Below are 113,255 nucleotides of genomic sequence, written 5' to 3'. Positions count from 1 at the left end.
GGTCTTCTGGTCGTGCAGGATCGCGTGGCGGTGGGTGAACGTACCGCGACCGACGTCCTGGCCGACCAGGCGCAGTGCGTGGCCTTCGTCGAGCAGGGTGGCGTAGGCCAGGTTCTCGGCAAAGCCCCAGTCGCCCGGGATCTCGCCGGCGGCCATCTTGCGGCGGTCGTCATAGACCTTGGCCACGCGCGAGTGCAGCTGCACGTCTTCGGGAATGGTGTTGATCAGCTTGGCCAGTTCGACCAGCTTGTTCTTCTCGACCTTGGTCGAGACCGGGTCGGACAGCTTGCCTTCCAGCAGCTTCGGCCAATCGACGAACAGCGGGCTGGTCGGCGGGGTCTTCTCGACCTTGGCCAGCTCGGTGGTCACTTCACCGGCATCGAGCTTCTCGCGGTAGGCATCGACCATCGCCTTGCCGGCACCGGCAGCGATCACGCCTGACTTTTCCAGCTGCTCGGCGTACATCTCGCGGGTGGTCGGGTGCTTGCGGATCACCTGGTACATCAGCGGCTGGGTGATCGCCGGCTCGTCGGCCTCGTTGTGGCCCCAACGGCGGTAGCACATCAGGTCGATGACCACGTCCTTGGCGAACTTCTGGCGGAACTCGAAGGCCAGCTGCGCGGCGAACACCACCGCTTCCGGATCATCGCCGTTCACGTGCAGCACCGGGGCGGCGATCATCTTCGCCACGTCGGTGGCGTAGCGCGTGGAGCGCGTGTCCAGCGGGTTGGAGGTGGTGAAGCCGACCTGGTTGTTGACCACGATGTGCACGGTGCCGCCGACGGCGAAGCCGCGGGCCTGCGACATCTGGAACAGCTCCATGACCACGCCCTGGCCCGAGAAGGCCGCATCGCCGTGGATCAGGATCGGCATGACCTGCTTGCGTGCGGTGTCCTTGCGGCGCTCCTGGCGCGAACGCACGGAACCGGCCACGACCGGGTCGGCGATTTCCAGGTGCGACGGGTTGAACGCCAGCGCCAGGTGCACCGGGCCGCCGTCGGTAGCCACGTCGGCCGAGAAGCCCATGTGGTACTTCACGTCGCCGGCAGAAGCGTGCTCGTCGTGCTCGAACTTGCCTTCGAACTCGTCGAACAGCTTGCGCGGGTTCTTGCCGAGGGTGTTGACCAGCACGTTCAGGCGGCCGCGGTGGGCCATGCCGATCACCACGTCCTTGACGCCATCCTTGCCGGCGCTGCGGATGATGGTGTCCATCATCGGGATCAGCGAGTCGCCGCCTTCCAGCGAGAAGCGCTTCTGGCCGACGTACTTGGTGTGCAGGTAGCGCTCCAGGCCTTCGGCCGCGGTCAGGCGCTCCAGGGTGCGGCGCTGGGTGTCAGCGTCCAGCTGGTAGTTGCCACCGGCTGCTTCCAGCTTCTTGTAGATCCACTGGCGCTGCTCGACCTCGGAGATGTGCATGAACTCCGCACCGATCGAGCCGGTGTAGGTCGCCTTCAGGCGTGCCAGCAGGTCGCGCAGCTTCATGCGCGGCTGGCCACCGACGCCGCCGGTGCTGAACTCGCTGTTGAGGTCGGCATCGGACAGGCTGTGGAACGGCAGGCCCAGGTCCGGGGTGTTGACCGGCGCGGCCAGGCCCAGCGGATCGAGGCGGGCGTCCAGGTGGCCGCGCGAGCGGTAGGCGGTGATCAGACGACCGACATTGCGTTCACGCTCGTCGCCCGCACCGTTGCCGGTGCCGGCCTTCAGCGCTTCCTTGGCCGCGTCCGCAATGTGGGAGATGACGGCCGAGTGCGGAATGTCGCCTGCTTCGCGGCCCTTGAAGCCGTCGAAGTAGGTCTTCCATTTGGGATCGACACTGTCCGGGGAGACCAGGTACTGCTCGTACAGGTCCTCGACATAGGAGGCGTTGCCGCCGGCGAGCTGCGAAGATTGCGCAAACTGCTTCAGTTGATTGTCCACGATGGAGGGTGTTGATTCGCTTTGTGGGGTATGGCTTCAGAAGGACCCGGCAGGAAGATGAATAGCCCTGCGCGGGCGCGTTCAAACAGCCAAATTGTACCCCCATCCGGACAGGAAGGGGCACCAGAACGGGCATCCCGGGTCCCCCGGTGCCGCTTCCAGACAGGTTGAGTGGGCGGTACCCACTCAGATGCCGAGCGCACGCAGTTCGCTGCAATCGCGCGAACGGTCCCAGACCCGCTGCAATTGCTGCTCGAACGGCTGCGAACGTGCAGGCAGCGCGACGCCTGCCTCGCCGTCGAGGCGATGACCGATCAGACGAAAGTAGAAGTCGCCGGCGTCGTTGAGCAGGCAGGCCGAAGCCAACGCACGGTCGATCGGGTCGGTGACCTCGCGGAACTGGATCACGCTGGGCAGGCGCTGGGCCAAGGCCAGCAGCGGTGCCCCGGCAGACGCGATGGCGGCGGCGTCGTGCACGATCACCCGCAGCTGCTTGTCGTGGCGGGCGGTGACGAAGCGGCGCAGGGCGGCCTGTACCGGCGGCGCGTCGAGCAGTCCCGGGTCCAGCTGACGGCTGTGCAGCCACACTTGGCGGCGGGCGCGGTGGACGATGGCCGTGGTGATGGCCACCGCCTGCTCGCGGCTGTCGATGGCACTGGCCGCGCCCAACCGGCGTCGCATCTGCTGGTGGCCGATGCCGGCCTCCTCGAATACCTCGCCTTCCGGCAGGAAGCCCTGGCGGGCATAGAAATCGCGGGCGGGCAGCTGGGCGTGCAGGTGCAGCTCGGCCAGGCCGAGCCTGCGCCCGGCCTCGACCAGTGCCTCCAGCAGGGCCTCACCGACCCCGTGGCTGCGATGGCTGGCCAGCACCGCCATGCGGCCGATGCGGCCGTCCGGGGCCAGCCGACCGGTGCCGACCGGCTGGTTGTCACTGTCCAGCGCCAGCACATGGGCGCTGAGCGGGTCCAGCGCATCGCGTTCCAGCTCGGCGGCGATGCCCTGTTCCTGCACGAACACGCGTTGGCGCACGTCGTGGATGGCGACGTGGGCGTCGGCGTGGCTGACCTGCTGGACCCGGACCATGGCAGGGCTCAGGCGCGACCGTCGTCGCTGTCGTCTTCGTCGTGATCCTCGAAGTTGACGATGACCTCGATGCCGTCGTCGTGCACGGTCACGGTGTGGACGTCGTCGGACACCGCGTCGGCGTCGATCGCGTCGACACGGTCACGGCCTTCGACCACTTCGCCGAGCACCACGGCGTCTTCGCCGTCATCCTCATCTTCAGCGTCATACACCTCGTTCGGATCGATCAGCTGGAACACGCCACCGACCAACAGCTGCTGGACCACCGCGCGGCCCTTGTCGGACAGGCCGCGATAGGCGGCGGCATCGAGCTGCTCGGCGCCGGCCAGGCGCTGCGCGTCCTTCATCGGCAGCGCGAAGTCCTGGCCGCTGACGTACAGGCTGGCGCCGCGCTTGGCCCGGCGCCAGGCCAGGCGTGCCCACGGATGACGCTGCAGCAGCAGGCCCGAGGCCAGGGCCTGGACCACTTCCTCCGGTGCCGGTGCGGCCTGGTGAGCCATCACTTCGCCAGCGGCGCGGTAGGTGGTGATGAAACGGCCGAACCAGTCACCCAGCTTGTCCGGATCGTTCATGCGGATGGCGTTGAGCGCGGTGATCACCCGCGCCATCGCCACCGTGTCGATCTCGTTCGGGTCGGCCGGCACCTTCAGGTCGGCATCCTGGTAGCGGATGTTCTCGTCGGCGTCGGCGATCAGGGTGTCCAGGTAGTCGCTGATCAGCTCGGCCGAGGACGGCGCACGCATGCCGAAGGAGAAGGTCAGGCAGGGGTCTTCAGCGACGCCGTGGTGCGGCACGTTCGGCGGCAGGTACAGCATGTCGCCCGGCGCCAGCACCCAGTCGTGGGTCGGCTTGAACACCTTCAGCAGCTTCAGTTCCACGTCCGGGCGGAAGCCCAGCGGCGGCTGCCTGCCCTTGATCGATTCGCTGGCATCGATCTGCCAGCGGCGGTGGCCGTGGGCCTGCAGCAGGAATACGTCGTACTGGTCGACGTGGGCGCCGACCGAGCCGCCGGTGGCGGCGAAGCTGATCATCACGTCATCCATGCGCCAGCGCGGCAGGAAGCTGAAGTGCTCGATCAGGGCGCGCACGTCCGGGTCCCACTTGTCCACGTCCTGTACCAGCAGGGTCCAGTCATGGTCGGGCAGGGCGGGGAACACGTCTTCCTGGAACGGGCCGGTACGCACGCGCCAGCCGTCCTGGGTCTTGTCGTGCTCGATCAGGCGCGCCAGCACGCCTTCTTCGCAGGCCAGCCCGGCCAGGTCTTCCGGCTGCACCGGGGTCTGGAAGTCGGGGAAGGCGTTGCGGATCAGCAGCGGGCGCTTCTGCCAGAAGTCGCGCAGGAAGGTGGCCGGCGCCATGCCCAGCGGCTGGCCGGGGCGGGCGGTGACTTCGATGAGGGGGGCGGAGGACTTGCGGGCGGCCATGGGGGAATCCTTGCAGCGGAAAGCGGGAGGGGCGGCGCAGCGGGCCGCCTGAGATCTCCATTGTCCGCCGTTCGCCGGGATTGCGCACGTGCGCGGGTTTGTCGCGGGGTGTCCGGCCAACGGCGGAGCCCCTCGTGGCGGGGTGGTTGGTCGCGCAAAGCGCTGGCTTCATGGGCTGGGCCGGGCGGGGTGGGTTCGCGGGACACGCCGTGAACCCGTCCCTGGGGGCTCGATGGCGCCATCCATGGCGCCAACGGTCCCGCGAACCCACCCCGCCCGGCCCCTGACAGTTTCCTGCGCGGCCCGCCACGGAATGGAAAGAAGAAGATCAAAGGCAACAGCGGGTCGCGCGCTGCGCTTGCTCATCCCAAAACAAAAGAGGGACGCGGCGAAGCCGCGTCCCTCTTTCAAATTCCGTTTCGACAACCTCCACGCTCTTCGATCCGTCACCGGAAATCTGTCAGAGGTGGGGCGGGAGGGGCCAGCGGGACCGTTGGCGCCATGGATGGCGCCATCGAGCCCCCATGGATGGGTTCACGGCGTGTCCCGCTGGCCCCTCCCGCCCCGCCCAGCTAGCAGCAATCCAGAGCCGCTCTGGACGTTGATGTTGCTGTCGCCGTTGCCGTTGCCGTTGCCTGTCGCAGGCAGCGCCCGCGGCCGCCGCCGCAAAGGAAACCCCTTAGATCTTCTTCGCCAGGGCCTCGGCCAGACCCGTGTAGCTGCCGGGGGTCATCTCCAGCAGGCGCTGCTTCGCATCCGCCGGCAGCTCCAGCCCCTGCACGAACGCACGCATCGACTCGGCGGTGATGCCCTGGCCACGGGTCAGCGCCTTCAGCTGCTCGTACGGGTTCGGCAGGCCATGGCGGCGCATCACCGTCTGCACGGCCTCGGCCAGCACTTCCCAGGCCGCGTCCAGATCGGCATCCAGGCGCTGCGGGTTCACTTCCAGCTTGCCCAGGCCCTTGGCCAGCGAATCCAGCGCCACCTGGCTGTGGCCGAACGCGGTGCCCAGTGCGCGCAGAACGGTGGAATCGGTCAGGTCACGCTGCCAGCGGCTGATCGGCAGCTTCGCGCTGAAGTGCTCGAACAGCGCGTTGGCGATACCGAAGTTGCCTTCCGCATTCTCGAAATCGATCGGATTGACCTTGTGCGGCATCGTCGACGAGCCGACTTCGCCTTCCTTCAGGCGCTGCTTGAAGTAGCCCAGCGAGATGTAGCCCCAGATGTCGCGGGCCAGGTCGATCAGGATGATGTTGGCACGGCGTGCGGCATCGCCGATCTCGGCGACGTTGTCGTGCGGTTCGATCTGCGTGGTGTACGGGTTGAACACCAGGCCCAGGCCGGTCACGAAGCGCTCGGCGAAGGCCGGCCAGTCCACGTCCGGGTAGCTGGCCACGTGGGCGTTGTAGTTGCCGACCGCGCCGTTGATCTTGCCGGTCAGCTCGACCGCGGCGATCTGCCTGCGCTGGCGCTCCAGGCGCGCGACCACGTTGGCCAGCTCCTTGCCCAGCGTGGTCGGCGAGGCAGTCTGGCCATGGGTGCGCGACAGCATCGGCTGGCCGGCCTGGGCGTGGGCGAGGTTGCGCAGCGTGGTGGCGATGCCGTCCAGGGTCGGCAGCAGCACCTCGCGGCGGGCCTGTTCCAGCATCAGGCCGTAGCTGAGGTTGTTGATGTCTTCGCTGGTGCAGGCGAAATGCACGAATTCCAGCGCCGGAGCCAGCTCGGCGTCGTCCTTCAGCTGTTCCTTGATGAAGTACTCCACCGCCTTGACGTCATGGTTGGTGGTGCGCTCGATCTCCTTCACGCGCGCGGCCTGGGCCGGGCTGAAGCGGGCCGCCAGCTCGCGCAGGCGGGCGACGGCGGCGTCGGAGAACGGCGCCAGTTCGACGATGCCCGGTTCGGCGGCCAGCGCCAGCAGCCATTCCACCTCGACCACGATGCGGGCCTTGATCAGGCCGTATTCGGAGAAGATCGGGCGCAGGGCGTCGACCTTGCCGGCGTAGCGGCCATCGAGCGGGGACAGGGCGAGCAGGGCGGAATCGGACATGTCGGCAGGGCTGGGACGAGCGGCGGGGGCCATATTCTACGACGTGCCGGTCAGCTAGTGCCGGCCGCTGGCCGGCAAGCCATGGCGGCGTAGGCCGGGCGTGGTTGCCGGCCAGCGGCCGGCACTACCCTTGCGCGCGCAGAACGGCCGTGCAGGTGGAACGATCTGGCCCGCCCTCGTCATCCCATGCTGCGGGCAAGGGAGTATTGTGGCCGCAGCCGCCAGCCCGGGAAGCGACACCCTGCCAGCCGCCGCTTCCCTTTCCCCAACTGAAGTAGTGCGGAGTTGATGCAATGAGCAAAGCTGCAAGCAAGGGTTTCAGAATCGAACACGACAGCATGGGCGAGCTGCAGGTGCCTGCGGATGCCCTGTGGGGCGCCCAGACCCAGCGCGCCGTGCAGAATTTCCCGGTGTCGGGCCAGCGCATGCCGCGCGGTTTCATCCGCGCCCTGGGCCTGGTCAAGGGCGCAGCCGCCGGCGTCAACGCCGAGCTGGGCCACCTGCCGAAGAATGTGGCCAAGGCCATCCAGACCGCTGCTGCCGAAGTGGCCGCCGGCAACTGGGACGCGCAGTTCCCGATCGACGTCTACCAGACGGGTTCGGGCACGTCGTCGAACATGAATGCCAATGAGGTCATCGCCACCCTGGCCAACCGTGCCGGCAAGGCGGGCAAGACCACCGTGCATCCCAATGACCACGTCAACCAGGGGCAGAGCTCCAATGACGTGATTCCGACTGCGCTGCGGGTGTCGGCGGTGCTGGCGACGCACGAGCAGCTGCTGCCGGCGCTGGTGCACCTGCGCAAGACCCTGGACAAGAAGGGCCGCAGCCTGCGCAAGGTGGTCAAGACCGGCCGTACCCACCTGATGGACGCGATGCCGCTCACCTTCGAGCAGGAATTCGGTGCGTGGTCGGCGCAGCTGGCCTCGGCGCAGGAGCGCATCGAAGACAGCCTCAAGCGCGTGCGCCGGTTGCCGCTGGGCGGCACCGCCATCGGTACCGGCATCAACGCCGACCCGCGCTTCGGCGCGCAGGTGGCCAAGGCGCTGAAGCAGCAGACCGGCTTCAAGTTCGACAGCGCCGAGAACAAGTTCGAAGGCCTGGCCGCGCAGGACGATGCGGTGGAACTGTCGGGCCAGCTCAATGCGCTGGCCGTGGCACTGATCAAGATCGCCAATGACCTGCGCTGGATGAACGCCGGTCCGCTGGCCGGGCTGGGCGAGATCGAACTGCCGGCACTGCAGCCGGGCAGCTCGATCATGCCGGGCAAGGTCAACCCGGTCATTCCGGAAGCCACGGTGATGGCCTGCGCGCAGGTGATCGGCCACCACACCGCGATCACCGTGGCCGGGCAGACCGGCAACTTCCAGCTCAACGTCACCCTGCCGTTGATCGCGGTGAACCTGCTCGATGGCATCGGCCTGCTGGCCAATGTGTCCAGGCTGCTGGCCGACAGCGCGATCGCAGGGCTGAAGGTGCGCGAGGACCGCGTGGCCGAGGCGCTGGCGCGCAACCCGATCCTGGTCACCGCGCTGAACCCGATCATCGGCTACGAGAAGGCAGCGGCGATTGCCAAGCGTGCCTACAAGGAACAGCGCCCGGTGCTGGACGTGGCGCTGGAAGACAGCGGGCTTGACGAGGCCGAGCTGCGTCGCCTGCTGGACCCGACTGCGCTGACTGCTGGTGGCATCCAGGCTGGCGGTGGTGGCGCCGGGGGGTGATCTGCCGGTTGCAGAGTCGAGCCACGCTCGACGGTTGTTCCGGAGTCGGGCATGGCTCGACTCTACGGAAACGAAGAACGCCGCCCTCGGGCGGCGTTTTTCTTCAGCGACGGTCGGCGACGATGTTGCCGAAGGTGTCGGTGTAATCCTTGAACTCGGGGATGCGCTGGATCAGGTCGGCCGGGATCACCTCCATGCCCTCCGGCGGCTGGATCTTCACCGGCTGCATGTTCGGATCGGCCGGTGCGGCCACCAGCGTGTTCTGGCGCAGCACCTGCAGCTTGCCGAACATCGTCTGCAGCATCTGCTTCTGCCCGTCGTCCAGCGGAATCTGGATCTCGTCCACCTTCATCGTGCCGTCGCCGAGGATGATGATGTTCGGTGCCGGCGGGCGGCGCACGGTCACCATGCCTTCGCTGACGGAAATCTTGGGCTTGCCGCGCTCGGCGCGGTGATTGCGGTAATCCTTGTCGCAGCCGACCAGACCCAGGCAGAGCAGGGTGGCCAGCAGCAGGAACAACTTCTTCATGGCGTTCGGTTCGGGGGCATCCGGGGCCCCCATTGTAAGCCCGCCGACAGTGCCCGACCGGCAACGGAAGGCCGCAGCCGGTCGGGTGCGTCGATTTGTCTCAGTTGGAGAACGTGACCGAGTTGTCCTTGCCGCAGTCGTCCACGTCGCTCTGGTCCATCGTCGCGTAGGGCTTGAACGCCGGCAGCTCGCGCGCCAGTGCCTGCTGGCTGGCCAGCATCGCCGGCAGGCGATCGCAGATGCGCTTGGCCTGGGCCTCGATCTTGGCGGCTTCGGCGTTGATGCGCTTCTCCACCCCTTCGCTGTCGCCGCTGAAGATGCCCTTCAGCGCTTCACCGGCGGCGTTGGCGCCGAGCTTGGCGCCGGCCAGCCCGACATCCATGCCCGCCATCGCAACGGCGACCACGTGACCGCGGTACTCCTGCAGGTGGCGGCGCTGGACGTCGTTGGCGGCGACCTCCTTGCCGGCGATCAGCAGGCGGCCATCCGGCGTGATCTCCGCACGCGGCTGCTTGTCGGCCGAGATCTTGATGTTGCCCTGGGCGATGTCCTTGCGGGCATCGTCCATGGCTTCCTTGACGGTCTGGCCGACGCCGCTGGTGGCTTCGGCGACGCTCTTGCCGACGCTCTTGTCGGGGGCGGAGGACGTGCCACCACAGGCGATCAGCGGCAGGCACAGCAGGGTGGCGGGCAGCAGGCGCAACAGGTTCATGATGTTCCCCTGGACGTGTGTGGAAGAGGATTACTTGCTGCGCGGCAGGGTGACCCGGCCGCTGACGTTGCGGTGTTCGATATCGCCGCTGCCGCTGTGATCGATGGTCAGGCTGCCGCGTACGCCGTCCACCTGGATGTCGCCCGAGCCGTGGCTGCGCACATGCACGTTGCCGCCGATATCGGCCAGATCGATGCCACCGGAGCCGACCACGCCGACTTCGACGCTGCCCTGCACGCGCTTGAACTCGATGTCGCCGGAGCCGACCGTATCCAGGCGTGTGTTGCCACGCACATCGGTGATCTTCAGGTCACCCGAACCGACAGTGCCGGTGATGGCATCGCCGCCGATGTTGCGGGCATTGACGTCGCCCGAACCCAGCGACAGCAGATTCAGCGAACTGCCGCCATCGATGTTGAGGTCGCCGGAACCCACTGCAGCGTGGATGCTGCCACGGGTACCGCGGGCCACCGCGTCACCGGAGCCGACGTCCACGCTGAGCGACTGTGCGTTTTCCACGCTGGCGTCACCCGAGCCGACCTTGAACTGCAGCGGCAGGTTGTCCGGCACGCTGCCACGGATATCCAGCCAGGCGTAGCTGTTGCCCAGGCTGATGCCGCTTTGGCGGCCGTCGCGGCGCAGGCTCACCACCAGCTTGTCGCCCACCTTGCGCTGGTCCAGTACCAGCTGGTCCAGCCATTCCTGGCTGGACGCGCAGGCGCGGCCGTCCAGCTGGCCGCCGCCAGCGCTGGCGACCACCTTCAGGTCATGCTGGTTGACCTCGAACACCACCGTCTTGGCACCGGCCACGTCCAGCTTCAGTGCCCGGGCGGCAGTGAACTTGCAATTCGGAGCATCGGCGGCCAGCGCCGACAACGGCAACAGCAACAACGCAGAACAGGCGAGCAAAGAACGCATGGGTGGTGCCTCCGGGTGGATGGAATCAGATCTCGCCGGCGCGCTTGCGCAGGCGGATGGCGAGGAAGATGAACAGTGCCCCGACGGCCGCACCGATCCACAGCTCCGGCATCGCCAGCGACTTCAGCTGCGAGGCGGGGGACATCAGGCTGACCACCGAATCCAGGTCGCGGCGCGAACCTTCACCTGCGCCGAGGCGGTACAGCAGGTCCATGCCGGGCACGCCGCCCAGCAGCAGGCGGCCGACGATGTTCTGCCAGAACCAGCCGGTGGTCAGGCCGAACAGCGGCATGATCTTGGTGGTGCTGACGATGACGCCGGCAAACAGTGGCAGCATCACCGCCCACAGGAACGGCTTGCTCTTGGCCCAGGCCGAGCACAGCAGCAGCCACCCTGCAGTGGGCAGGGCCCAAAGCGCGTAGACCGGAATCCAGCTCAGGTGGCCAGCGGCCAGGGTCAACGGGCTGGCGGGCCCCCAGATCAGCGCCATCGGGCTGCCACCGTGCATCAGCGCGACGATGCTGATGATCAGCATGAAGCCGAACATGGTGATGATGCCGGCAATCACCGCGATCAGCGGTGCCACGATCAGTGCGCTGATGACCTTGGACAGCACGGTCTGGGTATCGGACAGCGGCAACGACTTCCAGAACAGGATGCTGCGGTCGCGGCGGTCGTCGTACAGGGCGCCGAGGCAATAGAAGAACACCACGAAGGCCAGCACCAGGAACGGCCATGCCGAGCTGAGCACCAGAGTCAGGTCAAGGCCGTTACCGAGGTCGGCAAGGTCCTTGCCGTCGATGTTGCGGGTGAGCAGCGCCAGGTCCAGGCCATTGACGTTCACGCTCTCGCCATCGACATGCAGCGCACCGTTGCGCGCCGCGCGGTTCAGCGCGAACAGGCCGAAGGCGATGCCGACGGTGCTCATCACCAGCGAGATCAGGCCGGCGATCAGCGGGGCATACAGGAAACCGCCGCGGTTTTCCCAGTACTCGCGCTTGAGCAGCCAGCGCAGCGTGCCGAGGGGGCTGACGGGATGGTTGACGGCATTCATGCGTAGGTCCCCTTCATGACGGCGACGAACAGGTCGGCCAGGCCCGGGCTGCGGGTCTCGCCAAGGGTGGAAAGCTGGGCGCGCGGTACGCCGTCGAACAGCATCACGGTCTTGCCGAACGCCAGGCTGCGTTCGTCGATCGGCTTCAGGGCGCGCGCGGTCTCCAGCTGGTCGGCGTTGACCAGCAGTTCGGTGTAACGCTGGCCGACCTCGTCCATTTCCGCATCGAGCACGATGCGGCCATCACGGATGAACATGACGTCGCTGAGGATGTGCTCGATCTCTTCCACCTGGTGGGTGGTGACGATGATGGTCTTCTGCTCGTCGAAATAGTCTTCCAGCAGGCGCTGGTAGAACTCCTTGCGGTACAGGATGTCCAGGCCCAGGGTGGGCTCGTCCAGTACCAGGATGCGGGCATCGATGGCCATCACCAGTGCCAGGTGCAGCTGCACGATCATGCCCTTGGACAGCTCGCGCACGCGCTGCTTCGGCTGCAGCTTGGTGTTGGCCAGGAAGCGCTCGCAGCGGGCGCGGTCGAAGCGCGGATGCACGCCGGCGACGAAATCGATGGCTTCGCGCACCTTCAGCCAGCGCGGCAGCACGGCGACGTCGGCGATGAAGCAGATGTCGTTCATCAGTTCGTCGCGGTGCAGCCGCGGGTCGCGCCCGAGCACGCTCAACTCACCTTCCACCGAGGTGAGGCCAAGAATGGCCTTCAGCGCGGTGGTCTTGCCGGCGCCATTGGGACCGATCAGGCCGACGATGCGCCCGCTCGGAATGCTGAAGCTGGCACTGTCGAGGGCAACGGTGGACTTGTAGGCCTTGCGCAGGCCGCGGGCGGTGATGACCGGTTCGCTTGCGGTGCTATTCATCAGACTTTCCCCTGGGGCAGCAATTCGTCGAGGCTCAGGCCCAGGCGCTGGATGCGCTCCAGCACGGCCGGCCATTCTTCATTGAGGAAGCGCTCGCGCTCGCTGCTGCGCAGCTGCGTGGCGGCCTGCTCGGTCATGAACATGCCCAGCCCGCGGCGCTTTTCGACCAGACCTTCGTCGGCCAGTTCCTGGTAAGCGCGCGAAACGGTGATGGGGTTCAGTTGGTAATCGGCGGCCACCTGGCGCACCGAAGGCAGGGCATCGCCCGGCTTGAGGATTCCGTCGAGCATCATGGCGATCACGCGCTCCTTCAACTGACGGTAGATGGGAGCGCCGTCGCTCCACTGGATGTCGCTCATATTCAGCTCCGTGGGGTCAGCGGCTGGGCGAACGAGAAATACGGCATGGACAGGGAGCTGTGCAGCCGACGCGGGGGAGGGGGGGAGGAATCGGCGTTCCCGGCCGGTGTAGCGATTGCATCCTGCGCACTGTCGGACGAGGCGGGGGCGGTGGGCGTGGCCAGCCAGGCCAGCACGATCAGGGTCGAAACAGCAGCGGCCGCGGGTGCGGTGAGGTTGCGACGGATCCGGGCGTTCATGGCTTCCCCCTGTCTCAGGTGACTGGTGTTGTATGCAACTATAACACCGGCACGCCTACGTGCAACCCCTTGCCGTCCCCAACTGATGGCAGGGGTGGTCAAATCGCTGAAATATCCGTTTATCCGATTGATTCGGAAGGGAAATCCGGTTCTGGCGCGGGCCGACCCAGGCCCGCCTTCCATTCAGCGTTGTCCATGCTATGTCATTACTGCGCCGTTGCTGGCGGGTCGTGCAGGAAAGCGCCACGCCGCGCAAAGCCACAGGCGCCCCTTGCAGCAAGGGGGAAGGGGGCCCGGTGCTATAGTTCGGCCGACTCCGGCCGCTACCGGCCGGCCCTGTGAATGGCCACCGCGGACTGCTCTCGATGCCTTTGCCGACCGTTATGCCGCGCCGCCTGCGCGGCCTGTCCCTGCTGACCCTGCTGGTAGCCGGCCTGGCCGGTTCCACCCACGTGCTGGCGGCCGATCTTCTCGACCTCGACTACCGCCCGCTGGCCAGCAAGCAGCAGGTCAACCTGCAGCAGCGCTACCACGGACAGGTGCTGCTGGTGGTCAATACCGCAAGCAAGTGCGGCTATACCCCTCAGTACGAAGGCTTGGAGGCGCTGCAGAAGCGCTATGCCGGCCGAGGTTTTGCCGTGCTCGGCTTCCCGTCCAACGATTTCAAGGGCCAGGAGCCCGGTGACGAGAAGCAGATCCAGGATTTCTGCACGCTCACCTACGGGGTCAAGTTCCCGATGTTCGAGAAGGTGCACGTGGTCGGTGCGGAGGCGACGCCGCTCTATCAACGGTTGACCGCGGCCACCGGCGTGGCCCCGGGCTGGAATTTCCACAAGTACCTGGTCGGCCGCGATGGCAAGGTCATCGCCCAGTTCGCCAGCAAGGTGACGCCGGATGATCCGCAGCTGACTGCGGCCATCGACAAGGCGCTGGCCGCAGCGGCCGCACATTGATATCCGGCACGGATGCCTCGACATCGACGGCATGCGTGCGACAATGCTTCTTTTCGCGCCGACGTCGGCGCCCAGACACTTCCAGGAATGCAGCGAATGAAGATGGGAATGCGCGGCGCCGCGGCGTCGGTTCTGATTCTGGCGATGGGCACTTCAGGTGTCGCTCTGTCGCAACAATCGGCTGCCCCCGCAGCCGCCAAGGAGACCGCAACCTTGAATTCCCCCAAGCAGAAGCTCGGCTACGCCATCGGCCTGGACGTGGCCAAGTCGTTCACCCCGATCGCCGATGAGATCGACGTGGCCGCGCTGCGCACCGCCGTGGAGCGTTCGTTCGAAGGCCTGCAGCCGCAGATCACCCAGGAACAGGCCAAGGCCACCGACGCGGCCCTGCGCCAGGTCGTGATGGCCCGCAGCGGCCAGCAGGTGCCGGGCATGGCGCCGGGTTCGCAGCCGCCGAAGGTCGACCGCGTCAAGGTGTCGCAGATGATCGGTTCCTACTCTGTGGGCCCGTCGCTGGCGCAGCTGAAGGACGACATCGATGTTGCCTCGCTGTTTGACGCGATCAGCACCGGCCTGACCAAGGGCCAGCCGAAGATGACGGAAGCTGACGCGACCGCCACCATCCAGGCCTTCATGGGCAGCAAGCAGGCTGAAATGCAGGCCAAGGCTGCCGCTGCTGCGCAGACCAACCGCGAAGAAGGCAATGCCTTCCTGGCCAAGAACAAGACCCAGCCGGGCGTCGTGACGACGGCCTCGGGCCTGCAGTACCAGGTCATCCGCCCGGGTAGCGGCGAGCGCCCGCTGCCGAGCAGCAAGGTGCGCGTGAACTATGAAGGCAAGCTGCTCAACGGCACCGTGTTCGACAGCTCCTATGGTCGTCAGCCGGCCGAGTTCGGCCTGGACCAGGTGATCAAGGGCTGGACCGAGGGCGTTGCGCTGATGCCGGTCGGTTCGAAGTACCGCTTCTGGATCCCGGGCAATCTGGCTTATGGCGAGAACGGTACGCCGGGTGGCCCGATCGGCCCGAACGCGACTCTGACGTTCGACGTCGAGCTGCTGGGCGTCCTGCCGTAAGCCACCACGGAGCCTGCACGGACATGCGCGTTGCGATTTTCGGTACCGGTTATGTAGGTCTGGTGACCGGTACCTGCCTGGCCGATGTCGGTCATCAGGTGGTCTGCGTCGATATCGACCAGGCCAAGGTGGATGGCCTCAACCAGGGCATCATCCCGATCTATGAGCCCGGCCTGGAGCCGATGGTGAAGGCCAACCACGCCGCGTCGCGGCTGGCATTCACCACCGATGCCGCGTCCGCGATCGCGCATGGCCAGGTGGTGTTCATCGCCGTCGGCACGCCGCCGGACGAGGACGGCAGCGCTGACCTGCAGTACGTACTGGCCGTGGCCCGTACCATTGGCCGGCACATGAGCGTGCCGACCGTGGTGGTCAACAAGTCGACGGTGCCGGTCGGCACCGCCGACAAGGTGCGTGCGGCCATTGCTGAAGAACTTGCCGCGCGTGGCGCGGACATCACCTTTGACGTGGTGTCCAACCCGGAATTCCTGAAGGAAGGCGACGCGGTCGCCGACTGCATGCGCCCGGACCGCATCATCATTGGTGCGACCAGCGAGGAGTCGGTCGCGGTGATGCGTCGTCTGTATGCGCCGTTCAACCGCAACCACGACCGCGTGGTGGAAATGGACGTGCGCTCGGCCGAGCTGACCAAGTACGCGGCGAACGCGATGCTGGCGACCAAGATTTCGTTCATGAACGAAATCGCGAACATCGCCGAGCGCGTCGGTGCCGACGTCGAGCAGGTCCGCCAGGGCATCGGCTCGGACCCGCGCATCGGCTGGCACTTCATCTACCCGGGCGCCGGCTACGGTGGCTCCTGCTTCCCCAAGGACGTGCAGGCGCTGGCCCGCACCGCCCAGCAGCACGGTCTTGAGCCGAAGCTGCTGAACGCGGTGGAAGCGGTCAACGATGCGCAGAAGGGCCACCTGTTCGCCCTCATCCAGCGTCATTACGACAAGGGCGAGGACGAAGGCGTGCGCGGCAGGACCTTTGCCGTGTGGGGCCTGGCCTTCAAGCCGAACACCGACGACATGCGTGAAGCCTCCAGCCGTCGCCTGCTGGCGCAGCTGTGGGAGGGCGGTGCCACGGTGCGTGCCTACGACCCGGAAGCGATGCATGAATCGCAGCGCATCTTCGGCGAGCGCGATGACCTGGTGTTCTGCAGCAGTGCTGATGAGGCCCTCGAAGGGGCCGACGCGCTGGTGGTGGTCACCGAGTGGAAGCAGTTCCGCAGCCCCGACTTCCAGAAGCTGCGCGAGCAGCTGAAGGACGCGGCGGTGTTCGATGGGCGCAATCTGTACGATCCTGCCGAAGTGGAAGCTGCCGGCCTGGCGTACTACGGCATTGGCCGGGGGCGTTCGCTGCATGTCTGACCTGCTGCCGACCGAACGCGAGCAGGCGCTGGAAGCGCGCCTGGTCGAACTGGAAATGCGCGTGTCCTTCCAGGAACAGGCGCTTGCCGAATTGAGCGATGCGCTGGCCGATGCCCGCATGCAGGGCATGCGCAACGCCGACGTGCTGCGTGTGCTGCTGGAGGACCTGGGCAAGGTCCGCAACGCACTGAATTCTTCCGATCCGGCGAGCGAACCACCGCCGCCGCACTACTGATCCGAATCCTATGAGCGATACCCTCCGCGACCAGCTGATGGGCCTGGGCTTCAAGCCCGCGCCCAAGCCCGAGCGCAAGAATGATGGCCCCCGCCGTGATGGCCGCCCGCAGGGCAAGGGTGGCAACGGCAATGGAAAGCCGCAGGGCGCTGGCAAGGGCGAGCACAAGCCCGGCGAGCGTCGCGGGCATGGCCACGGTGGCCCGGGCAGGCCCGGCCAGTCGCGTGGCCCGGGCCAGCAGGGCCCGCGCAAGCCGCGCAGCGCCGAAGAGATGGATCTGGCCAAGGCCTATGCCATCCGTGCGCAGCGTGAGAAGGAAGAGCGCATCGAGACCGAGCGCCTGAAGCAGGAAGAAGCACGCGTGCGCCGCGAGGCGAAGGCCAAGCTGGAAGAACTGCTGAAGGACAAGGGCCTGAACTCCGAGGCGGCTGATATCGCTCGCCACTTCCCGTATGGCGGCAAGATCAAGCGCATCTACGTGACCGCCGAACAGCTGACCGCGCTCAATGCCGGTGAGCTGGGCGTGGTCCAGCTCAATGGCCGTTACCTGCTGGTGACCGCCGAAGTGCTGGCACAGTCCGAAGCGGTGTTTGCCGCATCGGTGGCACTGAAGGTCGACCCGAACGCGCCGGCCGAGGAAGATCCCTACGCGGACCCGCAGTACCAGGTACCGGACGACCTGGTCTGGTAACTGCACCTGCTGCACGATGAAAACGCCGGGCATTGCCCGGCGTTTTCGTTACCGGACGCGCGCAGTGCTGTGGCGTGCACGGATCAACGGCAGGCTCAGCGCGAAGAAGCACAGCAGTGCGCCGACCAGAGCGAATCCGCTACCTGCGAGGAAGGCCGTGCGTCCCTCGTCGATCTTCCACAATTGGCCGGCGATGAGCGCGCCCAGCACGCCGCCGACACCGGACGAGAAACCGTACAGCAGGCCCTGGCCATGGCCATTGAGGCGTCCGGGGAAGTAGATCGCCAGCATCTGCATCGCCGCGGCGAAGAACGCGGCAAAGCCCAGCGCGTGCGCGGTCTGCGCCAGCAGCATCACCGGCAGGTTTTCCGGGAACAGCGCGGTCACCGCCCAGCGCAGGCAGGAGCTGACCAGCGCGATCAGCAGCATCCAGCTGGCGTCATAGCGGCGGAAGAAACGGCCGATGGTGAAGAACACGCCCACTTCGAACACCACGCCGATGGTCCAGAGCAGGCCGAGCGTGGATGTGCGATAGCCGTGGTGGTCCATGTAGACCGAGAAGAAGGTGTAGTACGGGCCGAACGAGAGCTGCTCCATGAAAGCGGCCAGGAAGAACGCCAGCACCGGCGGGCGGCGCACGATCTGCCAGAAGCCGCTGGCATCGCCGCCGGTCCTGCCGATGTCGCGTGCGTAGTGGTTGCTGAAGGCCGAGGCGACCAGCAGGACGAACAGCGGCAGCATCATCCAGGGCAGCAGCCCGGCGCGGCCGGCGGTGCCGTCACCTTCGATCAGCCAGCCGAACAGGGTGACGATGGCGATGAACCCAAGCGAACCCCAGACCCGGATCAGGCCGTAGCGGTGGCTGTCGCTGCCGAGATGGGTGAGGGTGATCGACTCGAACTGCGGCATCACCGCGTTGTAGAAGAAGCAGAACACGATCATCGCCGGATACATCCATGGCTGCGGCAGAGGCAGCAGGAATGCGGCGAAGCTGATCAGGGTCAGTACGCAGCCGATGCGCAACAGTCGGATCGGCCGCGGTGAGGTGGCTGCCAGCGAGGTCCAGGCACTGGGTGCAACCACGCGTGTGGCATACCACAGCCCCATCATCACGCTGATGGCGGTCACGCTCATCCCGCGTGCAGTGAGGAACAGGCTCCAGTACGGAGTGAACGCGCCCAGCGCCGCGTAATAGAACAGGTAGAAGCTGGAAAGACGGGCAACGGGAACGGTCATCGCGGAATGATGAAGCAAAAAGGGGACGGAGGGGATTAAGTCGTTTGAGGCACAAACGACTTAATCCCCTCCGTCCCCTTTTCGGGTCATTCGGGATCGTAGTCGAGGTTGGAGGCCAGCCAGCGCTCGGCCTGGGCGCGCTCCACGCCCTTGCGCCGGGCGTAGTCGGTGACCTGCTCGCGGCTGAGGCGCCCGACCACGAAGTACTGGCTTTGCGGATGGCTGAAGTAGTAGCCCGATACCGCGGCGGTCGGAAGCATCGCAAAGCTCTCGGTCAGTTCCATGCCGGCGTTGGCCTCGGCCCGCAGCAGATCGAACAGGCGCCGCTTCTCGCTGTGCTCGGGGCACGCCGGATAGCCGGGAGCGGGGCGGATGCCACGGTACTGCTCATCGATCAGGGCGTCGTTGTCCAGCGTCTCGGCCTGGTCATAACCCCAGAATTCCGTGCGTACACGCTGATGCAGGCGCTCGGTCAGGGCTTCGGCGAAGCGGTCGGCCAGGGCCTTCAGCAGGATCGCGTTGTAGTCGTCATGCTCGGCTTCGAAGCGCGCCACGTGGGCATCGATGCCGATGCCGGCGGTGACCGCGAACGCGCCGATCCAGTCCTGCCTGCCGCTGTCGGTCGGCGCGATGAAATCGGCCAGGCAGAAATCCGGACGCTCGGCCGGCTTGGCCACCTGCTGGCGCAGGAAGTGCAGGGTCGTCTCGCCCTGTGGGTGCTGCACGCGCACGTCGTCGCCGACGCTGTTGGCCGGCCACAGGCCGAACACGGCCTTGGCGGTCAGCCACTTCTCGCCGACGATGCGGTCGAGCATCGCGCGGGCATCGCGGTACAGCTCGCTGGCCTGGCTGCCGACGATCTCGTCGGTGAGGATCGCCGGGAACTTGCCGGCAAGCTCCCAGGCCTGGAAGAACGGCGTCCAGTCGATGTACTCGACCAGCTCGGCCAGCGGATAGTCATCGAAGACGTGCAGGCCTGGCTGCTTCGGTGCGGGCGGCGTGTAGTTCCCCCAGTCGCCCTGGAACTTGTGCCCGCGTGCATGTTCCAGCGACACCAGGCGCTTGGCATCGCCACGATTGCGGTGCCGTGCCCGGATCTCGGCATAGTCGGCCTCGTTGGCGGCAACGAAGGCTTCGCGCAGGTCGCGCGAGATCAGCGACTGGGCTACGCCGACCGCGCGCGAGGCGTCCTTCACCCACACCGTAGGCGCTTTGTAGTGCGGGTCGATCTTCAACGCGGTGTGCGCGCGCGAGGTGGTGGCGCCGCCGATCAGCAGCGGCAGATTGAAACCCTGGCGCTCCATCTCGCGGGCGACGTGGCTCATCTCCTCCAGCGAGGGAGTGATCAGACCGGACAGGCCGATCAGGTCGGCGTTGTGCTCGCGCGCGGCATCGAGGATCTTCTGCGCCGGCACCATCACGCCAAGGTCGACCACCTCGAAGTTGTTGCAGGCCAGGACCACGCCGACGATGTTCTTGCCGATGTCATGCACATCGCCCTTCACCGTGGCCATGATGATCTTGCCGTTGCTCTTGGCAGTGTCGCCGCTGCGCGCCTTCTCCGCCTCGATGTACGGCAGGAGGTAGGCCACGGCCTTCTTCATCACACGCGCGGATTTCACCACCTGCGGCAGGAACATCTTGCCGGCGCCGAACAGGTCACCGACGATGTTCATGCCGTCCATCAGCGGGCCCTCGATCACGTCCAGCGGGCGGCTGGAGGCCTGTCGGGCCAGTTCGGTGTCTTCCTCAACGAAGGCATCCAGGCCGTGCACCAGTGCATGCGCCAGGCGCTGCGCCACCGGCTTGTCGCGCCAGGCCAGGTCTTCGGTCTTCGCCGCACCCTTCCTGCCCTTGTAGCGCTCGGCGATCTCCAGCAGGCGTTCGGTGGCATCGCTGCGGCGGTTGAGGATCACATCCTCCACGCGCTCACGCAGCTCCGGCTCCAGCTCATCGTAGATCGGCATGGCACCGGCATTGACGATGCCCATGTCCATACCGGCGGCGATGGCGTGGTACAGGAACACCGAATGGATGGCCTGGCGCACCGTTTCGTTGCCACGGAACGAGAACGAGACGTTGGAGACGCCACCGGAGACATGGCAGTGCGGCAGGGTCTGCTTGATGATGCGGGTGGCTTCGATGAAGTCCACCGCATAGTTGTCATGTTCTTCGATGCCAGTGGCGACGGCGAAGATGTTCGGGTCGAAGATGATGTCCTGCGGCGGGAAGCCGATCTCGTCGACCAGGATGCGGTAGGCGCGGGTGCAGATCTCGACCTTGCGCGCGCAGGTATCGGCCTGCCCGCTTTCATCGAAGGCCATGACCACCGCGGCGGCGCCATAGCGCAGGACCTTGCGCGCGTGTTCGCGGAAAAGCGCCTCGCCTTCCTTCAGCGAGATCGAGTTGACCACGCTCTTGCCCTGCAGGCACTTCAGGCCGGCCTCGATCACGCTCCACTTGGAGGAGTCGACCATCACCGGGATGCGGGCGATGTCCGGCTCGGACATGATCAGGTTGAGGTAGCGGGTCATCGCCGCTTCCGAATCGATCAGGCCCTCGTCCATGTTGACGTCGAGGATCTGCGCGCCGCTTGCCACCTGCTGGCGGGCCACGTCCACCGCTTCTTCGTAGCGGCCTTCCTTGATCAGCTTGCGGAACTGCGCGCTGCCGGTCACGTTGGTGCGTTCGCCGACGTTGATGAACAGCAGGTCCGGGGTGATGACCAGGGGTTCCAGGCCGGACAGGCGGGTAGGGCGGACAGGCGTCATGGCAGGCGTCGGCTCAGCAGCAATAGGGCGGGAAGTGCGGAACGGTGGCGGCGACATTCATGCGGCCTGCTCCCGGGTGCCGGGCAGTGCGCGCGGCGGCAGCCCGGCCACAGCCGCGGCAATGGCGCGGATATGGTCGGGCGTGGAGCCGCAGCAGCCGCCGACCAGGTTCAGCAGGCCATCTTCGGCGAAGCCTCGCAGGGTGCTGGCCATGTCCTCCGGCGTCTCGTCATACTCGCCGAAGGCATTGGGCAGGCCGGCATTGGGGTGTGCGCTGACGTAGCAGTCGGCGACCTGCGCAAGGGTTTCCACGTGCGGTCGCATCGCATCGGCGCCCAGCGCGCAGTTCAGCCCGATCGACAGCGGCCGAGCATGCGCCAGCGAGGCATGGAAGGCTTCCGCAGTCTGCCCGGACAGGGTGCGACCGGAAGCGTCGGTGATAGTGCCGGAGATCATCACCGGCAACCGCGCGCCGCGCGCATCGAACGCTTCCTCCAGCGCATACAGCGCGGCCTTGGCGTTGAGCGTGTCGAAGATGGTCTCGACCATGATGGTGTCGGCGCCGCCGTCGATCAGGCCCTCGATGGCTTCGCGGTAGGTGTCGCGCAGTTCGTCGAAGCTGGTGTTGCGGAAGCCCGGATCGTTCACGTCCGGGCTGATCGAGGCGGTGCGGCTGGTCGGGCCGACCACCCCGATCACGAAGCGCGGCTTCCCCGGGGTGGTTGCGGCCACGGCGTCACAACAGGCGCGCGCGACCGCAGCGCCGGCCTTGTTCAACTCGTACACCAGGTGTTCGAGGTGGTAGTCGGCCTGGCTGACCGAAGTGGCGTTGAAGGTGTTGGTCTCGACCAGGTCCGCGCCCGCTTCCAGGTAGGCGGTGTGGATGTCTGCGACGATCTGCGGCCGGGTCAGCAGCAGCAGATCATTGTTGCCCTTCAGGTCATGGCCCTCCGGTGCCGCGTGGTCGCAGCCCGGGCCATGTGCATGGTCGTAACCGCCGGCGAAGCGTTCGCCACGGTAATCGTCTTCCTGCAGGCCGTGGCGCTGGATCATCGTGCCCATCGCACCGTCGATGATCAGGATCCGCTCGCGCAGGGCGTCGAGCAGGGCGTTGGCACGCTCAGGATGCAACCAGGGCAGGGCAGGCATGGCGTTCTCGGGCTCAGGGTTTGTGGGCGATCAGCGAAATCACTTCGAAGTGCGGCGGACGCTTCTCGCGGGTGACCGTCTCCAGGCTGGATACCTGCAGGCCGGCCTTGTCGACGAACCTGCGCAGCTCCTTGTCGCTGAAGCCGAGGTTGACGTGGCCGTAGGCCTCCACCGCGGCCTTGTGTTCATGGCGGGCCAGGCTGCACAGCAGCAGGCGCCCGCCCGGGCGCAGCACGCGCGCGCCTTCGGTCACCGCCTGCGCCGGCTTGCTGGCGTAGGTCAGCGCGTGCATCAGCACTACCAGATCGAAACTGTTGTCCTTGAAGGGCAGCGCATGCATGTCGCCCTCGCGCACTTCCACGTTGGGCAGACGGCGCAGGCGCTCGCTGGCGGCGGCGACCACGCGCGCGCTGGTGTCGATGCAGATGTAGCGCTTGGCATGCGGGGCCACCAGTTCGGCCAGCACGCCGTCACCAGAGGCGATGTCCAGCACGTCGCCGGTCTCCAGCAGCGGCAGCGCGGTGCGGGCGAGGGCTTCCCAGGTGCGCCCCGGGGAGTAGTGGCGTTCCATGTCGCCGGCCACGCTGTCGGCCCAGTTCTGGTCGGAGGCGCGGTGGGCCAGCACGGCAGCGACGCGTTCAGCGTCCTGGCGCAGCAGCGGGTCATCGCTTCCGTTGCTCAAGGCATGCCACAATGCACGCTGCGCCGGGTCCAGCTGGGCCTCGTCGAAGCGGTAATAGGCCGATACGCCCGCACGGCGGTCGCGGACCAGGCCGGCTTCCTTCAGGCGCGCCAGGTGGGTGGACACGCGTGGCTGTGCCAGCCGGGTGATCGCCGACAGTTCGGCCACGGTCAGTTCCTCCTGCTCCAGCAGCGCCAGCAGGCGCACGCGGGTCGCATCGGCGAACACCTTCAGGCGGGTCGACCAGTCTTCAAGATCCATAAATATCTACCTATCGCGATATAGAGATATATTCGCTGAAAGGGCCCGTCGCGGTCAAGTCGCCAGCGTACGGAAACAGCCGGGCCCCGGTACAATCGGGACACCTGGGCGCGCCGTATGTAGCCCATAACTTCATGTACCCGGGAGGGTGTTGTGGATTTCAGCTTTACCGAAGAGCAGTTGATGCTGCAGGACGTTGCGCGGCGCATCGCGCAGGAGAAGATCGCCCCGAGCGCGGAGCACCATGACCGTACCGGCGAGTTCCCGCTCGACAACATCCGCCTGCTGGGCGAGAACGGCCTGATGGGCATCGAAGTGCCGACCGAATACGGTGGCGCGGGCATGGACCCGGTTGCGTACGTGCTGGCGATGGTGGAGGTCGCCGCCGCCGACGCAGCCCATTCGACCATCATGTCGGTCAACAACTCGCTGTTCTGCAACGGCATCCTCACCCACGGTACCGAGCAGCAGAAGCAGACCTACGTGCGTGCCATCGCCGAGGGCGAGGCCATCGGCGCGTTCGCGCTGACCGAGCCGCAGTCCGGCTCCGATGCCACCGCCATGCGCTGCCGCGCGGTGAAGCAGGCCGACGGCACCTTCGTCATCAACGGCAAGAAGAGCTGGATCACCTCCGGCCCGGTGGCCAGGTACATCGTGCTGTTCGCGATGAGCGAGCCGGACAAGGGCGCGCGCGGCATCACCGCCTTCCTCATCGATACCGACAAGGCGGGCTTCGGTCGCGGCAAGACCGAGCCGAAGCTGGGCATCCGCGCTTCGGCCACCTGCGAGATCGAGTTCAACGATTACGTGGCGAAGGCCGAAGACGTGCTGGGCCAGGAAGGCGAGGGCTTCAAGATCGCCATGAGCGTGCTCGATGCTGGCCGCATCGGCATCGCCTCGCAGGCCATCGGCATCGCCCGATCCGCCTATGAGGCGACCCTGGAATACGTGAAGGAGCGCAAGGCCTTCGGCGCGGCCATCGGCACCTTCCAGATGACCCAGGCCAAGATCGCCGACATGAAGTGCAAGCTGGACGCAGCGCTGCTGCTGACCCTGCGTGCCGCGTGGGTGAAGGGCCAGGGCAAGCGTTTCAGCACCGAAGCAGCGGTGGCCAAACTGACCGCTTCGGAAGCAGCGATGTGGATCACGCACCAGGCGGTGCAGATCCACGGCGGCATGGGGTACTCGAAGGAGATGCCGCTGGAGCGTTACTTCCGTGATGCCAAGATCACCGAGATCTACGAGGGCACCTCGGAGATCCAGCGCCTGGTGATCGCGCGCAACGAGACCGGGTTGCGCTGATGGACGCGACGGGGCGGCGATTGCCGCCCCGTTTCCCTTGTGCGATCAACGTGGCAATCGGCAAACGATATCCGTTCCGTTCCATTCACAGACGATCTGCAGCGACTCAGGTGGAGCGCCGGGGAACATGTTCATCCCATAGAGGCGACCGGAGTCGATCCATCGATCCAGATCGTCCCGGCTGTTGAAGTTGTAGGTGCCGGCGAAGTGTTGGGCCAGGCCGGGGCTGGTTGCCGCGCCGTCGGGAATCATGTTGCCATTGGCGTCCTTGCTCTGGCCTTGCACGTATCTGGCGGTGTCCACTGACGAAGAGACGATGACCAGCGTAGTCTTCGAGCCATCGCGCCAGGTGATCCTGTAGATTGCACCGTCGATTCCGAGGGCCTTGCTGACGAAGCTCAGGCCGATCGAGGACAGGAATATCGCCATGCTGTTCCAGGCCCTCGACGATGTCGTGGCGCCAGTGAATGCCTTGCCCATGGCGCTCTCCAGCCTGAATCGCTCGGTTGCCATCTGCACGACATCGTAGGCGTTGAGGTTCTTGTGCTCTTCCGGGAAGCCTATGCCGTTGGCGTATTGCGGGTCATCAGGATGAACCTCGTACTGGACTCCTCTTCCGGCCCACTGCCGCGGCGCGAACTGTACGGTTGGCACGTTGTTGTCGAGCATCCCCATGATCCGATTGAAGGATGCGTTGATTGGCCCGGGAATCTGCGCCCTGGTGGCGCGATAGCGACGCAGCTCGCGATCGTATTCCACATCGAAACCATGGAGCCGGCGCTGCTGGAAGTCGGCGACGATGGTGGGCCCCGTGCCCGAGGACAGCGCCAGCGCGCGTGGATCGCGACAGTTGTCGCAGACGAGAACGCCTGCCGCATGTGCGTCCTGGACGCTGCTGGCCGCGAAGAGCGCACCAAGCAGAAGGGCGGGGCGGCTGAAGCGTCGTAGTGGTGCTCTTTCCATGAACTGTCTCCTGGGCGGCATCGGATCGATTGCCGTGGAGGTATCTGGATAGCAACGATCCGGGCGTGCCGCACTACTGCGCGCCCAGGAATCCAAAGCGGGGGCCTTATGCGAAACCGGTAGACGCCTTGAGCGCCTCGTTGTCGGCGCAGCAGTGGAAGGGACTTTTCAGTACAGGCCGTATGCGACCGGTCTCCGGGCAGGCGACATGCCAACGATCCATTGGCATTCCCGCTCCTTGGTCGCAGAATGCTCCACCGTTCATGGACGCCACCACATGCTCATCTATCGAGGCGCAGGGCTGCTGACCCTGCTCACACCGATCGCTGCCGTGCTGCTCATCCTCATCCTGTTCCCGGATCCAGCGGTGGGTCGCGGCAATACTTCACTCAGCCAGGTCCTGCTGGCGTTCGGCCTTGGCTCGGCAATCAACACGGTGCTGGGTTTCGTGCTCAATCGAAAGCCGCGTGCACCTGGGCAGCATGCTCCGCATCACTTCTTCTTCCTGCCGATGCAATGGCCTGCGCTGGCGATTGTGGCGGCATGCGTGGTGATTGCAGTGTTGCGCTGAGACGCTGCCCGGACAGCGCCCACCAAGGTTGGCGACTACCGGGTATGCGTCGCTCCGGTAGATGCCGACCTGGGGCGGCATGGGTCCAGAAGCGGCAACAAAAAAGGCCCCGGATCGCACCGGGGCCTTTCTCGTTTCAGTTCACCGCTGGATCAACGATCCGGACGGTGTGCTGCATCCGCGTCGCGCTGGCGTTCCATGAACTCCTTGGACGGTTCATCCAGCTTGTCGCCCAGCATGCGGCGCACGACCACGAAGAACACCGGGATCATCAACAGGCCGAGCAGGGTGGCGAACAGCATGCCGCCGATCACGCCGGTACCGATGGCGTGGCGGGAATTGGCGCCCGCGCCGGTGGAGATCGCCATCGGGATCACGCCCATGATGAACGCGAACGAGGTCATCAGGATCGGGCGGAAACGCAGGCGGGCCGCTTCGATGGTGGCATCGCGCAGGTTCTTGCCGGCGGCGCGCTGCTCCACCGCGAACTCCACGATCAGGATCGCGTTCTTCGCCGCCAGGCCGATCACGGTGATCAGGCCGATCTTGAAGAACAGATCGTTGGGCAGGCCGCGCAGCATCGACAGGCCGAGGGCACCGAGCACACCCAGCGGCACCACCAGCAGCACCGCCACCGGGATCGACCAGCTCTCATACAGCGCGGCCAGGCACAGGAACACCACTACGATCGACAGCACCAGCAGCAGCGTCGCCGCGTTGCCAGCCAGGATTTCCTGGTAGGACATGCCCGACCAGTCGTAGCCGAAGCCGGCCGGCAGGTCGTCGTTGACGATGCTCTCCATGGTCTGCATCGCCTCGCCCGAGCTGGTACCCGGGGCCTGCGAGCCGACGATGTTGATCGCCGAGTAGCCGTTGTAGCGGCTCAGCGACGGCGGTGCCGACACCCACTCGGACTTGACCACCGTGTTCAGCGGGATCATCGAATTGGTGCCATCGGCGTTCTTGGTCAGGCTGGACGGGCTGTAGAAGCTCTTCAGCGACTCCTGGCCGGTGCGGTACGGACCATCGGCCTGCATGGTCACGCGCTTGATGCGGCCTTCGTAGAAGAAGTCGTTGACGTACACCGGGGCCAGCATCAGCTGGATGGTGCTGTACACGTCCGACACCGACATGCCCATCGACTGCGCCTGCACGCGGTCTACATGCAGCTGCAGCTGCGGCGCGTTTTCCAGGCCGTTCGGGCGCACGCCGACCAGGTGGTCCGGCTTCTGCGCGGCCTGGCCGAGCAGGATGTTGCGGGCCTGCGTCAGCTGCTCGTAACCGGCACCGCTGCGGTCCTGCAGCCACATGTCGAAGCCGCCGAACTGGCCAAGGCCCTGCACGGTGGGTAGGTTGACCACGAAGATCTGCGCTTCCTTGATGCCGTAGAACGCGCCGTTCATGTTCTGGATGAACTCGGGCGCGGTGAACTTGCGTTCCTCCCACGGCTTCAGGCGGATGAAGCCCATGCCGACGTTCTCGCCGGAACCGACGAAGCTGAAGCCGGCCACCTGCAGCATGCCTTCATAGCCATCCTGCTTTTCCAGGATGCCACGCATCTGCGCGAACACTTCGTTGGTCTGGCCCTTGGTCGAGCCCGGCGGCAGCTGCACGATCGCCAGCGCATAGCCCTGGTCTTCTTCCGGCAGGAAGCTGCCCGGCATGCGGGTGAACAGGAAGCCGCACAGTGCGGTGAGCACCACGAACAGGATCATCCAGCGCGGCGCATGGCGCACCGCCGAGGTGATGTGGCCGACATAGGTGTGGCTGATCTTGTCGTAGTACTTGTTGAAGGTGCGGTAGACGATGTTCGGATTGTCGTTGTGCGTCGGCTTCAGGAAGGTCGCGCACAGCGCCGGGGTGAAGCCCAGCGCCAGGAACGCCGAGAACGCCATCGAAATGGCGATGGTCAGGGCGAACTGCTTGTAGATCTCACCGGCGGCGCCGCCCTGCAGGGCGGACGGGATGAACACCGCAGCCAGCACGACGGTGATCGCCACCACCGCGCCGGTGATCTGGGTCATCGCCTTCTGCGTGGCCGGCTTCGGCGCCAGGCCTTCCTCGGTCATGATGCGTTCGACGTTCTCGATCACCACGATCGCGTCATCGACCACGATGCCGATTGCCAGCACCATCGCGAACAGGGTCAGCTGGTTGATCGTGAAGCCGATCATCCACATGCCCAGGAAGGTACCGAGCAGCGCCACCGGGATGACCAGGGTCGGGATCAGCGTGGCGCGGAAGTTCTGCAGGAAGATCAGCATCACCAGGAACACCAGGAACACTGCTTCAAACAGCGTCTTGACCACTTCCTGGATCGAGATCTTGACGAAGGTGGTGCTGTCGTACGGCGAGAACCAGGTCACCCCGGACGGGAAGCTGGGCTGCAGCTCGTCCATCTTGGCGCGCACCGCCTCGGCCACGTTCAGGGCGTTGGCGCCCGGCAGCAGCTGGATGGCGAAGGCACCGGTCGGCTTGCCGTTGTACTGGGTGTCGAAACCGTAGTTGTTGGCACCGAAGGCAACGCGGGCGATGTCCTTCAACAGCACCCGCGAGCCGTCAGCGTTGGCGCGCAGGATGATGTTCTCGAACTCCTGCGGCGAACTGAAGCGGCCTTCGGCCGAGACCGTGGCGGTGAAGTGCTGGCCTTCCGGCGACGGATCCGAGCCAAGCGCACCGGCGGCGAACTGCACGTTCTGCGCGCGCACCGCAGCCAGCACCTGGCTGGCCGACAGGCCATAACCCTGCATCTTTTCCGGGTTCAGCCAGATGTTCATCGCGTACTCGGAACCGAACTGCTGGGTGCTGCCGACGCCGGGGATACGCGAGACCTGGTCGAGCACGCGCGAACCAACGATGTCGTTCAGCGCATCACGGTTGATGGTCGGGGTATCGGACTGCAGCGCCACCACCATCAGGAAGCCGGCGTTGGCCTTGGCCACCACCACGCCCTGCTGGGTCACTTCCGAAGGCAGTCGTGGCGTGGCCAGCGAGACCTTGTTCTGCACCTGCACCTGGGCGATGTCCGGATCGGTACCCGTCTCGAAGGTCAGGGTGATCTGCGCACGGCCGTTGGACGACGAGGAAGAGCTGAAGTACAGCAGGTGATCGATACCGGTCAGCTGCTGCTCGATCACCTGGGTGACCGATTTTTCCGTGGTGTCGGCACTGGCGCCCGGGTAGGTGGCCGAGACGGTGACCTGCGGTGGGGCGATGTTGGGATAGGACTCCACGCCCAGGTTGAGGATCGCGATCACGCCGCTGAGCGAGATCAGGATCGCCACCACCCAGGCGAAGACTGGATGTTCGATGAAAAATTTAGGCATGACGGAAGGTTCCCGTTACTGCTTGTTCGAATCGGTGGCGGCCGGCTTGGCCGCATCGGCCTGCTCGGGCTTGGCCGCGTCGGCCGGTGCCTTGCCAGCAGCCGGTGCGGTGCCCGCCGGAGCGGCGCCGCCTGCGGCCGGCTTGCCGTTGGCGTCCTGCCCCGGGGTCCACGGCTTGGCCACCGCCGGTGCACCTTCCTTGACCTTCTGCACGCCGGCCACGATCACCTTGTCGCCGGCGGCCAGGCCGTCGCTGACCAGCCAGTTGCCGTTCTGCGCGCCATCGGTCTTCACGTTCTTGCGCGCGACCTTGCCGTCGGCGCCGACCACCATCACGTAGCCGCCCGTGGTGTCGCGCAGCAGGGCCTGCTGCGGTACCAGGAAGGCATTGTTGCGTTCGCCCAGGTTGGCCTGGAAGCTGACGAAGGCGCCCGGCAGCAGGATCTGCTGCGGGTTCGGCAGCAACGCACGCAACGACACCGCACCGGTGGCCGGGTCGACCGTGGTCGAGGAGAAGTCCAGGGTGCCCGGCTCGCTGTAGGTGCTGCCATCGGCCAGCTTGACGTTCACCGTGGCCTTGCCGTCGCCCGACAGCGCCAGCGCGCCCTTGGCCTGTTGCGCGCGCAGCTGGGTCAGCTCGTCCACGCTCAGCGAGAAGTTCACGTACAGCGGGTCGAGCTGGTCGACGGTGGTCAGCAGGGTCACATCGCCCTGGCCGACCAGCGCGCCTTCGGTGACCTGCTGCTTGTTGGCCACGCCGCTGATCGGTGCGGTTACTTCGGTGTAGCCCAGGCTGATGCGCGAGGAAGTCACCGCTGCTTCGGCCTGCTTGACCGCCGCCAGCGCGGTACGCTCGGCCGATTCAGCGTTGTCCAGGTCGGACTTGGAGACGAACTGCTGCGGCGCCAGCGAACGTGCACGGTCGGCGGCCACCTTGGCGTTGGCGTAGGTCGCGCGGGCCGAGGCCAGCTGTGCTTCGGAGGCGTTGAGCGAGGCACGCAGCGGCGCCGGGTCGATCAGGAACAGGGGCTGGCCCTGCTTGACCTGCGAGCCTTCCTGGTAGACGCGCTTGAGCAGCACGCCCGGCACGCGCGCACGCACGTCGGCGCTGCGGAACGGCGACAGGCGACCGACCAGCTCGCGCTGCAGCGGCAGGGTCTGCGGCTTGGCGTCGATCACGCCCACCTCCGGCGGCGGGGGCGTCTGCTGTTCCGGCTTCTTGCAGGCAGCCAGCGCGACAGCAACGGCGCACGTCAAGGCAAGGGTGCGGAGTGGGGCGGTCATCAGGAGGAACTCCGGGGTTGGTTTGAAGACGGGGCCGGCGACGGCTGAGGCGCGAAGGCGCGCAGGAAGCTGTCGACGGAGAACTCTGCCCAGCGCCGACGCAGCCGCGCGTCATCACGATGGGGGGTATGGAAACGCTGTTTGTCGAAATCCTGACCGGCAATCATGCTCAGCAGCAGTTCGGCCATGAAGTGCGGGTCGTCATGCCGGAGCTGGCCACGCATGCAAACGGTTTCAATCCATTCAGCAAGATGAAGCGTCAGTGCGCCGGCTCCGTGCCGGTACAGCGTACGCGCCTCTTCGGGAAACTGGGCCGCGTCGGCGGCGATCAGCCGGCAAGCCTGGCCCACGTGCGGTTGGTTGAAGTGCTCCAGGAAGTCGGTGGCGAACTGGAGCAGGCTGGCACGCAGGTCGTCAGTGCGGAGTGCACGAACCATGGCGCCGGTAGCGTGGCCGACGTGGCGCTGCATCACCCGGCGCAGCAGTTCCTGCTTGCTGCCGTAGCGCGAGTACAGGGTCTGCTTGGAGCAGCCGGCGTGCTGGGCCACCGCCTCCATGCTCATCTGCATGCCCTGCTGGGCCAGCAGTTCGCGTACGGCGTCGAACACACGCTCATCGCGTGCATCGAGGGCAACGGGGAGGTAGGCCGGGTTCACGCGGTGGACTATACCGTCCAGTTCAGGATTGTGGAATCGCATCGGCGTCGCCGCGTGTGTCTTCCCGTAACACGTTTTGCCGATCCTGTCGGCAGTGCTGAAACAGGCGCCAGCACCATACCGGTGCGAACTGAATAGGCGTTTGAACCGCAGCAAACCCGAATCTGCTTATTCCGTCCTGCAGCAAGGCCTTTTCGCGCGGTAGGGCTACAATTTCATTTTCCCAACTGAGCAAGCGCATCGCTCTGCCATGAAACCGCAAAAAACCGCAGCCAAGACCGTGAAGAACAAGACGAAACCAGCAGAGTCGGAGGTCGCAGTGACCGCTGGTTTCTCCCTGGAGCCGGTGTACACGGCCTTGCGCAAGCGCTACCCCGCGGCCGCACAGGCCGAAGCAGTGGCCTTTGCCACTGACTTCTACAAGCGCATGGAATCGGACGAGTTCCCGCACCACAGCGCTGAAGAGTGGGCCGCTCTCGCGGCTGAGACGCTGGAATTCGCGCGTGCCCGCAAGGCCGGCAAGGCCAACGTCCGCGTGTTCAATCCGACCGCGAAGGCCAACGGTTGGGAATCGCCGCACACCGTGCTGCAGATCGTCAACGATGACATGCCGTTCCTCGTCGATACGGTCACCATGTCGCTGGCCGAGCAGGGCGTGGGCGTCCACGTGCTGGGCCACCCGGTGCTGCGCTTCACCCGCGACAAGGCCGGCAAGCTGGTCAAGGTCGGCGAGGGTGATGCCGAGTCGGTGATGCTGCTGGAGATCGACCGCCAGCCGGCCGAAGCCATGGCCGCCATCGAACAGGCCATCAACAAGGCGCTGGACGAAGTACGCGCGATCGTGCGCGACTGGCAGCCGATGAAGGACAAGGCACTGGCACTGGCCGACGACCTGGGCAAGCGCCAGCTGCCGGTCGACGATGCATCGCGCAAGGAAGCACAGGAGTTCCTGCGCTGGGCCGCCGACAACCACTTCACCTTCTTCGGCTACCGCGAGTACCGCGTCGAGAAGCAGGGCAAGGAAGACGTACTGGCGCCGCTGAACGACACCGGCCTGGGCCTGATGCGCGGCAAGGACAAGTCCGCGGCCCGCCCGGTCAAGACCCTGGCCGCGCAGGGCCTGAACGCCACGTCCGGCCTGAAGGACGCGCTGATCCTGACCAAGACCAATGCCCGTTCGCGCGTGCACCGCGCCGGCTACATGGACTACATCGGCGTGCTGGAATTCGACGCCAAGGGCAAGATCATCGGCGAGCAGCGCTTCCTCGGCCTGTTCACCTCCAGCGCCTACAACCGCCGCCCGTGGGAGATCCCGCTGGTGCGCCAGCGCCACGAGCACGTGATGAAGCAGTCCGGCCTGGCCCCGGCCAGCCACAGTGGCAAGGCCCTGCGCCACATCCTGGAAACCCTGCCGCGCGAAGAACTGTTCCAGTCCAGCGAGGACGAACTGTTCCGCACCGCGATGGGCGTGCTGGGCCTGCAGGAACGCGTGCGCAGCCGCCTGTTCCTGCGCCGCGACAAGTACAGCCGTTTCATTTCCGCGCTGGTCTACCTGCCGCGCGAGCGCTTCAACACCGACGTGCGCCTGCGCATCGAGGCGATGCTGAAGGACGCGCTGCACGGTGAGTACGTGGACAGCTCGGTGGTGCTGGGCGAATCGCCGCTGGCCCAGGTGCACCTGATCGTGCGCCCGAAGCCGGGTGAAATGCTCGACGTTGATACCGCCGAACTGGAGCAGAAGCTGGCCCAGGTGCTGCGCAACTGGCAGGACGACCTGCGCGAAGCGCTGGTGGCCCGCCACGGCGAGACCGAAGGCCTGCGCATCGCCGCGCGTATCGGCAAGGCGCTGCCGGCCGGCTACATCGAAGACAACAGCACCGCGGTTGCAGCCAACGATGTCAGCCAGCTTGATGCCCTGACCGGCCCGGACGACCTGCGCCTGAGCCTGCAGGCCGTGCCGCGCGAAAGCGGTGATGGCCTGCGCCTGAAGCTGTATCGCCAGCTGGACGACATCCCGCTGTCGGACGCGCTGCCGATGATGGAAAACATGGGCCTGCGCGTGATCGCCGAGCGTCCGTACCGCCTGTCGGTCGACAACGCCCCGGTGTACGTGCAGGACTTCGAGGTCGAATCGACCGCCGGCGCGATCGATGCCGCCAGCGTCGATGAAGCCTTCGGCGAGACCTTTGCCCGCGTCTGGCACGGCGATGCCGAGAACGACGGCTTCAACCGCCTGGTGCTGGCTGCCGGCCTGCACTGGCGCCAGGTCGCCATGCTGCGTGGCTACTGCAAGTACCTGCTGCAGACCGGCGTGCCGTTCTCGCAGGCCTACGTGGAAGGCACCTTCGCGCGCTACCCGCTGCTGGCCCGACTGCTGGTCGAGCTGTTCGAAGCGCGCTTCGATCCGGCTACCGGCCACGAGAGCAAGGACGACATCGCCGCCGGCCAGGCCCAGCTGAAGGCCCACTTCGATGTGCTGGCTGCTGGCGACGACGCCACCCTGAAGGTGCTCAAGACCGTGGTCGACGCCCGCAAGGGTGACCGCGACGCGCAGATGCAGGCCGCGCGCGATGCGCTGCTGAAGCTGATGGACCGTGTGTCCAGCCTGGACGAGGACCGCATCCTGCGCTCGTTCATGGGCGTGATCGACGCGACCCTGCGCACCAGCTACTACCAGACCGATGCCAACGGCCAGCACGGCCATGTCATCAGCTTCAAGTTTGATTCGGCGCTGGTGCCGGACCTGCCGAAGCCGCGCCCGTACCGCGAGATCTTCGTCTACGGCCCGCGCGTGGAAGGTACCCACCTGCGCTTCGGCGCGGTCGCCCGTGGCGGCCTGCGCTGGTCGGACCGTCGCGAAGACTTCCGTACCGAAGTGCTGGGCCTGGTCAAGGCACAGATGGTCAAGAACACCGTGATCGTGCCGGTCGGCGCGAAGGGCGGCTTCTTCGCCAAGACCCCGCCGGTGAACGGCGACCGCGACGCGATCTTCGCCAACGGCGTGGCCTGCTACAAGCTGTTCATCCAGGGCCTGCTGGACATCACCGACAACATCGTCAACAACAAGATCGTGCCGCCGGTGGATGTCGTGCGCCACGACATGGACGATCCGTACCTGGTGGTGGCCGCCGACAAGGGCACCGCGACCTTCTCCGACATCGCCAACGGCCTGGCCATCGCGCACGGCTTCTGGATGGGCGATGCGTTCGCCTCCGGTGGTTCGGTTGGCTATGACCACAAGGGCATGGGCATCACCGCACGCGGTGCGTGGGAATCGGTCAAGCGCCACTTCCGTGCTCTGGGCCGTGACAGCCAGACCCAGGACTTCACTGCGGTCGGCGTCGGCGACATGTCCGGCGACGTGTTCGGCAACGGCATGCTGCTGTCGCGCCACATCCGCCTGGTCGCTGCCTTCGACCACCGCCACATCTTCCTGGACCCGAACCCGGATGCGGCCACCACGTTCGTCGAACGTGAGCGCCTGTTTACCGTGCCGCGTTCGAGCTGGGCGGACTACGACGCCAAGCTGATCAGCAAGGGCGGCGGCGTGTACCCGCGCAGCCTGAAGTCGATCGAGATCACCCCGCAGGTGCGTGAAGCGCTGGGCCTGGATGACAACGTCAAGGCGCTGTCGCCGAACGATCTGATGAGCGCGATCCTGAAGGCACCGGTCGACCTGCTGTGGAACGGCGGCATCGGTACCTACGTGAAGGCTGCCAGCGAGCAGCACAGCGATGTCGGCGACCGCGCCAACAACGCCCTGCGCGTGAACGGTGGCGAGCTGCGCTGCAAGGTGGTGGGCGAGGGCGGCAACCTGGGCATGACCCAGCTGGGCCGCATCGAAGCCGCCCAGGCCGGCGTGCTGCTCAACACCGACTTCATCGACAACTCGGCCGGTGTGGACACCTCCGACCACGAAGTCAACATCAAGATCCTGCTCAACGATGTGGTGCGGGCCAAGAAGCTGACCGTCGAGCAGCGCAACAAGCTGCTGGCCTCGATGACCGATGAAGTCGCCGAGCTGGTGCTCAATGACAACTACCGCCAGAACCAGGCGCTGAGCCTGATGGAGCGGATGGCGGTCAAGCGCCTGGGTTCCAAGCAGCACTTCATCCGTACCCTGGAACAGCAGGGCCTGCTGGATCGCCAGATCGAGTTCCTGCCGTCCGACGCCGAGCTGTCCCAGCGCAAGGCACGCGGCCAGGGCCTGACCCGCCCGGAACTGTCGGTGCTGCTGTCCTACTCGAAGCTGGTGGCGTTCGCCCAGCTGCTGGAATCGGACATCCCGGAAGATCCGTACCTGTCCAAGGAACTGCAGCGTTACTTCCCGACCCCGCTGCAGAAGAAGTACGCCGACGCGATGGAGCGTCACCGCCTGAAGCGCGAAATCATCGCCACGGCCGTGACCAACCAGACCATCAACCGCATGGGCGCCACCTTCCTGATGCGCATGCAGGAAGACACCGGCCGTTCCATCGCCGAGGTCGCCAAGGCCTACACCATCAGCCGCGAAACGCTGGATGCGCGCGCGCTGTGGGCGCAGATCGATGCACTCGACGGCAAGGTGCCGGAGTCGGTGCAGATCGACGCACTGGAAGTGATCTGGAAGCTGCAGCGTTCGTTCGTGCGTTGGCTGCTGTCGCGCCCGGGCGCGATGCCGGGCATCACTGAAGCGGTCAACCGCTACCAGGGTCCGTTCAACGACATCCGCGTTGCCTCGGGTGTGCTGCCGGATTCGCAGCGTCCGACCTACGAAGCCCTGGTGGCCGAGTGGAAGGAAAAGGGCCTGCCGTCCGCGCTGGCGCAGCAGCTGGCCGAACTGCACTTCCTGGAGCCGGCGTTCGACATCATCGAACTGGCCCGCACCCGCAAGCTGAAGCCGGTGGACGTGTCCAAGGTCCACTTCCGCCTGGGCGATGCCCTGCAGCTGCCGTGGCTGTTCGAGCAGGTCGATGCGCTGGAGGTCAACGGTCGTTGGCACGCCGTGGCACGTGGCGTGCTGCGTGACGAGCTGGCCGCCAACCACCGCAACCTGGCCGGCCAGGTGCTGGGCACCAAGGGCAGCAGCGCGGAGGCCAAGGTCGCAGCCTGGATGGGCCGCGACGACAACAGCCTGCGCTTCACCCTGGCGATGCTGGCCGAACTGGCCGAGCAGAAGACCCTGGACTACCCGACCGTTTCGGTCGCGGTGCAGCGCCTGGGCCAGCTGGCGGCACACGGCGCGTAAGTGAAGTAGTGCCAGGCCATGCCTGGCATGCGTGAACCGGAACGGCCCCGCGAAAGCGGGGCCGTTTTGTTTCTGCCCTTGACCTTTGCGACCATCTGACCCGACGCCGGCCGTGAACCTGCCAGGTGGATGACCGGCCCGTCCGCCGGGACCGTGAGCGCCATGGATGGCGCGACCGAGCCCCCATGGATGGGTTTACGGCGTGTCCCGGCGGACGGGCCGGTCATCCGCCCAGCGGGGTCCAACCCCCGGCGCTCGGTTATGCTCTTCCTCATGCCTTCCCCCCGGATCCACCGATGAGCGACACCCCCCGCATCGCTTTCCTGGCCAGCACCGCCGAGCCCGCGCAGATGGCCCGCGCGGCGATGATCTCGCGTTATGGCGATCACGCGCCGGAGCAGGCCGACGTGCTGTGCCCGCTGGGGGGCGACGGCTTCATGCTGCAGACCCTGCATCGGCATGGGCACCTGGGCAAGCCGGTGTTCGGCATGAAGCTGGGCACGGTCGGCTTCCTGATGAACCAGTACCGTGGAGACGACGACGTGCAGGCCCGCATCGCACGCGCAGAACCGGCCAACCTGCGCCCGCTGGAAATGGTGGCGCTGACCGAGTCCGGCACCAGTACCGGCTCGCTGGCCTACAACGACGTTTCGCTCCTGCGCCAGACCCGGCAGGCCGCGCATATTGGCATCGACCTCAACGGCCAGGAGCGCGTGGCCGAACTGATCGGCGACGGCGTGCTGGTGGCCACCCCGGCCGGCAGTACCGCCTACAACTATTCCGCGCATGGTCCGGTGCTGCCGCTGGGCTCGCACACCATCGCGCTGACGCCGTTGGCCCCGTACCGGCCGCGGCGCTGGCGCGGCGCGATCCTGAAGGCCGATACCGAAGTGCGCTTCCGCGTGCTCGATCCGTACAAGCGCCCGGTCAGCGTGACTGCCGATTCGCACGAGACCCGCGACGTGGTCGAGGTGACCATCCGTGAGTCGAAGGACCGCCGCGTGACCCTGCTGTTCGACCCGGAGCACAACCTGGAAGACCGGATCCTGAGCGAACAGTTCGTTTTTTGAGGACAATGGGCAGCCGGCCGTGCCGACCGCTTGAAGGACCCCCACCGATGGGCGACAACTCCCCCCGTTTGCTGACCGTCGCGGTGACCTCGCGCGCGCTGTTCGACCTCGAGGAAAGCCACGCGCTGTTCGAGAGCGATGGCGTGGCGGCCTATGCCGAATTCCAGCGCCAGCACGAGGACGACATCCTCGGCCCCGGCGTGGCGTTTCCGGTGGTACGCAAGCTGCTGGCTTTGAACCAGGGGGCCAGCCCGGAGAATCCTCGCGTCGAGGTGATCCTGCTGTCGCGCAACTCGGCCGATACCGGCCTGCGCATCTTCAATTCGATCCAGCACTACGGCCTGGGCATCATCCGTGCAACGTTCACCGCCGGCGAGCCGACCTGGCCGTACGTGAAGCCGTTCGGCACCGACCTGTTCCTGTCGGCCAACCCGGAATCGGTGCGCAGCGCGCTGCGCCACGGCATCGCCGCGGCAACCATCCTGCCCAAGCCGCCCGGCGAGACCGCGGCAGCGGCGGCCGACCAGATCGATACCGGGCGCCCGGCCGGCCAGTTGCGCATCGCCTTCGACGGTGACGCGGTGATCTTCGGTGACGAGAGCGAGCGCATCTCACGCGAGCAGGGCGTGGAGGCGTTTGGCCGGCACGAGCGTGAACGGGCCCGCGAACCGCTCAGCGGCGGCCCATTCCGCGGTTTCCTGTCGGCCCTGCATACGCTGCAGGAAGTGTTCCCGGCCGGCGAGAGCGCGCCGATCCGCACTGCGCTGGTGACCGCACGCTCGGCACCGGCGCATGAGCGCGTAATCCGCACCCTGCGCGAGTGGGGAGTGCGCCTCGACGAAGCGCTGTTCCTCGGCGGCCGCCACAAGGGGCCGTTCCTGCAGGCATTCGGTGCCGACATCTTCTTCGATGATTCGCAGCACAACATCGACAGTGCGCGCGAACACGTAGCCGCCGGCCACGTACCGCACGGTGTCGCCAACGAGGGGTGAGACCATGCCGGGTGGGTGCCAACCGTTGGTTGGCACTGCCATGCATCGGCGCCCACCAAGGTGGGCATCTACCGAAAGCAGCACCGTCGAAGGGCATGACCCGTCACGGGGTGGCCGACATCCCCAACTGCAGATCCACCACCTTCCAGCGCAGGCCCTGCGGTTCCAGCACCACTTTCATCGGCGGCTGGTCGGGGCCGCGATCGACGTCGATCACGAAGCGGTCCAGCGCTTCGAAGTGATGCTCGGCGTTCTTCAATGGCCGTGCCGGCTCGGTCGCGCCGAAGGCATCACCGCCCTGCAGTTCATTGCGGCCGCGCTTCCACAGCACGTGGCCCTGCAGCATTGCGCCGATCCCGGTCGGGGTCACCATGGTTTCCACCGCTGCACCGCCGAGCTGGTCGCCGAGGCCGTAGAGCAGGGCGCCGAACGGGCTGGCCGCTACATCCGGGCCGGCCTGGCGTACCAGATAGTCGTTGAGCTGGGCGCGCAGGCTGCTGCGCACGCGAGGGAAATCGACATAGCGTTCCAGTCGCGCCGTGTCGCGTTCTTCGATGGCCTTGGACAGGCCATGCACGGCCATGTACGGGCCGCCGAACCACCACGCAGCCAAGGCCAGGACCAGCAGCACAGCCAGTGCAGTGAGCTTCTTCATGCTGTCCAGACTGCCGCAAGTGAGGCAGCCAGTGGTGAACGGCAGGTGATGCGGCTCAGAACTCCAGGTCCAGCGCCGCGCACAGGTAGTCAACGAACGGGCCGAGCCCAGCCAGGTCCTTGCCCAGCGTGGACAGCAGGCGCGGGCCGGTCATGGTGGCATCGTCCAGCGAGCGCCACATCACCCAGTTGCGGTGCTTGAGGTCGTCGATGAACTCGAAGTCGGCCGGGAAGCCACGCGGGGGCCGCACCAGCTTTTCGCTCTCCTCGAAATCGAAGCGTTTGCGCAGGGTCGGTGCATGCGCGGCGGCCTTCCAGCTGCCCGGATTGTCGAGGATGAAGTGGCGTACGCGGCGCTGGGTTTCCGGTTCCGGATGCCACAGGCCGGCGCCGACGAAGCTCTCGCCCGGCTGCAGGTGCACGTAGAACGAGGGCGCGGCCACTTCGCGGCGGCGCTCGTGGAACAGGCGTGCACCCTGCCAGGTCTTGTAGGGCGACTTGTCGTTGGAAAAACGCGCGTCACGATGGATGCGGAACAGCGAGCCACCGACGCCACGGGTATCGGCGCGGAAGTGCTCGCTGACCTCGGCCAGCGCCGGCTGCAGGTCGCCCAGCAGGCGCAGGAACGGCTGCCGCACGTGGTCTTCGTACTGCTGGCGGTGATCGTTGAACCAGGCCTTGTCGTTGTGCCGCGCAAGGCTGCGCAGGAACTTGAAGCTGGCGTCCGAGAAATAAGTGCTCACAGCGTCTCCTGCAGGTGCTGGCCCCAGTCGCGCAGCGATTGCAGCAGGGCCTGGCGCCGGGTGTCATCGGGCGCTTCGGCGGCCAGTGCATCCAGCTGCTGCTGGTACTGGGGCAGGTTGAGTTCGCCCAGGCCGCCGTCTCCGAGCAGGCGCTGGCGGCGGTAATCCTGCCAGCGCTGGCGTTCAGGCGGTGCGAGGCTGTCGGGATGATTGCGCGCGCGGTAGCGGAACAGCAGTTCCGGCAGGCGCGGGTCGCGGAAGCGACCTTCCAGCGCGCCCAGCTGCTCGGGCGCGGTGGTGCGTGCGAGCGCAAGCAGCGGCTTGTCACCGTTGCCGAGGAAGCCGTCGTACAGCGAGGCATCGACGTCGGCCACGGTGGCGGCGCGGGGCTGGTTGTAGACCTGCCGGGCCTTCTCGGCCAGCTGCGGGGCGAACGCGCGCAGGCGCTTCACCTTGGCTTCGATCGCAGCCACATCCAGGCCGAGGCGCGCGTGATCATCGGCACGCAGGTGGTTCCAGGCGATCAGCGCCGGCACCTTGTTCAGATGCACTTCCTTCAGCGGTACCCGTGCCGCGCCTTCGGGCAGCTCGCTGGCGCGCATGTACAGGCGCTGTGCGATCACCTCGGCCGGCAGTTCCAGCAGGTCGTCGATCTCGCCTTCCAGGTCGAACACGATCACCCGGTTGTTGATGGTCGGGTGCACGGCCAACGGCAGCACCGGTGCCGCGCACAGGCGGCTGGCCGGGTAGCGCATGGAAATGTGCAGCACCGGCTTCATCGCGGCCACGTCCAGCAGGCCGCCGACGAAGCGCTTGTCGCGCAGCTTCAGGGCGTAGTCCCACAGGCGTGGTTGCGACTGCTTGAACAGCCGCGCCATGCCGATGGTGGCGCGCACGTCGGACAGTGCTTCGTGTGCATCGCCTTCGCGCACGTGGTTGGCTTCGGCCAGATGTTCGAGCTTGAACGAGGTGGCGCCATCCTCGCGCAGCGGCCACTGTATGCCGTCCGGGCGCATCGCGCGCATCAGCCGCAGCATGTCCAGCAGGTCCCAGCGCGAATTACCGTTGCGCCACTCGCGTTCGTACGGATCGTGGAAGTTGCGGAACAGCCCGTAGCGGACGAACTCATCGTCGAAGCGCAGCGTGTTGTAGCCCAGCGCGCAGGTGCCGGGGCGCGACAGCTGCTCGTTGATGCGGTCGAAGGCCTCGGCCTCGCTGATGCCCTCGGCCAGTGCCTGCTGAGGGGTGATGCCGGTAACCAGGGTGGCCATCGGCGAGGGCAGCAGGTCATCGGCCGGGCGCACGAAGAAGCTGACCGGGGTGTCGATTTCGTTGAGATCGGCGTCGGTGCGGATGGCGGCGAACTGCGAGATGCGCGTGCGCCGCGGGTCCTGGCCGAAGGTTTCCAGATCGTAGAACAGGAAGCTGTCAGCCATCAGTGCGCGCCCTCCAGGACCGGCAGCTGCGCATGGATCTGCGCTTCCAGCGCGGCCCAGTCGATGTTGTCCAGTGAATCATGGCCGGTGGTGGCGGCCACCAGCATGTCGCGTTGCAGTTCGGTGCGGCGTAGCGCCTCGGCGTACGGCGTGTGCAGGAAGGTGACCATGGTGTAGTGCGGCACGAAGCGGGTCGGCCAGCGCCGCTGCAGTTCCTGTTCCAGTTCGCGCTGCAGCAGGAATGCAGGGTCGGCGACGCGATCGCGCATTTCCAGGTAGTTCTCCAGCGCCATCTGCTGGATGGCACGTGCATTCGGCTTGCGCTCGGCTTCGAACGCGGCGAACGCACCTTCCAGATCATCGGCCTCCATCAGGTGGCGGGCCAGCGCAACGCAGTCCTCGAACGCGCAGTTCATGCCCTGGCCGTGGAACGGCACCATCGCATGCGCGGCGTCGCCGATCAGCACGGCACGGCCCTGCTGGTGCCAGCGATCGAGCGTCAGCGTGCCAAGCAGGCCCGGCGGGTGCTGTTCCCAGTCTGCGCGCAGGTTCGGGATCAGCGGCAGGGTGTCGGCGAACTCGCGCGCGAACAGCGCCTCGGCCTGCGCGCCGGTATTGATCGTGGCGAAGCTGGGATCGCCCTGGTTGGGCAGGAACAAAGTGACGGTGAAGGTGCCTTCGTGATTGGGCAGGGCGATGCACATGTAATGGCCGCGCGGCCAGATATGCAGCGCGTTGCGCTCGATGCGGAAGCTGCCATCGTCGGCCGGCGGAATTTCCAGCTCCTTGTAGGAGTGATCGAGGAACGCGATGTCCTCGCCCAGCGGCGCCCGCCGGTTCATCGCCGCGCGCAGGGCCGAGCCTGCACCATCGGCACCGATCAGGGTGTCGAAGCGGATGTCATGCGGGCTGTCGTCGCGGTCGTCGATGAAGCGTGCGTAGCCGGCGTCGAAATCGACGGTATGCAGGCGGCGGTGGAAGTGTACGGTCGCGCCAGCCTGTTCGGCCAGTTCCAGCAGCGTGGTGTTGAGGTCGCTGCGATGGATCGACCAGATCACTTCGCTGTCGTCGCGGCCATAGCGCTGCAGCTGCGGTTCGCCTTCGCGCGGATGCACCATGCGTCCGCGCATCATCACCGCGCGCGCCATGACCTCGTCTTCCACACCGGCCTGGCGCAGCGCATTGCGCCCACGCTCGGCCAGCGCCAGGTTGATCGAGCGGCCGCTCTCATAGTCGGCCACGCGTGGATCGCCACGGCGTTCGTACAGGGTGATGCGCCAGCCCTGGCGTGACAGCAGGATGGCCAGCAGCGACCCGGCGAGGCCGGCACCGATAATGCTCAACGAGCGGGAAGCATGTGCGATCAACGAACTGTCCAGCAGTAGGGGAGGGACCGGCTCAGAGGCCGGCCCAGGCTTCCACTTCCTCGACGAAGTGGTGCACGTCCAGGTAGCGGTTGTAGAGCGGGGTGGGCGAGATGCGGATCACGTCCGGCTCGCGCCAGTCGCCGAGCACGCCGATGCCGCGCAGGTGCTCGAACAGCGCACGGCCGCGCTCGCGCCCACCGATCACGCGCAATGACAGCTGGCAGCCACGGCGCTGTGGCTCGGCCGGGGTGATGATGTCGAGCACGCCGGAAAGGCGTGCACGTACAAGCGCTTCGAGCATGCCGGTCAACGCCAGTGACTTGTTGCGCAGTGCCTCCATGCCGGCGCGCTCGAACAGGTCCAGCGACGCGCGCAGCGGCGCCAGGCCGAGGATCGGCGGATTGCTGAGCTGCCAGCCTTCGGCACCGATGGCGGGGGTGAACTGCGGTGCCATCTGGAAGCGGGTGGCTTCCTCATGGCCCCACCAGCCGGCAAAGCGCGGCAGCGTGGTGTCGCGGTGGTGGCGCTCGTGCACGAACGCGCCGGCCACCGCACCCGGGCCGCTGTTGAGGTATTTGTAGTGGCACCACACGGCGAAATCGGGTGCGACGTCATGCAGGCGCAGCGGCAGGTTGCCGACCGAGTGCGCCAGGTCGAAGCCGATGCGCGCGCCCTGCAGGCGGGCAGCACGGGTGATTGCATCGAGGTCGAAGGCCTGGCCGGTGCGGTACTGCACGCCGGGCCACAGCACCAGTGCAAGGCGCGGACCGTGTTCGGCGATGGCGCGCTCGATCGCGGTGAGCGAGATCGTTCCGTTGGCTTCGTCCGGTTGCACTTCCACCAGGCACTCGGCCGGGTCGAACCCGTGGAAACGGATCTGCGCTTCGACCGCGTGTCGGTCGGTCGGGAACGCACCGGCTTCCATCAGGATCACCGGGCGCTGCGCGGTCGGTCGGTAGAAGCTGACCATCATCAGGTGCAGGTTCACGCTCAGCGTGTTCATCGCCACCACTTCGCTGGGCAGTGCACCGACCACGCGGGCCAGCTGCGCGCTCACCAGGCGGTGGTAGGACAGCCACTGCGTCGGGCCGGTGAAGTGGCCTTCCACCGCCAGCTCGCCCCATTGCTTCATCACTTCCTGCACCGCGGCCTGGGCGCCACGCGGCTGCAGGCCCAGCGAGTTGCCGACGAAGTAGGTCTGCTCGCCACCGCCATGGCGCGGAATCAGGAATTCGTTACGCAGCGGGCGCAGCGGATCGGCGGCGTCCAGGGCAATGGCGTGGGTGCGGCTGAGCAGGTCGGACATGGTCGGGCAACAGGCTGCAACGGGACCGCCAGTGTAGCGCCTGGGGCATGGCCCGGTAGACGCGGCCACGCTTCGAGCGCCGCGTTTTCTGGTAGTGGCCAACCTTGGCTGGCGCGCGTGGATCCATGCGCCCACCAGGGTGGGCGCCTACCGGTGTGGGCGTCAGCCCGCCGCCGGCACCGGCAGCGGATCCACGTGCCCGCACTGGCTGCAGGTACGCAGCTCCAGGCTGGCGTGATAGCGCGCAAACACCTTGGGCAGGTCGGTCTCGATGTTCTGCAGCGGGAAGAACTCTTCGTGCAGCTTGTGGTTGCAGCGTTCGCAGTGCCAGATCACGCCGTCCTTCTCGTGCGGCAGGCGCTTGCGCTCGACCACCAGGCCGATGCCGCCGGGCGGGCGCCGCGGCGAGTGCGGCACCCTGGCCGGCAGCAGGAAGATCTCGCCGGCGCGGATCGGGATGTCGCGCACCGCGCCGTCCTCCTGCACCTTCAGCACCATCTCGCCCTCGAGCTGGTAGAACCACTCCGGGCCTTCGTCGTAGTGATAGTCGGTGCGCGAATTCGGCCCGCCCACGACCATCACGATGAAGTCGCCGTTGTCGATCATCTTGTTGCCCACCGGCGGCTTCAGCAGGTGGCGGTTTTCTTCGATCCAGGCGTGCAGGTTGATCGGCGAGGCGAGCATGGTCGTGGTCCGTAGTGAGGTCAGTCGCGCCGGCCCTGGCGGGGCACGTAGGACAGTGCCTTTTCATAGGCTGGCTTCAGCTCTTCCGGTCCACCGACATCGATGCCCATTTCGCTGACCCGGCCGTTCTTCAGACTGTAGACCCAGCCGTGCACCATCAGCTTCTGCCCGCGCGCCCAGGCGTCCTCGACGATGGTCGAACGGCACAGGTTGGCGACCTGCTCGATCACGTTCAGTTCGCACAGGCGCGCGTGCTTCAGCTCGTCATCCTCGATCGCATCGAGGATGCCCTGGTGCTTCTGCACCACGTCGCCGACATGGCGCAGCCAGTTGTCGGCCAGGCCGACGCGGGTATTGTGCAGGCAGGCGTGCACGCCGCCGCAGCCGTAGTGGCCGACAATCAGGATGTGCTTCACCTTCAACTGGTCCACCGCGTACTGCACCACGCTCAGGCAGTTCAGGTCGGTGTGCGCGACCACGTTGGCGACGTTGCGGTGCACGAACACTTCACCCGGGGCCATGCCGATGATCTGGTTGGCCGGCACCCGCGAGTCGGAGCAGCCGATCCACAGGTATTCCGGATGCTGCTGCTTGGACAGCTGCTGGAAGAACTCAGGGTCTTCCTTGGCGATGCGGTCGGCCCAGTCGCGGTTGTTCTGCAGCAGGCGGTGGATGTCTTTCATGTGCGGTATCCCTGGCGTCGGGTGGGGGCAAGGCGCGGCCGTTCTGGTCGCGCCGTCGCGGGAAGCTGGGGTGATCAGCCGCTGGAGGCGGACTGTTCACGGTGCCAGCGCATCCACTGCGCCAGCTCATGGGAGGACGGGGAGGCGAGCGCTTCCAGTGCGGCGATCACGGCCTGCTGGTTGGCGTCGGGATGGTTCTGGCTGAGTTTCAGCTTCAGCTGCACGTGTTCCACCTGGAAGCGGAAGCCGACGATGGCGCGCAGCTCCGGGCCGTGTTCGGCGCGCGCGGCATCGAACCGCCAGGCCTGGCCGACGCTGGCTTCGAAGCGGTCGCTGATCGCGCCGACCAGTTCGGCCAGCGCATCAGCGTCGTCGAAGGTCTGCAGCTGGCCACGCAGCTCGGCAGCGGCGTAGTTCCAGGTGGGTACCCGCGCGGCGGGCTCCTTGTCCGGATACCAGCTGGCCGAGACGTAGCCGTGTGGGCCATCGACCAGTACCTTGGCCGCGCCGCTGTGGCGCGACTGCGGGTTGGCGCGGGCCCAGTGGCCGCGCAGTTCGATCTGGTCGCCGTCACGCCGGTACAGCACCGGCATCCGGGTCAGCTCCGGCAGGCCATCGCTGCCGGGGGTGAGCACGGTGACGAACGGGTCGCGTGCCAGCAGGCGGTCCAGCCAGAGCAGGTCGGTCTCGGCGAAGGCGCGCGGGGTGAACATGCAGGGGTCAGGCGCGCCCGCCCAGCGACTGGACCATGCGGCCACGCAGACCCTCGTCGCTGTCGGCCTGCGGCGGCTGCACTTCGTGCAGGCTGAAGCCGCGCACCAGTGCGTCCTCCTCGTCCAGGCCGTCGTACTCGACGAACTCGGCGTCGAACAACTGCGAACGGGCGGTGTCTTCGCTGTCGTAGCTCAGCGTGTTGCCATCGCTGTCGAGCACTTCGGCGGTGCCGGCCGGGCGAACGCGCAGGCGCGCCCAGATCAGGGTGTTGCCGAGGCTGGCCAGCCACCAGCTGTCGCGCGAGGCGGTGATGTCGTTCATGAGCGTATTACCAGAGCGAGGCCAGCCAGAGCAGGGCGGCCATGCCCAGTCCGGCCAGCAGGGTCAGCAGCGATACCCAGGCCGGTGTCGCCAGCCCGGACAGCGAGCGGTCCGGTTGCTGCCGATAGTCGCGGCGCAGCAGCCAGGCCAGGGCATCGGGCTTGAGGAAGGCGCCGCTGCCGAAGCGCGCGGCGAGCGCCGGATGGCGGTCGCGCACGTGCACCAGGGTCAGCGGCCAGAAGATCACGAAGGCACTGAACCCGGCCACTGCAACGCCGACGAAACAGAGGGCGAAGAACAGGGTCATGGGGGCAGTACCTCCGTGGTCGTATGGGGCTTAGAAGTCCGCGCTGCCCGGGGCGCGCGGGTAGGGGATCGCATCGCGGATGTTGGACAGCCCGCAGACGTACACCACCAGGCGCTCGAAGCCCAGGCCGAAGCCGGCGTGCGGCACCGAGCCATAGCGGCGGAAATCGCGGTACCAGCTGTAGTGCTCGCGATCCAGGCCGAACTGGGCCATGCGCGCGTCCAGCACGTCCAGGCGCTCTTCGCGCTGGCTGCCGCCGATGATCTCGCCGATGCCAGGGGCCAGCACGTCCATCGCGGCAACGGTCTTGCCGTCGTCGTTCAGGCGCATGTAGAAGGCCTTGATGTGCTCCGGATAGTTGGTCACCACCACCGGGCGGCCGACGTGTTCCTCGGTCAGCCAGCGCTCGTGCTCGGTCTGCAGGTCCAGGCCCCATTCGACCGGGAAGTCGAACTTCCTGCCGGACTTCTGCAGCAGGCTGACCGCGTCGGTGTAGTCGATGCGCTCGAACGGTGCGTTGATGAAGTCTTCCAGCTTGGTGATCGCGTTCTTGTCCACGCGCTCGGCGATGAAGGCCAGGTCGTCGCTGCGCTCGTTCAGCACCGCACGGAACAGGTACTTCAGGAACTCTTCGGCCAGGCGTGCGTCTTCGGCCAGGTCGGCGAAGGCGATTTCCGGCTCGATCATCCAGAACTCCGCCAGGTGGCGGGTGGTGTGGCTGTTCTCGGCGCGGAAGGTCGGGCCGAAGGTGTAGACCTTGCTCAGCGCCAGGCAGTAGGCCTCGACGTTCAGCTGGCCGGACACGGTCAGGAAGGTTTCCTTGCCGAAGAAGTCGCGGCTGAAATCGATCGCGCCCTTCTCATCGCGCGGCAGGTTCACCATGTCCAGGGTGGACACGCGGAACATCTGGCCGGCGCCTTCGGCGTCGGAGGTGGTGATGATCGGGGTGCTGATCCAGTTGAAGCCGTTCTCGTGGAAGAAACGGTGCACGGCCTGGGCCAGGCAGTTGCGGATGCGGGTGACCGCGCCGAACAGGTTGGTGCGCGGGCGCAGGTGCGCCACTTCGCGCAGGAACTCCGGCGACATCGGCTTGGGCTGGATCGGGTAGGTGAGCGGGTCTTCGACCCAGCCGACCACTTCCACTGCACTGGCCTGGATCTCGAACGACTGGCCCTTGCCCTGCGACTTCACCAGGGTGCCGGTGGCGATGACCGAGCAGCCGCTGGTCAGGCGCTTGATCTCGTCGAAGTTGGCCAGGCTGTCGCCGGCCACGACCTGGATCGGGGCGAAGCAGGAGCCGTCGCTCACATTCACGAAGGCCAGATTCGCTGAACCGCGCACCGTGCGCACCCATCCGCGTACCGTGACTTCGCCGCCTTCCGGGATCTTCCCGGCAAGCGCATGTTCAACGCTGACCACCGTCATGACTTGAATCCTCTGCTGATCGACTCGATCTGTGAACACGGGAGTTTACCGGTTGCAGCGTTCTGCTTGCGAGGCATTTTTCGCGGCAACGGCTCCTTATAATGTCCCCGTACCTCTGGAGTAGCCCCATGGCCGTCAGCCTGACCCCCATTGCCTTCGAGCGCGTGCAGCGCTTTGTCGCCCAGACCCCCGGTGCGCTGGGCCTGCGTTTCGGCGTGACCAAGACCGGTTGCTCCGGCTGGGGCCACATCACCGACCTGGCACGCGACGAGCGCGAGGGCGATACCGTGTTCGAGCAGGACGGCGTGAAGATCTATGTCGACGCCAAGAGCCTGGCGCTGGTGGACGGCACCGTGATCGACTTCGGCAAGCACGGCCTGAGCGAGACCTTCACGTTCAGCAACCCCAATGCCACCGCCGAGTGTGGCTGCGGCGAGAGCTTCACCACCGACGCCGACAAGGCCTGACGGCCCGGCGCGTCCCGGTAGCTGCCGACCTTGGTCGGCACGCGGGGCTCGGCAGGGACCCCACGGATGGAACGACCGGCTTTTACCTATCACCCCAACGCCTACGCCCTCTCCTTCGAAGAGGTCGACGGAATCTGTGACTGCTGCGGCCAGCCGCGCACACTGCGCTACCGCGGGCCGTTCTACACCCGTCTGCGTCCGGATTACCTTTGCCCCTGGTGTATCGCCGACGGCAGGGCGGCGGCCAGCTACGAGGGTGAATTCACCGGCTGGAGTGATATCGAAGGGGGCTCGCCAGACCCGGCCGACCCGCCACCGAGCATCGCCCGTGAGCTGCTGCTGGAGATCTGCGAGCGCACCCCGGGCTACCCGTCCTGGCAGCAATCGGTCTGGCTGAGCCATTGTGAACGGCCCTGCGCCTTCCTCGGTTTCGCCGGCAGCGACGATCTGCTGCCCATCCTCGACCAGGTCCGGCCCGATGTGGCGGAGGTCAATCCGCGCGACGCCGACTGGGTGCTGGCGCACCTGAGCCGGGACGGGATGATGGTCGGCTGCCTGTTCCAGTGCCTGGAATGCGGCCAGCATCGCCTTCACGTCGACCTGGGGTGAATCCAGGCGGATTCTTGGGCTGTGCGGGGCTCCGGTAGCGGCCAGCCTGGGTCGGCATGGGGGCTGCGCCCCCGGTTCAGGTTGCCCTGTGACCCGCCGGTTGCCCGGCACCCCCATCTGCGCCATAATGCGCGGCTTCCTGCCTCCCGGCGGGAATCCTTGCCCCACCGCGGTCTCAACGGCGGGGGGCTGTCCGGCCGCAAGGCCACATCCGAAAGGTAGAAAAAAACATGAGTCGTCATTACGAAATCGTGTTCATGGTCCACCCGGACCAGAGCGAGCAGGTCCCGGCCATGATCGAGCGCTACAAGTCGCTGGTCGAGAACGGCAACGGCACCATCCACCGTCTGGAAGACTGGGGCCGCCGCCAGCTGGCGTACCCGATCCAGAACCTGGTGAAGGCCCACTACGTGCTGATGAACATCGAAGCCGACCAGGCCGTTCTGAACGAACTGACCGAGAGCTTCCGCTTCAACGACGCCGTGCTGCGCAACCTGGTCATCAAGCGTGACGAGGCTGACACCGAGCAGTCGCTGATCATGAAGAGCAAGGACGAGAAGGGTGACAAGCCGGAGCGCGGTGAGCGCCGTCGTCGTGACGACGAAGAAGGCGAGTCCAACAACACCGCTGACAACGAAGCCGGCGACGACGCCGCTTCCGCCGCCTAAGGAGCCTTCCCATGTCCAAGTTCTTCCGTCGCCGCAAGTTCTGCAAGTTCACTGCTGAAGGTGTGAAGGAGATCGACTACAAGGATCTCAACACCCTGCGCCAGTACCTGACCGAGAACGGCAAGATCGTGCCGAGCCGCGTCACCGGTACCAAGTCGAAGTACCAGCGCCAGCTGGCGACCGCCGTCAAGCGCGCTCGCTTCCTGGCCCTGATCCCGTACACCGACAACCACGACGTCTGATGCCAGCGGGGCGGCCCGGCGCCGCCCCCGCTGTGCCAGCTATTCGGACAGCCTTTGTTGCGGGGCATCGCCTCGCTAACGAATAACTTATCTGGAGCAATACCATGCAGCTGATCCTCCTGCAGAAAGTCACCAACCTCGGCAACCTGGGCGACCTGGTCGACGTGAAGCCGGGCTACGGCCGTAACTTCCTCGTGCCGCAGGGCAAGGCCGTGCCGGCCACCGAGAGCAACAGGGCCGAGTTCGAAGCCAAGCGCGCCGAATACGAAGCCAAGGCCCAGGCCATCCACGCTGACGCCGAAGGCCGCAAGGCCAAGCTGGAAGGCGCGAGCGTGACCATCGCCGCCAACGCTTCGACCGAAGGCAAGCTGTACGGCTCGGTTGGCCCGCGCGACATCGCCGAGGCCTTCACCGCCGCCGGCCTGCCGCTGGAAAAGAGCGAAGTCATCCTGGGCGAAGGCGCCTTCCGCAACATCGGCGAATACGACGTGCTGGTCCACCTGCACGCCGACGTCGAGACCACCGTCAAGGTCGTCGTCGTCGCCGAAGCCTGATCCCACGCCGCAAGGCCTGGCATCACCGCAGAACGGGCGCCCGCAAGGGTGCCCGTTTTGTTTTTGGCGCCGTTCCGCGGTGTCGGGCCAGGTCCGTCCGACGGGGTGGGGGGGGCAATGTTCCACGCCCATTCGTAGAACACGTCCACATCGGTATACTCAGGGCGTCACACCCGTTCCACGGGCATCGATCCCAACAGGATCAATGGCTTGGAGGGTAAACGCAGGCCGCTTGCCGGCCCCAGTCCGGAACCCCTATGCGTCTTTCCACGATCAAGCTGTCCGGCTTCAAGTCGTTCGTCGATCCGACCACCCTGCACCTGCCGACCAACATGACCGGCGTGGTGGGGCCCAATGGCTGCGGCAAGTCGAACATCATCGACGCCGTGCGCTGGGTCATGGGCGAGAGTTCGGCCAGCCGCCTGCGTGGCGACTCGCTGACCGACGTGATCTTCTCCGGGTCCAATGCCCGCAAGCCGGTGTCGCAGGCCACGGTCGAGCTGATCTTCGACAACTCCGACCACACGATTTCCGGCGAGTACGCCTCGTTCAACGAGATCTCGGTCAAGCGCACGGTCAGCCGCGACGGCACCAGCAACTATTACCTCAACGGCACCAAATGCCGTCGCCGCGACATCACCGACCTGTTCCTCGGCACCGGCCTGGGCCCGCGCAGCTACTCGATCATCGAGCAGGGCATGATCAGCCAGATCATCGAGGCGCGCCCGGAAGACCTGCGCGTGTATCTGGAAGAGGCAGCCGGCATCTCCAAGTACAAGGAGCGCCGCAAGGAGACCGAGACCCGCATCCGCCACACCCGTGAGAACCTGGACCGGCTGGGTGACCTGCGCGACGAGATCAGCAAGCAGCTCGAACACCTCAAGCGCCAGGCCAGGCAGGCCGAGCAGTACCAGGCCCTGCAGGAAGAGCGCCGGATCAAGGATGCCGAGTGGAAGGCGCTGGAATTCCGTGGCCTCGATGGGCGCCTGTCGAAGCTGCGCGAAGGCCTGTCGCAGGAAGAGACCAAGCTGCAGCAGCTGATCGCCGATCAGCGCGACGCAGAGGCCCGCATCGAAACCTCGCGAGTGCGTCGCGAAGAGGCCGCCGATGCGCTCAACACCGCGCAGGCGGCGGTCTATCAGGTCGGCAGCACCCTGGCCCGCCTGGAGCAGCAGATCCAGCACCAGCGCGAGCTGTCGCAGCGCCTGCACAAGGCGCGCGACGAAACCCAGCAGGCCCTGGCCGAACTGGGGCAGCACATCAGTGGCGACGAGGCCAAGCTGAGGGTGCTGCGGGAGGCGGTAGAGGCCGCGACCCCGCAGCTGGAAGAACTGCAGGAAGAAAACGAGATAAAGCAGGAAAGCCTGCGCGAGGCTGAAGACCGGCTGGCCAGCTGGCAGCAGCGTTGGGAACAGCACACCTCGCAGAGTTCGGAAGCCTCGCGCGCCGGCGACGTCGAGCGCACGCGCGTGGACTACCTGGACAAACAGATCCTCGATGCCGACCGGCGTCGTGAAGCCCTGGCCGCCGAGCGCGCCGGGCTGGACGTGGACGCGCTGGAAGAAGCCTTCGAGCAGCTGCACCTGCAGCACGACACGCAGAAGACCGCGCTGGATGAACTGAGCGAAGACGTTGAGCTGCGCAAGCAGGGCGTGGCGGCGGTGCAGGAACAGCAGCGCAATGGCCAAAACGAACTGGCCGAACTGCGCAAGCAGGCCAATGGCCTGCGCGGTCGCCTGGCTTCGCTGGAAACCCTGCAGCAGGCTGCGCTGGGCCAGGAGCAGGGCGCCGCCGTGGCCTGGCTGAAGGCGCGTGGGCTGGATTCGGCGGCGCGTGTCGGCGAACGCCTGGATGTCGATGCCGGTTGGGAAAACGCGGTGGAAAGCGCGCTCGGCCAGTTGATCGAAGGCGTGCTGGTCGATGACCCGGCCAGCTTGGTCGACGCGCTGGGCGAACTGGGCGAGGGCCACATTGCGCTGGTCGCCAACGATGGCGCGGACCTGAAGGTCGCGCCGACCTCGCTGGCTGCACGCGTGCGTGGCCCGGCAGCGATCCGGCGCCTGCTGGCGCACCTGCACGGTGCCAGGGATCTGTCCGAGGCCAAGGCGCTGCAGGCCAGCCTTCCGGAAGGCGATTCGATCATCACCCAGAGTGGCGAGCGCCTGGGCCAGGGCTGGCTGCGCGTATCGCGCTCCGGTGCCGCCGCGCAGGGCGCGCTGCTGCGCGAACGTGAGATCCAGGAGCTGCGTGAGCAGATCGAGCAGCTGCAGGACCGCGAGGCCGAACTGGAAGAACAGCTGGCCGGCTTCCGAGAGCAGCTGCAGGCTGCCGAACAGCAGCGCGAAGACGCGCAGCGTGCGCTGTACCAGGCCCATCGTGCGGTGTCCGAACTGGCCGGCCAGCTGCAGGGCCAGCAGGGCAAGGTGGAGGCAGCGCGCACGCGCATCGATCGCATCGAAGGCGAGCTGAAGCAGCTGCAGGAAACCATTGAAGCCAACAACGAACAAGCGCGTGAAGCGCGCTCGCGGTTGGAGAACGCGGTCAGCAGCATGGGCGACCTGGAATCGACCCGGCAGCGGCTGGAGGGCGAGCGCCGCCAGTTGACCGAGGCGCGCGACCTGGCTCGCGACGCCGCCCGCGCGGTACGCGAGCGCGCGCACTCGCTGGCCCTGACCCTGGAATCGCAGCGTGCGCAGCTGGCCTCGTTGAGCCAGGCGCTGGAGCGCATGGGCACCCAGCGCGGGCAGCTGGATTCGCGCCTGGGCGAGCTGCATTCGCAGCTGGACGAAGGTGATTCGCCGGTCGAAGCGCTGCAGGCCGAGCACCAGAATGCGCTGGAAGAGCGCGTTCGGGCCGATCGCGTGCTGACCGAGGCGCGCACGCTGCTGGACGGCATCGACGCCGAGCTGCGCAACTACGAACAGACCCGCCACCAGCGCGACGAACAGGCATTGGCCCAGCGTGAGCGCATTTCGCAGCGCAAGCTTGACCAGCAGGCGCTGGTGCTCAGCGCGGATACCCTGCAGGCGGCGGTCGAAAAGGCCGGTTTCGTGCTGCAGGACGTGCTCAATGCACTGCCCGAGGACGCCCGCCTGGGCGACTGGGAGCAGGCCGTGCACCAGATCGATGCCCGCATGCGCCGGCTGGAGCCGGTCAATCTGGCCGCGATCCACGAGTACGGCGAGGCCTCGCAGCGCTCGGACTACCTGGATTCGCAGCACGCCGACCTCACCACAGCGCTGGAAACCCTGGAAGATGCCATCCGGAAGATCGACCGCGAGACCCGCGGCCGCTTCAAGGACACTTTCGACCGTGTCAACGCCGGCGTGCAGGCGCTGTACCCGCGCCTGTTCGGTGGCGGCCACGCCTACCTGGAATTGACCGGTGAAGACCTGCTCGACACCGGCGTGACCATCATGGCGCGCCCGCCGGGCAAGCGCGTGTCCAGCATCTCGCTGCTGTCCGGCGGCGAAAAGGCGATGACCGCAGTAGCGCTGGTGTTCGCCATCTTCCAGTTGAATCCGGCACCGTTCTGCCTGCTGGACGAGGTGGACGCACCGCTGGATGAAGCCAACGTCGGTCGCCTGGCCAACATGGTCAAGGAAATGAGCGAGAAGGTGCAGTTCCTGTTCGTCAGCCACAACAAGGCGACGATGGAGGCTGCGCACCAGCTGTCGGGCGTGACCATGCGCGAACCGGGCGTCAGCCGCCTGGTCAGCGTGGACCTGGAAGAAGCCGCACGATTGGCGGGCGCGGCCTGACGTGCCATCCTAATTACCTGAATGAACTAGCCGGAGAACCTATCGAATGTCCGACACGGCACTGTTGCGCATCGGCATCCTGGCCGCCGGCCTGCTGTTGATCGCTGCGATCTTCCTGTTTGGCCGTCCGAAGAAGAAGCCCCAGGGGCGTCGCGTGGAAAGCGCGGAACCGACCGGCGGCGAGCGTCGCGAGCCGGTGCTGGGCGATGATGGCGTCACTGTGGCCGATGGCCGCGTAGAGCCGGGCATGGGCTCGGAAGGCGAGCAGGCCGAGCTTGGCCTGGCCGACACCGACGCCGGCGCGGCCAGCGACCTTGGCAAGCGCGCCACCCAGGACTTCGACAAGATCGTGTCGCTGTTCGTGGCCGCTCGCGCCGGCGAACAGCTGCGTGGCGAAGACATCGTGGTGGCGGCGGAGAAGACCGGCCTGGTGTTCGGCCACATGAACGTGTTCCACCGCCTGGTGGAAGGCCACCCCGAGCGCGGCCCGATCTTCTCGATGGCCAGCATCATGAAGCCGGGCAGCTTCGACATGGCCAACATCCGCGCCATGGAGACCCCGGCCATCGCCTTCTTCCTGACCCTGCCGGCGCCGCTGACCGCGCTGGATGCCTGGGAGAAGATGCTGCCCACCGTGCAGCGCATGGCCGAGCTGCTCGACGGCGTGGTGCTGGACGACAGCCGCAACGCTCTCGGCCGGCAGCGCATCGCGCACATCCGTGACGAACTGCGTGCCTATGATCGCCAGCACCAGGCGCCGCCGCTGACCAAGACCCCGCGCTGGTGAGCGCCATGGTGTGCCGACCAACGGTCGGCACCCACAACAGTAGATCCACGCTATGCGTGGATGGGGCGAACCAAAGGTTCGCCCCCACCAACAGGGTCAGGCCGGTACGCCGGCGACCTTGGCAAATGCCTTGCGGAACGTGGCCATCTCGTCCTCGGTGCCGACGCTCACGCGCACGCGCTGCGGCCAGATCGGCCAGCTGCGGCCGATGATCACGCCGTTGTCTGCCATCGCCTTGGCAAAGGCGGCACCGTCGCGCTGCACATCCACCACGAAGCAGTTCGCTTCCGACGGCACGCAGCTGAAACCACGCTTGCCCAGCCACGCGATGGTGGCCTGCCGCACCTTGGCATTCTGCAGGCGCCGCTGCGCGATCAACTGAGGATCCTGCAGGCTGGCCAGTGCCGCGGCCAGTGCTGGCACGGGTAGCGGGTTGTCGCCCAGGCTGGCCAGTTCGCGCAGGCGGTCGGGATGCGCGGCCGCCACGCCCAGGCGCAGGCCGGCCATGCCATAAAGCTTGGAGAACGTGCGCAACACGATCAGGTCATCGCGCTGCGCCACCTGCGCGATCAGGCTCGGCTGCTCGCTGTACTGCAGGTAGGCCTCGTCGACCAGTACGCGGGTGGACGCAGGCTTGTGGGCCAGCAGCCAGGCGAGCTCATCCGGCGGGCTGATCGAGCCGGTCGGGTTATTCGGGTTGCACACATACAGCAGGCCGGTCGAGCGCGCGTGTGCGGCGGCCACCATCGCGCGCAGGTCATGTGCGCCGTCGTCGTGCAATGGCACTTTCTGCACGTGCGCACCGTGTGCGGCCGCGACCTCGCCCAGCGTCTCGAAGGTCGGATCGGCGACTACCAGTCCCGCCTGCGGGCCGGTCCACAGCACGGCGGCACGGTTCAGCGGTTCGCTGGAACCCGGATAGAGCCGCACGTGATCGGCCGGAATGCGCGCCTGTTCGATGAAGGCGTCGCGCACCTGACCGGCCAGTGCGAAACGGTAGCGGCCGCAACCGGCGATGCTGTCGCGTGCCGCCTGCTGGGCTGCGGGCGAGGGGCCGTAGGGGCATTCGTTGAAATTCAGCAGCACCGCACCTTCGGCGGGGCCCGGGGCGACGGCTGTCGCGGGTTGGGCATGGCCGGGCCGCGGCAGCCCGCTGCCGGCGACGGCGAGGCCGGCTCCGGCCAGTTGCAGGAAGCGTCGACGGGAAGCGGGCAGGGTCACGGGCAGGATTCCGAAGGGCAGACCGTCGCACGCTAGCGCCGGCGAGGGTGGGCGGCAAGCTGCTTTTTGTGGCGTCGCGCCATGCAGATGTGCCAACCAAGGTTGGCACCTGCCGGAACGAGGGAGAAGGTTGGCACCTGCCGGAGCGGGGAGTGCCCGTCGAGCACGCTCGACGCTGCAAAGGCGGAGGCGTTACAGGGCCTGACGGCTGGGCGCGGTAGAATCCCCGGCCATCCCAGAACCACCGGATCCCGATGAGCCCCAGCCCCGCCGAACGCGCCGAAGACCTTCGCCGGCAGATCGCCCAGGCCAACCGCGCCTATCACGAGCTGGACGCGCCGGAGATCCCCGACGTCGACTACGACCGGATGGTGCGCGAGCTGGAAGCGCTGGAGCGCGAGAACCCGGAACTGGCCCGTGCCGACAGCCCGACCCAGCAGGTCGGTGCGCGCCCCTCTGGCCGCTTCCCGGAAGTGCGCCATGCGGTACCGATGTTGTCGCTGTCCAATGCCTTCAGCGACGAGGAAGTGGCCGATTTCGTGCGCCGCATCGATGAGCGCCTGGGGCGTCGCAGCCTGCGGTTCTCGGCCGAGCCGAAGATGGACGGCCTGGCGATCAGCCTGCGCTACGAGGACGGTCATTTCGTGCTCGGCGCGACCCGTGGCGATGGCAGTACCGGCGAGGACGTGACCGCCAACCTGCGCGAAATCGGTGACATTCCCAAGCGCCTGCACGGCAAGGACTGGCCGGATGTGCTGGAGGTGCGCGGCGAGGTCTACATGGCCCGCGCCGACTTCGAGGCCTACAACGAACGTGCGCGCCTGCAGGGCGGCAAGGTGCTGGCCAATCCGCGCAACGCGGCGGCCGGTTCGCTGCGCCAGCTCGACCCGAAGATCAGTGCGCAGCGCAGGCTGAGTTTCTTCGCCTACGGCACCGGCGAAGTGCAGGGCGGCGAGCTGCCGGACACCCATTCGGGCACCCTGGCCCAGCTCGGCGCCTGGGGCTTCCCGGTCAGTGAGCTGTGCAAAGTGGTGGAGGGCACCGACGGCCTGCTCGGTTACTACCGCACTATCGGTGAACGCCGCGACGGCCTGCCGTTTGATATCGATGGCGTGGTCTACAAGCTGGATGACCGTGCGGGTCAGCAGGCGATGGGCTTCGTCTCCCGTGCGCCGCGCTGGGCCATCGCGCACAAGTTCCCTGCGCAGGAACAGAGCACCACGGTGGAGGCGATCGAGATCCAGATCGGCCGCACCGGTGCTGCCACGCCGGTCGCGCGACTGGCGCCGGTGGCTGTGGCCGGCGTGATCGTGTCCAACGCCACGTTGCACAATGCCGACCAGATCGCGCGCCTCGATGTGCGCGTTGGCGACAGTGTGATCGTGCGCCGCGCTGGCGACGTGATTCCCGAGGTGGTCAGCGTCATTCTCGACCGCCGCCCGCAGGGCACCACGCCGTGGCAGATGCCGACGCGCTGCCCGGTGTGCGGCTCGGAGATCGTGCGTGAGGAGGGGGCGGCGGCGTGGCGTTGTTCGGGCGAACTGTCCTGCCCGGCGCAGCGCAAGGAAGCCATTGCCCATTTCGCCTCGCGCCGCGCCATGGACATCGATGGTCTCGGCGACAAGTACATCGAAACCCTGGTCGACGCGGGCATCGTCAAGAGCGTGGCCGACCTGTACCGGCTCAGCCGCGATACGCTGCTGCACCTGAAGCTGGTGCTGGACGCCGAGGAGCCGTCGGCGCTGGCAGCGGCGCTGAAGCTGCACCTTCCCGCCGAGGGCAGTGGTGCGGTGCTCAATGCGGTGCTCAAGCTGGACGGCAACGATCCAGGCTGGCGCGCGCAGGCGCTGGCGCAGCCGGCCAGCTTCGAATGGAACACGAAGAAGATCGCCACCAAGTGGGCCGACAACCTGATCGCAGCGATCGACGCCAGCCGTGCGGCCACGCTGGAGCGCGTGCTGTTCGCGCTTGGCATCGAGCACGTGGGCGAGAGCACGGCCAAGGCGCTGGCGCAGTGGTTCGGTGACCTGGAGCTGATCCGCCACCTGCCGTGGCCGCTGTTCAAGCGTGTGCCGGACATCGGTGGCGAAGTGGCGCGTTCGCTTGGCCACTTCTTCGAGCAGCAGGGCAACCAGCAGGCCATCGATGACCTGCTGCAGGTCGGCCAGGTGCGCATCAGCGACGTGCATGCGCCCAGTGCCAAGCTGCGCGACGGGCTGGATCTGGCGCAGTTGCTGGTCGAGTCGGAGATCCCCGGCATCACCCGTCTGCGCGCCGAAAAGCTGGTGGCTGCGCTTCCCGGCGCACAGGCGGTGCTCGATGCCGAGCATGGCCAGTTCGTCAACGCCGGCCTGCCCGATGACACCGCGCGCGCTCTGGCCGAATGGCTCGACGCTGATGGCCACGGTGCGATGCTGTTGGCCGCCGAGAACGCGATGCGGGAGATCCTGGCCAAGGCGCCGGCGCTGGCCGAGATCGTGGCGGGTCCGCTGGATGGGCAGACCGTGGTGCTGACCGGCACCCTGGCCCAGCTCACACGCGATGCCGCCAAGGAGCGCCTGGAAGCGCTGGGTGCCAAGGTCTCCGGCAGTGTGTCGAAGAAGACCAGCTTCGTGGTGGCCGGTACCGAGGCCGGCTCCAAGCTGGACAAGGCACAGTCGCTGGGCGTGCCGGTGTGGGATGAGGACCGCCTGCTGGCCTATCTTGCCGAACACGAATGATGACGCCGCCGGGTGCCCGGCACCCGGCATGAAGCACAAAGGAACACCGATGCAGACTGCCCCACTGGATTTCCGCCTGGCCACCCGTGCCGACGAAGAACTGTTGATCGCGTTGATGCGCGAGTTCTATGCCGAAGACAGGATCGACTTCGACGACGCGCGCGTGCGTCGCGGCGTGGATGCGCTGCTGGCCGACCCACGCAACGGCGAAGTGCTGCTGTGGCTGGACGAGGCGGCCGAGGTGGTCGGCTACGCAGTGATCGCGATGGGCTTCAGCCTGGAGCAGGGCGGCCACTTCATGCTGCTGGACGAGCTGTACCTGAGCCATCGTGCGCGTGGTCGCGGCCGCGGCAAGCAGGCGCTGGCCATCTGCGAACAGCGGGCACGGGGCCGCGGCGTAAGCCGCCTGCGCCTGGAAGTGAACCACCACAACGAGCTGGCCCGTCGCCTCTATCTGGCGAGCGGTTACATTGATGACACCCGCGATCTGCTGACCCTGCCGCTGGACCACCCGCGCCCGGAGGGCATCCTGTGAGCGAGGCCCTGCTGCGCGCGCTGCAGCAGCGCGCCGCGCTCAATGCGCTGGTCCGCCGCTTCTTCGCCGAACGCGATGTGCTGGAAGTGGAAACGCCGATCCTGTCGGTAGCCGGCAACACCGAGCCGAACATCGACAGCTTCCATACCGATTTCACCGGCCATGTCGATGCCGGCGGACGCCGCCGCTGGCTGCGCACCTCGCCGGAGTATCCGCTCAAGCGCCTGTTGGCGGCGGGCGTGGGTGACTGTTACGAACTGGGCCGGGTGTTCCGCAATGGCGAGGCGGGCGGCCGCCACAACCCGGAATTCACCATGCTGGAGTGGTACCGGGTTGGCTGGGATCATCATCGCCTGGTGCAGGAGACCGCCGAACTGGTCGGCCAGGCGCTGGCGCTGGTCGGGCGCAGTGCGACCCTGCGCGTGCTGAGCTACCGCGAGCTGTTCCAGCAGCATGTGGGCGTTGACCCGTTCAAGGCCGATGAGGCTGCATTGCGGGCCGCGCTGGGTGATGTGCACATCGATCCGGTCGGTTTGACCCGCGACGACTGGCTGGACCTGTTGATGACCCATCGCATCCAGCCGCAGTTTGATGACGCAGTGATGACCGTGGTCCATGACTGGCCGGCCAGCCAGGCGGCGCTTGCGCGCATCCGTGCCGGTACACCGCCCCTGGCCGAGCGTTTCGAGTTGTACCTGGGCGCGGTGGAGCTGGCCAACGGCTATCACGAACTGAACGACGCCCACGAGCAGCGCGCGCGCTTCCAGCGTGACCTGCAGCGACGCCATGAACGTGGCCAGGTGCAGCCGGCGCTGGACGAGGCGCTGCTGGCCGCGCTGCCATCGATGCCGGCGTGCGCGGGCGTGGCGGTGGGGGTCGATCGCCTCCTGATGGCGATGAACCGCACGCCGCGCATCGCCGACGTGCTGGCCTACGACTTTGCCCACGCATGAGCGACCTGCGTTCCTGAACGTCAAAGACTGAACGGAATTCCGCGATTCCGCGCTTGCTTCGGTAAGCAGGATGATGCTCTTATCACGGCAGATGCCGGACACTGGCACGCAGTTCATCCATTCCTGCTGGGGAAGGCTTTGGTCAAGTGGTTTGCGGTTGTCGCTGCACCGGTTTACTCCATCGCGCTCTGGGGTGCCTGGTTGCCGTCATCGGCATCTGCCCAGCAGGCCGGCTACGACGGTGAAGTGGTGACCTGCGAATCACGCGATATGGGCTGGGTGCATTGCGATATCGATGTCAGCAACGGCGTCGACCTGGTGCGCCAGCTTTCCAACAGCAGCTGTATCCGTGGCAGCGAATGGGGCACCGACCGCAGTGGCGTGTGGGTCACGCTGGGCTGCCGCGCCGAGTTCCGCGCACGCCGCGCTGCGGGTGCCGTGCCGGTAGCAAGCGAGGGCAAGCGCCTGGTCCGTCGCGTGGTGCGTTGTGAATCCAATGGTCGCCCGCAGAGCTGCCCGGTGCGCCTGGATGGCGCGCCAGTACGCCTGCTGCGCCAGCTGTCGGCGCTGCCATGCCGCGAAGGGCAGGGCTGGGGCTACAAGCGCAATGAAGTCTGGACCAGCCGCGGTTGCCAGGGGGATTTCGAAGTGGCTGACGAGGACGGCCGATTCGTTGACGTACCACGCCGGCTGACCTGTGAATCGAAGTCGAAGAAGCGCCGTTTCTGCGGCGCCAGCATCTCGGTCGGTGCCGCCGTCTCCGAGCAGCTGTCCAGCACGCCGTGCGAGGAAGGCAGTACCTGGGGCTGGAGCCGCAACGGCATCTGGGTGGACGGTGGCTGCCGCGCCGAGTTCTCGGTGAATTGAGCCCGGGCGGGCTCCAACCCCGGGGGGCGTGGCCCTACAATGGGCCCATGAACACTGCCTCCGACATCGACTACGCCCGTTACGACCATATCCGTCCGATCCTGTGGACCGGCGATGCCCTGCAACTGCTGGACCAGCGCAAGCTGCCGTTCGTGGTCGAGCATGTGGTCTGCCATGACAGTGACGAAGTGGCTGCAGCCATCCACGCGTTGACCGTGCGCGGTGCGCCGGCCATCGGCATCGCCGCCGCCTGGGGCGTGGTGCTGGCCGCACGTGACGTGCAGGCCGCAGACGGTGCGCACGCGCTGCAGCAGCTGGAACCGGCGCTGCAGCGTCTGAACGCTTCGCGTCCGACCGCCGTCAACCTGGCCTGGGCGCTGGCGCGCATGCGCCGTTGCCTGAATGCCGCCGGTGCTGACTGGAAGGCGAAGCTGGAGGCGGAAGCGCAGGCCATTGCGGAGGAGGACCTGGCCGCCAATCGCCACATGGGCGCGCTGGGCGCGGGCCTGATCGAAGCCGGCAGCGGCGTGCTGACCCACTGCAACACCGGCTCGCTGGCCACCGCCGGCTTCGGCACCGCGCTGGGCGTGATCCGCGCCGGCATGGCCCAGCACCGCATTGCCCGCGTGTTCGCTGGCGAGACCCGTCCGTGGCTGCAGGGCGCGCGCCTGACCGTGTGGGAGCTGCAGCAGGATGGCATTGACGCCACGCTGATCGCCGATTCGGCCGCCTCGCACCTGATGAAGACCGGCGCTGTGCAGTGGCTGATCGTCGGTGCCGACCGCATCTGCGCCAACGGCGATACCGCCAACAAGATCGGGACCTATCAGCTGGCCATCGCCGCCCGCCATCACGGCGTGAAGTTCATGGTCGTGGCGCCGTCCTCGACGGTGGACATGGAGACCGTGGACGGCAGCCAGATCGAGATCGAGCAGCGCGATCCGGGCGAGCTGTACGGCGTGGGCGGCACCCGCACGGTGGCAGAGGGCATCGCTGCCTGGAACCCGGTGTTCGACGTCACGCCGGGCGAGCTGATCGACGCCATCGTGACCGAGCGCGGCGTGATCCTGAACCCGACCCCGGAGAACATGCGCGCCGCCTTCGGCGGCTGACGCGCGGGGGAGGGGCCGCGTGACCTCCGCCCCGGTGGTGCCGGCCGCGGGCCGGCAACCCCCTAAGTTCCTGATTTGTGCAGGTAAAATACCCGTAAAGGGAGGCGGAAAACGGCCTGTTGTGGTAATATCCGCAGGTTGAATCGAGGTTCCGGCACGACCCCCTCCCGCAGGGGGCTGCGCCGGACTGGACCGCTACCAGACAACGGAACCCGAATGGCAGAAACCGCCAAGGAAATCATCCAGGTCAACCTGGAAGACGAGATGCGCAAGAGCTACCTCGATTACGCCATGAGCGTGATCGTGGGCCGCGCGCTCCCGGATGCGCGCGACGGCCTCAAGCCGGTGCATCGCCGCGTGCTGTTCGCGATGAATGAACTCAACGCGCACAGCAACAAGCCCTACTTCAAGTCGGCGCGTATCGTCGGTGACGTCATCGGTAAGTACCACCCGCATGGCGATCAGTCGGTGTACGACACGCTGGTGCGCCTGGCACAGCCGTTCTCGCTGCGTTACATGCTGGTCGATGGCCAGGGTAACTTCGGCTCCATCGATGGCGACTCCGCCGCGGCAATGCGATACACCGAAGCGCGCATGTCGCGCCTGGCGCATGAGCTGATGGCGGACATCGACAAGGAAACCGTCGATTTCCAGCCCAACTACGACGAAAAGGAACTGGAGCCGACGGTCATGCCGACCCGGTTCCCGAACCTGCTGGTCAACGGTTCGGCCGGTATCGCGGTGGGCATGGCGACCAACATCCCGCCGCACAACCTGAGCGAATCGATCAACGCCTGCATCGCGCTGATCGACAACCCGGACATCGACGTCGACGGCCTGATGGAGTACATCCCGGGCCCGGATTTCCCGACCGCCGGCATCATCAACGGCACCGCCGGCATCGTCGCCGGCTACCGCACCGGCCGTGGCCGCGTGCGCATCCGTGCCAAGGCCGATATCGAAGTGGCCGACAACGGCCGCGAATCGATCATCGTCACTGAAATTCCTTACCAGGTGAACAAGGCGCGTCTGATCGAGAAGATCGCCGAGCTGGTCAAGGAAAAGAAGATCGAAGGCATCAGCGAGCTGCGCGATGAGTCCGACAAGGACGGCATGCGCATCTACATCGAGATCAAGCGCGGTGAATCTGCCGAGGTTGTGCTGAACAACCTGTACCAGCAGACGCAGATGGAATCGGTGTTCGGCATCAACATGGTGGCGCTGGTCGATGGCCGCCCGCAGTTGATGAACCTCAAGCAGATGCTGGAGGCGTTCGTCCGCCACCGTCGCGAAGTGGTCACCCGCCGTACCGTGTTCGAGCTGCGCAAGGCGCGCGCCCGTGCCCACGTGCTGGAAGGCCTGACCGTCGCGCTGGCCAACATCGACGAGATGATCGAACTGATCAAGACCTCGCCGAACCCGAACGAAGCACGCGAGCGCATGCTGGCCCGCGTGTGGGAGCCGGGCCTGGTCGGTGCGATGCTGGGTGCCGCCGGCGCCGAAGCCTCGCGCCCGGAAGACCTGCCCAAGGGCGTGGGCCTGATCGAGGGCGGCTACCAGCTGACCGAGATCCAGGCCACCCAGATCCTGGAAATGCGCCTGCACCGCCTGACCGGGCTGGAGCAGGACCGCCTGACCGATGAGTACAAGCAGCTGCTGGAAGTGATCGCCGGGCTGATCCACATCCTGGAAGATCCCGACCGCCTGCTGCAGGTGATCCGCGAAGAGCTGGTCAGTGTGAAGGCCGAATTCGGCGACGAGCGTCGTACCGAGATCCGCCACAGCGAAGAAGACCTGGACATCCTTGACCTGATCGCGCCGGAAGACGTGGTGGTCACCGTGTCGCATGCCGGTTACGTGAAGCGCCAGCCGGTGAGCGTGTACCGCGCGCAGCGCCGTGGTGGTCGTGGCCGTAGTGCGGCGGCGACCAAGGAAGAGGATTTCATCGAACAGCTGTGGCTGGTCAACACGCATGACACGCTGCTGACCTTCACCAGTTCGGGCAAGGTGTTCTGGCTGCCGGTCTACCAGCTGCCGGAAGCGGGCTCCAACGCCCGCGGCCGTCCGATCATCAACTGGATCCCGCTGGAACCGGGTGAACGCGTGCAGGCCGTACTGCCGGTGCGCGATTACGCCGATGGCCAGTTCGTGTTCTTCGCCACCAAGAACGGTACGGTCAAGAAGACCCCGCTGGGTGAGTTCGCCTTCCGTCTGGCGCGCGGCAAGATCGCGATCAACCTCGATGAGGGCGACGCGCTGGTCGGCGTCGGCCTGACCGACGGCCAGCGCGACATCCTGCTGTTCGCCTCCAACGGCAAGACCGTGCGTTTCGGCGAGGACAAGGTCCGCTCGATGGGCCGTACCGCCACCGGCGTGCGGGGCATCAAGATGCCGGCCGGCGAGGAAGTGGTCAGCCTGATCGTGGCCGAAAGTGCCGGTGGCATCGAGGACGAGAACGAGGACGACAGCGGTGTCGAGGAAGCCGCCGCCAATGGCGATGCGGTGATCGAAGGCGCCGACGACGCCAGCGTTCAGTACATCCTGACCGCGACCGAGAACGGCTATGGCAAGCGCACCCCGCTGCCGGACTATCCGCGCAAGGGCCGTGGCACCCAAGGCGTGATCGGCATCCAGACCACCGAGCGCAATGGCAAGCTGGTCGCCGCGGTGCTGATGGGCTCCAGCGACGAAGTCCTGCTGATCTCCGATGGTGGCACCCTGGTGCGTACGCGTGGCTCGGAAATCAGCCGCGTCGGCCGCAACACCCAGGGCGTGACCCTGATCCGCCTCTCCAAGGACGAGAAGCTGCAGGCGGTGGAGCGCATGGATGCCTCGATCGACGAGGACGAGGACGAGGTGGCTGCCGCCGCCCCGGCCACGACCGACGGCGCACCGGCTGCTGCCAGCAGCGAGGACGCCGCGCAGGAGTGATCCTGCCGCGAGCCTGAGGTACCCGACGACGCCGGCCCTGTGCCGGCGTCGTCGTATCCGGATGCCACGCATACGCGCGCGCTTCACGCAGGCGGTGGGATAACGGCGCATGCTGCCCCCGGAGATCGACGATGTCCGCCACGCCGCAGTCCGCTCCTGCTCCCGTCCGCGCCTCCCGGCATCCCCTCGTCACCGTGCTGTCGCTGCTGCTGGTCGTGCTCGGCCTGGTCATCGGCGGGCTCGGCGCGTGGCTGCTCAGCCTTGGCGGCTCGGCGTACTACGCCATCGCCGGACTCGGCCTGCTGGCCAGCGGAATCCTGTTGTTCGGCAACCGCTGCAGCGGCGCGCTGCTGTATGCGCTGGTGTTCTTCGGCACGCTGCTGTGGACCTGGTGGGAATCGGGCAGCGACTACTGGCGCTGGGTACCGCGGCTCGGGCTGCTGACTGCGCTCGGCATCGTGCTGGCGCTGCTGGTGCCAACGCTTCGCGAGCCGGTTTCAAAACGCCTGTCGCGCAGCGTGGCGGGCGTGCTGATGCTGGTGTTCGTGGCCGCCTTCGGCCTGGCCTTTGCGCCGCATGGGGAAGTGGACGGCCACCTGCCGTTCCCGGAAGGCGCAGTCAGCGCCGGACTGGAACCTACGCGCGATACCACGGGCCTGCAGCCGGCTGACCAGCCCGCCGAGGGCGACTGGCCGGCGTGGGGCCGCAGCAATGCGGGCACCCGCTATTCGCCGCTGCAGCAGATCACCCCGGCCAATGTGGCCACGTTGCAACCGGCCTGGCAGTTCCGTACCGGGGATATGCCGAAGAAGCGCTGGGGTGCCGAAACCACGCCGCTGAAGATCGGCGACCGCCTGTACCTGTGCACCGCACGCAACCGCCTGATCGCGCTTGATGCTGCCAGCGGCAAGGAACTGTGGCGGTTCGATCCAAAGGTGAAGGATGCCTCGATTCCCTATACCGCTGCCTGTCGTGGTGTGAGCTATTACGAGCAGCCCAGCACGCCGACCCTTGCCGACGCAGCATTGGCCGATGTTGCCGCTGATCTGGCGTTGCCGGAACCGCCTCCCAGCGTCACCCGCAGCGCTGCACCGGGCAGTCGACCGGCGTGCTGGGCGCGCATCATTGAAGGCACGCTGGACGGTCGCATCATCGCGGTGGACGCGGACAGCGGCCGCCCCTGCGCGAATTTCGGCAACAACGGCCAGGTCGACATTACCCTGGGCATGGGCGAGGTGCCACCGGGTTACGTGTCGATCAACTCGCCGCCGGCCATCGTGCGCGGCGTGATCGTGACCGGCCACCAGGTGCTGGACGGGCAGCGCCGCGATGCGCCGTCGGGCGTGATCCAGGCGTACGACGCCATCACCGGCAAGCTGCGCTGGGCGTGGGACATGGACCAGCCCGAGCGCAGCGGCCTGCCGCCGCGCGAGCAGACCTACACGCGCGGCACCCCCAACATGTGGACCACCGCCACCGGTGATGAAGCGCTGGGGCTGGTCTACCTGCCGCTGGGTAATTCCGCGGGAGACTATTGGAGTGGTTCGCGCACGGAGAACCAGAATCGCTATGCGACCTCGCTGGTGGCGATCGACGTGGCCACCGGCAAGCCGGTCTGGCATTTCCAGGCGGTGCGCAAGGATGTGTGGGACTACGACCTGGGTTCGCAGGCCAGCCTGATCGACTACCCGACGGCGGCGGGCAAGGTGCCGGCGATCCTGCTGCCGACCAAGCAAGGCGACATGTACATCCTCGATCGCCGCAACGGCCAGCCCCTGACTGCCGCCGAAGAGCGCAAGGTGCCGGTCGGCGGCGTCGAACCCGAGCAGCGTTCTCCCACCCAGCTGTTTTCGCTGTACCACACGCTGCGCCGCGAACATGACCTGACCGAGCGTGACATGTGGGGCATCACCCCGATTGACCAGCTGGTCTGCCGCATCCAGTTCCGCAAGGCGTACTACGAAGGGTTCTACACGCCGCCGAGCAGCGAGCGACATTCCATCGAGTACCCCGGCTACAACGGCGGCTCGGACTGGGGCAGCGTGTCCATCGATACGCGCCGCGGCGTGATCGTGGCCAACTACAACGACATGCCCAACTACAACCGGCTGGTGCCACGCGCGGAGGCCGACCGGCTGGGCTGGCTGCCGCGCGAGAAGGTCCGGTTCGACAAGGGCGGTGCCGAAGGCGCGGGCGACCCGCAGGTGGGTACGCCCTACGCCATCCAGGTCAACGCCGGCTGGCGGCTGCCGTTCACTGGCCTGCTGTGCAAGCAGCCGCCCTATGGCGGTATCCGTGCCATCGACCTGCGCACCGGCAAACTGCTGTGGGACCGTCCGTTTGGCAGTGCGCGCGGCAACGGACCGTTCGGCATCCGTTCCGGCCTGCCGATCGAGATCGGCACGCCGAACAACGGCGGTTCGGTAGTGACCGCCAGCGGCCTGATCTTCATCGCCGCCGCCACCGATGACCTGCTGCGTGCCATCGATCTGAAGACCGGCAAGGAGCTTTGGCACGCCAAGCTTCCTGCCGGCGGCCAGGCCAATCCGATGGTGTACGAGCAGGGCGGGCGCCAGTACGTGGTGATCATGGCCGGCGGCCACCATTTCATGGAAACCCCGAACGGCGATTACGTGATTGCGTTTGCGTTGCCGAGGTAACCGCAATGGGGGCGGTGGGCCGTCCCCATTGCACGACACGGGATTACACCGTGACCACCACCTTGCCGATCTGCTCGTTCGATTCCAGGTAACGGTGTGCTTCCTGGATCTGCGCAAACGGGAACACCTTGGCAATTTTCGGCGCCAGCGTGCCCTTGTCCAGGCCATCGACGATGAATGCCTTGGCACGGGCCAACGCGGCATCGTCGGAGACGATTTCCGAGTACAGATAGCCCTTCAGCGTCAGCGACTTGCCCAGCACATTGAACAACGGGAACGGGGTGGGCTCGCTGCTCAGCGCACCGTACTCCAGCAGGATGCCGCCACGCGCCATCGCCTCGGTCAGCGGCACGAACTGCGGGCCACCGATTGGATCGAACACCACGCGGGCACCGGCACCGCTGGTGATGCGTGCCACTTCGGCCACCAGATCCTGCTCCTGGGTGGCGATGACGTGGGCGGCGCCGGCATCGAGCAACGCCTGGCGCTTGCCCGGGCCACGGGTGACCGCGATCGGCGTGGCGCCCACCGCGTTGGCGATCTGGATCGCGGCTAGGCCGACGCTGCTGCTGGCAGCGGTGATGATGACGAAATCCCCGGCGGCCAGATGTGCCTGTTGCAGCAGCGCGCCCCAGGCGGTGACGTACTGCATCCACACCGCGGCCGCCGTTTCGAAGCCCAGTGCCTGCGGATGCTTGACCACCAGTTGCGCGGGCACGTTGGCCAGCTCGCCATAGGTGCCCCAGCGCGCGATGTCCAGCGGCGGTATCACGCTGACCGCATCGCCTGCCGCGAAGCCGCTCACCGCACTGCCGATGGCTTCGACCACGCCGGCCGCTTCGTAGCCCAGCCGGCTGGGGAACTGCGCTTCCTGCAGATAGGCGCCGTTGCGGAACATCACCTCGGCGCGGTTCAGGCCGATCGCCTTGACCCGGATCTGGACTTCGTCGGCGGAGGGGGCGGGAACGTCGATATCGTCGATGCGCAGCACATCGGCGGTGCCGTATTCGTGGATGCGGACAACCTGGCTCATGGGGGGCTCCGAGAAAGGGCCGACGAGGGCGCCGGCGAAAGGGTGAGCGCTACTGTGCGCGTCGTCTGTAACCAGAGTAAGGGGTAATCTGGCGTTTCATTGAAAAACAATTTTTTGCAATGGACCTGATCGTTCCCCTGCGGACCTTCGCCAAGGTGGCCGAGGTCGGCTCCTTCGCCGCCGCTGCCGAGGCATTGGACCTGTCGCCGCAGCTGGTCGGCAAGCACATCCAGGCGCTGGAGCAGCATCTGGGCGTGCGCCTGCTCAACCGCACCACGCGAAAGCAGAGCCTGACCGACTTCGGCCAGGCCTACTTGGCGCGGGCGCGGGTGATCCTGGAGGAAGTGGAGGGCGCCGAGGAATTGGCGGAAGTGGCGCGTGGACGGCCGATGGGGCGCCTGCGCATCAGCGCGCCGGTCACCTTCGGCGTGCACGCGCTCGGCCCGGCGGTGGTGGCTTACATGCAGCAGTACCCGGATGTGCAGGTCGATCTGAACCTGTCCAACAGCCTGGTGGACATCGTCGAGGACGGCTACGACCTGGTGTTCCGTACCGGTGACCTGGCCGACAGCGGGCTGGTGGCACGGCGGCTGGGGCCGTATCCGCTGGTCCTGTGTGCCTCGCCGGACTATCTGGCTTCGCGCCCGGCCATCACCCATCCCAATGATCTGAGCCGGCACGAGTGCCTGGGCTTCGCGCATTCGATCATCCGCACGCGCTGGAGTTTCCGCGATGCCGATGGCAGCGTGCTTACCGTCCCGGTGTCCAGCCGCTTCATGGTCAACCAGGCCGAGCCGCTGCTGACAGCGGCCGTGGGTGGTCTGGGGTTGATCCTGCAGCCCTACGAAATGCTCGCCCCTGCGCTGGCACGTGGTGAACTGGTGGAAGTGCTGCCGGACCATGTGCCGGTATCGACCTGGATCAACCTGGTGTATCCGCGCGACCGCCAGCTGACCCCCAAGCTGCGCAGCTTCCTGGACTTCTGCGTGGCGCGTTTCACTGAGCAGTCGATGGCACGGCGATAGCGTGGCATCGATCAGTATTCCCGTGTTCCCATGCGAAGGACTCGCCCCGTGATCTCTCTCCCGTTGCCGCAGCATGCCACCCGCTTCCTGCTGCTGGCGTCCTTTTCCAGCGCCAGCGTGCTTGCGCAGCAGATACCTGCGCAGGCGTTGGCCGAGTGGGAGGTGCAAGGGCGCACGGATGGCCTGGCGCGACCTGATATCGGATGCCAGGATTTCCTGCAGGCGATGGGCCGGAAGCCTCCGGGACTGCAGTATGTAGGTTGCAGCCAGGATGACGCGTCCTACATCAAACCCATGGAAGCCCACTATCGTGTTTCAGGTGCCCAGGCGGCGCAGGTGGAAGCCTATCTGCGCGAGACATTTGGCATGCCTGCATTGCGCTACGTCTGTTGCGGCTGGAGCAATGGCGCGCCGTACTACTGGCGCAACGGCCCGGATACGGTGCGGTATCAGATCGGCATGGGGGTGGAGTCGCTGCCGTACGAACGGGACGAATGGCCGCGCATCGAGGCATTCAACGTCACCGTCGAGGTGTTGCGGCAGAGTCCCTAGCGTGGATGCGGCGGGCCGATCCATCGTCTAGGATGCGCCCAGGGATACCCGCAAAGGAATTGACATGAAGGCTGTTGGACGCCTGTTTCTCTGCAATGCGTTGGCCTGTTTGATCCTGGTTGCCACGTCGGCGTTTCCGGCAGTTGGCGCAGCATCTTCCGAGCGCGAACATCCACGTGCGCAGGATGCCATCGATGACTGGCTTGCGGCCTTCAATGCAGGCAGCCTCGAGGGGTTGCAGGCATTTGCCGACAGATATGCGAAGCAGGAGGGCAGCACTCCCAAGGACTATCTCGAGTTCCGCGAGAGCACCGGCCCGCTGAACGTGCTGGAAACACTCGAGCGCGCGCCCAGCCAGGCGAAGCTGCTGGTAATGGGCCAGCTGAGCGAACGTGCGATGTGGGTGACGGCGGTCATGGACCCGGCCAACCCGTCGCACGTGAAGCAGTTCCAGATCGAGGGCACTGATACGCCGGACAAGTACAAGCCGGAACGGGTTGCTTTGCCCGCGCTGATGGCCGATGCCACAGCAAAACTGGAGGCGCTGCGGGCGCAGGACGCGCTGTCGGGTGCATTGCAGGTGGCACGGAACGGCAAGGTGCTGCTGGACTGGCGCGGTGGCGAGGCCGATCGTACCGCTGGCATTCCAGTGGGCGTGGATACGCAGTTCCGCCTTGCGTCCTCCAACAAGATGTTCACTGCAGTGGCTATCCTGCAGCTGGTGCAGGAGGGCAAGCTCAGCCTTGATGACACGATAGGCAAGTACCTGCCGGACTATCCGAACAGGGCGGTCGCCAACAGCGTGACCGTACGCCATCTGCTGTCACATACCAGCGGTCTGGGTGATTTCTTCGGGGACGACTTCGAGCAGTATTCCGCGTCGTTGAAGACGCTGGATGACTACGTGCAGCGCTTTGCCAAGGATGCGCCGCAGTTCACGCCGGGCAGCCAGGACAGCTACTCCAACTATGGCTTCATCGTATTGGGGCGCATCATCGAAGCGGTTTCGGGGCAGTCGTACTACGCCTATATGGACGAGCACATCCTGCGCCCGGCGGGTATGACCGGCACCGGCTTCGAGCCGGAAACAGTGAACGTCCCGCAGCGTGCCGTCGCCTACACGAAGAAGGATGGGCAATGGGTCCGTGAAACGAAGTCGCTGCCCTGGCGCGGCATGTCAGCCGGTGGTGGCTACAGCACGGTGGCCGACATGGTGAAATTCGCCGGGGCACTGCAAAGCGGAAAGCTGGTCTCGCCCGCATTGCTGAAGCAGGCCACCACCGCGCAGAACCACAAGGGCTGGTATGGATTCGGCTTCGTGGTGCAGGGCGAGGGCAGGGAACACCAGTATGGCCATGAAGGCGGTGCGCCCGGATCGAACAGTGCCATTGTGGTGATGCCCGCACAGGGCTATGTGATCGTTGGCCTGGCAAATGTCGATCCGGATGCGATCGGCAACGTGGTCAACTACATCGCGCGTAGAGTGCCGCTGTGAACGCGGAAGGTGCCGGTCATTCCGGTACCCGCACCATCTTCGTCATCAAGTGTTCCACCACACCCGCAGGGTCGGCCGTGCGGCCCACATGCGTGCTCGACATCTGCACCACCGAGCTGCGCTTGGCGGTAAGGAAGTGGAAGCGGGCACGCGCGGGCAGTTGCGCGATCGGCCCGGCGTTGGCGTCGCCACGGCAGATGGCTACGATTGCATCCAGCCACGGTTGCAGCGCCTCCTGGTCCAGCGCCGGCGCGAACGCGTGCAGGCGTGCCGGATCGATCTCGATGGCCGCTTCCAGATGGCGTGCGCCGGGGCAGGACACGATCACCCCGACGTTGATGAATTCCTCGCGTTCCACCCGCGGTACCACGCGGATGACTGCGTAGTCATACGTGTGCAGCGTGGGCACGGATGGCCTCCTGCACGAACACCGCACGCACCTTCAGGCGGTGCTTGAGGTAGTTGATATAGCCCTGCCGGTAGGCCTGCGGGCTGTCGAACGCCTGTTCGTCCACCAGCCAGCTGTCCGGCACCAGGCCGACGATGCGCTCGATCTCGGCATCAGTCAGGCGCGCGGCCAGCTCGGCATCCACCTCGGCGATGCGACTGGCGAACGACAGCAGCACATGGTCGCGGATCAGCACGAACGGCTTTTCGCACGCATCGCCGGCGTTGGCCCAGTCGTGATGGAAGTACATGGCCGCACCGTGATCGATCAGGTACAGCTTTCGATGCCACACCATCAGGTTGGGGTTGCGGGTGGTGCGATCGACATTGCTGGTGAACGCATCGAACCAGACGATGCGCGAGGCCAGGTCGGCATCCACCGGCATCGCTGCCGGGTCGTAGTTGATCGCGCCGGGCAGGTAGTCCAGGCCCAGGTTCAGGCCCTCGCTGGCGCGGATCAACTCCTGGATTTCCGGGTCCGGCTCGGTGCGAGCGAACTCGCGGTCCAGCTCGACGAACAGGATTTCCGGAATCGGCAGGCCCAGCGTGCGTGCCATCTCGCCGGCGATCAGCTCGGCGATCAACGCTTTCGGGCCCTGGCCGGCGCCACGGAACTTCAGCACGGCCATGCCGTCGTCGTCGGTCTCGACCACGGCTGGCAGGGAGCCACCTTCCCGCAAGGGCGTGATGTAGCGGAGGGCATGTACGGTGCGCATGCGTGCATTCTAGCGTGGGTGCAGGCGCAACCCTCTGACCGGCGGGGACCGATTTCGGCCTTCACCTGTCCCTTCCGCCTGCGATGGCAGCATCGTGCTCCAGGAACCCTTGGGTTCATGGGCGTACTGGCACTCTCGATGCAGAGGCTCCAGGCTGGGTACCTGCTCGGCTGCCAGCGACGCGCACTGCGAAGCGGAAACCTCATCCACGATGTCCTGCAGGCTACGGAGGTGCACCGATGAGCGACGAATTCACTCCCATTCTGCCGACCTTGGACGATGCCAAGGCGGAAGAAATGATCGGCAAGGTCGTACTGGTCGGGGTCACCCGCTATGGCGGCGACGGCCAGGTGAAGGGGCTGGAGCAGTACGCCGGCACGGTGTTGCGCATCAGCGCCGACGAGGGCGTGGTGCTGGCCGACGAGAATGATGGCCACGAGCGCTATCTGCCGCCGATGCTGGACCAGTACCAACCAGCCGAGCCCGGCGAGTACCGCATGCGCACCAGCGGCATGATCGTGGTCGATCCCGATTACCTGGCCACCTGGGACCTGCACGCGCAGCAGTAGTGCCAGGCCAAGTCTGGCAGGTGCAACGGATTGCCCTGTTGGGACCGAACTCAGCTAGCGCAGCCGTTCGGGCAATCTGCGGGTCAGCGGGCTCAATGCCTGACGATCGGGCCAAAGATCGGGAAAGATCACAAATTTGAGATCGTCCCGATCTATCCCAGTGGTGAAATGTCGAACAAGCCTGTCCTGGAGGTCGTCACTCCCCCACATGTTGGTCAGCTCGAACGCTTCGATCGCTTCCCGGTCGTCGTCGACTGAGAGGCTGTGCTTGATTACGGGAGCTTGTGTGACATCAAGATCATTCCCGGGTCCTAGATCGATCAGCCGCCCACCAAAGAATAGGCTGTCGGCGGAACCCGTGAAATACTGCCGATCCATTGAACTGTAGGGGCGAATCCAGTAGTTGGGAAGCTCAATCAGGCAACGGGTACCAATGGCTATCTTCCGCATTGCCAGTCGTTGGTGGACCACCGTTCCGACGAACACTTGGAACAATGGACGGTATTGGCTCAAGTCAGGGGAATCCCAAGAATCTTCACTTGAGCAGATATCGAAAAAGCGCATTACTGGTCTGTTGCGCATCTGCGCAATCGTGAATAGATCTTCCCTCAGCTTGAGTACGACATGCTGCCCAGGCTTCCATCTGATAGTACCTGTCGACCTTTTGGCTGGATCTGAGGGATTCATTGGCTTGTAGAGCGATAGAGGATCGCCCCATCCTTCTGGCGGACAGTGATCGTGTCCTCGCACCACTCAAGACTGCCAAGTCGATGGGCAAAAATGATTTCGTCCGGCAGACATTCCAGGATGACCTCCCTCAGCACGGTATGACCGTCCTTGCTGATGTCCAGTGTCATGCTGAAGTTGTTTGGTTTGAGGCTGCAGTGGAGCGTTGCTCGAACCCGATCAGTGCGATAGCACTTGGTTTGGTGCACCCATTCGTTCTTGTACCCGGCGGCCCTGAATTCGGCAATTCCGTCGAGGATCTCCGAAATCGGGATGGCGTGGTGTTCTGCCAGAACGGAGAGTCCGTCCAGGGTCATGGCGATGTAAAGCTCGTGCCTGTTGTCATCGTCAAGTGCTTCATAAACGCTGGCGTTAAATGAAACACCCGGAACAACGGCATGGGCGCCCTGCACAGCCCATGTTGCCGTTTCCAGCTTCGATCCTTGAATACAGATCTTGTTGAAGCCAGCCGTTCTGAAACGCAGCTTCTTGAGATGGCGCTCCAGATAATTGCAGATATATCTGGTTTTTAATCCGAACGTGGTGCCCAGCGAAAACCCGAGATCTGAGATTGGATCGCCCCAATGCTCGTCTGGGTTCAGGTAGAGATAGATGTTGCGCAGGATCATGAATTACAGGGTAGAAGATCGCATCTCCAAATTTTGGCGCGGTCGAGACCTGCATCCCATTGTTGACTCGAACGGCAATTTGCGCGGACAGAGCCGAAATTCGCTGGGACCCTTGGCCCGAAAGGCTTAGCGCGCTCTGCGGCTGGCTGTTGAAAAGCGGGGAGGCTGCGCTTCGGGCCGCACTTTGCCCCATCCGGCCACTAGTCCTTCCGGCCCATTCACGACAACCCCTGCGGTGCTAGATTCGGGTCCATGCCCGATTCCGGGCGCCCATTCACACCTCAGGGGATAAGGATGCTCATCCGTCGAACCTCTCTGGCAGCGGCGGTTGCCGTTGCCACCGTCGGCCTGCTGGCCGCTGGCCCGGCGCTTGCCGATTACGCGAAGCCGCCGGAACACCTGCTCAAGGTGTTGAAGGCACCGCCGCCGCCGGCGCCGAACGTGGCCCCGGGCGGCCAGCGCCTGCTGCTGACCACCGCGCAAACCTACCCGTCGATCAGCCGCGTCGCCCAGCCGTACCTGAAGCTGGCCGGCGTGCGCCTGGAGCCGAAGAACCGCAGCCGCCATGACACGCCCGGTGGCTACGGCATTCCGGCCTGCGTGGCCGACTTCACCCTGGTCGACATCGGCAGCGGCAAGGAAACCAAGGTCAACCTGCCGCAGGGCTGCGCCACCGGCGCGCTGTGGTCGGCCGATGGCAGCCATTTCGCCTTCCAGAATGCGGTTGATACCAGCGTGCAGCTGTGGGTGGGCGATGCGGCCACCGGGCAGGTGAAGCAGGTGCCGAATGTGCAGCTGAACCCGATCTTCGGCTACACCGTGCAGTGGCTGGGCGGCAGCCAGAACCTGCTGGTGAAACTCGTACCGGCCAACCAGGGCCCGGCACCTTCCAACGGCGGCGTACCGACCGGCCCGGATGCACAGGAGTCGCTGGGCAGCAGTGGCGAGAGCAGCACCTACGAAGCCCGCGACACGCTGACCAGCGTGCATGACGAGAAGCTGTTCGCTTATTACGGTGCCTCGCAGCTGGCCGTGGTCGATACCGCCGCCAACAGCGTGCGTCCGGTCGGGCAGCCGGCGCTGTTCAACGAAGTCAGCGCCGCACCCGATGGCGTGCACGTGCTGACCGAATCGATCAAGGCGCCGTACTCGCATGCGGTGACCTACCAGCGCTTCGCCAACGACGTGGCCGTGCTGGACATCGCCAGCGGCAAATCCACGCCGATTGCCAGCCTGCCGCTGGCCGACCGCGTACCGGTGCATGGCGTGCCGGAAGGCCCGCGTGGCTTCGACTGGCGTGCCACCGATCCGGCCACCCTGGTCTATGCCGAGGCACTGGACAAGGGCGACTGGAAGGTCAACGTGCCGCACCGCGACCGCGTGCTGATGCTGAAGGCCCCGTTCAACGGCAAGCCGACCGAAATCACCCGTACCGCGCAGCGATTTGAGGGCTTCGCGTGGACCGCCGATCCGGCCGTGGCGTTCCAGTACGAGAACGACGAGAACCGCCACTGGATGCAGACCCGCATCGTCGATGTGGACCAGCCGAAGAAGGAAGGCCGCCTGCTGTGGGACATGTCCAGCGACGAGCTGTATGGCAACCCCGGCAACCTGGTCTTTACCCGCTTGCCGAATGGCGCGCAGGTGGTGCGCCGTGAGGGCAACCATGTGTTCCTCAGCGGCCGTGGCGCGTCGCCGCAGGGCGACCGTCCGTTCCTGGACCGCCTGGACCTGGGCACCCTGAAGAGCGAGCGCCTGTTCCGCAGCAGTGCCGACGCCTACGAACAGTTCCTCGGTTTCAGCAGCACGCCGGGGCGCTACCTGACCTGGCACCAGTCGGTGATCGATCCTCCGAACGCCTTCATCCGCCAGCAGGGTGAGGCAGTGGCTGATGCGAAGACCGGCGAGGCGCAGTTCGCGTCCACCGCGACCGCGCTGACCAAGCTGGTCGACCCGACCCCGGAGGTGCGCCAGATCAAGAAGCAGCTGGTGACCTACAAGCGTGCCGACGGCGTGGACCTGTCGTTCACCCTGTACACGCCGCCGGGCTACAAGGAAGGCCAGCGCGTGCCGGCGATCCTGTATGCGTACCCGGCCGACTTCGCCAATGCCGCGCAGGCCGGCCAGGTGTCCGGTTCGCAGCAGACCTTCACCCGTCTGCAGCCGTACCGCCTGATGCTGCTGGCCGGCTACGCGATCATCGACAACGCCTCGTTCCCGATCGTCGGGGACCCGAAGAACGCGTACGACACTTATCTGGAGCAGCTGGAAGCCGACGCCAAGGCGGCGGTGGACAAGGCCGTGGACATGGGCGTGGTCGACCGCAACCGCATCGGCGTGACCGGTCACAGCCACGGTGGCCTGATGACCGCCAACCTGATCGCGCACACCAAGCTGTTCAAGGCCGGCGTGGCGACCAGTGGTTCGTACAACAAGACCTTCACCCCGTTCGGCTTCCAGAACGAACGCCGCTCGGTCTGGCAGGCGCAGGACGTGTACCTGAAGGCCTCGCCGTTCTTCTATGCCGACAAGATCAAGCTGCCGCTGCTGCTGGTCCACGGCGAGGACGACGCCAACCCGGGCACCGAGCCGTTCCAGTCGCGCAAGCTGTACCAGGCCATTCGTGGCAACGGCGGCACCACCCGCCTGGTGATGCTGCCGAACGAACCGCACTGGTACACCGCGCTGGAGTCGAACGAGCAGCTGGTGTCGGAAATGCTGAACTGGTTCGACACCTACGTGAAGAACGCCAAGTGAAGGAACAGGAAGGCCACCTCCGGGTGGCCTTCCTGCATCCTGCTGTAGCGCCGAGCCCACGCTCGGCTGTAACCAGCCGCACGTGCTCTGCAATCAACTGTGGAGACTCGGTAACGACGTGTTACCGGCACATTCGCGTGCCACGCAGATGGGCTAGGCTGGCCCTGTGAGTTCGTCCCGGGTCGGTGCAATGAAAGCCATCGTTCTTGCTGCAACGTTGTCGTTGGTCCTGGTTTCAAACGCCCATGCCCAGTCGCTGCCCACCGAGCTGGCGCAGCTGGGGATCATCGCCGGCATGCCCTACGCCAAGGCCAAGCGCCTGCTGGATGCTGCGGGATGGCAGGTGAAGCCGGCGCAGGGCGCGCCGGAATCGCTGGAGGGCTTTCCGGAAGTGGGGTGCCAGAAGGGCGGGAAGCAGTGCGCGACGACCTTCGAGAAGGGTGAACAGCAGATTGCGGTGCGGCTGGGCACTACCCTGGCAGGGCAGCCGTTCGTGCAGAGCGCTGATTGAGCACCCGAGCTCACGCCAACGGCAGGCGGTCCTGCGCATGCGCCAACCGGTCGTGCAGTTCGCGCACGTGCTCGGCCTTGGCATGGATGCGCGTGGTATCACCGAAACTGCGCAGGTAGGCGCACGCGGCGAAGCCGGCACTCTTCTTTTCGTACTCGGCAATCCAGGCCAGGCGATCCGGGTTGTTGGCCTGCTCGGCTGACCACGCGGCCACCGGCGGACGGATGCGGTACCTCAGGCCAACGCGCCACGGCTTTGGTGTCAGGCGCGCACGGAAGCAGTGCTGCAGCCGGCACATGCGCGCGTACAGGGTGTCGGCGCCCAGCGTTCTGAAGAACGCCTGAAGCTGCTCGTCTTCGGGCAGGAACGTGGCGTGCATGGCCAGCACGCGCAATCCAGCCGGCGTGCGGTACGTACGCAGATGCCAGTCCGGATGCTGTTCGCTGAAGGCCGCGACCCGCTGCAGGGCTACGCCTTCGGCGCCACCGGCCGCGGCCAGGCGCCGCTTGCGCTGCATCAGCATCGCCGTGTTGACCAGCAGCACCGCTGCCACCCCCAGCACCAGTCCCACCAGCCAGTGCCAGATCAGAGTGCCGATGACGGCGCCAGCGAACAGCAGCACTGCGGCGATGATTGCAGGCATCACGCAACCGGCAGGTGGCTGCGCATGATCGATGTCGGCGAACAGCACGTCCGGGGTGTTCAGGCACAGCGCACCGTAGCTGTTGCGTGTAATGATGACGTCGCCGTCGCGCTGCACGATCTGCTCGCGGATCGGCACACCCTCCACGCCGTAGTTGCTGCGCACTTCGCGTCGAGGAAGCGCCTGCCCGGCGAGGATGGCATTGAGGGCTTCGTTGGCGCGGCGATCGGCGTGCACCTGCGCCTCGGCAGGGCCTTCGTCGGACCAGCCGAAGCGGCGCACGACCACCGGCCGGCCACGGAAACGGGCCTGCAGGCGGGCTTCGGCCCAATACGCGGGAACGATCATCATCGTGCGGTGCTCCATCTTCCATGGCAGGTGCCGAAGCGAGTCTGGCACAGCGCCGGTGCGCCCGCATCCGCCTGCTGCAGTGGGCCGGGCGGAGTGATAGATTGCGCGCTTCGCATGCACTCCACCAAGGACGGAGCGATGTTCATGATCCTGCGCGGCCTGTTGGCCCTGGCCTGTGCCGGGGCGGTAGGCGTGGCCACCGCAGCGGTACCGGCAGGGCCGCAGATCCTCACCGAGGATGTCAGCCGTTTCTATGCACTTTATGACAGCGCTGGCGGCAAGCCCAGCGTTGCGCAGCTGCGTGGATACCTGGCCGAGGGTTCGGCCGGCCTGGCCGAACTGGCCAAGGCGCGCCGGGTCACTCCCGAACGCATTGCCGAGTCCATCGCCAGCCAGCCCGAGCTGTATGCACAGGGACGAAACTGCCTGGCCGAACTGCCCGCGGTGAAGCAACGCCTGACGCAGGTGTTTTCCAACCTGCAGGCGATCTACCCGCAGACCCGGTTCCCGCCGGTGACCATCGCGGTGGGCCGCGGCCGGCCGGTCGGGCTGACCTCGAAAAGCGGCGTGATCATTGGTCTGGAAGCGCTGTGCGCGGCCGACTTCATGAATGCCAATGTGCAGGATCGCTTCGTGCATGTGATCGCACACGAATACGTGCACATCCAGCAGACCGGCCTGATCGACTTCGAGCCGGGTGACCCGCGCGCGACAGTGCTGCGTGTTTCGCTGGGCGAGGGCATCGCCGAGTTCATCGCCGAGCTGATTTCCGGCAACGTCGGCAATGGGCGTCACGCGGCCTGGACCCGTGGCCGGGAAGTGCATGTCGAAAGCGCGTTCGCGCTGGATCTGGACAGCACCGATCTGTCGCCGTGGCTGTACAACTACAAGCCGGGCTCGCAGGAACCCTACGACCTGGGGTACTGGGTGGGTTACCGCATCGCCAAGGCCTATTACCTGCAGGCCAAGGACAAGCGTGATGCGGTGCATGCGCTGATCCAGCAGGACAACCCGAAGACGATCCTGGCCGCCAGCGGCTGGACGCCGGGCATGTGGATGCCGGCGAAAGTCACGGGTGTAGCGGCGCGTACGGCTGCACGCTGAGCACAGGGCAGGGCGTTAGACTGCGCAGGATGATTTCAGGAGTACCCGCATGCGTGGACCTGTTGAGCTTGCCGCTGCAACCGTCGTGACGTTGGGCCTCGCGTTGGCTTCTCCGCTGGGTGCCGCCGAAGTCGTCGCAGTCAATCCGCTGCTGCAGACGCCCATCGACCAGTTGCGCCCCGACGAGGTTCGTTTCATGCAGCAGCGCCTGGCCGATTTTCCGGAGTTGCAGCGCTATCGTGATGCCAACGCGCGACTGCCTGCGGCCGTGCCGGGCCAGCCGCGCGTGGTGTTCTTCGGCGACTCGATCACCGAAGGCTGGGGTGCGGAAGGCAGCGCCGGATTCTTCCCCGGCAAGGGCTGGCTCAACCGCGGCATCAGCGGCCAGACCACGGCGCAGATGCTGGTGCGCTTCCCGCAGGACGTGCTGGCACTGAAGCCACAGGTGGTGGTGATCCTGGCCGGCACCAACGACATTGCCGGCAACACCGGCCCGTCCACGCAGGCGATGATCGAGGACAACCTGCACGCGATGGTGGACCTGGCGCGTGCACATGGCATCGCCGTGGTGCTGGCATCGGTGCTGCCGGTCAACGATTACCCGTGGCTGCCGGGAACAGCGCCAGCGCCGAAGGTGCGTGCATTGAACACGGCATTGAAGCGCTATGCCGATGCGCAGCAGCTGGTCTATCTGGACTACTACACGCCGATGGCCAATGCCGCCGGAGGGCTCGATCCGCAGCTGGCCGAGGATGGCGTGCATCCCACGGCGAAGGGCTATGCGGTGATGGCGCCGTTGGCCGAGGCAGCGGTCAAACGCGCGCTGGAGCAGAAGTAGCTTCTGCGGGCAGACTCGCCAGCAACCACTCACAGAAACTGATCACCAGCGGATCGGCCGCGCTGTCCTCATGCACCAGCCAGCTCCAGCGCGGGCCGCGCACGCGTGCCTCATCCAGCGGCTGCAGCAGCCCCTGATCGCAGGCGCGTGCCGCCAGCAGCTCGCTGACCAGGGCGATACCCAGCCCTTGGCAGGCAGCATCCAGCAGCTGCCCGGGTTCGGAGAAGTTCATGCCTTCGCGGCGCTGGCCGACATCGGCGCCCCCCTGTACCTGCCACTGGCTCCAGTCCATTTCGCGCTCGCCATGCAGGGTGAGGCGTTCGTGCACCGGCGTGGCGAGCAGGGCCGGATGGCAGGCCGGAAAGAGGCGATCCTGCAGCAGCACGCGATGCTGGCACTGCGCCTGTGAGTCGAGGTCATCGCGTACCGCCACGTCCAGCGTCTGCGTGGTCATATCCGGTGCCTCCTCGCTGGTCAGCAGCCACAGGTCGGCGTCGGGATGCAGGCGGTGGAAGCTGGCCAGGCGCGGCACCAGCCAATGCCGGGCAAAGGCTGGACTGGTGTTGACGATCAGTTGATTCGGCTTGCGGTACTGATCGAGCCGGCGGATGCCGCTGGCCAGCTGCCGCAGCAGGGACTGGGTGGTTTCCAGCAGGTCGATGCCGGCGTCGGTGAGGGTGACGCTGCGGCCCTGCCGGAAGAACAACGGCTGCTGCAGCGAGGCTTCCAGACCCCGGATCTGCTGGCTGATGGCCGACTGGGTCAGGTGCAGTTCCTCGGCCGCCCTGTGGAAACTACCCAGGCGGGCGGCGGCCTCGAAACCACGCAGCGCGTTCAGCGGTGGCCAATGCTTCAGCATTTCAGATAAGTAAAACTGTTCAATTGGTGGCTGAATCTATCGTTTGTGCTTATCGATACGCAAGCGCAGCATAGGTCCATCCCACACCGGCCCTGAAGCCCGTCATGAGCAGCCGTCGTCACTTCCTCACCCAGCTGGCGGGCGCCGCTGGCCTTGGCGGCCTGGCCGCCCTCGGCCTGACAGGGCTGCCGACGCGCGTATCCGCAGCGGGGCCGGGTGCGGGTATCTGGCGCATGCCGGACGAGCACGGGCCGCAGGAACGCGTTTTCCTGGCCTTCGCCGCGCAACCGCGGGTGTGGGGCGCGCAGGCCGATGCGGTGAACACCGCCGTGGCACGCCTGGCCCGCACCATCGCCCGCCACCAGCCCGTTAGTGTGCTGTGCCGCCCGGCGCAGCGGAAGCTGGCGCAGGATCGCTGCGGCCGCGACAACATCGAGTTCCTCGAGGTGCCGCTGGATGACATCTGGGTGCGCGACTACGGCGGATGTTTCGTCACCGATGGCAAGGGCGGGCTGGGCCTGGTTGATTTCAACTTCAACGGCTGGGGCGGCAAGCAGAGCGCACGGAACGATGGTGCGGTGGCGCCGTGGCTGGCGCAGGTGACCGGTGCCACGCTGCTGGAAAGCGATCTGGTGGGCGAGGGTGGCGGCATCGAAGTCGATGGCCATGGCACGGCCATCCTCACCGAAAGCTGCTGGGTGAACCGCAATCGCAATCCCGGCTGGTCGCGCGCGGATATCGAGGCCGAGCTGATGCACCACCTCGGCCTGCGCAAGGTGATCTGGCTGCCCGGCATTGCCGGCGAAGACATCACCGACGCGCATGTGGATTTCTATGCGCGCTTCGTGCGCCCCGGCGTAGTGATCGCCAACCTGGACAACGATCCGGAGTCCTACGACTACGATCTGACCCGCGAGCATCTGGACATTCTGCGCGGGGCCATCGATGCCGATGGTCGCCGCCTGCAGGTGCACACGCTGCCGCCGCCGCTGGACGGGCGCGACAACGTGCATACCCGCGACAACGATGATCTGGCGATGGGCTACATCAACTACCTGCCGATCAACGGCGCGGTGGTCGCGCCGCAGTTCGGTGACGACGCAGCCGATGGCTTCTGCCGTGAACTACTGGAAGACATGTATCCCGGTCGTGTGATCGAACAGGTGGACATCGATGCGATCGCCGGTGGCGGTGGCGGCATCCATTGCGTGACCAAGAACATGCCGAAGGTAGGCTGAGGTGCCTCAGGCGTCGTCCTGCTTCAACGCCGCATCGGCCGCCAGCAGCGCCTCGGCGGCTGCACTGAGCGGCGGCGACGGCGGGGCAACCACACCGATCGCTTCCATCATCTTCGGCATGCCCAGGAACTGGCGCGCGCGACGGTCGTAGATGCCGGTGACCAGCAGCGCACGGGTGGCGATCTTCTGCTCGGGCCCGATCAGCACGCGCTGCTCCATGATGCCGCGCGAGCCGACCCAGCCGACCAGGCGCGTTTCCAGGGTGAAGCGCTGGAACGGCTTCAGCTCGCGGCGGAACTGGATGGTGCCGGCGCCGACGATTGGTGCCCACTTCTCGCGCAGTGCCACCCGGCCCAGGCCCATGCGCAGGATCAGGTCCAGCCGGCCCAGGTCGAAGATGTTCCAGTAGCGGCCGTTGGTCATATGCAGGTTGCTGTCCAGATCGTTGGGCAGCACCCGGAACTGCAGCCGCGAGACCCCGAACGGCGCCTCCAGCTTCGGCCGGAACAGGCTGCACAGCAGCAGGTGGAGCAGGCGGAACCAGAGATTCATGGTTATGACGACTGTTATAGTATCGCCGATACGCTAATGTATGACGACTGTCCTGGCAAGGAGCCTGCCGTGAGCCCGCGCCCCTCTGATGCGCCACAACGCGTGATTGATGCTGCGGCACAGATGCTGGCGCGCGTGGGTCTCAATGCCACCAGTATCCGTGAGGTGACCAAGCTGGCCGAGGCGCCGCTGGGCTCCACCTATCACCACTTTCCCGGCGGCAAGCAGGAGCTGCTGGCGCGCGCCACCCACATGGCTGGTGACAAGGTGGAGGCGCTCCTCGTTGAGTTGTTGAAGGGCGGGGCCGTGCAGGGCCTGCAGCAGTTCCTGGCGATGTGGCGCGAGCGCCTGCTGCGCTCCGGGTTCCGCGCGGGTTGTCCGGTGCTGGCCGCTGCCGTCGAAGAGCCGGTCGAGGCGGTTACCAGCCAACCGCGCGTGGCCGCCGCAGAGGTGTTCGTGCGCTGGCAGGGGCATCTGGCCGCAGCCTTCATTGCCGACGGCCACGAACCTGCGGCGGCGAATGGACTGGCCAGCCTGGTGATCGCCAGCGTGGAAGGCGCCGTGGCGATGTGCCGCGCACTGCAGGACATCGCCCCGTTCGACCAGGTGGCCGCGCAGTTGCTGAAGGCCGCCGCGCCTCCTTGATCCGGCTATACGTGTGCGGAGGACGTGCAGCAGGTCATCGGAAGATCATCAGGTAGCCCCAGCCGAGCACGATGGGCAGGAAGGCAGCGATGGCCGACGCGCCAAGCCAACGCAGGTAGCCGCGGGAGGCGGGGGATCCCTGCCGCTTGAGGGCCCAGGCATGCGTCGGGAGCACCAGCAACGTCTGCACCGCAAAGGTGGCCACGGCGGCAAGCCATGCCACCAGGACGCCGAGGCAGCCATCGCTGAAGCAGCGGCTACCAAACCACGAACCCCAACCGGCGAGGCCGATCATTGGAACGAACATCACGAGCGCGGTGGCGCGGGTGAACTGGGAGGCGTGCATGCCGTGGCGCATAGCTCTTCTGGTGGAAAATCATAATCCAGCCGCCGGCGCGCGGGTACAAGGCCGGCGCCAGTGCGGCCTGTGGGTGATGGACCCACGGCCCCATCGCGCTAGAATCCGTCCACCACCGCCTACGCGTGCCCGGCAAGGATGTCCGCATGCAGTATCAGGTTTCTGAGGTCCCTGGCCGCAATGCCACGCGCCCGCTGGCGGCGGCATGAAGAACTCGCGCCATTTTTCAATCAGTGCATTGAAGTTGCCCAGGAGCCGCGGCAGTGAAGTCGTGCGTGCGGCTGGCCGCGCACGCGGTGGCCATGATCGTCGCGTTGACCGGCGCCACCGTTTTCCATGCCTCGGGTCTGCAGTGGGCGGCCGCTGTCGATGCAATGCCGCTGCGCTACCCGATGGCGGTAGTGCTGGCCGGGTAGTACTGCAATTCCGGGCGATTTCCTCTGTGCTTCACTTTTTCCAGGATCTTCATGCGACAGCGCATTGCAAGGAAACGCGTCCTGGCCACAACGGTCGTTCTATCGATGGTTGCAGTCGTAGCGCTGATGGTCAGCGTGCGCCCGCAGTGGCGGCGGGAAGTCGGCCCGCCTCCGATCAGTCTGGGAACGGCACGGATGCAGGCCGAAGTGATGGCAGAGCTCATCGACCTGCGACCGACACCGCCAGGAAAGCCGCCGGTTCCACCGATTCCAATGAGAGGAGTCTCCTCCCCGATGCTGGCCGGTAACAGTGGGTTCGCGACCGCAGAGGTGCGGCTGGAAGACGTCGCGCCAGCACACTTCGAGCCGCGCGGCTGGGAGCCCGACATTCCATTCGCTGTGATGGAATGGACTGCGCCTTCCTGCGGTGAAGGATATCCCGCCCCGGTCTGCCAGGTTCGTCACAGCGTCGTCGAGTGGCGCGATGATGACAGTGCGGCGTCCTTTCAACTGCAGCAGCATCTGGAGTCGATGCTGCAGGTTGCGAACCGCCGGGCTTCACGGGTACCCGGTCTCGCGTTCGAGCTTGCACACGTGCGGGCGCAACGGATGACGTGGGACGAGCTTCAGCAACGGCGCGCGCGCGGTATCGAGGGATGCACGGGTGGCCCGGGCAGTCCGGATCTGGGCGTTGTCTATCTGCAGCGTCCTGTGTTCAGCCTGGATGGGAACTGGGCAATGGCATCGATCGCCTCGGATCTGTGCAGTGGAGGAACGGCGATGCGTGTCCTCTACCTTCTGCATCGCAGGAAGGGCGGCTGGGAGCGTGTTCGAGTGGAGCCTGTCCGCTATACGAGCTTTGGACAGGGCCTGTGGCCCGCGTTGCCGGAGTCGTGATGACAGATACCTCGTTCAAGCCAGACCGTGACTGCCAACAACGGATCGCCTGGCGACGCATTGCATCGCTGGCGGCGGCGCTGTCGGCCTTGGCGCTCATGGCCGGGATCTGCAGCCTGCGCCCGAGGTGGCAGCAGGAGATCGGTCGGCTACCGATCAACCTGGGAACAGCGCAGATGCAGGCGGAGGCGATGGCGCTGGCGATCCGGCAGAGCCCCCCATTCCCCCCTCCACCCCCGCCAGTGCCGCAGCCAACGCCAGTTCTGCCATCGTCGCTGAGCGAGGTGCCCAGCGCACCGCAGACACCGTCCACGCGCGTTGATCAATGGCGCCCGCAGGAACAGCCGCAGTTGACCGACCCGGTGGGGGAGGACATCTACGTGATGGAGCAGACCTTGCCCTATTGCTGGCCGGGCAGCAGTGCCTCCATCTGCCAGGAGGTGGACGACCTGGTCCTGCCGCTGGACGACCGGTGGCCGCCGGACATCCATGCGCTGCGGTTGCAGCTGCAGGCGGACCTGGTTCCCGTCAATCGCCGGTCCACGCCAGTGCCTGCGGCCGCATTGGCCGGTGCGCAGCGGATGGACGGCGCGGGGCTTCGAGCGCTGCGGGAGCAAGGGTGCGGGGCAACGGTGCATGGGCCGACTCGGACATACGACCACGTCGCCTATCTGACCCGGCCTGTTTTCAGCGTCGATGGGCAGTGGGCTATGATTGCGGTCGCCTGGGATTCGTGTTCCGACGATTTCGTCTACCGGGAGCTTGTCGTGCTGCATCGGGAACAAGAACGCTGGATGGCCGAACCCCCGGAACGGGGTCTGGGCGGCGTATGGGACGGCCGCATACTGCGGCCCTGGACGTACAACCACTGACGAGGAAGAGCGCATGGATGTCGCTGCACGCAGGAACAGGACGTTGTTTCGTTGGATCATGGTGACGCTGCTGGCAGTATTGATGCCGTTTGCGGCACTGGCGCAGCCCGCAGCCGGGGAGGCCGATGGCGCCGAAGCCGCCACTGCCGCGGAAGAGGCGCGATGCCGCGCCTGCACCTACGAGCGTATCGGGCACAAGGTCGATATCGGGCTGGTTGCACTGGTGTCGCTGCTGGTGGTGGGCCTGCTGGTAGCGGCGTCCCGCGAGTGGGGCACCACCTCGCAGCGCTGGACCTGCCGCACGCTGGCTCTGTTGCTGGTGGGTGTCGGTGTGGCATTGCTGTGGTGGGCTGGCAGCGTCGTCTACCTGGGCTACAACCCGTGGCAGGAAATGGCCGCCCCTGTCGATGGTTCGCTTACCTCGACACTGCTCAATACCTCACCGAAGTGGCTGGCGGCGCTGGCGTTGATTGGTTTCGCACCTTCCATCTGGAAGCGCAGCGAGCGCCTGCCGGCCTGGCGTATCGGCTGATCCTGGAACGACGGCGCCGGATCACACCCGGCGCCGCCTGCGGTCATCAGTCAAAGCGCCAGCGCACGCCCGCATAGACGCCACGCCCATCGCCCGGGGTCGAGCGCGCGACATCCTTGCCGGCGTCGTCGTAGCCCGGCGTGACCGTGGCGGCGTAGTGGCGGTTGCCGAGGTTGCGCATCTCCGCCCAGGCCTGCCAGCGGCCACCGGGTGCGTCGTAGCCGATGCGGCTGCCGAAGATCACATGGCTGTCAGCCCAGTAGCTGTTGGCGTAGTCGACGGCGATGCGCGAGGCGTATTCGGTATTGAGCGCGGCGTACAGGCCGGATGCATGATCGAAGCGCAGCTCGGCCTGGTAGGCGTGGCGCGGCAGGCCGGGCAGGCGGTTGCTGCCGAAACGCGCGTCGTGGCGATAGCGGAAATCGCTGAAGGTATACGCCTGGCGCAGCGACAGGCGGCCCGGTGCAGCCTGCCACAGCGTGCTGTCCAATCCGGCCTCGATGCCGCGGTGAACGGTGGGGCTGGCGTTGTTCTCGGCGATGAACAGGTTCGGCACCGGTTGCAGTTCGACGCTCAGCAGTTCGTGGTTCACGTGTGCGTAGTAGCCGGTCAGTTCCCAGCGGCCCAGCGCCGCGTCACCGCGCGCGCCCAGTTCCAGCGTGGTGGCGGTCTGGTTCTGCATCGGCACCGGCGCGCGCTGGCGGCCGCTGGACGGGCCATTGCCTGGCCCGAAGTACTGGTTCGAGCCCCAGATCATCGACCAGGGGTGCGGCGCCTCCACCGAGCGGCTGAGGTTGCCGAACCACTGGGTCTGGGCGCTGTGCTGCCAGGTGAAGCCCAGTCGCGGCGCATAGTCCCAGTCGTGGTCGCGCAGGCGGCCACCGCTGCTTGGCCAGGTCACCTGCACATCGCGGCGGGTTTTGATCAGCGCCAGCCCGGTCTGCATGCGCAGGCGGTCATTGAAGGTGAGGGTATTGCTGACGTGCAGCGTGCTGTCGGTGCCGTGGTGCCGGAAGTCACGCGTGCGCGTACCCGCGGCATAGCCGTTGCTGGCAAAGCGCAGCGACTCGCGCACATCGGCGTCCAGATCGTGGGTGACGCGCAGGCCGACCGTGGTCTCGCTGTCCAGGCCGAACAGCCGGTGGCGGCGGCGGTAGTCCAGCGTGGCGTTGAGGTTGGCGTAGTCCAGCTGCTGCCGGTACAGGCTCTCGTTCAAGTCCATCGGGTACTTGTGATAGACCAGCCCGGCCTGCAACGAGGAGTCCTCATCGATCTGCAGCGTGGTGACGTTGCCCACCCAGGTGCTGCCCGGCTGCGGGCGACGCGCATCGATGGCCAGGTTGGCCGCATTCGCGGCACGCGGATCGTTGCGGATCTGATCGCGGGTCAGGCGGCCGGGCGTTTCATGATTGGTTTCGCGATAGCGCACGAAGAAGCGCGTCTGCAGGTCGGGCGTGATCTGCCAGCCGATGTTGGCCATCGCACCCTTGCCGTCGCCGCGCGAATGACGCTGGTAACCGTCGAATTCGGTATCGGTGTAGGCCAGGAAGTAGTCGACATCACCACTGACGCCGCCCCAGCTGATGCCGCGCTTCTGGTAGCCACGGCTGCCGGCTTCGTAGTGCAGCTGCACGCCCGCCGAATCACGACCGCTGCGGCTGACGTAGTCGATGGCACCGCCCAGCGCCAGCGCCCCGCGCTCGAAGCCGTTGGCGCCGCGCAGGACTTCGACGCGCGACAGCCACAGCGGTTCCAGCAGCTCGTAGGGCGTGCCGCCCGGGCCGGTCAGTGGCAGACCGTCGATCGACACTGCAATGCCCGAGGCGTGCGCGCCCGGGCCCCGGTTGATGCCCGAGCCACGGATCGAGATCTTGGTGCCTTCGTTGCCCGGCGACTGCGCGCTGATACCCGGCTGGTAGGCCAGCACATCGGCGCTGCTGGAAAGGCGGCTGTCGGCCTTGGCCACGTCGATGACGTTGCCGGCGCCGGGTACACGCTTCAGTGCCACGCGCGCCTGGGCACTGGCATCGGCGGCAGCGGTGACCTGCACGGCATCCAGCGTGGTGGCCTGTGGGGCCGCAGCGGCGGTGGAAGAGAGGCCGAGGGAAACGGCCAGGAACAGCAGCGAGGGGGTGGGGCGGTACGACGAGAGCGACATGCGGGAATGCTGTAAACCACAAAAGTGGCGCGCAAGTTAACAGTTCGGCGGCGTCACGTCACCCACCGGCGGCGTATGGCCGCCCGCAACATCCATGTAGAGCCGAGTCCATGCTCGGCTATCGCGCGCAGCGGGGGTCTCCTGAGATCGCAACGAAGAGCAGCCGAGCATGGGCTCGGCTCTGCAGCAGGGTTTAGGGCGAGGGCTTCGCCAGCGCCTTGGCCTTCGCGTACAGCCGATCAGCCGCTTCCCTATCGCCCAATGCCGCATGGCACTCGGCCAGGCTGTCCCACGCGTTGGCCGAATCCGGATACAACTCGGCGTTGAGCGCGAACACTTTCAGCGCCTTGCTGGCACCCAGACTCTCGCGGATGGCATAGCCATCACCGTTGATCGCACGTTCCAGTTCACCTGTGGGAACGCCATTGCTGTCGCGCAGCCAGCTACGCATCTGCGGTTTCGCATCGGTGCTGTCATCCCGCGCATAGCCGATCAACCGCTCGGACAACACCGCATGCGGAAACTCCCCGGGCGCGGCCACCCCCATCATGCTCTCCACCAGCGTGCTGGACCAGACATTGCGGGCGCTGCCGTTGGTCAGGTACACGAACACCCAGTAGCCGCTGGCCAGCGTGCCCTTGTAGGCCAATCGCGCACGTACACGGGTGCCACCATCGTGGCCGACCTGGGTGTAGCCGTCGCTTCGGGTGGTGTCCCAACCGGTGGAGAAGAAATTGCTACCGCCACCGCTCAGTTTCTGCGGCTGCCAGAGCTTTTCCAGGGTCGCCGTGCGCACCAGCTTTCCGCTCGCCAGCGCCTGCAGGAAACGGTTCATGTCGCCCACGCTGGTCTGCAGATCGGCATGGCCCCAGCCGTAATCCGGCCAGGCATCTTCATTGGCCGGCTGCAGCTGGCCGTCCTTGCCGATGTAAGGCACCGCCGCGCGCTTGGCTGGCACGCTGGCGATGGCCCATGACGTGCTGGCCATCTTCAATGGCTGCAGGATGCGTTCGCGCGCGATGGCTGGGTAGGGCTTGCGGTAATGCGCTTCCAGCAAGGCGGTCAGCACCAGGTAGTTGGCCTGGGTGTACTGTACGCGGCTGCCGGTGGCGAACTGCATCGGTGTCGCGCCGGCTACCTTCAGTGCAGCGCCAAGGTCAGGGGCTACACCGGGGTAGCCCTTGCTGACCCAACGGTTGTCGACACGATCGTAGTACTCGCCGATACCCGAGCTGTGGTTGAGGAAATCGCGCACGTGGATCGCCTGCCATGCTGCAGGCAGGTCCGGCACATAGCGGCTGGCCGGTGCATCCAGATCCACCTTGCCCTGGTCGACCAACTGCATCACCAGCGTGCTGGTCAGCAGCTTGGCCATCGACTGCGCGGCGAAGATGGTCTCGACGGTGGCGGGCGCATGGGTAGCGGGATCACGTTCACCGCTGGCGCCCTGGTACAGCACCTGACCGTTGTGGGCGACCAGTACCGCCTGGCCGGCGATGCCGTAGCGTTCGCGGTTGGTCTGCAGCTGGGTGCTGAGCTGCTTGGAAAGATCGCCGGCAGTTTCAAGCGCCGAAACGGGTGGGATCGCAAACAGCGTGCAGAGCAATGCAACGGCCAGGGTGCGGTACATCGCGGTGATCCATCAGCGGTGATGGCGCATGTTGGTCACGTCGGAAGAGCGGGTCAAGGGCACCGATTCCCGCATCAGGGAGAGCCGGCCAGCGGCCGGCACTACCACACGTTTCCGGTAGTGCCGGCCGCTGGCCGGCACCCCTGCGATCAGCCGAGAATCCCTGGCAGATCCAGCCCCTTTTCCTTCGCGCAGTCGATCGCGATGTCGTACCCCGCATCGGCATGGCGCATCACGCCGGTGGCCGGGTCGTTCCACAGCACGCGGCCAATCCGCTTGGCCGCTGCCTCGGTGCCGTCGCAGACGATCACCATGCCGGCGTGCTGCGAGAAGCCCATGCCGACGCCACCACCGTGATGCAGCGACACCCAGGTCGCGCCGCTGGCGGTGTTGAGCAGGGCGTTCAGCAGCGGCCAGTCGGACACCGCATCGGAGCCGTCGGCCATCGCTTCGGTTTCGCGGTTCGGCGAGGCGACGCTGCCACTGTCCAGGTGGTCGCGACCGATCACCACCGGCGCCTTCAGTTCGCCGTTGGCGACCATCTCGTTGAACGCCAGGCCAAGTCGATCACGATCACCCAGGCCGACCCAGCAGATGCGCGCCGGCAGGCCCTGGAACTTGATCTTCTCGGCGGCCATGTCCAGCCAGCGGTGCAGGTGCGGGTTGTCCGGAATCAGTTCCTTCACCTTGGCATCGGTCTTGGCGATGTCTTCCGGGTCGCCACTCAGTGCCGCCCAACGGAACGGGCCGATGCCGCGGCAGAACAACGGGCGGATGTAGGCCGGCACGAAACCCGGGAAATCGAACGCATTGGCCACGCCTTCTTCCAGCGCCATCTGCCGCAGGTTGTTGCCGTAGTCCACGGTCGGTACGCCCAGCGCATGGAAGCCGAGCATGGCGCGGATGTGGTTGGCCATCGATGCACGCGCGGCCTTCTCCACTTCCTTGGGGGCGGAAGCGCGCTTCTCATCCCACTGTTCGACCGTCCAGCCCTGCGGCAGGTAGCCGTTCACCGGGTCGTGCGCGGAGGTCTGGTCGGTCAGCAGGTCCGGCTTCACGCCGCGCTTGAGCAGTTCGGCCAGCACATCGGCAACGTTGCCGAGCAGGCCCACCGACTTCGGCGTACCGGCCTTGCACGATTCATCGATCAGGCGCAGCGCTTCGTCCAGATTGTCGGTCCAGGTGTCGAGGTAGCCGGTGCGCAGGCGCATGTCGATGCTGCTCTTGCGGCACTCGACGGCCAGGCAGGAGGCACCGGCCATCACGGCAGCCAGCGGCTGTGCACCACCCATGCCGCCGAGGCCACCGGTGAACAGCCACTTCCCGGTCAGGTCGCCGCCGAAATGCTGGCGCCCCATTTCCACGAAGGTCTCGTAGGTGCCCTGCACGATGCCCTGCGCACCGATGTAGATCCAGCTGCCGGCGGTCATCTGGCCGTACATGGCCAGGCCCTTCTTATCCAGCTCGTTGAAGTGGTCCCAGTTGGCCCAGCGCGGCACCAGGTTGGAATTGGCGATCAGCACGCGCGGTGCATCGGCGTGGGTGCGGAACACGCCCACCGGCTTGCCCGATTGCACCAGCAGGGTCTGGTCATCGTCCAGGCGCTTGAGCGTTTCGACGATGGCGTCGAAGCTTTCCCAGTCGCGTGCGGCGCGGCCGATGCCGCCATACACCACCAGTTCCTGCGGGCGCTCGGCCACGTCCGGGTGCAGGTTGTTCATCAGCATGCGCAGCGGTGCTTCGGTCAGCCAGCTCTTGGCATTGAGCGTGGTGCCGGTCGGCGCGGCGATGGTGCGGGACGGGTCGTTGCGGGTCATGCGGCGCTCCGGTTCGTAGCGAATTCAAGGCAGGCGTTGAGCACCTGCGCCAGGGTGTGGCGCAGTGGTGCGGCGTGGTCGGGGTCGAGCGGGGTGGGCCAGCTGTGTTCGTCCACCTGGTCCGGCAGGGGTTCGTGCATGTAGCCGCGGCAGGCCAGTTCCATCTGCAGGCTGTGCACGCCGCCGGCGATGTTGCTGTAGTGGCGGGTGATCCAGCCGCCCTTGAAGCGGCCGTTGCGCACCTGGCTCATGCCGCTGATCTTCAGCAGGTTTTCCACCACGTCGCTCAGGGCGTTGTCGCAGGAGGTGTCCGGTGCGCCGGACGGACCGGCAGTCCCCAGGTTGAACTGCGGCAGTTCGCCCTCGAACAGGTGCGGGATATGCGAGCGGATCGAGTGCGCGTCGTACACCACCACGGTGCCGTGGCGTGCACGCAGGCGCGTGATCTGCGAAGCCAGCGCATCGTGGTAAGGCAGGAAATACGTGTCGCGACGACGGGCGATTTCTGCTTCGTCCGGTTCGCGCCCGGCGTGGTACAGCGGCTGGTTGTCGAAGGTGGTCAGCGGACACAGGCCGGTGGTGTTCTGGCCCGGGTACAGCGACACGCCGCTGGGATCGCGGTTGAGGTCGATCACCGAACGCGAGATCGCCGAGCGCACCGTGGTCGCGCCCATGCCGCGCACGAAGTCGTACAGCTCGTGCACCCACCAGTCGGCATCGCGGCGGGCCAGCCACGGCGAGTGGTAGTCGCCGATCAGGTCGTGCGGCAGCTCGCTGCCGGTATGCGGGAAGCTGACGATGAGGGGGGCATCGCCCTCGTGCACCGTCAACCATTCAGGAAGGGTCGTCATGCCTGCGGTTCCACAGTCGGCAACAGATCGCCCAGGCCCTGCGCCAGCGCGCCACTGCGCACAAGATTCGTGGCGGTCACCATGTCGGGGTGGAAATAGCGGTCTTCTTCCAGCGTCGGCACCTGCGCACGCAGGGTGGCGCGCACCGTTTCCAGCGCGGCGCTGGAGCGCAGCGGCGCATGGAAATCACAGCCCTGCGCGGCGGCCAGCAGCTCGATGCCGATCACGTTGGCGGCGTTCTCGGCCATCTGCATCAGCCGGCGCGCGCCATGCGCGGCCATCGACACATGGTCTTCCTGGTTGGCCGAGGTCGGAATCGAATCAACGCTGGCCGGGTAGGCGCGCTGCTTGTTTTCCGAGACCAGCGCGGCGGCGGTCACCTGCGGAATCATGAAGCCGGAATTCAGGCCCGGGCGCGGGGTCAGGAACGCCGGCAGGCCGGACAGGGCCGGGTCCACCAGCATCGCCAGGCGGCGCTCGCTGATCGAACCGATCTCGCACACCGCCATCGCCAGCATGTCGGCGGCGAAGGCCACCGGCTCGGCGTGGAAGTTGCCACCGGACAGCGCTTCGCCGGTGTCGGTGAACACCAGCGGATTGTCGGACACGCCGTTGGCTTCAATTTCCAGCGTGGTCGCGGCCTGGCGCAGGATGTCCAGCGCCGCGCCCATCACCTGCGGCTGGCAGCGCAGGCAGTACGGGTCCTGCACGCGCACGTCGTTGTCGCGATGCGACTCGCGGATGTCCGAGCCCTGCATCAGCGCGCGCAGGGTGGCGGCGGTGGCGATCTGCCCGCGCTGGCCGCGGATCGCGTGTATGCGCGGGTCGAAGGGCGTGTCGGAACCCTTGGCAGCTTCCACCGACAGCGCGCCGGTGACCAGTGCGGCCTGGAACACGGTCTCGATCTCGAACAGGCCCGCCAGCGCATAGGCGGTGGAGAACTGGGTGCCGTTGAGCAGCGCCAGGCCTTCCTTCGCGCCCAGTTCGATCGGCTGCAGGCCGGCACGTGCCAGTGCATCGGCCGCCGGCAGGCGTTCGCCGCCGATGAAGGCTTCGCCTACGCCCAGCATCACGCTGGCCAGGTGCGAGAGCGGCGCCAGGTCACCCGAGGCACCCACCGAGCCCTGTGCGGGCACCACCGGCAGCACGCCCTTGATCAGCATCGCTTCCAGCAGCAGCAGCGTCTCCTCGCGAATGCCTGACGCACCCTGCGCCAGGCTGACCAGCTTAAGCGCCATCATCAGGCGCACCACGCTGGCCGGCATCGACTCGCCCACGCCAGCGGCATGCGAGAGCACGATGTTCCGCTGCAGAGTGGCCAGATCTTCGCGCTCGATGCGCACGCTGGCCAGCTTGCCGAAACCGGTGTTGATGCCATACACCGGCGCGCCCTTGGCGACGATGGCGGCCACCGCCGCAGCACTGGCGCGCACCACCGGCAGCGCGGCCGGGTCCAGTGCAAGCGGCGCACCGCGATAGACCTGCCGCCACTGGGCGAGAGTGACATGGCCGGGGCGAAGAACCAGGGTGTTGCTCATGTGTTGCTCCAGGAGGCAGGCAGGTCGGGCTGTCCGCGCACCACGCGCGCGTGCAGCGGGTTGAATCCAATGCGATAGACCAGGTCGGCGGGGGCATCGATGTCCCAGATCGCCAGGTCGCAGTCCAGGCCCACGGCGAGGCGGCCGATGCGGTCGCTGCGTCCGAGCGCGCGCGCCGCTTCACGGGTGAAGCCGGCGATGCACTCATCCACGGTCAGGCGGAACAGGGTGGCGCCCATGTTCATCGCCAGCAGCGGGCTGGTCAGCGGCGAAGTGCCCGGATTGCTGTCGGTGGCCAACGCCAGCGGCACGCCGGCCGCACGCAGCGCAGCGATCGGCGGCAGGGTGGTATCGCGGGTGAAATAGAAGGCACCGGGCAACAGCACGGCGACGGTGCCGGCGGCGGCCATCGCGGCGATGCCGGCATCGTCCAGATGTTCGATATGGTCGGCCGAGAGGGCACCGAAGCTGGCTGCCAGTTCGGCGCCATGCTGGTTGCTCAGCTGCTCGGCATGGATCTTCACCGCCAGCCCGTTGGCGCGCGCCGCTTCGAAGACCTGCCGCGCCTGCGCCGGCGAGAAGGCGATGTTCTCGCAGAATACGTCCACCGCTTCGGCCAGGCCTTCGGCGGCGATGGCTGGAATCATCACGTTGCACACCTCGTCGGTGTATTCCTGCGCCTCGCGGCCTGGCGGAATCGCGTGTGCGCCGAGGAATGTGGTCACCACGTTGACCCGGCACTCCTCGCCCAGCGCACGCGCTACCTGCAGCTGCTTGCGTTCGTCGGGGAGGGTCAGGCCGTAGCCGGACTTGATCTCGATCGTGGTCACACCTTCGGCACGCATCGCCAGCAGGCGCGGCCGGCTTTCGCTGGCCAGCTGTTCCGGGGTGGCAGCACGGGTGGCGCGCACGGTGGAGACGATGCCGCCGCCGGCACGGGCGATCTCGGCATAACTGACGCCCTGCAGGCGCTGCTCGAATTCGTTGGCGCGGTTGCCGGCGTAGACCAGGTGGGTGTGGCAGTCGATCAGGCCGGGCGAGATCCAGCGGCCTTCGCCATCGATGCGGGTGGTCGGCTGCAGGTGGGCGTCGCTGCCGGCCGGGCCGACATGGACGATGCGGCCGTCGGCGCAGGCCATCACGCCATCGCGGATGACACCCAGCCCCTCGCCATCGAGGGTCATCAGGTGGACGTTGGACCAGAGGGTATCGACGTGCATGGCATCCACAACGCGGCTGTGCTTATATGTCTATACAATATAGGCGTCCATTTCGGGTTGTCCAGCCATGTCCGATTCGCGTTCCCCACACTGTTTCCATGCCGCCCACGCCCTGCTGGCCGATGGCTGGGCCCGCGATGTCCGCCTGCAGGTGCAGGACGGCCGCATCACGGCGATCCACATGGGGCAGGGCGCCCAGCACGGCGACACCCGCGTCGACATCCTGGTGCCGGGCCTGCCCAACCTGCACAGCCACGCCTTCCAGCGCGGCATGGCTGGGCTGACCGAGATCGGCGGCGGCGACGGTGACAGCTTCTGGAGCTGGCGTGAGCTGATGTACCGCTTCCTGGCCCATCTGCGCCCGGACGCGGTGCAGGCCATCGCCGCCCAGGCCTACATGGAAATGCTGGAAAGCGGCTTCACCCGCGTCGGCGAATTCAATTACCTGCACCACGACGCCGATGGTCGCGCCTATGCCAACCGCGCCGAGATGAGTGCACGGATTGCTGCCGCCGCCGAGCAGACCGGCATCGGCCTGACCCTGCTGCCGGTGTTCTATGCGCATGCCGATTTCGGCGGGGCGGCGCCGAATCCAGCGCAGCGGCGCCTGATCCACGACGTGAACGGTTTCGCGCAGTTGCTGGACGCCGCCAAGCCGGCACTGGCCGCGCTGCCGGATGCGGTGCTCGGCATCGCGCCGCACAGCCTGCGTGCAGTCACCGGCGAGGAATTGAGTGCGTTGCTGCCGCTGACCGACGGCCCGGTGCACATCCATATCGCCGAGCAGGTGCGTGAAGTCGAGGCCTGCCTGGCCTGGAGCGGCCAGCGTCCGGTGCAGTGGCTGTACGACCATGCACCGGTGGATGCGCGCTGGTGCCTGGTGCACGCCACCCACATCACCGACGATGAGCGCGTCGCCATCGTGGCCAGCCAGGCCGTGGCCGGCCTGTGCCCGATCACCGAAGCCAACCTGGGTGACGGCCTGTTCCCGATGCAGGCGTTCGCGCGCGAGGGCGGGCGCTTCGGTGTCGGCTCCGATTCCAATGTGCTGATTGATGCGGCCGAAGAACTGCGCCTGCTCGAATACGGCCAGCGCCTGACCCTGCGCGGTCGCAACGTGCTGGCCCCGGATGCCACCCGCAGCACCGGCCGCTTCCTGTTCGAAGGCGCACTGCACGGTGGTGCACAGGCGCTGGGCGTGGCCGCTGGCCTGCAGGTCGGCGCCAGTGCCGACCTGGTCGAACTGGATGCCGGGCACCCGGCGCTGCAGGCGCGACAGGATGACGCATGGCTTGACAGCTGGGTGTTCGCCGCACGTAATGGCGCGCTGCGATCGGTCTGGCGCCATGGCCGCCAATGCGTGGCCGAGGGCCGCCACCTGCAGCGCGAGGCGATCACCACCGCCTTTACCGCCGCCCTGCGTGGCGTGCTGGGCTGATCGCCTCCCGCCACCGAGACCCCATTACGTGAAGGCCAGCAAGTCCGCCACGCTCAACCAGCGTATCCGCAGCGATCTGGAAAGCCGCATCCTCAGTGGAGAGTGGGCGCCGGGCTTTCGGATTCCGTACGAACACGAGCTGATGGAGCAGTACGGCTGCTCGCGGATGACGGTGAACAAGGTGCTGACCGCGCTGGCCGAGAGCGGCATGATCGAACGCCGTCGCCGTGCCGGTTCGTTCGTCGCGCGGCAGCCCCCGCACCTGGAGCAGGTGGCGCTGGAGATTCCCGATATCGCGATGGAGGTTGGCTCGCGCGGCCACCAGTACGCCTATCGCCTGCTGCAGCGCGACCTGCGCCTTGCCGATGCCGGCAATGCCGGTGAAGTCGAGCTGGCCGGGCAGGAAAACCTGCTGGCGATGCGCTGCCTGCACCTGGCCGATGGTCGCCCGCTGGCGCTGGAGCATCGCCTGATCAGCCCGGTGGGCGTGCCTGAGGTACTGGAGGTCGACTTCAGCACTACCGCGCCGGGCAGCTGGCTGCTGCAGAACGTGTCGTGGACCCGTGCCCAGCACCGCATCAGTGCCTGGGGGGCAGATACCGCCACCGCCAAGCTGCTGGACGTGAAGCCCGGTACCGCCTGCCTGGTGATCGAACGCCTTACCTGGCGTGGCGAACAGCCGATCACCCGCGTGCGCCAGGTGTTCCTGGGGGATGCCTGGGACCTGGTGGCGCGTTTCGCGCCGGGCGCGCGATAGGGATTCCATCCACACATGGCGTGGATCTACTGGGCCGGAACGACTGTCGCCTTGAGCTCTGTCGGGGCGTGTGTACGATGTGTATCGTCCCTGCATGAAGAGCAGGGACCTCATCCGGGATCTGGAAGCGGCAGGTTGGATCTGTCGTCGGATCCGCGGATCCCATCATGTATTCGTGCACCCGCAGCACCCTCACATCATCACCCTTCCTCACCCAAAGGAAGGATCTGGGGAAAGGGCTGGTGCAGGCGTTGCGGAAGCTCGCAGGACTGACGTAGGAGGGCCCATGCGATATCCAGTCTTGATCGAGGCAGGCGATGAGCGCACCGCGTGGGGTGTGGTCGTTCCAGATCTGCCGGGGTGCTTCTCGGCGGCCGATACGCTTGATGATGCGCTCAGCGCTGCCGAGGAAGCTGCACTCGCCTGGATTGATGCGGCCCTGGATGAGGGGCGTTCGATTCCGACACCGTCCGCGCCGCAGAAGATCGCCGCCGAGGCATCCAAGGACATCCGTTGGATTCTTGCGTACATCTGCATTGATCCGGCTCTGCTGGACGATACCATCGAGCGGGTCAATATCAGCCTGCCACGCCGGATCCTGGCGAGGCTGGATGCGCAGGCCAGAGCGGCGGGTGAATCGCGCTCCAGTTACATCGCCCATCTCGCGGCATTGGGCTGAGCTGGCGCCATGTGGAGCCGAGCCGATGCTCGGCTGCTGTTCGCGCGTGGCTCAACTCTGCAAAGGCATCCACGCGTGGCGTGGATCTACCAAGGGGTCGCGCATCGGGGTTCAGTAGATCCACGCCACGCGTGGATGCGGCCCCATCAGTACGTGGCGCATTGGCGCCAGCGCACCGGCTCATCCACGCCGGGGCGGGCGTTGAGCTGGATGCGCACGTTGCGCAGGGCGGGGTAGTGCAGCACTTCCTCGCAGACCTGCGGCCAGACCGCGTCCAGCTCGCCCGTGCGGTTGATCGCCAGCGTCTGCCGGGTCAGCCAGACCCCGCTGGCGATACCGGGCTTGCCGGCCAAGGCGCGGGACAGATCGGCCTGGAAGCGCTCCAGCGTGGCGGCATCCGGGTTGGGGTTGCTGCGCGCGTCGGCTGAGGGCGCGGCCGGTGCAGGCGCAGCGGCCGGCGGCGTGGTGGCGGGGGCCGGTGCCGGTTCGGGCGCCGCTCCAACCGCAGGCGCAACCGGCGCGGGGGGGGCCGCCACCTCGGCAACAGGCGCGGTGTCCTGCACATGCAAGCCTTGCAGGCTCAATCCCACCAGCAGGCCCAGCGTGACCGCGCCGAGCGCGGCAATGGCGATCCGGCGCAGGGCTTCATGGCGGGCGCTGGCACGCACACGGGTTTCGATTTCCGCCGGCAGGTAGGGCTGCAGCAGCGGCCACAGGCGCGGACCGTCCAGCACCTCGACCGCCTGCTTCTCGGCAGCGCTGCGCCCGTCGCGTTCCATCCGGCCTTCGGTCAGCAGCACGCCGCCCTTGGCGCCGGCCAGGCGCGCAGCAGCCCCCAGCTCGTTCACTGCGGCGGTGCCGATACGGTAGGCAAGGCCATGCTTGCAGGACACCAGCCACTGGTTGGGGCCGTCGCTGAGCAGGAAGTCGCTGCTCGGCTCGCGGGATTCCTCCGCCGGGTCATTCAGTTCACGCAGGCCGCGCTGTTCGCGCAGCATGCGCTTGACCAGTACCGAGAACTCGCGCCAGTGCATGCCGGCCAGCGCTTGCAGGCCAAGTTGCATCTCCTTCTGCCGCCGCTTGATCCACCACAGATAGACAACAGCCAGGGAACAGGTAAGCAGGGCCGACAGCAGGGCCAGGATCCAAGGGAGCATGCAGGAGGTGCGCGGAAGGGGCGAATGCGGAAGACGACAGTGTAAAGGTCGCACTATCCGGCTGGGTCAGGACGTTCCTGACAGGAAGCGTGATGGAACGCTCAGATCGGCATACGGCGAGCACGAAAAACCCGCCAATCCTGAAGCCGTGAGGGGAGGGAACAAACGGCAGCCGAAGCGATTGGCGGGTTGCTCGCGATTGTCAATCAAATTTTATTGCATTGCAACAATGGCCGGTCAGGGCACGCTGCCTGGCGACTGATGGCTGCCCGGGGCGGGAGCATCGGTGCCCGAGGCCGCACGGTTTTCCAGCTTGGCCAGCCGCGCGTGCAGGGCGTCGATACGGGCTTCCAGCGCGGTCACCTCGTCCGCAGTTGGGACATGCAGGCGCTTGAGCACGCCCTGCACCTGGTCATCGAAGGCCTTTTCGACCTTGTTCCAGGTGCCAGAGGCCTTCTCGCGGGCCTCATCCAGTGAGGATTCCACGTTGTCGCGCCAGCCCGGGCCCTGTTCGCCGTGGCGTTCACGGCGGCGGGCCTCCCAGGCTTCGCCTTCCTTCACCAGGCCGTCGAAGAAGCGGCTGCCTTCGGCCTGTGCACGGCCCAGGGCGCCCAGGCCGGCCAGCCAGACCTGCTGCGCCGAGTCACTCAGCTTGCGCGAGAAGCGCTCGGCCTGGTCACCGAACGAGGCGTCGTCGTTGCGGCGGTCATCGTTTTCGTACTGGTTCATCGCACTTCCCGTGGGAGTTGGGCCTGCCCCCGAGAGTAGCGCGCACTGGCGTTGCACGGCCGTGACGGCCGCCGCCGGGGTTCAGCCCAGCTTTTCCTTCAGGACGCGCTGGATCTCGCCCTCGACCATGCCCTTCATCGCCGACAGCAGGAAGCCCAGCTTGGCGGTGACGCGCACGGCGCCCGGCTGCAGTTCGATCGCACCGTCCACGCCGCTGCCAGAGAAGTTCAGCACGTCGGCGGTCCAGGACGACTTCAGGCCGAAGCGCTCGGACAGCTTGGCGGCGACCTGTTCGATCGCGGCGCGTGCCTGCGCGTCGGGCAGGGCGTGGGCGTGGCGGACATCGATGGTGGACATGCAGGCTCCTGGCGCCGGGCGGGGATGATCAATGAGGGCGAGCATTGTGCGCATCGAGGGCCGTCGCGCCAAGCACTCATCGCAGGTTCTTCTTCGTTGGCGGCCAACCTGCTAGGCTGCGCCGCGTGCAGAACCTGCTTGTTCACTTCAGTCAACAACAACAGCCCGACCAGCCGCTGCGGCCCGGGGTGCAACGCATCGTGCGCCAGGCCAACGGCAGTGTGCGGCTCGGCGACGCCGGCCACGGCGCCCTGCTGCTGGCGCAGTTCTGCATGGACGATCGCGGCCTGTGGCTGCAGGTCGGCAACGGTATCCGTGGCATCCACGTGAATGGTCGGCCGGTGCGTCGCATGGCGCTGCTGCGTGCAGGCGATGCGGTCTATGTGGACGGCGTGGAGATGGTGCTGCAGGGCGAGGTCGAGAGCCTGCTGCAGGCACCCGCGCCGAAGAACGACGATGGCACCGATGAGCAGCAGCGCCTGCTGCGCGGTGTCGGCGGCCTGCATCATGGCCGCAGCTATACGCTGTCGCGGGCACGGTTGATCGGCCGCGGCAGCGACGCCGACATCGCCATCGACGATCCGGCCTTCGCCGAACAGCACGCCCGCGTGGAAGTGCACGGTGATCGTGTGCTGCTGCGCGACCTCGGCAGTGCCGACGGCACCCGGGTCAACGGCGTGGCCGTGCGCCACTGCTGGCTGCAGGCCGGCGACCAGGTGGTGTTCGATGGCCAGCATCGTTTCGTGCTGGAAGTGCCGCATGATCCACGTCGGCGGCCGTTGCCGGCCGAGGACGAGTCCGGCGAGGACGCGGAACAGGCGCCGGTGCTGCCTGTGACGCCGCGCAGAGTCCGGCGCTGGCCGTGGCTGCTGGCCAGCGCCTTGTTGCTGGCAGCAGTGCTCAGCCTGCTGCTCTGGTTCGGCGCGCGCTGACGGTCGCGCGGTGACGGTAGTGTCGGGCGCTGGCCGGCAACCGCCGCCCCGAATCCATGAGGTTGCCGGCCAGCGGCCGGCACTACCCGGTCGCGTCGCCAATGGATTCCAATGAAACCAAATTTCCCTTGCGCCACAAGGCCGCAAGGCTGGTGCACTGCGGCATACTAGGGGTCTTGCCCCACAGGTGTGACATGACGCGCGCGTTCAACTTCAGTGCCGGCCCTGCGACCTTGCCGGAATCGGTCCTGCGCCAGGCGCAGGCGGAAATGCTGGACTGGCACGGGTCCGGCGCTTCGATCGTGGAAATGAGCCATCGCGGCGCGGAATTCATGTCCGTGGCTGCCGAAGCCGAGGCCGACCTGCGTCGCCTGCTCGACATCCCCGACGACTATGCGGTGCTGTTCCTGTCCGGTGGCGCCACCACCCAGCAGGCACTGATCCCGCTCAACTTCGCCGCCCCGGGCCAGCGTGCCGATTACGTGGTTAGTGGCCACTGGGGCAAGACGGCGGTCAAGCAGGCCGGGGTCTACGTCGACGTCAACATTGCCGCCAGCAGCGAGGCCAACGGCTACCGCGAGCTGCCGGCGCGTGCCGACTGGCAGCTGTCGCGCGATGCCGCCTACGTGCACATCACCGCCAACGAGACCATCCACGGCGTCGAATTCCGTGATGTGCCCGACACCGGCAACGTCCCGCTGATCGCCGACTTCAGCTCGTCCATCGCCAGCGAACCGCTGGATGTGCGCCGCTATGGCGTGATCTACGCCGGCGCGCAGAAGAACCTGGGCCCGGTCGGCGTCGCGGTGATGATCATCCGCCGCGACCTGCTCGAGCGCAGTGGCCAGCCGCGCGCGGACATCTTCGATTACCGCTCGCACGTCGCCCGCGATTCGATGCTCAACACGCCGCCGACCTGGAACTGGTATCTGGCCGGCCTGGTGTTCAAGTGGATGCTGGCCGAAGGCGGCGTGACCGAATTCGCCAAGCGCAACGCCGCCAAGGCCGCGCTGGTGTACGGCGCCATCGACGGCTCCGGCGGCTTCTACCGCAATGAAGTCGCATATGCGGCCCGTTCGCGCATGAACATTCCGTTCTTCCTGCCCGATGCCGAGCTTGACGCCCGCTTCGTCGCCGAAGCCAAGGCCGCTGGCCTGCTGGCGCTGAAGGGCCACAAGGTGGTCGGCGGCATCCGGGCTTCGCTGTACAACGCCATGCCGCTGGCCGGGGCCGAGGCGCTGGTCGCCTTCATGGCCGATTTCCAGCAGCGTCACGGTTGAGCAATGAACGGCGCGCACCGTCGGGTGCGTGCCCCGCAACAGGGAATTCCGATGGCAAGCAGCAAATCCAGCAAGAAGGTGCCGAAGAAGGCCGAATCGGCCAAGGACAGCGCCTCCACCAAGGCCAAGGGCAAGAGCACGTCCAAGGCTGCGTCGAACCCGGCGCCCACCCTGGCGCCGCTGGCGCTGGCCGATGTGCGTTCGAAGATCGACCAGATCGACCGCGACATCCAGAGCCTGATCGCCGAGCGCGCGCGTTTCGCCCACCAGGTCGGCAAGGCCAAGGGCAAGCTGGCTGCTGCCGTCGACTACTACCGCCCCGAGCGCGAAGCGCAGGTGCTGCGCATGGTGGTGGACCGCAACGAAGGCCCGCTCAGCGATGAACTGCTGGTGCACGTCTACCGCGAGATCATGTCGGCCTGCCTGGCGCAGCAGGAGCCACTGAAGATCGGCTACCTCGGCCCGGAAGGCACCTTCAGCCAGCAGGCGGTGCTCAAGCACTTCGGCCGCTCCGCGCTGGGCCTGCCGATGGCCAGCATCGAGGAAGTGTTCCAGGAAGTGGAAGCGGGCAACGCCGATTTCGGCGTGGTGCCGGTGGAGAATTCGGGGCAGGGCACCATCCAGATCACCCTGGACATGTTCCTGACCTCCAACCTGAAGATCTGTGGCGAAGTGGAACTGCGCGTGCAGCAGTACCTGATGTCGCGCAGCGGCCGCATCGAGGACATCGAGCGCATCTACGCACACCCGCAGTCGTTCATGCAGACCTCGGCGTGGCTGCGCGCCAACCTGCCGAAGGCCGAGAAGATTCCGGTATCCAGCAACGCCGAAGGTGCGCGCCGTGCGCGCAACGCCGACGACGCAGCGGCCATCGGCGGCGAGAGTGCCGGCCACGTGTATGGCCTGAAGAAGGTGGTCACCAAGCCGATCCAGAACGATGCCGACAACACCACCCGCTTCCTGGTGGTGGGCCGTAACATCTTCCCGACCTCCGGCCACGACCGCACCTCGGTGCTGGTGTTCATCCATGACAAGCCCGGTGCGCTGTTCGACGTGCTCAGCCCGTTCGCCCGCCACGGCATCAGCATGAACCGCATCGAGTCGCGCCCGTCGCACCACGGCAAGTGGGAATACGGCTTCTTCATCGACCTGGCCGGCCACATCGACGACGCGCCGATGCAGGCTGCCCTGGCCGAACTGGAAGCGCACTCGGCGCAGATCAAGGTGCTGGGCTCCTATCCGGTGGCCGTGCCCTGAGTGCTGCTGCGGCGGCCCTGGCCGCCGCTCCCTGATGCATCGCCGGCGCTGCCGGCGTTTACGGAATGATCGAACGATGAGCAACGCGCAACACTGGATCGCCCGCAAGGGCCAGCCGCTGCAGGGCAGCCTGACCATTCCCGGCGACAAGTCGGTCTCGCACCGCTCGGTGATGTTCGCCGCGCTGGCCGATGGCACCTCGCATATCGAAGGTTTCCTGGAAGGCGAAGATACCCGCGCTACCGCGCGCATCTTCAGCCAGCTGGGCGTGCGCATCGAAACCCCCAGCGCGTCGCAGCGCATCGTGCACGGCGTCGGCATCGACGGCCTGAAGGCGCCGGATGCGCCGCTGGACTGCGGCAACGCCGGTACCGGCATGCGCCTGCTGGCCGGCCTGCTGGCGGGCCAGGCGTTCGACTGCACGCTGATCGGCGACGAGTCGCTGTCGGGTCGACCTATGCGCCGCGTCACCGGCCCGCTGTCGCAGATGGGCGCGAAGATCGACACCCAGGATGACGGCACGCCGCCGCTGCACGTGCATGGCGGCCAGACGCTGCATGGCATCGACTTCGCCTCGCCGGTGGCCAGCGCGCAGATCAAGTCGGCGGTGTTGCTGGCAGGCCTGTACGCGCAGGGCGAAACCAGCGTTGTCGAGCCGCACCCGACCCGCGACTACACCGAACGCATGCTGTCCGCGTTCGGCGTGGACATCGAATTCTCGCCGGGCAAGGCGCGCCTGCGCGGCGGCCAACGCCTTCGTGCCACGGATATCGTGGTGCCGGCCGACTTCTCGTCTGCGGCGTTCTATCTGGTGGCTGCCAGCATCATTCCGGGCTCCGAGCTGCGCCTGAAACAGGTCGGCCTGAACCCGCGCCGCACCGGTCTGTTGCATGCGCTGCGCCTGATGGGCGCGGATATCACCGAAGAGAACCCGGCCGAGCAGGGCGGTGAACCGGTGGCGGACCTGGTGGTGCGCTATGCCCCGCTGAAGGGTGCACGCATTCCGGAAGCACTGGTGCCGGACATGATCGACGAGTTCCCCGCGCTGTTCGTGGCCGCCGCCGCCGCCGAAGGCCAGACCGTGGTGAGCGGTGCCGCCGAGCTGCGGGTGAAGGAATCCGATCGCCTTGCGGCGATGGCCACCGGCCTGCGCGCGCTGGGCATGCAGGTGGACGAAACCGACGACGGTGCCACCCTGCATGGTGGCGTGCGCCTGGGCAGCGGCACCATCGAAAGCCACGGCGACCACCGCATCGCCATGGCGTTCGCCATTGCCGGCCAGATCAGTGACGGCGAGGTGCGCATCAACGATATCGCCAACGTCGCCACGTCCTTCCCGGACTTCGACGGCCTGGCCCGCAGCGCCGGATTCAACCTGGCCTGATCGTCACCGCGTCCGCCGGGCCCTGCCAGGCGGATCGCAATGCCCGGTAGGTGCCGACCTTGGTTGGCACGCACACATCTCCCGGTAGGTGCCAACCCTGGTTGGCACGCTCACATCTCCTGGTAGGTGCCAACCTTGGTTGGCACGCTTTCCCGCATAAAAGGACGGAGGCCGAAGCCTCCGTCTAAACATCACGAACCCCTCGTCCGCGATCAACGCTGCTCGGTACGGAAATCCACCGGGACTCGCACTACGCTTGCTACTGCGCGGCCGTCATGCACCGCCGGCTGGAACTTCCAGTTCTGCACGGTATTGAGCACCGCACGATCCAGATCGCGACTGCGCTCGCCGCTGCGCGAGACGATCGCAGCGCTGGCGACATTGCCGCGGGTATCGACATTCAGGCTGGCGATCACGCTGCCCTGCACGCCGCTACGCAGCGCGGCGGCGGGGTAGGTGGGCATGCGGTTGCTGGCCAGCGGGCGGGCTTCACGATTGCGCACTGCCGGCGCGGCCTTCCGCGAAGCAGTAGCCGGGGTTGCCTGGCGCGCGGCAGGGGCCGCTGCATCCGTCACCGCGGGCTGCTCAGGGGCCGGCAGCATGCGCTCACCGACCGGCGCCGGTGCCACGTCTTCCTGGTTCGAATGACGCAGCCAGAGCAGGGCGCCGGCAAACATCGCCACGATCAGCGCGATCCACATCCAGGGCGACGTGGGCTTGTGCTGCGCGCTTGAATCCTGCGGCAGCTGCGGCGAATGAAGGTCTTCGTGGGTGGTGGCGGTCATCGCAAACTCCTTCCGTCAATGGACGACGTGGGCAGTGTTGCCCGAGCCACGGACGGGAAGTGTCAGCGTTGCGTCAACGCCACCGGCAGGGTTCAGTTTGCCTGCCGGGAAGTGTTCAGTTACTGCGTCTTGAAGTCGAACGGCACTTCAATGCTGCCGGGTACGGCCTGGCCGTTGCTCTGCGCCGGAGTGAAGCGCCAGCGGCGCACAGCGTCGGTGGCGGCACGGTCGAGCTCGCGTGAACCGCTGCGCTGGATCACCGTGGCGTTGTTCGGATAGCCGGTGGCGTCCACGTCCACGCGTACCACCACCGTACCGGTTTCACCGGCGCGCAGGGCGGCGGCGGGATAGGACGGCGGCGGCGACTGGCCGGCAATCGGCATCGGCTGGCTGTTGCCGGTGGCCGCCGGCGCAGGGCCCGGTGCAGCCGGGGCCGCTTCAGCCACGGGCGCGGGCGGCGGCGGGGCCGTTTCCACCAGCTTCGGCGCTTCTTCCTCCACCGGTGCCGGCTTGGCATCGGGCATGTCGCTGGAACCGGCGGCAGCGGCCAGTGGTTCCGGCAGGGGCTCGATCTGGGCGGTTTCCTGCGGGGTCTGGGCAGCCGGATCGGCGCGGAAGAACTCCTTGTCGCGACCGGTCAGCCAGACCAGCACGAACAGCAGTACGCCCACGCCGAAGGCGATGCCGGCGATCTTCAGGGCGTTGCGCGGGATATGCACAGTGAACGACTTGGCGGACGACGAGCGGGGTGCAGACATGGACCGGACCAGTACGGAATGGCTCGATTCTGCCACGGCGGGAATGAACCGGGCGGCAGAAATCCGTATAACAAGCGATAATCCCATCCCTGATACCCACCACGACACCTGCCATGCTTGATCCAGCCCTGCTCCGCCACCAGCCCGCCGACCTCGCCGAACGCCTGCGCACCAGCCGCGGCTTCGAGCTCGACGTGTCTGCCCTGGAGTCCCTGGAGGCTGATCGCAAGCGCATCCAGGTGCGGACCCAGGAGCTGCAGAGCCTGCGCAACAGCCGTTCCAAGGCCATCGGCCAGGCCAAGGCCAAGGGCGAGGACGTCTCGGCCATCATGGCCGAGGTCGCAGCCTTCGCCGACGAGCTGAAGGCCTCGGAAGTGGCGCTGGACGAGCTGCGCGAGAAGATCGAAGCGATCTCGATGGGCATCCCGAACCTGCCGGCCGATGACGTGCCGGCCGGTGCCGACGAGAACGACAACGTCGAGCAGTCGCGCTGGGGAACCCCGCGCCAGTTCGACTTCAAGGTGCTCGACCACGTCGAACTGGGCGCCCGCAACGGCTGGCTGGACGGCGAGACCGCGGCCAAGCTGTCCGGCTCGCGCTTCACCGTGCTGCGCGGCCCGATCGCGCGCCTGCACCGTGCGCTGGCCCAGTTCATGGTCGACCTGCACACCGGCGAGCACGGCTATGAGGAAACCAACGTGCCGCTGCTGGTCAACGCTGACTCGCTGCGTGGCACCAGCCAGCTGCCGAAGTTCGAGGACGACCTGTTCATGACGGCCGTGGGCGATTCCACGCGCTACCTGATCCCGACCTCGGAAGTGCCGCTGACCAACATCGTGCGCGACGAGATCGTCGATGCCGAACGCCTGCCGTTGCGCATGACCGCCCACTCGATGTGCTTCCGTGCCGAGGCTGGCAGCGGTGGTCGCGACGTGCGCGGCATGATCCGCCAGCACCAGTTCGAGAAGGTCGAGCTGGTCTCGATCAGCCGCCCGGAAGACAGCGATGCCGAACACCAGCGCATGACCCGCTGCGCCGAAGTGGTGCTGGAAAAGCTGGGCCTGCCGTACCGCAAGGTGCTGCTGTGCACCGGCGACATGGGCTTCTCTGCGGTGAAGACCTACGACCTGGAAGTCTGGCTGCCGTCGCAGGAGACCTACCGCGAAATCTCCTCGTGCTCGAACTGTGGTGACTTCCAGGCCCGCCGCATGCAGGCGCGCTGGCGCAACCCGGCCACCGGCAAGCCGGAGCTGGCGCACACGCTGAACGGCTCGGGCGTGGCCGTCGGCCGCGCGATGATCGCGGTGATGGAGAACTACCAGAACGCCGACGGCAGCATCACCGTGCCGGAAGCCCTGCGCCCGTACATGGGCGGTCTGGAAACCATCGCCTGATTCCCTGATCGGGCGGTGCTGCGGCTCTGGTGGGTGCCATGCTTGCATGGCACCGAATCCACGCATGGCGTGGATCTACTGGAGGATGTTGCAGGCGCTCGGCATGATTTCACCGATGCCCCAGTAGATCCACGCCATGCGTGGATGAACCCCACGATCACTCCACAACCCGCACCTTCTCCAACGGCACCCATCCCGGGTCGCCGGCCTCCGGCACGCACCACGCCCAGCCATTGAGCGTGCGCTGCCCACGCAGCAGCTGGCCGGGATCCACATCCAGCTCCCGCGCGCCGTAATCCTGCGTGGCAAACGCGTCACCCTGCGCAGTGCGACCGATCACCGGTGCTGGCACGAATCCGGGCTGTTGCCCCTCGGCCTCGCACAGGAACCAGTCCGCCCAGCCCTCCGGGCCTTCATAGCGTTCGCCCACCGCCAGCGCCTGCCCGCGGCGCAGGGTGATCGGGTGCGGAAATTCGCTGCGGTGCGCAGTGGTCACGATGTAGTTCATGGCCCCAGCCTAACGTGCTGGTGAGCGCCGCGCATGGCACCGAATCCACGCATGGCGTGGATCTACTGACGCAAAAAAACGGCCCCGCAAAGCGGGGCCGCCAGGGTGGGCCGGGATGGGGGAGGGGATCCACGGCCCGCGTTCAGCGCCTCGACGAGGAGAGAGCGGCGCCGAACGCTGGAACGCTTATGCAGCGACGGCTTCGACCACTTCGTGCGACGGCAGAGCTGCCAGTGCACCGGCTATGGCGTCTTCACGGTGCTGCGGCGAGTAGGCGATGCCCTCGGCGCGCACGAACTCGACCTCGTTGATGCCCATGAAGGCGAACACCTGGCGCAGGAACGGCTCCTGGAAGTCGGCCGGCGAGTCGGTGTAGATGCCACCGCGGCTGCTGGCGATGATCACCCGCTTGCCACCGGCCAGGCCCACCGGGCCGTTCTCGGTGTACTTGAAGGTGCGGCCGGCCACGGCCACGCGGTCGATCCAGGCCTTCAGCGTGGAAGGAATGCTGAAGTTGTACATAGGCGCGCCGATCACCACGATGTCGGCCTCCAGGAACTGCTGCATCACCTGTTCAGCATCGGTCGCCTCGGCGGCATCGGTCCTGGCCAGCGAGCTGCTGCGCAGATGCGGTACCGGATTGGCGTCAAGATCGCGATAATCGACCTGCAGGCCATCGATCTGGCCCGTGAAGCGGGTAACCACGGCGGCCGACAGCTGGCGCGAGACGGAATTGTCGCCAAGCACGCTGGCGTCGAGATGCAGAAGCTTCATGGCAGTCACCTATGTTCTGGAGGGAAGGGGCGGGGTGGCCCCGCCGACGGAGAGAACGATAGGTTGTTGCAAAGGCGGAATAAAGGTGATTGAATGCCACGTATTGTTCTAGATATGGAACTCGGGCATGCATGACCTGAATGATCTGTACTACTTTGCGATGGTGGTCGACCACGGTGGATTTGCCGCCGCCGAGCGCGCGCTGGGCATCCCCAAGTCGCGCCTGAGCCGCCGCATCAGCCAGCTGGAGACCGACCTGGGCGTGCGCCTGCTGCAGCGCTCCACGCGCCGCTTCGCGGTCACCGACGTCGGCACCAGCGTGCATCGCCACGCGCAGACGATGCTGGCCGAGGCGCAGGCCGCCCGCGAAGTTGTCGACCGCCTCAGCGCGGAACCGCGCGGCGTGGTGCGCGCCAGTGTGCCGGTGTCGCTGGCGCAGATGCAGCTGCCCAAGCTGCTGCCCAAGTTCCTCGAGCAGTACCCGAAGGTGCGCCTGCAGCTGAACATCAGCAACCGCCGCGTGGACATCATCAATGAAGGCTACGACGTGGCCCTGCGCGTGCGTTCGCGCCTGGACGACGACGGCAGCCTGGTGATGCGCAGCTTCGGCCAGGTGCAGGAACTGCTGGTGGCCAGCCCGAAGTACCTGGACCGCGCCGGCCGCCCCAAGGACCCGGAAGAACTGACCCAGCACGTCACCCTCAGCATCAGCGAAGACGAAGCGCGCCAGCGCTGGGAACTGCATGGGCCGGAAGGCGAAGTGCGCCGGGTCGACCTGCAGCCACGCGTGGCCGGCTTCGATTTCCCGCTGCTGCAGAGCATGGTGAAGGACGGCTTCGGCATCACCATGCTGCCGGAAACCGTGTGCGCCGATGCCGTGCGCAATGGCGAACTGGAAGTAGTGCTGCCGGACTGGTCGCTGCCGCAGGGCGTGTGCCATGCCGTGTTCGCCTCGCGCCGTGGCCTGTTGCCGGCGGTGCGCGTGTTCATCGACTTCCTGGCCGAGCACCTGCCGCCGCAGCTGGAGGCCTCGCGCCTGCATTGCGATGGAGCCTGTGAGAAGGCCAAGGAGCGCATCAAGGCCAGTGCGCTGGGCGCGCTGGCGGTGGATGCGGGCTGAGAGATCTGAAAGGTAGCGCCGGGCCATGCCCGGCGTTGCTGTTTCCGGGGTCGATCACTTCCGTCTGAACAGCCGGTCCCAGAAGCTGCGTTGCGGTGCCGGCATCGGCGTGGGGGCGGCAGCGACGACCGGCGCTTCCAGCACTGCCATCAGCTCCGCGCTGCGCGGCTTCTTCAGGAAGCGTGCATAGTCCAGGTAGCTGGTCACTTTGCTCATGTGCAGGCGCTCCGGCATCGCCGGCAAGGCGCCGCCCTGCAGCAGTACCTGCAATGCCTGTGGACGGTCCAGGCGGATCGCCTCGAACAGCGCGGTGCCGCCGCAACCGGGTTCGATCTGGTTGGCGCGCTGTGGGGCGTCCTTCAACAGGACATGCAGCGCATCCTGATCGTCGCGTTCCACGGCCGCTAGCTGTGATCTCTCGGTAGGTTGTTCATCCGGGGCATCTTTGGAAAATGGTGGTTACCACACCTATCCAGACCCCAAAGAGCCCGGATGAACCACCATAAAAATGCCCGTTTGACGCCGTTTAGTCGAGAACTTCTTGTCCGC

At 66.5% G+C, this 113,255-nt stretch carries 102 protein-coding genes and 1 pseudogene (1 of these 103 running past the window's edge); 49 read left to right on the top strand and 54 right to left on the bottom strand.

The annotated features are described in order from the left end of the window. From AC5P9L_RS10250 to purB, 4 genes are all read right to left on the bottom strand, one after another. On the bottom strand, positions 1-1,917 hold the 5' portion of the coding sequence (locus tag AC5P9L_RS10250; protein WP_076739332.1) for a 2-oxoglutarate dehydrogenase E1 component. The gene continues 915 nt to the left of window position 1, outside the view; only the first 1,917 of its 2,832 coding nucleotides appear in the window; it begins with the start codon at positions 1,915-1,917; the stop codon falls past the left edge of the window. Positions 1,918-2,103: 186 nt separating this feature from the next. Beyond that, complete coding sequence (locus tag AC5P9L_RS10245; RefSeq protein ID WP_024956655.1) at positions 2,104-3,000, bottom strand: GNAT family N-acetyltransferase; 897 nt, start codon at positions 2,998-3,000, stop codon at positions 2,104-2,106. An 8-nt stretch (positions 3,001-3,008) separates the two neighbouring features. Beyond that, entirely contained in the window at positions 3,009-4,424 is a 1,416-nt protein-coding gene (locus tag AC5P9L_RS10240; RefSeq protein ID WP_099562429.1) for a ribosomal protein uL16 3-hydroxylase, read from the bottom strand. Between the two features lie 679 nt (positions 4,425-5,103). Beyond that, entirely contained in the window at positions 5,104-6,471 is a 1,368-nt protein-coding gene (gene purB / locus AC5P9L_RS10235; protein WP_012480782.1) for an adenylosuccinate lyase, read from the bottom strand. 293 nt (positions 6,472-6,764) lie between these two features. Here purB and AC5P9L_RS10230 point away from each other — a divergent pair, with 293 nt between their 5' ends. Continuing rightward, positions 6,765-8,192, top strand: coding sequence for a class II fumarate hydratase (locus AC5P9L_RS10230; RefSeq protein ID WP_012480781.1), 1,428 nt, complete (start codon positions 6,765-6,767; stop codon positions 8,190-8,192). A gap of 103 nt (positions 8,193-8,295) precedes the next feature. On the opposite strand, the gene AC5P9L_RS10225 is transcribed toward AC5P9L_RS10230, so the two are convergent. From AC5P9L_RS10225 to AC5P9L_RS10195, 7 genes are all read right to left on the bottom strand, one after another. Further along, a complete protein-coding gene (locus AC5P9L_RS10225; protein ID WP_005413932.1) occupies positions 8,296-8,721 on the bottom strand; it encodes a hypothetical protein in 426 nt (141 codons plus the stop codon). A gap of 100 nt (positions 8,722-8,821) precedes the next feature. After that, positions 8,822-9,433 carry a YggN family protein gene (locus AC5P9L_RS10220; RefSeq protein ID WP_005413931.1) on the bottom strand — a complete coding sequence of 204 codons (612 nt, stop codon included), beginning with the start codon at positions 9,431-9,433 and terminating at the stop codon, positions 8,822-8,824. 30 nt (positions 9,434-9,463) lie between these two features. After that, positions 9,464-10,351 carry a GIN domain-containing protein gene (locus AC5P9L_RS10215; RefSeq protein ID WP_111117867.1) on the bottom strand — a complete coding sequence of 296 codons (888 nt, stop codon included), beginning with the start codon at positions 10,349-10,351 and terminating at the stop codon, positions 9,464-9,466. 25 nt (positions 10,352-10,376) lie between these two features. Beyond that, positions 10,377-11,405, bottom strand: coding sequence for an ABC-2 transporter permease (locus AC5P9L_RS10210; protein ID WP_049459368.1), 1,029 nt, complete (start codon positions 11,403-11,405; stop codon positions 10,377-10,379). Beyond that, positions 11,402-12,277 (bottom strand): ABC transporter ATP-binding protein, encoded by an 876-nt coding sequence (locus tag AC5P9L_RS10205; protein WP_005410262.1) that lies wholly within the window; start codon positions 12,275-12,277, stop codon positions 11,402-11,404. Before AC5P9L_RS10205 ends, AC5P9L_RS10210 begins: the two co-directional genes overlap by 4 nt. Further along, positions 12,277-12,636, bottom strand: coding sequence for a GntR family transcriptional regulator (locus AC5P9L_RS10200; protein ID WP_005410261.1), 360 nt, complete (start codon positions 12,634-12,636; stop codon positions 12,277-12,279). Before AC5P9L_RS10200 ends, AC5P9L_RS10205 begins: the two co-directional genes overlap by 1 nt. A gap of 2 nt (positions 12,637-12,638) precedes the next feature. Further along, positions 12,639-12,875 (bottom strand): hypothetical protein, encoded by a 237-nt coding sequence (locus AC5P9L_RS10195; protein WP_062607391.1) that lies wholly within the window; start codon positions 12,873-12,875, stop codon positions 12,639-12,641. A gap of 365 nt (positions 12,876-13,240) precedes the next feature. On the opposite strand from AC5P9L_RS10195, the gene AC5P9L_RS10190 reads away from it, so the two are divergent. The 5 genes from AC5P9L_RS10190 (at position 13,241) to AC5P9L_RS10170 (ending at position 17,201) form a co-directional block, all read left to right on the top strand. Then, a complete protein-coding gene (locus tag AC5P9L_RS10190; RefSeq protein WP_032966917.1) occupies positions 13,241-13,828 on the top strand; it encodes a glutathione peroxidase in 588 nt (195 codons plus the stop codon). Between the two features lie 96 nt (positions 13,829-13,924). Further along, positions 13,925-14,902, top strand: coding sequence for an FKBP-type peptidyl-prolyl cis-trans isomerase (locus tag AC5P9L_RS10185; protein ID WP_005413927.1), 978 nt, complete (start codon positions 13,925-13,927; stop codon positions 14,900-14,902). 23 nt (positions 14,903-14,925) lie between these two features. Next, positions 14,926-16,275, top strand: a complete 1,350-nt coding sequence (locus AC5P9L_RS10180) for a UDP-glucose dehydrogenase family protein (protein WP_005410257.1) — start codon at positions 14,926-14,928, stop codon at positions 16,273-16,275. Further along, on the top strand, positions 16,268-16,510 hold the full coding sequence (locus AC5P9L_RS10175; RefSeq protein WP_005410256.1) for a SlyX family protein: 243 nt from the start codon (positions 16,268-16,270) through the stop codon (positions 16,508-16,510). Before AC5P9L_RS10180 ends, AC5P9L_RS10175 begins: the two co-directional genes overlap by 8 nt. 10 nt (positions 16,511-16,520) lie before the next feature. Beyond that, positions 16,521-17,201: a DUF2058 domain-containing protein gene (locus AC5P9L_RS10170; protein WP_005410255.1), complete on the top strand. Its 681-nt coding sequence runs from the start codon at positions 16,521-16,523 to the stop codon at positions 17,199-17,201. 48 nt (positions 17,202-17,249) lie between these two features. Here the strand turns inward: AC5P9L_RS10170 and AC5P9L_RS10165 are convergent, their stop codons facing one another. The 4 genes from AC5P9L_RS10165 to AC5P9L_RS10150 form a co-directional block, all read right to left on the bottom strand. Continuing rightward, the gene (locus AC5P9L_RS10165; RefSeq protein ID WP_062607387.1) at positions 17,250-18,437 is read right to left on the bottom strand and encodes an MFS transporter; all 1,188 of its coding nucleotides are present in this window, start codon (positions 18,435-18,437) and stop codon (positions 17,250-17,252) included. 86 nt (positions 18,438-18,523) lie between these two features. Next, on the bottom strand, positions 18,524-21,208 hold the full coding sequence (gene metH / locus AC5P9L_RS10160) for a methionine synthase (protein ID WP_076739336.1): 2,685 nt from the start codon (positions 21,206-21,208) through the stop codon (positions 18,524-18,526). 57 nt (positions 21,209-21,265) lie between these two features. Further along, positions 21,266-22,357, bottom strand: a complete 1,092-nt coding sequence (locus tag AC5P9L_RS10155; RefSeq protein ID WP_024957244.1) for a homocysteine S-methyltransferase family protein — start codon at positions 22,355-22,357, stop codon at positions 21,266-21,268. Between the two features lie 13 nt (positions 22,358-22,370). Beyond that, a complete protein-coding gene (locus AC5P9L_RS10150) occupies positions 22,371-23,300 on the bottom strand; it encodes an ArsR/SmtB family transcription factor (RefSeq protein ID WP_005410251.1) in 930 nt (309 codons plus the stop codon). 153 nt (positions 23,301-23,453) lie between these two features. Between AC5P9L_RS10150 and AC5P9L_RS10145 the strand changes: the two genes are divergently transcribed. Then, entirely contained in the window at positions 23,454-24,602 is a 1,149-nt protein-coding gene (locus tag AC5P9L_RS10145) for an acyl-CoA dehydrogenase family protein (RefSeq protein ID WP_495230611.1), read from the top strand. 45 nt (positions 24,603-24,647) lie between these two features. Here AC5P9L_RS10145 and AC5P9L_RS10140 read toward each other — a convergent pair whose 3' ends face one another. Continuing rightward, positions 24,648-25,565 (bottom strand): hypothetical protein, encoded by a 918-nt coding sequence (locus AC5P9L_RS10140; protein WP_062607385.1) that lies wholly within the window; start codon positions 25,563-25,565, stop codon positions 24,648-24,650. A gap of 208 nt (positions 25,566-25,773) precedes the next feature. Between AC5P9L_RS10140 and AC5P9L_RS10135 the strand changes: the two genes are divergently transcribed. Beyond that, entirely contained in the window at positions 25,774-26,136 is a 363-nt protein-coding gene (locus AC5P9L_RS10135; RefSeq protein WP_224119239.1) for a hypothetical protein, read from the top strand. Between the two features lie 152 nt (positions 26,137-26,288). Here the strand turns inward: AC5P9L_RS10135 and AC5P9L_RS10130 are convergent, their stop codons facing one another. Genes AC5P9L_RS10130 through AC5P9L_RS10120 form a run of 3 tightly spaced genes read right to left on the bottom strand, consistent with a single transcriptional unit; the run spans position 26,289 to position 31,402 of the window. Then, a complete protein-coding gene (locus AC5P9L_RS10130; RefSeq protein ID WP_099481432.1) occupies positions 26,289-29,462 on the bottom strand; it encodes a multidrug efflux RND transporter permease subunit in 3,174 nt (1,057 codons plus the stop codon). 15 nt (positions 29,463-29,477) lie between these two features. Continuing rightward, positions 29,478-30,746, bottom strand: a complete 1,269-nt coding sequence (locus AC5P9L_RS10125) for an efflux RND transporter periplasmic adaptor subunit (protein ID WP_111117869.1) — start codon at positions 30,744-30,746, stop codon at positions 29,478-29,480. Continuing rightward, on the bottom strand, positions 30,746-31,402 hold the full coding sequence (locus AC5P9L_RS10120) for a TetR/AcrR family transcriptional regulator (protein WP_005410245.1): 657 nt from the start codon (positions 31,400-31,402) through the stop codon (positions 30,746-30,748). Before AC5P9L_RS10120 ends, AC5P9L_RS10125 begins: the two co-directional genes overlap by 1 nt. A gap of 250 nt (positions 31,403-31,652) precedes the next feature. Here AC5P9L_RS10120 and AC5P9L_RS10115 point away from each other — a divergent pair, with 250 nt between their 5' ends. The 3 genes from AC5P9L_RS10115 (at position 31,653) to AC5P9L_RS10105 (ending at position 38,691) form a co-directional block, all read left to right on the top strand. Next, positions 31,653-36,629, top strand: a complete 4,977-nt coding sequence (locus tag AC5P9L_RS10115; RefSeq protein ID WP_044570577.1) for an NAD-glutamate dehydrogenase — start codon at positions 31,653-31,655, stop codon at positions 36,627-36,629. A gap of 296 nt (positions 36,630-36,925) precedes the next feature. Continuing rightward, entirely contained in the window at positions 36,926-37,699 is a 774-nt protein-coding gene (locus tag AC5P9L_RS10110; protein ID WP_005410243.1) for an NAD kinase, read from the top strand. A gap of 47 nt (positions 37,700-37,746) precedes the next feature. After that, positions 37,747-38,691 carry a 5'-nucleotidase gene (locus AC5P9L_RS10105; protein WP_005410242.1) on the top strand — a complete coding sequence of 315 codons (945 nt, stop codon included), beginning with the start codon at positions 37,747-37,749 and terminating at the stop codon, positions 38,689-38,691. Positions 38,692-38,794: 103 nt separating this feature from the next. Here the strand turns inward: AC5P9L_RS10105 and AC5P9L_RS10100 are convergent, their stop codons facing one another. The 11 genes from AC5P9L_RS10100 to asnS all read right to left on the bottom strand — a co-directional run bounded on the left by AC5P9L_RS10100 (position 38,795) and on the right by asnS (position 48,331). Continuing rightward, on the bottom strand, positions 38,795-39,346 hold the full coding sequence (locus AC5P9L_RS10100; protein WP_099484299.1) for a DUF2939 domain-containing protein: 552 nt from the start codon (positions 39,344-39,346) through the stop codon (positions 38,795-38,797). A 55-nt stretch (positions 39,347-39,401) separates the two neighbouring features. Then, positions 39,402-40,088, bottom strand: a complete 687-nt coding sequence (locus tag AC5P9L_RS10095; protein WP_109337274.1) for a DUF2461 domain-containing protein — start codon at positions 40,086-40,088, stop codon at positions 39,402-39,404. Next, on the bottom strand, positions 40,085-41,524 hold the full coding sequence (gene sbcB, locus AC5P9L_RS10090; RefSeq protein WP_109337273.1) for an exodeoxyribonuclease I: 1,440 nt from the start codon (positions 41,522-41,524) through the stop codon (positions 40,085-40,087). Before sbcB ends, AC5P9L_RS10095 begins: the two co-directional genes overlap by 4 nt. After that, entirely contained in the window at positions 41,524-42,891 is a 1,368-nt protein-coding gene (locus AC5P9L_RS10085) for an FAD-dependent oxidoreductase (RefSeq protein WP_012480765.1), read from the bottom strand. The genes sbcB and AC5P9L_RS10085 overlap by 1 nt, the downstream gene beginning before the upstream one ends. A 31-nt stretch (positions 42,892-42,922) precedes the next feature. Further along, the gene (gene kynU / locus AC5P9L_RS10080) at positions 42,923-44,197 is read right to left on the bottom strand and encodes a kynureninase (RefSeq protein ID WP_005410237.1); all 1,275 of its coding nucleotides are present in this window, start codon (positions 44,195-44,197) and stop codon (positions 42,923-42,925) included. A gap of 162 nt (positions 44,198-44,359) precedes the next feature. After that, positions 44,360-44,881, bottom strand: a complete 522-nt coding sequence (locus tag AC5P9L_RS10075; RefSeq protein ID WP_005413911.1) for a 3-hydroxyanthranilate 3,4-dioxygenase — start codon at positions 44,879-44,881, stop codon at positions 44,360-44,362. A 20-nt stretch (positions 44,882-44,901) separates the two neighbouring features. Further along, a complete protein-coding gene (can, locus tag AC5P9L_RS10070; RefSeq protein ID WP_005413910.1) occupies positions 44,902-45,564 on the bottom strand; it encodes a carbonate dehydratase in 663 nt (220 codons plus the stop codon). 74 nt (positions 45,565-45,638) lie between these two features. Further along, positions 45,639-46,277 (bottom strand): FMN-binding negative transcriptional regulator, encoded by a 639-nt coding sequence (locus AC5P9L_RS10065; protein WP_049448997.1) that lies wholly within the window; start codon positions 46,275-46,277, stop codon positions 45,639-45,641. Between the two features lie 7 nt (positions 46,278-46,284). Next, positions 46,285-46,599 carry a hypothetical protein gene (locus AC5P9L_RS10060; protein WP_005410233.1) on the bottom strand — a complete coding sequence of 105 codons (315 nt, stop codon included), beginning with the start codon at positions 46,597-46,599 and terminating at the stop codon, positions 46,285-46,287. 7 nt (positions 46,600-46,606) lie between these two features. Beyond that, entirely contained in the window at positions 46,607-46,906 is a 300-nt protein-coding gene (locus tag AC5P9L_RS10055) for a hypothetical protein (RefSeq protein WP_005410232.1), read from the bottom strand. Positions 46,907-46,936: 30 nt separating this feature from the next. Continuing rightward, on the bottom strand, positions 46,937-48,331 hold the full coding sequence (gene asnS, locus AC5P9L_RS10050; RefSeq protein WP_005410231.1) for an asparagine--tRNA ligase: 1,395 nt from the start codon (positions 48,329-48,331) through the stop codon (positions 46,937-46,939). A gap of 128 nt (positions 48,332-48,459) precedes the next feature. Here asnS and AC5P9L_RS10045 point away from each other — a divergent pair, with 128 nt between their 5' ends. The 7 genes from AC5P9L_RS10045 to zipA all read left to right on the top strand — a co-directional run bounded on the left by AC5P9L_RS10045 (position 48,460) and on the right by zipA (position 55,419). Next, the gene (locus AC5P9L_RS10045; protein ID WP_005410230.1) at positions 48,460-48,798 is read left to right on the top strand and encodes a HesB/IscA family protein; all 339 of its coding nucleotides are present in this window, start codon (positions 48,460-48,462) and stop codon (positions 48,796-48,798) included. Between the two features lie 66 nt (positions 48,799-48,864). After that, positions 48,865-49,407, top strand: a complete 543-nt coding sequence (locus AC5P9L_RS10040; RefSeq protein ID WP_062607372.1) for a CbrC family protein — start codon at positions 48,865-48,867, stop codon at positions 49,405-49,407. Between the two features lie 230 nt (positions 49,408-49,637). Further along, entirely contained in the window at positions 49,638-50,075 is a 438-nt protein-coding gene (rpsF, locus tag AC5P9L_RS10035; RefSeq protein ID WP_005410228.1) for a 30S ribosomal protein S6, read from the top strand. A gap of 11 nt (positions 50,076-50,086) precedes the next feature. Continuing rightward, positions 50,087-50,317 carry a 30S ribosomal protein S18 gene (gene rpsR / locus AC5P9L_RS10030; RefSeq protein ID WP_002804494.1) on the top strand — a complete coding sequence of 77 codons (231 nt, stop codon included), beginning with the start codon at positions 50,087-50,089 and terminating at the stop codon, positions 50,315-50,317. 104 nt (positions 50,318-50,421) lie between these two features. Then, positions 50,422-50,871, top strand: a complete 450-nt coding sequence (gene rplI / locus AC5P9L_RS10025; protein WP_262101922.1) for a 50S ribosomal protein L9 — start codon at positions 50,422-50,424, stop codon at positions 50,869-50,871. A 257-nt stretch (positions 50,872-51,128) separates the two neighbouring features. Beyond that, positions 51,129-54,632 (top strand): chromosome segregation protein SMC, encoded by a 3,504-nt coding sequence (gene smc / locus AC5P9L_RS10020; RefSeq protein WP_262101921.1) that lies wholly within the window; start codon positions 51,129-51,131, stop codon positions 54,630-54,632. A 46-nt stretch (positions 54,633-54,678) separates the two neighbouring features. Further along, positions 54,679-55,419, top strand: a complete 741-nt coding sequence (zipA, locus tag AC5P9L_RS10015) for a cell division protein ZipA (protein ID WP_005410225.1) — start codon at positions 54,679-54,681, stop codon at positions 55,417-55,419. A 96-nt stretch (positions 55,420-55,515) separates the two neighbouring features. Here the strand turns inward: zipA and AC5P9L_RS10010 are convergent, their stop codons facing one another. Further along, positions 55,516-56,640, bottom strand: a complete 1,125-nt coding sequence (locus AC5P9L_RS10010; protein ID WP_043034697.1) for a pyridoxal phosphate-dependent aminotransferase — start codon at positions 56,638-56,640, stop codon at positions 55,516-55,518. A 248-nt stretch (positions 56,641-56,888) separates the two neighbouring features. Here AC5P9L_RS10010 and ligA point away from each other — a divergent pair, with 248 nt between their 5' ends. The 7 genes from ligA (at position 56,889) to AC5P9L_RS09975 (ending at position 68,418) form a co-directional block, all read left to right on the top strand. Continuing rightward, the gene (ligA, locus tag AC5P9L_RS10005; protein ID WP_181453351.1) at positions 56,889-59,360 is read left to right on the top strand and encodes an NAD-dependent DNA ligase LigA; all 2,472 of its coding nucleotides are present in this window, start codon (positions 56,889-56,891) and stop codon (positions 59,358-59,360) included. 49 nt (positions 59,361-59,409) lie between these two features. Beyond that, entirely contained in the window at positions 59,410-59,895 is a 486-nt protein-coding gene (locus tag AC5P9L_RS10000) for a GNAT family N-acetyltransferase (protein WP_005413904.1), read from the top strand. After that, entirely contained in the window at positions 59,892-60,848 is a 957-nt protein-coding gene (gene epmA, locus AC5P9L_RS09995; RefSeq protein WP_049453818.1) for an EF-P lysine aminoacylase EpmA, read from the top strand. Before AC5P9L_RS10000 ends, epmA begins: the two co-directional genes overlap by 4 nt. Positions 60,849-60,986: 138 nt before the next feature. Continuing rightward, on the top strand, positions 60,987-61,715 hold the full coding sequence (locus AC5P9L_RS09990) for a DUF3011 domain-containing protein (RefSeq protein WP_005410220.1): 729 nt from the start codon (positions 60,987-60,989) through the stop codon (positions 61,713-61,715). A 47-nt stretch (positions 61,716-61,762) separates the two neighbouring features. Then, the gene (gene mtnA, locus AC5P9L_RS09985) at positions 61,763-62,827 is read left to right on the top strand and encodes an S-methyl-5-thioribose-1-phosphate isomerase (protein ID WP_495230609.1); all 1,065 of its coding nucleotides are present in this window, start codon (positions 61,763-61,765) and stop codon (positions 62,825-62,827) included. A gap of 216 nt (positions 62,828-63,043) precedes the next feature. Continuing rightward, entirely contained in the window at positions 63,044-65,758 is a 2,715-nt protein-coding gene (gene gyrA, locus AC5P9L_RS09980; RefSeq protein WP_049460284.1) for a DNA gyrase subunit A, read from the top strand. Between the two features lie 131 nt (positions 65,759-65,889). After that, the gene (locus tag AC5P9L_RS09975; RefSeq protein WP_262101920.1) at positions 65,890-68,418 is read left to right on the top strand and encodes a membrane-bound PQQ-dependent dehydrogenase, glucose/quinate/shikimate family; all 2,529 of its coding nucleotides are present in this window, start codon (positions 65,890-65,892) and stop codon (positions 68,416-68,418) included. A gap of 43 nt (positions 68,419-68,461) precedes the next feature. On the opposite strand, the gene AC5P9L_RS09970 is transcribed toward AC5P9L_RS09975, so the two are convergent. After that, positions 68,462-69,451 carry a zinc-dependent alcohol dehydrogenase family protein gene (locus tag AC5P9L_RS09970; RefSeq protein WP_005413898.1) on the bottom strand — a complete coding sequence of 330 codons (990 nt, stop codon included), beginning with the start codon at positions 69,449-69,451 and terminating at the stop codon, positions 68,462-68,464. A 119-nt stretch (positions 69,452-69,570) separates the two neighbouring features. On the opposite strand from AC5P9L_RS09970, the gene AC5P9L_RS09965 reads away from it, so the two are divergent. From AC5P9L_RS09965 to AC5P9L_RS09955, 3 genes are all read left to right on the top strand, one after another. Next, on the top strand, positions 69,571-70,476 hold the full coding sequence (locus AC5P9L_RS09965) for a LysR family transcriptional regulator (protein ID WP_262101919.1): 906 nt from the start codon (positions 69,571-69,573) through the stop codon (positions 70,474-70,476). A gap of 48 nt (positions 70,477-70,524) precedes the next feature. After that, complete coding sequence (locus AC5P9L_RS09960; RefSeq protein ID WP_262101918.1) at positions 70,525-71,028, top strand: DUF4952 domain-containing protein; 504 nt, start codon at positions 70,525-70,527, stop codon at positions 71,026-71,028. A gap of 64 nt (positions 71,029-71,092) precedes the next feature. Continuing rightward, positions 71,093-72,523 carry a serine hydrolase domain-containing protein gene (locus AC5P9L_RS09955; protein ID WP_262101917.1) on the top strand — a complete coding sequence of 477 codons (1,431 nt, stop codon included), beginning with the start codon at positions 71,093-71,095 and terminating at the stop codon, positions 72,521-72,523. A 16-nt stretch (positions 72,524-72,539) separates the two neighbouring features. Here AC5P9L_RS09955 and AC5P9L_RS09950 read toward each other — a convergent pair whose 3' ends face one another. Both AC5P9L_RS09950 and AC5P9L_RS09945 read right to left on the bottom strand, forming a co-directional pair. Continuing rightward, on the bottom strand, positions 72,540-72,932 hold the full coding sequence (locus tag AC5P9L_RS09950; protein ID WP_099529914.1) for a DUF3037 domain-containing protein: 393 nt from the start codon (positions 72,930-72,932) through the stop codon (positions 72,540-72,542). Further along, positions 72,910-73,686 (bottom strand): HipA family kinase, encoded by a 777-nt coding sequence (locus tag AC5P9L_RS09945; RefSeq protein ID WP_099529913.1) that lies wholly within the window; start codon positions 73,684-73,686, stop codon positions 72,910-72,912. The genes AC5P9L_RS09950 and AC5P9L_RS09945 overlap by 23 nt, the downstream gene beginning before the upstream one ends. Before the next feature lie 239 nt (positions 73,687-73,925). On the opposite strand from AC5P9L_RS09945, the gene AC5P9L_RS09940 reads away from it, so the two are divergent. Then, positions 73,926-74,255 (top strand): hypothetical protein, encoded by a 330-nt coding sequence (locus tag AC5P9L_RS09940; RefSeq protein WP_005413891.1) that lies wholly within the window; start codon positions 73,926-73,928, stop codon positions 74,253-74,255. Positions 74,256-74,309: 54 nt separating this feature from the next. On the opposite strand, the gene AC5P9L_RS09935 is transcribed toward AC5P9L_RS09940, so the two are convergent. Both AC5P9L_RS09935 and AC5P9L_RS09930 read right to left on the bottom strand, forming a co-directional pair. After that, positions 74,310-74,942 (bottom strand): DUF8309 domain-containing protein, encoded by a 633-nt coding sequence (locus tag AC5P9L_RS09935; RefSeq protein WP_487251138.1) that lies wholly within the window; start codon positions 74,940-74,942, stop codon positions 74,310-74,312. Beyond that, entirely contained in the window at positions 74,939-75,610 is a 672-nt protein-coding gene (locus tag AC5P9L_RS09930) for a hypothetical protein (RefSeq protein ID WP_099529912.1), read from the bottom strand. The genes AC5P9L_RS09935 and AC5P9L_RS09930 overlap by 4 nt, the downstream gene beginning before the upstream one ends. 294 nt (positions 75,611-75,904) lie before the next feature. On the opposite strand from AC5P9L_RS09930, the gene AC5P9L_RS09925 reads away from it, so the two are divergent. Beyond that, entirely contained in the window at positions 75,905-78,367 is a 2,463-nt protein-coding gene (locus tag AC5P9L_RS09925) for a S9 family peptidase (protein WP_012480743.1), read from the top strand. 190 nt (positions 78,368-78,557) lie between these two features. Continuing rightward, positions 78,558-78,878, top strand: a complete 321-nt coding sequence (locus AC5P9L_RS09920; protein ID WP_005410210.1) for a hypothetical protein — start codon at positions 78,558-78,560, stop codon at positions 78,876-78,878. 10 nt (positions 78,879-78,888) lie between these two features. On the opposite strand, the gene AC5P9L_RS09915 is transcribed toward AC5P9L_RS09920, so the two are convergent. Continuing rightward, positions 78,889-79,872: a hypothetical protein gene (locus AC5P9L_RS09915; protein WP_043034683.1), complete on the bottom strand. Its 984-nt coding sequence runs from the start codon at positions 79,870-79,872 to the stop codon at positions 78,889-78,891. 138 nt (positions 79,873-80,010) lie between these two features. Between AC5P9L_RS09915 and AC5P9L_RS09910 the strand changes: the two genes are divergently transcribed. Then, a complete protein-coding gene (locus AC5P9L_RS09910; RefSeq protein WP_279915727.1) occupies positions 80,011-80,976 on the top strand; it encodes a DUF2268 domain-containing putative Zn-dependent protease in 966 nt (321 codons plus the stop codon). Positions 80,977-81,025: 49 nt separating this feature from the next. Next, complete coding sequence (locus AC5P9L_RS09905) at positions 81,026-81,814, top strand: SGNH/GDSL hydrolase family protein (protein WP_262101915.1); 789 nt, start codon at positions 81,026-81,028, stop codon at positions 81,812-81,814. On the opposite strand, the gene AC5P9L_RS09900 is transcribed toward AC5P9L_RS09905, so the two are convergent. After that, a complete protein-coding gene (locus AC5P9L_RS09900) occupies positions 81,789-82,673 on the bottom strand; it encodes a LysR family transcriptional regulator (RefSeq protein WP_262101914.1) in 885 nt (294 codons plus the stop codon). The genes AC5P9L_RS09905 and AC5P9L_RS09900 overlap by 26 nt on opposite strands. 104 nt (positions 82,674-82,777) lie before the next feature. Between AC5P9L_RS09900 and AC5P9L_RS09895 the strand changes: the two genes are divergently transcribed. Beyond that, the gene (locus AC5P9L_RS09895; RefSeq protein ID WP_262101913.1) at positions 82,778-83,911 is read left to right on the top strand and encodes an agmatine deiminase family protein; all 1,134 of its coding nucleotides are present in this window, start codon (positions 82,778-82,780) and stop codon (positions 83,909-83,911) included. 6 nt (positions 83,912-83,917) lie between these two features. On the opposite strand, the gene AC5P9L_RS09890 is transcribed toward AC5P9L_RS09895, so the two are convergent. Further along, positions 83,918-84,463, bottom strand: coding sequence for a thioesterase family protein (locus AC5P9L_RS09890; RefSeq protein WP_049397600.1), 546 nt, complete (start codon positions 84,461-84,463; stop codon positions 83,918-83,920). Positions 84,464-84,532: 69 nt separating this feature from the next. Between AC5P9L_RS09890 and AC5P9L_RS09885 the strand changes: the two genes are divergently transcribed. After that, on the top strand, positions 84,533-85,108 hold the full coding sequence (locus AC5P9L_RS09885; protein ID WP_049397601.1) for a TetR/AcrR family transcriptional regulator: 576 nt from the start codon (positions 84,533-84,535) through the stop codon (positions 85,106-85,108). Between the two features lie 34 nt (positions 85,109-85,142). Here the strand turns inward: AC5P9L_RS09885 and AC5P9L_RS09880 are convergent, their stop codons facing one another. Next, entirely contained in the window at positions 85,143-85,454 is a 312-nt protein-coding gene (locus tag AC5P9L_RS09880; protein ID WP_224481963.1) for a hypothetical protein, read from the bottom strand. Positions 85,455-85,729: 275 nt separating this feature from the next. Between AC5P9L_RS09880 and AC5P9L_RS09875 the strand changes: the two genes are divergently transcribed. Genes AC5P9L_RS09875 through AC5P9L_RS09860 form a run of 4 tightly spaced genes read left to right on the top strand, consistent with a single transcriptional unit; the run spans position 85,730 to position 88,183 of the window. Then, complete coding sequence (locus AC5P9L_RS09875; RefSeq protein ID WP_005410201.1) at positions 85,730-85,882, top strand: hypothetical protein; 153 nt, start codon at positions 85,730-85,732, stop codon at positions 85,880-85,882. 51 nt (positions 85,883-85,933) lie between these two features. Then, positions 85,934-86,779: an energy transducer TonB gene (locus AC5P9L_RS09870; protein WP_262101912.1), complete on the top strand. Its 846-nt coding sequence runs from the start codon at positions 85,934-85,936 to the stop codon at positions 86,777-86,779. After that, on the top strand, positions 86,779-87,651 hold the full coding sequence (locus AC5P9L_RS09865; protein WP_262101911.1) for a hypothetical protein: 873 nt from the start codon (positions 86,779-86,781) through the stop codon (positions 87,649-87,651). Before AC5P9L_RS09870 ends, AC5P9L_RS09865 begins: the two co-directional genes overlap by 1 nt. Positions 87,652-87,664: 13 nt before the next feature. Then, positions 87,665-88,183 carry a hypothetical protein gene (locus tag AC5P9L_RS09860; protein ID WP_043034615.1) on the top strand — a complete coding sequence of 173 codons (519 nt, stop codon included), beginning with the start codon at positions 87,665-87,667 and terminating at the stop codon, positions 88,181-88,183. A gap of 46 nt (positions 88,184-88,229) precedes the next feature. On the opposite strand, the gene AC5P9L_RS09855 is transcribed toward AC5P9L_RS09860, so the two are convergent. The 6 genes from AC5P9L_RS09855 to hutI all read right to left on the bottom strand — a co-directional run bounded on the left by AC5P9L_RS09855 (position 88,230) and on the right by hutI (position 97,397). Then, positions 88,230-90,341 carry a TonB-dependent receptor family protein gene (locus tag AC5P9L_RS09855; protein WP_262101910.1) on the bottom strand — a complete coding sequence of 704 codons (2,112 nt, stop codon included), beginning with the start codon at positions 90,339-90,341 and terminating at the stop codon, positions 88,230-88,232. Between the two features lie 193 nt (positions 90,342-90,534). After that, positions 90,535-91,971: a serine hydrolase domain-containing protein gene (locus AC5P9L_RS09850; protein ID WP_049459705.1), complete on the bottom strand. Its 1,437-nt coding sequence runs from the start codon at positions 91,969-91,971 to the stop codon at positions 90,535-90,537. A 149-nt stretch (positions 91,972-92,120) separates the two neighbouring features. Beyond that, a complete protein-coding gene (hutU, locus tag AC5P9L_RS09845; RefSeq protein WP_043034618.1) occupies positions 92,121-93,788 on the bottom strand; it encodes a urocanate hydratase in 1,668 nt (555 codons plus the stop codon). After that, positions 93,785-94,639, bottom strand: coding sequence for an N-formylglutamate deformylase (hutG, locus tag AC5P9L_RS09840; protein ID WP_012480727.1), 855 nt, complete (start codon positions 94,637-94,639; stop codon positions 93,785-93,787). Before hutG ends, hutU begins: the two co-directional genes overlap by 4 nt. Next, positions 94,636-96,177 carry a histidine ammonia-lyase gene (gene hutH / locus AC5P9L_RS09835; protein ID WP_087803501.1) on the bottom strand — a complete coding sequence of 514 codons (1,542 nt, stop codon included), beginning with the start codon at positions 96,175-96,177 and terminating at the stop codon, positions 94,636-94,638. The genes hutG and hutH overlap by 4 nt, the downstream gene beginning before the upstream one ends. Next, positions 96,174-97,397 (bottom strand): imidazolonepropionase, encoded by a 1,224-nt coding sequence (gene hutI / locus AC5P9L_RS09830; protein WP_062607459.1) that lies wholly within the window; start codon positions 97,395-97,397, stop codon positions 96,174-96,176. The genes hutH and hutI overlap by 4 nt, the downstream gene beginning before the upstream one ends. 67 nt (positions 97,398-97,464) lie before the next feature. On the opposite strand from hutI, the gene AC5P9L_RS09825 reads away from it, so the two are divergent. The 4 genes and pseudogenes from AC5P9L_RS09825 to AC5P9L_RS09810 all read left to right on the top strand — a co-directional run bounded on the left by AC5P9L_RS09825 (position 97,465) and on the right by AC5P9L_RS09810 (position 100,271). After that, positions 97,465-98,835, top strand: a complete 1,371-nt coding sequence (locus AC5P9L_RS09825; RefSeq protein ID WP_062607339.1) for a formimidoylglutamate deiminase — start codon at positions 97,465-97,467, stop codon at positions 98,833-98,835. A 28-nt stretch (positions 98,836-98,863) separates the two neighbouring features. Further along, positions 98,864-99,592 (top strand): histidine utilization transcriptional repressor HutC, encoded by a 729-nt coding sequence (gene hutC, locus AC5P9L_RS09820; protein WP_062607337.1) that lies wholly within the window; start codon positions 98,864-98,866, stop codon positions 99,590-99,592. Between the two features lie 94 nt (positions 99,593-99,686). Further along, positions 99,687-99,755, top strand: a pseudogene (locus AC5P9L_RS09815) (type II toxin-antitoxin system HicA family toxin); the annotation flags it as partial. Between the two features lie 138 nt (positions 99,756-99,893). Further along, positions 99,894-100,271, top strand: a complete 378-nt coding sequence (locus AC5P9L_RS09810; RefSeq protein WP_229295552.1) for a type II toxin-antitoxin system HicB family antitoxin — start codon at positions 99,894-99,896, stop codon at positions 100,269-100,271. A 146-nt stretch (positions 100,272-100,417) separates the two neighbouring features. Here AC5P9L_RS09810 and AC5P9L_RS09805 read toward each other — a convergent pair whose 3' ends face one another. From AC5P9L_RS09805 to AC5P9L_RS09795, 3 genes are all read right to left on the bottom strand, one after another. Further along, positions 100,418-101,428, bottom strand: a complete 1,011-nt coding sequence (locus AC5P9L_RS09805) for a restriction endonuclease (RefSeq protein WP_062607335.1) — start codon at positions 101,426-101,428, stop codon at positions 100,418-100,420. Positions 101,429-101,665: 237 nt separating this feature from the next. Further along, positions 101,666-102,157, bottom strand: a complete 492-nt coding sequence (locus AC5P9L_RS09800; RefSeq protein WP_012480721.1) for a phasin family protein — start codon at positions 102,155-102,157, stop codon at positions 101,666-101,668. Positions 102,158-102,238: 81 nt separating this feature from the next. Beyond that, positions 102,239-102,514, bottom strand: a complete 276-nt coding sequence (locus AC5P9L_RS09795) for a polyhydroxyalkanoic acid system family protein (RefSeq protein WP_005417302.1) — start codon at positions 102,512-102,514, stop codon at positions 102,239-102,241. A gap of 125 nt (positions 102,515-102,639) precedes the next feature. On the opposite strand from AC5P9L_RS09795, the gene AC5P9L_RS09790 reads away from it, so the two are divergent. The 4 genes from AC5P9L_RS09790 to aroA all read left to right on the top strand — a co-directional run bounded on the left by AC5P9L_RS09790 (position 102,640) and on the right by aroA (position 107,367). Beyond that, positions 102,640-103,446 (top strand): FHA domain-containing protein, encoded by an 807-nt coding sequence (locus AC5P9L_RS09790; RefSeq protein ID WP_005410184.1) that lies wholly within the window; start codon positions 102,640-102,642, stop codon positions 103,444-103,446. Between the two features lie 194 nt (positions 103,447-103,640). Next, positions 103,641-104,726, top strand: a complete 1,086-nt coding sequence (serC, locus tag AC5P9L_RS09785; protein ID WP_012480720.1) for a 3-phosphoserine/phosphohydroxythreonine transaminase — start codon at positions 103,641-103,643, stop codon at positions 104,724-104,726. Between the two features lie 51 nt (positions 104,727-104,777). Continuing rightward, on the top strand, positions 104,778-105,983 hold the full coding sequence (gene pheA, locus AC5P9L_RS09780) for a prephenate dehydratase (RefSeq protein WP_279915927.1): 1,206 nt from the start codon (positions 104,778-104,780) through the stop codon (positions 105,981-105,983). 76 nt (positions 105,984-106,059) lie between these two features. Beyond that, the gene (gene aroA, locus AC5P9L_RS09775) at positions 106,060-107,367 is read left to right on the top strand and encodes a 3-phosphoshikimate 1-carboxyvinyltransferase (RefSeq protein WP_100438711.1); all 1,308 of its coding nucleotides are present in this window, start codon (positions 106,060-106,062) and stop codon (positions 107,365-107,367) included. 212 nt (positions 107,368-107,579) lie between these two features. On the opposite strand, the gene AC5P9L_RS09770 is transcribed toward aroA, so the two are convergent. Further along, positions 107,580-108,152 (bottom strand): energy transducer TonB, encoded by a 573-nt coding sequence (locus AC5P9L_RS09770; RefSeq protein ID WP_227415573.1) that lies wholly within the window; start codon positions 108,150-108,152, stop codon positions 107,580-107,582. A 119-nt stretch (positions 108,153-108,271) separates the two neighbouring features. Next, complete coding sequence (locus AC5P9L_RS09765) at positions 108,272-108,910, bottom strand: energy transducer TonB (protein WP_005410179.1); 639 nt, start codon at positions 108,908-108,910, stop codon at positions 108,272-108,274. Positions 108,911-109,023: 113 nt separating this feature from the next. On the opposite strand from AC5P9L_RS09765, the gene serS reads away from it, so the two are divergent. Beyond that, positions 109,024-110,304, top strand: coding sequence for a serine--tRNA ligase (gene serS / locus AC5P9L_RS09760; protein ID WP_227415574.1), 1,281 nt, complete (start codon positions 109,024-109,026; stop codon positions 110,302-110,304). Positions 110,305-110,461: 157 nt separating this feature from the next. Here the strand turns inward: serS and AC5P9L_RS09755 are convergent, their stop codons facing one another. Together AC5P9L_RS09755 and AC5P9L_RS09750 are read right to left on the bottom strand one after the other, a co-directional pair. Further along, the gene (locus AC5P9L_RS09755; RefSeq protein WP_164225644.1) at positions 110,462-110,812 is read right to left on the bottom strand and encodes an SH3 domain-containing protein; all 351 of its coding nucleotides are present in this window, start codon (positions 110,810-110,812) and stop codon (positions 110,462-110,464) included. Between the two features lie 186 nt (positions 110,813-110,998). Further along, positions 110,999-111,586, bottom strand: coding sequence for an FMN-dependent NADH-azoreductase (locus AC5P9L_RS09750; protein ID WP_049396721.1), 588 nt, complete (start codon positions 111,584-111,586; stop codon positions 110,999-111,001). A gap of 127 nt (positions 111,587-111,713) precedes the next feature. Here AC5P9L_RS09750 and AC5P9L_RS09745 point away from each other — a divergent pair, with 127 nt between their 5' ends. Then, positions 111,714-112,706 carry a LysR family transcriptional regulator gene (locus AC5P9L_RS09745; protein WP_049429058.1) on the top strand — a complete coding sequence of 331 codons (993 nt, stop codon included), beginning with the start codon at positions 111,714-111,716 and terminating at the stop codon, positions 112,704-112,706. A gap of 54 nt (positions 112,707-112,760) precedes the next feature. Here AC5P9L_RS09745 and AC5P9L_RS09740 read toward each other — a convergent pair whose 3' ends face one another. Then, positions 112,761-113,105: a hypothetical protein gene (locus AC5P9L_RS09740; RefSeq protein ID WP_495230607.1), complete on the bottom strand. Its 345-nt coding sequence runs from the start codon at positions 113,103-113,105 to the stop codon at positions 112,761-112,763. Between the last annotated feature and the right edge of the window lie 150 nt (positions 113,106-113,255).

The sequence above is a fragment of the Stenotrophomonas sp. YJH_SMC_64 genome (assembly GCF_059371375.1).
This window is presented reverse-complemented; position numbering and strand designations above follow the sequence as displayed.

What these genes read in the sequence shown, in the direction of transcription:
- AC5P9L_RS10245 (WP_024956655.1), bottom strand. Translation starts at nt 3,000, where the DNA reads ATGGTCCGGGTCCAGCAGGTCAGCCACGCCGACGCCCACGTCGCCATC.
- AC5P9L_RS10240 (WP_099562429.1), bottom strand. Translation starts at nt 4,424, where the DNA reads ATGGCCGCCCGCAAGTCCTCCGCCCCCCTCATCGAAGTCACCGCCCGC.
- purB (WP_012480782.1), bottom strand. Translation starts at nt 6,471, where the DNA reads ATGTCCGATTCCGCCCTGCTCGCCCTGTCCCCGCTCGATGGCCGCTAC.
- AC5P9L_RS10230 (WP_012480781.1), top strand. Translation starts at nt 6,765, where the DNA reads ATGAGCAAAGCTGCAAGCAAGGGTTTCAGAATCGAACACGACAGCATG.
- AC5P9L_RS10225 (WP_005413932.1), bottom strand. Translation starts at nt 8,721, where the DNA reads ATGAAGAAGTTGTTCCTGCTGCTGGCCACCCTGCTCTGCCTGGGTCTG.
- AC5P9L_RS10220 (WP_005413931.1), bottom strand. Translation starts at nt 9,433, where the DNA reads ATGAACCTGTTGCGCCTGCTGCCCGCCACCCTGCTGTGCCTGCCGCTG.
- AC5P9L_RS10215 (WP_111117867.1), bottom strand. Translation starts at nt 10,351, where the DNA reads ATGCGTTCTTTGCTCGCCTGTTCTGCGTTGTTGCTGTTGCCGTTGTCG.
- AC5P9L_RS10210 (WP_049459368.1), bottom strand. Translation starts at nt 11,405, where the DNA reads ATGAATGCCGTCAACCATCCCGTCAGCCCCCTCGGCACGCTGCGCTGG.
- AC5P9L_RS10205 (WP_005410262.1), bottom strand. Translation starts at nt 12,277, where the DNA reads ATGAATAGCACCGCAAGCGAACCGGTCATCACCGCCCGCGGCCTGCGC.
- AC5P9L_RS10200 (WP_005410261.1), bottom strand. Translation starts at nt 12,636, where the DNA reads ATGAGCGACATCCAGTGGAGCGACGGCGCTCCCATCTACCGTCAGTTG.
- AC5P9L_RS10195 (WP_062607391.1), bottom strand. Translation starts at nt 12,875, where the DNA reads ATGAACGCCCGGATCCGTCGCAACCTCACCGCACCCGCGGCCGCTGCT.
- AC5P9L_RS10190 (WP_032966917.1), top strand. Translation starts at nt 13,241, where the DNA reads ATGCCTTTGCCGACCGTTATGCCGCGCCGCCTGCGCGGCCTGTCCCTG.
- AC5P9L_RS10185 (WP_005413927.1), top strand. Translation starts at nt 13,925, where the DNA reads ATGAAGATGGGAATGCGCGGCGCCGCGGCGTCGGTTCTGATTCTGGCG.
- AC5P9L_RS10180 (WP_005410257.1), top strand. Translation starts at nt 14,926, where the DNA reads ATGCGCGTTGCGATTTTCGGTACCGGTTATGTAGGTCTGGTGACCGGT.
- AC5P9L_RS10175 (WP_005410256.1), top strand. Translation starts at nt 16,268, where the DNA reads ATGTCTGACCTGCTGCCGACCGAACGCGAGCAGGCGCTGGAAGCGCGC.
- AC5P9L_RS10170 (WP_005410255.1), top strand. Translation starts at nt 16,521, where the DNA reads ATGAGCGATACCCTCCGCGACCAGCTGATGGGCCTGGGCTTCAAGCCC.
- AC5P9L_RS10165 (WP_062607387.1), bottom strand. Translation starts at nt 18,437, where the DNA reads ATGACCGTTCCCGTTGCCCGTCTTTCCAGCTTCTACCTGTTCTATTAC.
- metH (WP_076739336.1), bottom strand. Translation starts at nt 21,208, where the DNA reads ATGACGCCTGTCCGCCCTACCCGCCTGTCCGGCCTGGAACCCCTGGTC.
- AC5P9L_RS10155 (WP_024957244.1), bottom strand. Translation starts at nt 22,357, where the DNA reads ATGCCTGCCCTGCCCTGGTTGCATCCTGAGCGTGCCAACGCCCTGCTC.
- AC5P9L_RS10150 (WP_005410251.1), bottom strand. Translation starts at nt 23,300, where the DNA reads ATGGATCTTGAAGACTGGTCGACCCGCCTGAAGGTGTTCGCCGATGCG.
- AC5P9L_RS10140 (WP_062607385.1), bottom strand. Translation starts at nt 25,565, where the DNA reads ATGGAAAGAGCACCACTACGACGCTTCAGCCGCCCCGCCCTTCTGCTT.
- AC5P9L_RS10135 (WP_224119239.1), top strand. Translation starts at nt 25,774, where the DNA reads ATGCCAACGATCCATTGGCATTCCCGCTCCTTGGTCGCAGAATGCTCC.
- AC5P9L_RS10130 (WP_099481432.1), bottom strand. Translation starts at nt 29,462, where the DNA reads ATGCCTAAATTTTTCATCGAACATCCAGTCTTCGCCTGGGTGGTGGCG.
- AC5P9L_RS10125 (WP_111117869.1), bottom strand. Translation starts at nt 30,746, where the DNA reads ATGACCGCCCCACTCCGCACCCTTGCCTTGACGTGCGCCGTTGCTGTC.
- AC5P9L_RS10115 (WP_044570577.1), top strand. Translation starts at nt 31,653, where the DNA reads ATGAAACCGCAAAAAACCGCAGCCAAGACCGTGAAGAACAAGACGAAA.
- AC5P9L_RS10110 (WP_005410243.1), top strand. Translation starts at nt 36,926, where the DNA reads ATGAGCGACACCCCCCGCATCGCTTTCCTGGCCAGCACCGCCGAGCCC.
- AC5P9L_RS10105 (WP_005410242.1), top strand. Translation starts at nt 37,747, where the DNA reads ATGGGCGACAACTCCCCCCGTTTGCTGACCGTCGCGGTGACCTCGCGC.
- AC5P9L_RS10100 (WP_099484299.1), bottom strand. Translation starts at nt 39,346, where the DNA reads ATGAAGAAGCTCACTGCACTGGCTGTGCTGCTGGTCCTGGCCTTGGCT.
- sbcB (WP_109337273.1), bottom strand. Translation starts at nt 41,524, where the DNA reads ATGGCTGACAGCTTCCTGTTCTACGATCTGGAAACCTTCGGCCAGGAC.
- kynU (WP_005410237.1), bottom strand. Translation starts at nt 44,197, where the DNA reads ATGTCCGACCTGCTCAGCCGCACCCACGCCATTGCCCTGGACGCCGCC.
- AC5P9L_RS10075 (WP_005413911.1), bottom strand. Translation starts at nt 44,881, where the DNA reads ATGCTCGCCTCGCCGATCAACCTGCACGCCTGGATCGAAGAAAACCGC.
- can (WP_005413910.1), bottom strand. Translation starts at nt 45,564, where the DNA reads ATGAAAGACATCCACCGCCTGCTGCAGAACAACCGCGACTGGGCCGAC.
- AC5P9L_RS10065 (WP_049448997.1), bottom strand. Translation starts at nt 46,277, where the DNA reads ATGTTCACCCCGCGCGCCTTCGCCGAGACCGACCTGCTCTGGCTGGAC.
- AC5P9L_RS10060 (WP_005410233.1), bottom strand. Translation starts at nt 46,599, where the DNA reads ATGAACGACATCACCGCCTCGCGCGACAGCTGGTGGCTGGCCAGCCTC.
- AC5P9L_RS10055 (WP_005410232.1), bottom strand. Translation starts at nt 46,906, where the DNA reads ATGACCCTGTTCTTCGCCCTCTGTTTCGTCGGCGTTGCAGTGGCCGGG.
- asnS (WP_005410231.1), bottom strand. Translation starts at nt 48,331, where the DNA reads ATGACGGTGGTCAGCGTTGAACATGCGCTTGCCGGGAAGATCCCGGAA.
- AC5P9L_RS10045 (WP_005410230.1), top strand. Translation starts at nt 48,460, where the DNA reads ATGGCCGTCAGCCTGACCCCCATTGCCTTCGAGCGCGTGCAGCGCTTT.
- AC5P9L_RS10040 (WP_062607372.1), top strand. Translation starts at nt 48,865, where the DNA reads ATGGAACGACCGGCTTTTACCTATCACCCCAACGCCTACGCCCTCTCC.
- rpsF (WP_005410228.1), top strand. Translation starts at nt 49,638, where the DNA reads ATGAGTCGTCATTACGAAATCGTGTTCATGGTCCACCCGGACCAGAGC.
- rpsR (WP_002804494.1), top strand. Translation starts at nt 50,087, where the DNA reads ATGTCCAAGTTCTTCCGTCGCCGCAAGTTCTGCAAGTTCACTGCTGAA.
- rplI (WP_262101922.1), top strand. Translation starts at nt 50,422, where the DNA reads ATGCAGCTGATCCTCCTGCAGAAAGTCACCAACCTCGGCAACCTGGGC.
- smc (WP_262101921.1), top strand. Translation starts at nt 51,129, where the DNA reads ATGCGTCTTTCCACGATCAAGCTGTCCGGCTTCAAGTCGTTCGTCGAT.
- zipA (WP_005410225.1), top strand. Translation starts at nt 54,679, where the DNA reads ATGTCCGACACGGCACTGTTGCGCATCGGCATCCTGGCCGCCGGCCTG.
- AC5P9L_RS10000 (WP_005413904.1), top strand. Translation starts at nt 59,410, where the DNA reads ATGCAGACTGCCCCACTGGATTTCCGCCTGGCCACCCGTGCCGACGAA.
- mtnA (WP_495230609.1), top strand. Translation starts at nt 61,763, where the DNA reads ATGAACACTGCCTCCGACATCGACTACGCCCGTTACGACCATATCCGT.
- gyrA (WP_049460284.1), top strand. Translation starts at nt 63,044, where the DNA reads ATGGCAGAAACCGCCAAGGAAATCATCCAGGTCAACCTGGAAGACGAG.
- AC5P9L_RS09975 (WP_262101920.1), top strand. Translation starts at nt 65,890, where the DNA reads ATGTCCGCCACGCCGCAGTCCGCTCCTGCTCCCGTCCGCGCCTCCCGG.
- AC5P9L_RS09970 (WP_005413898.1), bottom strand. Translation starts at nt 69,451, where the DNA reads ATGAGCCAGGTTGTCCGCATCCACGAATACGGCACCGCCGATGTGCTG.
- AC5P9L_RS09965 (WP_262101919.1), top strand. Translation starts at nt 69,571, where the DNA reads ATGGACCTGATCGTTCCCCTGCGGACCTTCGCCAAGGTGGCCGAGGTC.
- AC5P9L_RS09955 (WP_262101917.1), top strand. Translation starts at nt 71,093, where the DNA reads ATGAAGGCTGTTGGACGCCTGTTTCTCTGCAATGCGTTGGCCTGTTTG.
- AC5P9L_RS09945 (WP_099529913.1), bottom strand. Translation starts at nt 73,686, where the DNA reads ATGCGCACCGTACATGCCCTCCGCTACATCACGCCCTTGCGGGAAGGT.
- AC5P9L_RS09940 (WP_005413891.1), top strand. Translation starts at nt 73,926, where the DNA reads ATGAGCGACGAATTCACTCCCATTCTGCCGACCTTGGACGATGCCAAG.
- AC5P9L_RS09935 (WP_487251138.1), bottom strand. Translation starts at nt 74,942, where the DNA reads ATGAATCCCTCAGATCCAGCCAAAAGGTCGACAGGTACTATCAGATGG.
- AC5P9L_RS09930 (WP_099529912.1), bottom strand. Translation starts at nt 75,610, where the DNA reads ATGATCCTGCGCAACATCTATCTCTACCTGAACCCAGACGAGCATTGG.
- AC5P9L_RS09925 (WP_012480743.1), top strand. Translation starts at nt 75,905, where the DNA reads ATGCTCATCCGTCGAACCTCTCTGGCAGCGGCGGTTGCCGTTGCCACC.
- AC5P9L_RS09920 (WP_005410210.1), top strand. Translation starts at nt 78,558, where the DNA reads ATGAAAGCCATCGTTCTTGCTGCAACGTTGTCGTTGGTCCTGGTTTCA.
- AC5P9L_RS09915 (WP_043034683.1), bottom strand. Translation starts at nt 79,872, where the DNA reads ATGATGATCGTTCCCGCGTATTGGGCCGAAGCCCGCCTGCAGGCCCGT.
- AC5P9L_RS09910 (WP_279915727.1), top strand. Translation starts at nt 80,011, where the DNA reads ATGTTCATGATCCTGCGCGGCCTGTTGGCCCTGGCCTGTGCCGGGGCG.
- AC5P9L_RS09905 (WP_262101915.1), top strand. Translation starts at nt 81,026, where the DNA reads ATGCGTGGACCTGTTGAGCTTGCCGCTGCAACCGTCGTGACGTTGGGC.
- AC5P9L_RS09900 (WP_262101914.1), bottom strand. Translation starts at nt 82,673, where the DNA reads ATGCTGAAGCATTGGCCACCGCTGAACGCGCTGCGTGGTTTCGAGGCC.
- AC5P9L_RS09895 (WP_262101913.1), top strand. Translation starts at nt 82,778, where the DNA reads ATGAGCAGCCGTCGTCACTTCCTCACCCAGCTGGCGGGCGCCGCTGGC.
- AC5P9L_RS09890 (WP_049397600.1), bottom strand. Translation starts at nt 84,463, where the DNA reads ATGAATCTCTGGTTCCGCCTGCTCCACCTGCTGCTGTGCAGCCTGTTC.
- AC5P9L_RS09880 (WP_224481963.1), bottom strand. Translation starts at nt 85,454, where the DNA reads ATGCACGCCTCCCAGTTCACCCGCGCCACCGCGCTCGTGATGTTCGTT.
- AC5P9L_RS09870 (WP_262101912.1), top strand. Translation starts at nt 85,934, where the DNA reads ATGCGACAGCGCATTGCAAGGAAACGCGTCCTGGCCACAACGGTCGTT.
- AC5P9L_RS09865 (WP_262101911.1), top strand. Translation starts at nt 86,779, where the DNA reads ATGACAGATACCTCGTTCAAGCCAGACCGTGACTGCCAACAACGGATC.
- AC5P9L_RS09860 (WP_043034615.1), top strand. Translation starts at nt 87,665, where the DNA reads ATGGATGTCGCTGCACGCAGGAACAGGACGTTGTTTCGTTGGATCATG.
- AC5P9L_RS09855 (WP_262101910.1), bottom strand. Translation starts at nt 90,341, where the DNA reads ATGTCGCTCTCGTCGTACCGCCCCACCCCCTCGCTGCTGTTCCTGGCC.
- AC5P9L_RS09850 (WP_049459705.1), bottom strand. Translation starts at nt 91,971, where the DNA reads ATGTACCGCACCCTGGCCGTTGCATTGCTCTGCACGCTGTTTGCGATC.
- hutU (WP_043034618.1), bottom strand. Translation starts at nt 93,788, where the DNA reads ATGACCCGCAACGACCCGTCCCGCACCATCGCCGCGCCGACCGGCACC.
- hutG (WP_012480727.1), bottom strand. Translation starts at nt 94,639, where the DNA reads ATGACGACCCTTCCTGAATGGTTGACGGTGCACGAGGGCGATGCCCCC.
- hutH (WP_087803501.1), bottom strand. Translation starts at nt 96,177, where the DNA reads ATGAGCAACACCCTGGTTCTTCGCCCCGGCCATGTCACTCTCGCCCAG.
- hutI (WP_062607459.1), bottom strand. Translation starts at nt 97,397, where the DNA reads ATGCACGTCGATACCCTCTGGTCCAACGTCCACCTGATGACCCTCGAT.
- AC5P9L_RS09825 (WP_062607339.1), top strand. Translation starts at nt 97,465, where the DNA reads ATGTCCGATTCGCGTTCCCCACACTGTTTCCATGCCGCCCACGCCCTG.
- AC5P9L_RS09805 (WP_062607335.1), bottom strand. Translation starts at nt 101,428, where the DNA reads ATGCTCCCTTGGATCCTGGCCCTGCTGTCGGCCCTGCTTACCTGTTCC.
- AC5P9L_RS09800 (WP_012480721.1), bottom strand. Translation starts at nt 102,157, where the DNA reads ATGAACCAGTACGAAAACGATGACCGCCGCAACGACGACGCCTCGTTC.
- AC5P9L_RS09795 (WP_005417302.1), bottom strand. Translation starts at nt 102,514, where the DNA reads ATGTCCACCATCGATGTCCGCCACGCCCACGCCCTGCCCGACGCGCAG.
- serC (WP_012480720.1), top strand. Translation starts at nt 103,641, where the DNA reads ATGACGCGCGCGTTCAACTTCAGTGCCGGCCCTGCGACCTTGCCGGAA.
- pheA (WP_279915927.1), top strand. Translation starts at nt 104,778, where the DNA reads ATGGCAAGCAGCAAATCCAGCAAGAAGGTGCCGAAGAAGGCCGAATCG.
- aroA (WP_100438711.1), top strand. Translation starts at nt 106,060, where the DNA reads ATGAGCAACGCGCAACACTGGATCGCCCGCAAGGGCCAGCCGCTGCAG.
- AC5P9L_RS09770 (WP_227415573.1), bottom strand. Translation starts at nt 108,152, where the DNA reads ATGACCGCCACCACCCACGAAGACCTTCATTCGCCGCAGCTGCCGCAG.
- AC5P9L_RS09765 (WP_005410179.1), bottom strand. Translation starts at nt 108,910, where the DNA reads ATGTCTGCACCCCGCTCGTCGTCCGCCAAGTCGTTCACTGTGCATATC.
- serS (WP_227415574.1), top strand. Translation starts at nt 109,024, where the DNA reads ATGCTTGATCCAGCCCTGCTCCGCCACCAGCCCGCCGACCTCGCCGAA.
- AC5P9L_RS09755 (WP_164225644.1), bottom strand. Translation starts at nt 110,812, where the DNA reads ATGAACTACATCGTGACCACTGCGCACCGCAGCGAATTTCCGCACCCG.
- AC5P9L_RS09750 (WP_049396721.1), bottom strand. Translation starts at nt 111,586, where the DNA reads ATGAAGCTTCTGCATCTCGACGCCAGCGTGCTTGGCGACAATTCCGTC.
- AC5P9L_RS09745 (WP_049429058.1), top strand. Translation starts at nt 111,714, where the DNA reads ATGCATGACCTGAATGATCTGTACTACTTTGCGATGGTGGTCGACCAC.